Source organism: bacterium, assembly GCA_030649025.1.
Classification (GTDB): Bacteria; Patescibacteriota; Minisyncoccia; order JAUYLV01; family JAUYLV01; genus JAUSGO01.
The window spans coordinates 1-87,392 of sequence record JAUSGO010000016.1 but is presented as its reverse complement, the minus strand read 5'-3'; the positions used below and the strand labels follow the sequence as shown (position 1 = coordinate 87,392).

Sequence of the window (87,392 nt, the reverse complement as noted above, 5' to 3'; positions counted from 1 at the left end):
CGGCATACCTTTGCGGTGAACTTTCTTCACAATAGCGGCCAGAACTCGTTTAAGTTGCAGGCGCTGCTCGGGCACAGGAGCATAGTGTCCAGCGCGATCTACACGCGATGCTTGCCAACGGAAATTGTCGGAGCAGACGTGGAACGATTGGCGCGTCTTGAAAATGCGTTATGATGGGTGATATCATAAAGATAGATTTTTAATAAGGTGTGTGCAGAGTTTCTGCAGCAACTTTGAATACCTGAAGAGTAGTAGGGAACAGGCCCACCGGAACTATCAATCCCTCATTCGAGCTATAGTCAATTATTAGCATAATGATGCTAATAAAGGGCACTTTCGTGTTTTGTTTTCAACGCCAAATATCTCTTAAGGAGATGGTCGTTGGTTCGAATCCAACAGGGCGGACACGAGTGAAACGAGTGGCCGAACTAGCACACAAACTGCTTTGTGTGCGGGAGGATTCGAAGCTCAGAGCCATGTCTGGCGAGTACGCCAGACGGCGAGAGCACGGCCTGGAACCCGAGGCGCATCGACTGGATGCGTCGAGAGGTGAAATGGCGAATCCAACAGGGCGGACACGAGTGAAACGAGTGGCCGAACTAGCACACAAACTGCTTTGTGTGCGGGAGGATTCGAAGCCCGGAACGTTGCGGTATCAGCGGATGCCGCCGTGAGGGCAGGGCTCGGAGCCGAAACCTTGTGACTGACAAGGTTGAGAGCGGAGATGCCGAATCCAACAGGGCGGACCACCATCAAAATTTTAGAAGCCGAGGCTTATCCGGTAGCTTCATTGAAGCAGATCAAAATAAGTATGGATGACGCGGAAAGAGAAAAATCTGCAGGGATAGAAACCGGTTCTGAAAATCATGGTCGGGAGCTGGAACTTGTAACGCTTCTTGGCCAGGAAAAAAATATCGAAAAACTTGCCGAGCTGCTCCGGCTGCCTCGCGAGGTTTTTCAATTTTCACTTGACTGCGTGGGAGATACGAGACGAAGAAGCACAATCGTTATTAATGAAACGGAACAGGTGCTTACGAATTTTACGCACATGGCGCGCGTGGCCCTAATGATGAAACAATATTTTCCAGAAGATTCATTCGGAAGATTTCTTGCCATGCTCCATGATATAAAAGAAGAAGCCTTGGCCGACAAAAAAGATGCATACAAAGACGCTGACGAGAAATTTAATGTGCCGAGCCTTGCAAAGACCATTGAGATGCTCACGGAGGAAGAGCCCTCGGAGGCCGAAATTGCTCTGGCGCATAGCGAAATTCCGGCAGAGTCCAATGCCACATATATTGCAAGATATAGAAACTACATTCAACTTTTACATCAGAATTGGCCGAAAATCGGAAATCTTGAGCTTTGTGATCGGCTGGATGGAGTTATAAACCTCGAATACCTTAAAGACCCAAAGTACGAAAATCGCCGCAAGCATAAGGCGCTGGAAAGTTTTGGAAGAATCTGGGCCACGCTTTCGGTATCAAGCGACCCGCTGGTTGATAGGATTAAGGATCATTGCCGGAAATCGATGACCGAATTTGACGTAAACGAACAAGAAGTAGAAAGAACCGCACAGCTATTTCTTTAATGGTTTGGGGTTCAATCGAGAGCCGGAGACGGGAAACCTTCGTGCCGGGTGGAAGGGCGCAATCATTTGACAAATAATGTGCAGATGCTACCATGTTTTTGTTACGCGCATCATGTGGATTTTACGAGAAACCGCGCAATCGGTTTATCATCAAAGCCATAGGATCGTCAGTACCACAAAGGTCATTTTATTCACCAAGATAAATTTTTTCTCCATGGCTTACGATAATGGAAACAGCGGATTTGCTCCTCGTCAGATGTTCCAGGGCAATTGGACCTGTTCCGAGTGCGGAGCAGAGATTAAGGAGTTGCCGTTTGAACCAAAAAGCGACCGCCCGCTCTTCTGCAGGGACTGCAACAAAAAGCGACAAGCATCTCGTCCGAATCGCTATTAAGTTTGTATAACTTGTATTCAAAATACCCCGCCTAGGCGGGGTATTTGCTATATGAGATGCCCAGGGTAGCGGCTCCCACATCTTCTTGCCGACAGAATTTGAAAAATAAAAAAAGCGTGCTAAAATACGATTTATAATCATTTATCATTGTAAAGAAGCATACAGTATGCACCAATTATCACCGTTGCCATACGCGTTCGATGCGCTCGAGCCATACATAGACGCGCGAACAATGGAAATCCATCACGGAAAGCATCACGCCACGTACGTCGCCAAATTGAACGACGCGCTGGCGAAATACCCAGAATTGCAAGCAAAGCCCCTGGGCGATCTGCTTGCGAATCTTGATGCGGTCCCTGCAGAGATTCGCGGCGCTGTCCGTAATCATGGTGGAGGCCATTTCAATCACTCCATTTTCTGGAAGGTAATGAAAAAGAATGGCGGAGGCGAGCCGAAGGGCGATGTTTTGCAGGCAATCCAGTCCGCCTTCGGTTCCTTTGCCGAATTCAAGGAAAAGTTTTCCCAGGCTGCGCTGGGCGTGTTCGGCTCCGGCTGGGCGTGGTTGAATTTCCGCGATGGAGCGCTTTCTATCTCCGCATCCCCGAACCAGGACAATCCCCTGATGACTGCCACAGGAATTCCGGTTTTGGGACTTGATGTTTGGGAACACGCCTATTACATCCACTATCAAAACCGCCGGCCCGATTACGTGGAGGCCTGGTGGAACGTCGTCAACTGGGATCAGGTTGCAGAAAATTTCTCGGAGGTTAAGAAATAAAGACGAAATCCTCCCACACAACTTTTCTTTGATGAGAGTTTAGTCCGCGTATAGCACAACCGCGCACTTTTTCTTGTCCTACCAGAAGTCGCGTTTTGCCAAGTGGGACTACTTCTGGCGGGACTTGAAATTAACGCGACTTTGTGCTAAAATTTTTCCGTATTTATATGGCGGCCATGGTGTAGAGGTAACACAGCAGGTTGTGGTCCTGTTATCGAGGGTTCGATTCCCTCTGGCCGCCCAGGTTTAAAAATGAAAATGGAATTGAAGGGAAGTCCAGATTTGAAAACGTGCCTCTCGGGCACGTTTTAGATTTGACGCTATGACGTTCTCTGATACCGCGTGGTATGCTTATTGATGTTGGAATTAGAAATTTTTAGGAAGAACTATGGAATCACATCGTCTATCCACAAACGTTGTTCCGAAGCATTATGCTTTAATGCTTACGCCCGACCTCAATAACTTCACATTCAAGGGCGAGGTCGTTGTCTCCGTTGAGATTAAGGAGCCGACCGCGCTTATAACCCTTTATGCGTCGGATCTCGAAATCCGCTCTGCCAATGCACGGGTTTTTCCATCGCAACAGGAGCTTTCCGCAACGCCGATACTCGACAAAAAGGCAGAGACGCTTTCGCTTGATTTTAAGACCACGTTGCCGCAAGGAACCACGGAACTTCGCATCGCTTTTTCGGGAAAGCTCAATGACCAGATGTGCGGATTTTATCGGAGCAAGTATGTAGCCAAGGACGGAGCGGAACGGCATCTGGCCACCACGCAGTTTGAAGCGACCGATGCACGAAGGTGTTTTCCGTGCTGGGACGAGCCCGCGTGCAAGGCAACGTTCGACGTTACGCTTGTTGTTCCGAACGATCTTGATGCCATCTCAAACATGCCGGTTGCCGAGTCGAAAAGCTACCCGAATGGAATGCGGGAGTTTCACTTTACAACAACGCCTATCATGTCCACATACCTTCTCGCTTTCGTTGTTGGAAAATTCGATTCGATCGAATCGAAAACAAAAGACGGAGTGCTGGTGCGCGTGTTCACGATGCCGGGCAAGAGCGAACAGGGACGTTTTGCGCTTGATGTTGCGGCGAAAACCCTCGAACTCTACAATGAGTATTTCGCCATTCCCTATCCCTTGCCTAAGTGCGATCTCATTGCCATTCCCGACTTTGCCGCCGGTGCCATGGAAAACTGGGGCGCGATAACCTATCGCGAGACGGCTTTGCTCATTGACCCGGAAAATTCTTCCGCGGCCGCGCGCCAACGCGTCGCAATCGTGGTGGCGCACGAGCTTGCGCATCAATGGTTCGGGAATCTGGTCACCATGCAGTGGTGGACTGATCTGTGGCTCAACGAGGGATTTGCAAGCTGGATAGAATACATGGGAGTGAACCATCTTTTTCCGGAGTGGGACATCTGGACGCAATTCATGGCCGACGCTTACGCGCCCGCCCTGCGGGATGACGCACTGCGAAGCACCCACCCCATAGAGGTTGAGGTGCATCATCCCAGCGAAATCTCAGAAATTTTCGATGCCATTAGCTACGAAAAGGGTGCGTCCGTCATCCGCATGATAGAGGTGTACTTGGGTCCTGATACGTTTCGGGATGGCCTGCGAGCGTATCTCAAGCGCCATCAATACTCAAACGCCGCAACGGGAGATTTGTGGCAGGCGCTTGAGGATGTTTCCGGCAAGCCCGTGCGGAATATCATGGAGAGCTGGACGAAACAACCGGGATACCCGGTGCTTACGCTCATGAACCTTGGAGGCGACTTGTTTGGCATCCGCCAGACAAGATTCCTCTCGAGCCCCCTGTTGACGCTCACGCCGGAAGAAGAAGCTCAAGTGTGGCACATACCTATTCCCTTGGGGATTACGGGAGCTAGCGGCAAAGGACAGGAATCGTTATTCATGCGGCAACGAGAGGCGCAGGTGGAGCTCTCTCGCGCGCACGGCTGGGTGAATCTTAACGCGCACCGCATTGGATTTCTCCGTGTCAACTACACGCCGGAGCTCTGGAAAGCGCTTGAGAAGCCGGTTGCACAAAAAGAGATTGGTCCCATTGACCGCTTCGGTATTGCAAGCGACCTTGCCGCGCTTACCCGAGCGGGCCAATTGCCAACTACGCAGACTCTCGAGATGCTCCAGGCTTATAGGAACGAAACGAACTACACGGTGTGGATACAGATCTTGGGAATCCTTGGCGCGTTGAAGAATCTTCTCGCATATAAATCTTGCTACGAAGAATTCTGCGCGTACGCCAGAGACATTTTTGCCGGCGTATGGAGATCGGTCGGATGGGATGCGCGCGAGAACGAATCCCATCTGGACAGCTTGCTTCGGGCGCTGGTTCTTGGCGCCATGGGCGACTATAAAGACCCGTACGTCGGCAAGGAAGCCGGGGAACGTTGGCTGGCACATCTTGCAGGAAAAAAACCGCTTGATCCGAATCTGCGCGTTTCGGTTTATGCCATTACGGCGTCCTGTGCCGGGCAGAAAGCACCTTCCGTATTTGAGACAATGCTCAAACAACATCGCGCGTCCGAGCTTCAGGAAGAGAAAAACCGTTACCTGCGAGCGCTCGGAAACTTCCAAGACCCCTTGCTGTTAAAGCGGGCTCTCGAGTTCAGTCTCTCGGGCGACGTGCGCTCGCAGGACACGATTTGGGCTATCGCGAGCGTTTCCGAAAATCCTGCTGGCCGGAACCTTGCCTGGGAGTTTTTCAAGGAGAACTGGGAAGAGTTCAACCGTCGGTATAGCGAGGGGGGATTGAAGCTCATCTCCCGCTTTGTGTCTTCGGTAGGCAATCCATTCACTTCCGAAGAGAAAGCGCAAGATGTAGAGATGTTCTTCCAAACACATGAAGCGCCGAGCGCTCGTCGCGCCATAGCGCGAACGCTCGAGCGCATCCGGGCAAATGCCGCCTGGCTCAAAAAAGACGGCGCATCAATAGCCGAGTGGCTTGCCAATAGAACGAAAGTGCAATAGGCACAGAAGGCCAAAAACAAACGCAAACAAAACCGGCCCCGCGAATGCGCGAGGCCGATTTTTTTATTCTCAAATTCTGAAAGCATCACTGCTTATCTTGCCCAGAAGACGAAAGTGAATACTTTATTGCCGCCGCCGAGATCGCGTTCAAAGAGGGAACTGCGTCCGTCGGAAGAGGTGCGAATGGCCTTGCCCCATTCGGCGACCTCCTGACCGTCCGCTCCGTTAAATGCCGAACCTTTTCCGGGACCAGAAGAAGTTGTTTGTCCTACCGTGGTAGTGTCATCGGGATGGGTATACATAGTTTCTATCTGCTCGTAGTCATGCGCATTCGGGTACTCGTTCGAAGGATCGTCGCTAACCGCTCCGCCCGCGCCACCATCCGGATCATTAGTATAATCCATGCAACTACCTACGTTGGCATTGTCAAATGTTTCGTCCTGATGATCAAGGCCGAAGTCATGGGCTAGTTCCTGGCACATAACGAGTCTGCGCCATGCCGGAGTGTTGTACATGGTGGTGTTGAAGTACGTATCGTTTACTTTGGTTGTGCCCTGCACTATATGGTCACCGCTCGCCCAAATTTGGGCTACGCCAAGCCAGCCGGTCCTTCCGTATTTAGCGCTACAAACCTCAAGTCGTCCGCTCGTAGGTACGCAATTTTTAGGCGTATATTTCCCCTTAGTGTTGTTTGTCCCACCAAGTACTTCTGTGAGATCCAGCGCCGCAGAAGCACTCCAGTCCGCAATAACTCCATCCAAGTAGGAGTCCCAAGCGGAAGAAACATTATCCCCGACTTTTAAAGTGAAGGGGTTTGCGGTGCGCGCCCAGTGATAATTGCCCCACGAGTGCGTTGCGCCCGCAATTCCCGCCAATCCCGCAACAGCCAGAACGCTTGCTCCAGCAAACATAATTTTACGACGAAGCGAAGTGAACATATATAAACACCCTAATAATACTCTTAAACCCAGTATAATCCCTTTCGGTCTAAAAGTCAACAGAATAAAAAATCTGTCTCAGGACGGACGGCGTTTCTACAGCAAATGCTGAAGCGCTTTCTCCTGATATTTTTTAAGATAGCGCATGAACGGCGTTCCGCCGGTGCCCGACTTTCAAAGTGGCCCCTAACCACTCGATAACTTTTTTAAAATCTTCCGGCAAGGGAGCGGAGAATGATTTTTCCGAGTCGTCTGGGAATGGAAAAGATATTTTGCTCGCATGGAGAAAGAAGCGTCCGCGGAAGTCCTCCGGAAGTTTTGTCTCCGCTCCGTAGAGAGCGTCTCCAAGAACCGGCGCTCCCAAAGATTTTGCGTGCACCCGTATCTGGTGAGTGCGCCCCGTTTCCGGAAAGAATTTTGCAAGCGTCAGGCCGTCAGCATATCGAATCGCCTCGAATTTTGTTCGGGACATTTTTGCCTTTCCGGAAGACGGCAGGACTTGGAATTTCTTTTTCCGATAGTTTTTTTTGCTTGGCGCGAGATACCCCTCCACGACACCTTTCGTTTTTGAGATTTTTCCTTCAAGTATTGCCGTGTACTCTTTTTTGACAACGCGTTCTTTAAAAAGACGTTTCAGATATTCGAACATTTTTTGAGTTTTGGCTATCACCATGACGCCGGAGGTTCCCTTGTCGAGCCGATGCACGATGCCCGGACGAATGCGAGAATCTCCCACAGAGCGAATTTCGGGATACTGCGAAATAAGCCAGTTTGCGACAGTGTTGTTCCCGGGAAAGTGTGCGGGATGTACGGTAATGCCGGACGGCTTATTAATAACTAAGAGTTCGGCATTTTCAAAAATCACCGGTATGACAGGCGACAAACTTGGAGCAAGCTCCGATGGCGGCCTTTGTATTTCAGCCGTCAGGGTATCTCCTGCGACAAGTTTTGTGCGCGGCCTTGCTCGCCTTCCGTTCAAGAGAATTTTTCCATCGAAGATTTGTCGTTGCAAAAAAGCCCGGCTCTCGTCGGGCAAGTTCTTCTTGAGATATATATCCAACCGCTCTCCTGTGTTCTGCGGAGGTACAACAAGGGTGCGCTTCATTCTTTTTTATACCTTGGCGCTTTTGGCCAGCGCGTCCTTCGCGCGCTTTACGATATCATCGAGTTCGTAATTGGTTTTCACCAGATACGTCATGGCTCCCAAAGAAAGGGCCTGCTCAATATCCGTCGAGCCTTCTAGGTTTGTGAGAATGATGACGGGAATATGCTTTGTCTCCTCCTCGCCCTTAATGGCTTTCAAAACGTCAAAGCCGTTCATTTTAGGAAGAATGATGTCGAGTAGTACCAAATCGGGCTTCTCGCTCTTGGTAAGCGCAAGTCCCTGCTCTCCATTGCTCGCGCCGATAGCCTGGAAGCCATTGATATTCAGCACGTCAACCATGGCTTTTTGCAAAGATGGTTCGTCTTCAACAACAAGAATTTTAGCCATATTTGCGGGCTCCAGCTTTCTAAGATTTTCTCAAAAAGCTGAAAAGCTTTTATGTTATTACGGATTGCTCTTTCCCGATGCCCACTTGTCGTGCGGGGCTTTTAACCACGGGAATGGAAAACCAAAACATGCTGCCCTTGCCCTCGGTGCTTGAGAATCCAACCTCGCCGTTCACGGCTTCAACAATAGCTTTTGCAATAAAGAGTCCGAGGCCGGATCCTTCCGTCTGGTACTTCAATACATTATCACTTCTAAAGAACTTTTGAAATACCTTTGCCTGCTGGCTTTTGGGAATTCCAATACCCTCGTCCTGCACCGTGACGCGCAATTTGTCGCGTCCCATGCGCTCGATGCGGACTTCTACATTTCCTCGCCCTTTGGTGTACTTGATGGCATTGTCAATAAGATTCTGGGATACAAAACCTATTTTTTGCGGATCGGCGTAGACCTTGGGAAGTCCCGTCTCCTTATGATAGAAGATTTTCACGTTATTGGAATTTGCAAATCCGCTAAGCTCGTTGATAACGGTCTGTACGAGGTCTTCTAGCGCGAACTCTTGAGGGTTTAAGATAATGCGTCCCTGTTCTATCCGGGAAACCTCAAGAAGATCGTTCACCAGGCGGATCATGCGCTCATTGGACTCTTTGATGATGGTGAGATAGTCTAGCTGCTTTTCGGTGACGGCTCCGAGGTTCGGACCGGTGAGAAGATTGAGCGACCACTTCAGCGAAGAGAGCGGCGTGCGAAGCTGATGAGACGCGATGGAAATAAACTCCGTTTTCATGCGGCTTGCCTGGGCGATGCGCTCGAAACTGGACACAATCATGTTCCCGATGGAAAAGATGATGGCGGTTATCATCGAGACGATTAATGCCACGATTTCAGGATCGGTAAGTCTTGCGGCGATAATATAGGTCGCGATCATCGCGGAGATCGTAATGAATCCCATCAGCAAAAACAGGAACGATGGACACTCGCGCAAGCGCAAGCCATACCGTCGGCACTCCCCGGTAACACTGAGCACCGTTTTTAACTCTTTTAAACCCAGTATCCTCATAGAGACAGTATAACATATACGACGGCGTACTTCTATGAATAACTGGGGACAACGCCGAACGGATATATATTATAAGAGAAAGTCGCTCCAACATTCTCAAGAATATTTTGAAGAGGATTGCGTGAATTGTGAGAATGTGATACGATTTACTTTCCCGCAATGAGTCTTGAGATTTTTGCGGAATCTGTTCGTTAACAAACTGGAGGTGTTGTCATGATAAGCCTTGCGTCCAGGACCTTTGTGTTAAAAATTCTCTTTATCGTGACGCTTCTTTCGTTTTTTGCTTTCGGGAGCGTAGCGGCGCCTTTTTCGAGACCGAAGAGCGGGGCGCCGATGCAACAGCAAAAAGTATCTCTGGAGTCCAAAGAGGAGGCTGGAGAGAATAAAGAAGCATACGACGATGCACAGGATCTAAGCCCGCTTCTTGAACGCTATAGCGGCGTTGAGTCGGTTGAGTGGATATTCGATGTCCTGACCAACAAAAAGCAACATCCACGGATTGTGATAGCGTTTGCGGATAAGTCGCCCTTTGTTTTTGTGACATACTTTGATGCCGAGAAGAAAAAGATCATTTTCCAAATTGACCGGACTTTTATCCGTGTTCGGAACCAGGATGCGACCTCGACCGCCAAACGAGACGTCGCGCGACTGCTTTTTGTGCGCGAGGCGACGCTTGCGATGCTTCTTGAACCGGGAAAGAACTACGACACGTATATGTCATGCGCCTCCGCAGTCCCGCCCACCGAAGATTGCTTTCGCCTGCTTCTTGCGACGCATCTGGCGGCGTTGCAGGAGGAGTGGAGTTATGCGGAGAGCCGAAACCTGACGCACGTATTTCCCGAGTCCATTGTGCGCGACCGGGATGCGTTCGTGCGATTGGGCATTTCTCCAGAAGATGCAGAATTCCGGGCACTTGCGATTTACGGCATTCAGGGCCACATCAGCAATCTTTTCTGGACAAACCGCTATCGTGAGTTCTTGGACGACATGTTCGCCAGATCCGCTCTACCACAACGATGAGGGCAACACCAAGCCCTCTTTTTCTTTTACCCTATTTTTGCTACTATTTCGAATATGACTTCCGATGAATTGCGCAAAAAATATATTGATTTTTTTAAGTCAAAAGGACACGCGGAGATTCCTTCCGCGCCATTGGTTCCTGCCAACGACCCGACGGTGCTTTTCACCACCGCGGGCATGCATCCCTTGGTGCCGTATTTGCTCGGCGAGAAACATCCGGCAGGAAATAGATTGGTGGGCGTACAAAAATGCATCCGAACCGGAGATATTGACGAGGTTGGTGATGACACGCACCTGACGTTTTTTGAAATGCTGGGGAACTGGTCGCTCGGAGATTACTTCAAAGAAGATGCCATCAGGTGGTCATGGGAATTTTTGACCGATTCAAAATGGCTTAGGCTTCCTGCTAAGCGCCTGGCTTTCAGTTGTTTTTCGGGAGACGCGGATGCGTTGCGCGACGATGAATCTGCCGAGCTTTGGATGTCGTGCGGTGTTTCAAAAGAGCGCATCGCGTTTTTAGGCAAGGAAGATAATTGGTGGGGTCCTGCGGGCATCACCGGTCCATGCGGTCCCGATACCGAAATGTTCTATTGGGTTGGTGATCCGAATGACCCGGTCCTACAAAGACCGTTCCAGGAAACGCATAGCGATAAGCGTTGGGTTGAGATTTGGAATGATGTATTTATGCAGTACAACAAAACCGCAGAAGGGAAATTCGAATTGCTTTCGAAACCGAATGTGGATACGGGCATGGGACTTGAGCGGACGCTTACAGCGCTGAATGGCAAGAAATCGGTGTATGAGACCGATCTATTCACGCCGATTTTCGATGCCCTCCGAGTAGACGGAAAAGATAAAAAAGCGCGCATCATCGCCGATCATATAAAAACAGCTTGTTTTATGATTTCAGACGGCGTGGAGCCCTCGAATAAGGACCGGGGTTATGTAGTTAGAAGGATTCTAAGGCAGGCAGCAGTCTATGCTCGTCAAGCGAGTCTTGATTTGCAGGATGTTTGGGTTGGCGCTGTGATTGTCGCTGTCGCAAAAATTTACAAGGATGTTTATCCCGAGATTTGGATGAATGCCCCCCATATTACTCAAATAATTAGCGCGGAACAGAAAAAATTTGGCGATACTCTGGAAAAAGGACTTAAAGAATTCTTGAAAAAGAAATTTATTGATGGAAAAACCGCCTTTGATCTTTACCAGACTTACGGGTTTCCGTGGGAGTTGACGCGAGAACTTGCGGAAGCAAACGGGCAAAAAATAAACAAAGAAGAATTTAAAGCCGAATTCAAAAAACATCAAGATTTATCACGCACGTCATCCGCAGGCATATTCAAGGGAGGGCTTGCAGACCACTCCGAAAAAGTTGTACGTTTACATACCGCAACGCATTTAATGAACAAGGCTCTGCGGAGGGTGCTCGGTGAGCACGTATGGCAGAGGGGCAGCCATATCAACGCCGAACGCACGCGGTTCGATTTTACTCATCAGGAGAAGATGACACCGGAGCAAATTAAAAAAGTTGAAGAATTGGTTAACGGATGGATTTTGCGAGATCTTGCAGTGAAAAAAGAAATTATGCCTCTGGAGGAGGCGCGGGGGCTTAATGCCATCGGTGCATTCGGAGAAAAATACGGCCAGACCGTTTCGGTGTATACGGTGCACGACTCCAAAACCGAGGAAGTGATAAGCCGAGAATTTTGCGGCGGTCCGCACGTAGAGCATACGGGCGTCATCGGCAAATTCAAAATTATAAAAGAAGAAGCTATTGCTGCGGGTATTCGCAGAGTTAAGGCAGTGGTGGAGTAAGTATTAAAAATGTTACGGAGCGCGAGAATAATAAAATAAGGCAAACCAATGGTTTGCCTCGACAAGACGGTTACGTGGAACTAAGGCATCTCAGATATAGGAATCCGTATCCGTCGCCTTCGCCAAGGCGCATGCTTTGTAGGGGGGTATTCGGAAACTCTTTCCGAAAAGCTTCTGCAACTTCTTTGGGCGTCGGGGTTCTCCGGTGTTTCAGCGTATCCCAGACAATTGCTTTCTTGCCACCGATCTCTTTCACTTCGTATTCCATTGACCGTCTCCTTTTTGAATGGATGCTAACACAAATTATAAGTTTTTGTCAAGTATCCGCATGGCGCGCGAGAAAGAAAAAATCCTCTCCGGTTTAGGGAGAGGCATGCAACATCAGGACCAAAAGAGCAGTTTTGTGAGTGCAATCGCTGCGACGACAGCCCAAGCGGTATTGAGTGCGGCGGGCTGATAAGCTTTCTTGGTAAAAGAAACTATCGCTATCCCAATCGCACCGGTAAAATTGAAGAATTGATACCAAAAACTTGTGGACGTAATGACCGAGAAGCTTGCAAGCCCGTATGTGCCCAGGATTGCAGCCGCACCATACCAGCCGAAAAACCACACAAATATTTTCAAAGTTTTCTCCTCTCCAACCCTTATTTTCTTAAGTTGAACGTAGCAAACCAAACCTCCTGCGTCAATCCCGCATTTCTATGCCACACTATCGCGCGCAATCGCATAGTATCCGCAGAAGCCCGGCGGTGTTTGTAAAAACCATCATTGCAACGGAGCTTGGGGCGCTCGCGCTTTTTTTGGCTGCCCGTCCCGTCGCGTTTTATAAAGAGCTTTATAATGAATATGTATACCGCACATTACTTCCCATCCAGTACGATGCGGTGTTTATGGCGGCAGTAACGCTGTTTGAGGTATTCGTGACGGTCTATGTTTTTTTGCGATGGTACAGTGAATCATATCGTATTGACACGCACGAGATATTGCATGAGCACGGGACGTTATTACGCCGCCAAACCCGTGTTCCGCTCTCCCGCGTCTCTTCCATTCGTTTTCGCCTTGGATTTATGGGAAGTTTCTTTCAGTACGGAACCGTGAAGCTACAGCTTGAAAGTCCCACTGCCACGGCGGAATTGAAAGATCTTCCGCAACCAAAAAAGTATGCCGGCATTATCACCGATTTTGCGCGGCAGGTAAAACGCGACGCGCCATCAAGCAAGGACAGCTTGGACATTGAAGAAGTCCTTCGCGCGAAAGAGCATGAGGGAATTGAATTTAAAGCGTCGCTTCGGTGGGATAGGAGGCTTTTGAGGGTGAACCGAGAACTGGAAAAATCGGTCATGAAGACCATTGCCGCGTTTTTGAATTCGGATGGAGGCCACCTGGTCATCGGCGTTGAGGACGGTGGAGAAATTCTGGGGCTCGGGAACGATTATGAAACTATCCAGCGCAAAGACTCCGACGGATTCGAGAACCATTTTACCCAGGTGTTCCGAAGCATGATCGGGTCTGAATTTCGCCGATTCGCGCATTTGCATTTTCATGAAAAGGACGGAAAAGATATCTGCATCGTGCGCGTTTTGCCCTCTACCAAACCCGCGTATCTTGCGCTAGATAATAGAGAAGAATTTTTCATCCGCACGGGAAACACCACCTCGTCTCTCAACTTCAGCGAGGCCCATGCCTACATTCGTTCCCGCTGGGGTGAGATATAATATTTATGCACGAAAACCATGGCCGGTAATTGGAAAACAAGATCAAATTTTCGTTGCGTGCTTCATGGGAGTTTTCGGAAGCATTTTGACGAGATGCGGCGGATATATCGGATCTTTACTGATGCCGGAATTGAAGTATTGGCACCGAGAATATCCGATATTGTTTCCGTGAAGGATGGTTTTGCGATGCTTGACGGTGAGAGGGAGATAGATCCCAGAATAGTGGAGCTTCTCTACCTTCACAACCTGAAACGGCTTGGGGAGAACGGATTCAGCTATTTTGTAAACCCAGATGGATATATTGGAAAAAGCGTCTCGTATGAACTGGGCGTCGCTCAAGTTTCCAATACCAGGTGTTTTTTTATGGAAAAACTTTTCGACCATCCGGCGTACGTGCATAAAAATGCCGTTTGGGAACCGGAAAAACTCATCGAGTTTATTCAGCGCCGAGACATGCTTCCTGCGCCGAGGATTCGGCAGAATGAAAAAGCCATTCATGCATTATGGGGAAGTCTTATGGTGCCGGGGTCCGTCGTGGCAGTAGGCGGTATTATCGAATACGTACCCGCAGGGCCGAAGGCCGAACGGGAAGTTCTGCTTGTTAAAACTCATAAATGGGGAGGTCGGTACTCTATTGTAGGAGGCAAGGTTAAGAGAAACGAACGGCTTGAGGACGCACTTTCGCGCGAAATTAAAGAAGAAACGGGTCTTGACGCGTATGTAGGCGAACACATCTGCACGTTTGATCAAGTAAAAAGCTCTGGTTACTATCTTTCTGGCACTCAGCATATTTTTGTGGACAAAGTGGCAAGGGTTCAAAGCAAGCGCGTGCAACTGAACGATGAAGCAGAGGATTTCGTATGGATGAAGCCTCAAGAGGTTCTGCGCGATCTTCCGATTGAACCGAACGCCCGGCATACATTGGAGTTGTATGCAAAAAATCTCGGAGCAAAGAGGCGCTAACCACCCTCTTGCCGTCAATTCTGCTTCCGAGCGATTTCTGATATACTTATTACACGATGTCTACAGCCCATGTTGTTGATCTTAAAAAAGCAGTCCCACAAGTAATGGCGCAAGAAAATAAACCCAAGGCCGGGAACGCTCCCTTGCCACAATTCTTGAGTTGGGAAGCGCCGGAATTTGATACGTACAAAAAATCTCGCGGCTGGCACGTAGCACTTTTTGGCATTGCGGGCCTACTTATTTTCATAACAGTTCTGCTTGAGAATTATACCGCTGCGGCGTTTTTCGGGATTGCCGCTGCGGTAGTGTATCTTTATGGTAACAAGGAGCCGCGCGTGCTTACGTTTGCTATAAGCGGCAAGGGCATCGAGATAGCGGGCCGGCTTTATGTCTACGAAAGCTTGCGGTCATTCTGGATTTTTTACGAACCGCATGCGCGCCGCTCGGAACTCTCACTGCGCTCAAATAAAACGCTCATGCCCTACATCCGCATACCGCTTGGTTCTACAAATCCCGTGACCGTGCACGCACTACTTTCTCGTTTTTTGCCGGAGCGGAAACATGCCGATTCCGTGGCCGATACTCTATCACGCAAGGCGGGGTTTTAGTTTTTTCCACACGCAGATAATCGGCGTGTGCTATACTTAACTCTATGGAAGGGGCAAAACCAAAAAAACAGCGTGGGGTGGCATTGTTGCTGGCGCTTATGATGACCGCGTTCATCGTGTTATTGGTGGTATTCGTCTCCTCTATCGGCAGCGGGCAGTTGCGGTTTGCGGGCTCCTCAACGGATTCCACTCGCGCTTTTTCAGCGGCAGATGCGGGTATTGAGTATGCGCTCTCGCGCATCAACCTTGGGCTTGTCGTAGGCCAGGATGCCGCATCATGCAAATGCGGAGCGGGATGGTGCCCCAGTACTCCTTTATCGAGCAACGTCCAATACTGCGTTACGGCGGACAACCCCTCAAGACCAAAAAAGATAACCGCGATTGGCCGCACCACCGATACCAGCATCCGCAGGTCTATTGAGGTTGTGCTTCCGGCTTTCGGTATAGTGAACCAGATGGCAACCATCTGTTTTGATGGTACGGGAAGCGTGGAGTCCCCGAACAGTATGTGCGCTGCGCAAACCTATGCCGGGGCTACTGGCGTAATCGGCGTCACATCAACCGATTGTACCGGAGCATCCGGCGCCTCACTGATTAGTCCGGCTTCGACTCTGGCGAGATCTGATCGTACGTTTACTACCGTCAGTACCAACTTTTATGTTGTCCAATGTTACAAATAAGCATTCACAAAAGCAAAGAAAAAAAGACCCCGCTATAGCGGGGTCTTTTATAAAATGAAAAAGCCTTCCCGCGTAGGACGCAGGAAGGCGAATTAATTTTGAAGCACTATTTCTCTAGGGCTTACCCTTTCCCTTTGGAGCGGGAGGTAGAACGGCGACGCTAAGCGGCGACGAGCCGAGGGGTAAGACAGTAGACCCGTCCACACGGTCGTTTACAGGAGTTCTGCCAAGTACGACCGTCTGTACCAGATTCTCTGCGGGGTTTGCCGCATACAGTTTTCTGTCGGTGGTGGCAAAACCGGCAAGCTGGGAGCCGACGAAAAGCGTATTAAGCAATGTGTCGGTTGCCGCATCAACGGAAAACAGATTCCCATCGATGCTTGTGATGTAGAGGTAGAGGCCGTCTATAATTCCTCCATATTGCAACTCGTTAAGCCCTGCTCCCAACACCGTCTTAACGACAAGGGACGATACCTCCAGAACGTGTACATTGCCGAAGAGCGTAGGGTTTCCATCCCCATCGATTGCGTCAATGTAAGATCCAAGGATGACATACAACTTCGTGCCGCCCGGCGCAAAGGAGATATGTTTGACTATGACACCGATCGTTCGGTTGGCAAGCAGTGTCACCGGACTCGTGCTTGTATCATACAGAAACACGTGCCCACTTTCTGTTCCGATAGCAAGAAACGAGCCGAAGGTCGCAACCGTAGTCGCAAAACTTGCTCCTTGCGAAGATAGGTCAATCGAGCCGATAACGACATTTGCTCGGGTGCCATTGGGATTTGGCGAGATGTTCACGATGGTCACGTGCGGCGCGGCCAATGTGTTATTGGCCACATACAACCGTGTGTCGCTGTTTCCAATGGCTATCTTGGTTGGCGAAGAAGGTGTGGCAATTCCAGAAAGAACGGCGTTATCGGACGTGCGGATTACCGCTATGCCGCCTATCGTTTGCTGAGCTATGTAGATGTACGCGCCATCGGCAGTAGAGACAACGTCGCGCGGACCTCCGCCGACGGCGATATTGGTTACCTTGCTTCCGTTGGTGACTACGTGACTTACTGTTCCGTTGCCAAAATTTGCCACATAAAGCTCCTCCGCCGATACAGGACGGATTACAGCGAGAACCGCAAAAGTTAATGCAAAAACAAATCTGCTGGCTCGAGACATGTTCCCTGTTCTCCTCTCCCATTCCCTTTAAAAGGGGTTTGTTAATGAACTCGCGGATTTATATCTGAAATATCACTATATATTAAAATAAGAAAACTGTCAATATAATGGATGCGCAAGTTTTCCCTATAAGGATGGGATTTTTTTTGATATACTTGAATAATATCATATAAAAAATCATTTATGGCAAGAAAATACTTTCGTCTAGCCGTCTTTCTTTTGGTTGGCATTTTTGGCGTTGGCGCGTATCTTGTTTCGCGTGCGGCGACCGTAAATGCCCCCTGGACGACGAATGTTACTAATACATCGGCCACTATAAACTGGACCACTGATGTAGCTACGGATAGCTGTCTTTGGATGTCCGATGGCAACTCGACGACATTGTGGGGTCCCGGTTGCAATACTTCTGGGCAATCCACCACACACGCCTGGAATGTTACGGGCCTCACGTCCGGCAAGACCTATTATTACTCCGTTGGATACGAAAGCCCTTCCCCGGCTTATTATCTCCACGGGACAACCTATACTGCTGGCATGCCCAGTTTCACCACTACCGGCGGAAGCGGCGGTAACACGCCTCCTACTCCTTCGGGTTTGTCGGCAATCTCCTACCCAACGCCGACACCAAATACGATCTATCTTCAGTGGAACGATGTTTCGGGCGAAGATAAATATAATATTGAGCGGAAACTTACTACCGATAGCGTTTGGTCAGGAACGGTGCTGGTGCAGGTCGGCGCAAACGTGGCGACCTATACCGACGCGACCGTAACAGGAGGAATGACCTATGACTATCGCGTTCAAGCTTGTCTCTCGGGATACGGCTGCTCGGGATATAATTATCTTATTGGAATTCTTGCTCCTTCTGGCGGCGGTGGCGGTGGAACGCCTCCCGTCCCCACATTACCGGCCGGCTCTACGAATATTTCCACGGGCAGTTCGTACAGCTACTCAACATACCTGTATCCCGATCCGAACAATGACCAGGTCAAAGCAGTGTTCGATTGGGGAGATGGCACGTCTTACGGCGAAACCAGTTTCATTACGCCGGGAGGGAGCGGGACATCTGCATACCTCTCTCATTCCTGGACGGCCGCCGGAACATACTACGTGAAAGTCAAAGCCAAAGACACTACCAACCTCGAATCAGGCTGGTCGTCGACGCTGACGGTGTATGTAACCGGTAGCGGTGGCGGTGGTGGGGGTGGGGGTACTACAGTTCCGGCATCCCCGACTCTCACGGTTCCCGCATCTTCCGGAATTCCTGTCAACATCTCCTGGAACAGTGTTTTCGGGACAAACGAATACAAGCTTTTTCGCAGAACTCCTCCAGGAACGGGCACTTGGCCAACCTCTCCAGTCAACGGTCTCGGATATACTGCGCTTTCTTATAATGACTCCGGCGTTTCAAGCGGGGTAAGTTACGAGTACTATATTGTCGCATGTAACTTATATGGATGTTCAGTTCCGCCCACCGCCTACACAGTGAATGTGATAGGGGGCGGAGGCGGTGGAGGTGGCAGTATTCCTCCCGCTCCTGCAAGCTTGTCGGCAAATCCGGCGCCAACCGCCAACACCGTGTATCTCCAATGGGGAGATGTTTCCGGAGAGGATAAATATAATATTGAGCGGAAACTCTCCACCGGTACTTGGCCCGGTTCATTTCTCTCGCAGGTCGGCGTAAACGTGACAACCTATTCCGATATGACCGTAGCAGTAGGAGCGACCTATGATTATCGCATTCAAGCTTGTCTCTCGGGATACGGATGTTCGGCATATACGTATCTCAACGGAGTATTCCCTTCTTCAGGCGCCGGCGCTCCAATAGTACAGGGCTGGGGATTGAGCGTGAATACGGCTACCTCAAAATCCACTATCGGCATCGGGTTCAACATGGCTATGGACCCGACGTCATTTACTGATTCCAACGTTTATCTGTACATGGCAAACGACCAGAACAAGATCCATGTCGCCTCACAGATCACTCCCACTTCAACATACGTGAGTCTTATTCCCGTTTCTCCGTTAACTGTAGGCACCATATATGTGAGCGTCGTGAAAGCTGGGGTAAAGAATTCTGCCGGGGTTTCGCTTATGGCTGATTACTCTTGTACGTTTACGGCGCTAGCTTCCGGGGATTACACGGCATGCCCTGGCGGTGGAGGCGGTACGAGTTCTTGGGCAGCACACACATGGCGCTTTATGGACGGTAGCGTGAATTCATACATTCTCAATCGCACAGATAGTACGTATGCCAATTTTATCTCGACCGTTCACGCCCAGTGCCTGCTGATATCTTCTGCCCAGTGGGGAACGCGGTGGATGCCAAACGCAGGGAATGATCAGTATTGGCAAGAGTTTGGTATTCCAAATTGTTCCGGTACGAACACTCCTCCTCCTTCCCCTTCTCCGTCCCCATCATCCTCACCGCTTCCCAGCGCCGTAAAAACCATCAAAGGAAAAATAACGTTTTCGGGAGGAGCGCCTGTTACCGATGCAGAAGTTGGTGCGTGGCAGCAAGAGACGGGTCTCGGCGTGATGGGCACCACCAATGCAAGCGGAGAATATGTTCTTTCTGTTCCGGGAGGAACATGGCAAGTGGGCATACGGCCAAGAATGGAACCCGCCACATGGAGTTATAACCAGCAGCCGCCGTTGGCGAGTTTTGCGCTTAACGACACTCCCGAGTTTCGCGAAGTTAACTTCACCGTATTTTTTGCTTCCAGCCGCGCGAAAGGAAAAGTGCAAAACTCCGATGGCTCGGTGCCTGTAAACTCGTTTGCCGGCGCCGAAAGCGGTACGGGTTTCGGACAAGGCGGACCCGTGGCATCCGATGGCACGTTTGCCTTCTCGCTCCCCGCAGGTTCTTATTATCTGCGCATTTTCCAGAAAGATCAGGGTCCGCTTGGCGACCCTATGCCATTTTCACTCGGGGAAAATGATACAAAAGATTTCGGCACTATCACTATTACTCCAAAAACAGACCGCATAGAGGGCGTGGTTAAAGATGCCTCCGGAGCTCCGCTTGCCAATATACCGGTGCATGCGTTTGTGCCCAGTTCCCAAAACTTCGCTCAAGCTGTCACGCGCAGTGACGGGCGCTACACGATATTCGTGACACCCGGAGCCTGGATGGTGCGCGCAGAACCCAATCCCGAGTCAAATTATGCGAATCCCGAACCGCCGCGTTCTGTAACAGTGAATGCGGGAGTTTCTGCGCGGGCTGATTTCACTCTTGTGTTTTCCGATACCACTGTTTCGGGAACCGTTGTTGACGAGCAGGGCACTATACTTACAAATTTCTATGGGTTTGTAAGCGCGGGAGACTATACATCTTCCCAGCACTTCGGCGGCTCTGTCGAACAGGGAAAGTTCTCATTTAAAGTTCAGGCCGGAATCTATCCCGTGCGTCTGCATCCGGCACCCGGTTCGGATTATGCTCCGCCTTCTCCGCAAACTATCACGGTCCGCTCCGGCTCTGTAAATACGGCAACATTCCGAGTTTCAAAAACCACGCTTGTCATCAGTGGCCAGGTGCAGGATGAGGGCGGAATGGTTCTTAAAAATCTCAAACTGCGCATTAACGCCTCCAGCGATACCGGTATTTGGCAAGATGGCATGTACGATCCTGCCGCGGGTACATATCGCATTTCTGTCTCTCCGGGAACCTGGCATCTTAGCGTATGGATAGAAGACGGGTCCTACGCGCTTCCCGACCCTCTGTCGCTACGCACCAGTGTGGAGGCGGGCCAAAGTGTTGTAAAAAATATTGTGTTGCGCAGGGCCGGCGCGCGCATAACCGGAACCGTGCGCAAACCGGACGGCTCACCCTTTCCTTATGCATTTGTAAGCGCCGATACGCCTTTTGGAGGCGCCTCACAAGTTGCGGGTGCGTCGTACCCAAGCGGGTTTGGCGCAGAAGCCGATGCTCAAGGCCGCTACAGCATTCCCATTGTTGCCGGTGTCTATGCTATTCGGGTATTTGCGCCTCCCAGTCTTGGATACGCAAACCCTCCATCGGTTGAAGTAACCGTTGGCGCAAGCGAAACAAAGAATGTAGACCTGCAGTTCCGCTCACCAAATGCCGTTATTACCGGAAAGATCGAAGGAGCTACGGGTAGGGCGTTTGTATACGCATGGTCTCGCAAAGGAGGCTATGCGCATACCGAAAGCGGAGATGATGGTTCTTACACCCTGCAGATCACCAAGGATGACACCTGGTACGTCGGCTCATCCGATGAAATGGATCGTGCCTTTTTCCGGTCGTCCGAAATCCCTGTAGTGGTTGGCACACAAGATCGCATTGAGCAGAATCTTAAAATGCTGACCACGGGGAAACTACTGCCTAACGCGGCCTCGGCGGTGAGTGAAGCGGTGGAGGCGAATATCGTGGGGGTAAAAGACGGCGCTACTATCTCCATTCCGCCCGGCGCCATGCCGGCTTCGGCAGGGCAGGTTACTATTACCGTCACTCCCGATACCCGTTCAGTATCGCAATCGCTGGAGCATGTGGTGGGATTTGGCTACAATATCGATATTCGCGGCGCAGATGCAAAAAATATCACAGATTTTAACTCGGATGTAGTAGTGTCTATTCCCTATACCGACGCAGATGTTGCCTCGGTCGGCATCGATCCTGCAGCGCTCAAGATTTCTTACTGGGATGAATCTGCGGCAACGTGGAGAGATGTCCCAAATGCAGTGGTGGATACCACGCGGAAAATTGTTACCTGTTCCGTAGGGCATCTTACGCGCTTTGCTTTGATTGCTCCCGCCGATACCCAGCCGCCCGATCCGCCATATAACGTCACCGTTACAAAAACGGGGAACGGGTTTCTCGTGAAGTGGTCCAATCCAACCTACGACTTCCACCATGTAAAGATCTATCGTTCGAGCACCAAGGGGGAGTTGGGTAACGTTATCTTTGATAATCTTGCCGCAACCTCAAAAGAAGACCCGACCATTGCCGTTTCCAGCATCATCTTCTATTACGCGGTGCGCGCCATTGATCTTGCAGGGAACGAATCAACAAATACCACCCAGTACACGACTACAGGTCCCGCACAGACGCCGTCGGCAAAAGAACTTGGAGCGCAGGCAATTCCCTCGTCGACCCCAAATACACCAGCGCCATCATCGGTCCCCGCACCAAATCCGCAAATTCCAGCGTATCAAAAATATGCAAATAGCACGCTACTTCGTGCCGAAGGGGACCAGAAGGTATGGATCATCACGAACGGTTTCAAGCGCTACGTGGTCGGACCTCAGATACTGGGTTTCTACGGCCATCTTAAAAATGCCCCGATTATCGATGTTCCCAAATCGGAGCTTGACCAATACAGCCTTGCCGCATGGGTTCGATATGTGAACGATCCAAAAGTGTACGAGGTCAACGATGATGCTACCAAGCACTGGCTTGATATGTCCGCAGAGGATTTCTATAATACCGGACGCAGATGGGAAGCGGTGTTCATCGTCAACAAGGCCGAAGTAGATTTCTATAAGACGGGGGTGAATGTGACAATCATAAAATAAAATGCAAAATGTAAATATCAAAATGCAAAATTTCGGATGACCTCGAAGGCTTTCCGAAGCACTGCTTCAGAAAGCCTTCGCTCCTTCATTTTGATTTTTGAGATTTGATTTTTGATTTTGCAAAGGTTCTGCCATGTTCCGCTTATTCCAAACGCGAACACTGATTATCGCCGCCGCGGGAATAGCGGCGCTTGGAGGAATTGTTTTTCTGCTTATTTACGAAACGCGTTCCGCGCGTGTTCCTGCTCCATCGCCGATGTCCGCTTCTCCCGTGGTTCGCGCAACACCCCACGTGGTTGGCGACGAGAAAGTCCTGCTTGAGCGAGTTAAACTTTCCGTTGTCTATTTTGTCCCGCGCGACAGGCAGGAACTTATCAGGAAAGATTGGACATATACCGTAGAGGAGTCTCTTGACCTGATGCGCGCGTTTCATCGCCTGCAGTTCCACGGCAAGTCCGACCTCGTCTATGAAGTAGCGCGCGAACCGGTCATTGGAGAATATGACGGGGCGTTTTACGATGGTACCGATACAAACCGAGGCAATCCCAACGCCTGGGGAACAGTTCTTGCTGAACTTGATCGGCGCCTTGGCAAGACGCCAAGCGGGCAAGAAGGAACATTCGCTGTCAGATTGGTGCTGTACGAGGGCGTTGGAGCTCTTGGCGGCGATCACCAAATTCTTGCCTCTTCAGGATATTTGGGGACATCTTATGCGGCAACCACGTTCTATCACGAACTCGGGCATACTTTTGGTCTTAAAGACGCATATAACTACGAGAGCGGCGCGGCGTACGATGAAGACGTGATGGGTCTGGGGCGGCAAAAGCCCATCGGACAGGTGTATCTTTCGGACGCCGTAAAGCGCGAATTGGGAATCATTCTTTGATATGACGGACACCCTCATACAACAGCCTCAACAACCAAGGCCAATAAAAAAGAAGCGTGGCAACTTGCGAGATAAAGTCGCAAGGTATTTTTTGGTCGTTTCTATTACCCCTCTGCTTGCCATGGCGGTCATCACGGTGTATTTGGTAAATATCGCAAGCCGTAACACGGTTGCCGAACTTGAGCGGCAACTGGTAGGGCAGAAGGTCCAAGAGATCAAAAAATTCTTTGAGGAAGTTACCGGTGTTTTCGACCTGCGCATCTCAACGAGTGCGGGTGAAAACACCATTTATGACATTGCGGTAATTCCGGAAGCGCAGCGGAACTTTTTACTGCAGGGAGTCCTTGCCGAATCCAATGCCATCGAGAGCGTGTCATTTTTCGGGCTTGACGGAAAGGAAATCGGGCGCACGGATCGTGACCCGGCGGAGGTTTCGGTTCAGGAATTCATTGATGCCTCACAGCTGGAGAAATTCACCGTCGCTAGGAGCGGCAAGTCCTACCTTTCGCCAATCCGCTACACCTTGGAGGGCGCCCGCATGAGCATCGGGTACCCGATAAAAAATTCTCAAGAACAGATCATCGGCGTGCTTGCCGGCGAGGTCTCGCTGAAGGCGCTTGAGCGTGCTATTTCTTTTGCGGTTTTGGGTAACACCGGCTATCTGCTCTTGCTTTCCGAAAGCGGAGATTTGGTTGCCAGTTCTTTGAAAGACGCCTCCAGTCATCCAAATCTCAAAACCGTACCGTTTATTGGCCAGCTTTGGCAGCTCAACGTACCGGGCCGAGACAGTGACGCTCTCCGGTCCTATACCAGTTTTTGGAATGAGACGGTTATCGGCTTTGTGGATCGCGTCCAGGGGCTTCCTTTTATTCTTGTCGCCGAGTGGCCCGAAGATGACGCATTCAGGCTCGTAAGAGATCTTTTCATGCAGGCGCTTATCTACTCGCTTTTTATGCTTGTTGCAATCTTTGTGATTAGCATGTTGGTTGCACGCCGCATCACCCAGCCCATACGACTTTTGCAAAAAGAAGCGAAAAATATCGGAGAAGGTAAGTTTGATGAGACCATCCCCATTAGAACAAGCGACGAGATAGAGGAACTCGATGAGGAATTGCATGAGATGGCTAAAGCCCTAAAAACCCTTCAGCAATTGCGTGAAGAATTTGTGTTTATCGCAGCGCATGAATTACGTACGCCGGTGACGGCCATTAAGGGATATATTTCGATGATGCTCGAGGGAGATGCGGGAGCGATTAACCAGGAAGCCAAAGATATGCTCGAACAGGTTCAGAGGGCAAATCAGCATCTTGTGCAATTAGTGCAGGATCTGCTTGAGGTTGCGCGGTCGGATGCCGGACGCATGCAGGTGGATGTCTCTCCGCAAAATCTTGTGGATGCGGCCAAAACGGTCATTGATGATCTGAGGCCTTTGTGGGAAGAACATAAAATTCGCGTTGAACATACGCTACCCCTAAGCCCTCTTCCATTGGCGCTTGCCGATTCCGACAAACTCCGCGAGGTTCTGGTAAATCTTGTTTCCAACGCCATAAAGTATAATCGTCAGGAAGGGCTTATTGGTATCCGGCACGATGTAGAGAGGGATATGATCGTTACGCGCATAAAAGACACGGGTATTGGGCTTACGCCCGAGGAGCTTGCAAAACTTTTCGAGAAGTTTTATCGTGCCGAGAATTCTGAAACACGCAAGGTGCAGGGAACGGGGTTGGGCTTATTCATCGTGAAACAGATCGTGGAAAAAATGGGCGGTAAGATATGGGTTGAATCCGAACGCGGAAAGGGGAGTACATTCTCCTTCTCCCTGCCCATTGCTCCAGCTGGCTTGTCCGCCTAGATTTTGTTGTACAAAACTTAGACGGGCTTGATTTTCATGGAAAAATACTTTAGACTTAGGTCGTATGCCGGAATTTGAAGCTGAACAATCTCATAATCCCGAACTGGACCACAATGTTGTCGAACGGTATCCCGACGGCAGGCCCAAAACGTGGGTGCATAAACGAAGAATGGAGAATGGAGGTATCGAAGTGTTTGATCCGTCGAAGACGCCGCCAGAGAAAATTTGGCACACAATCGCCACCGCAGGCGAGCGCGGGCAGTACGGGAAGGATGTTCTAGAAATGGGGCATAATCCATCGGCTGAGATTCTCGAGGGGGCGGAATTATGGGTAGACGAGTATAGGCCGGATGATGGTATGGGAGGAACGTCAGCCGCCTAAGGTTTAGATAGTAGCCACACCGTGCTCCAACTTGACATCATCACTATTTTTCCTTCCATGCTCGACTCCTATATCAAGGAGTCGATTTTGGCTAGAGCCCAGAAAAGGGGGCTTATCAAAATTACCACGCACAATTTACGCGATTATGCTTCGGATAAGCATAAAATGGTTGACGACAGGCCTTTCGGCGGAGGAGCGGGAATGGTGTTGAAGGTGGAGCCAATTTTCAAAGCCCTCATGGCTTTGAAAAAACAAAAAACAAAAAACAAAAAACAAAAAACAAAAATTTTGCTTTTAAGCGCAAAAGGAAAGCAGTTTACACATGAGATGGCTAGGAGATTCTCAAAACTTGATCGAATTATTTTCATTTGCGGACGATATGAGGGAGTTGATGAACGGGTTGCCGAATATATTGCCGATGAGGAAATCTCAATCGGTCCATATGTGCTTACCGGCGGAGAGCTTCCCTCAATGGTTGTGATCGATGCTGTCTCGCGCCACATTTCCGGCGTGCTGGGTAATGAAGAATCTCTGAAGGAAGAATCGTTCGTTCCATATTCTAAGCTACAAGCGAAGGGTCAAAAGTCGGGAGTTGGGGTTCGAAAGTTAGAGATTGCGCAAGCGGAATATCCTCACTACACGAGGCCCGAGATTTTCAAACCAAAAAAGGGAGTTCGGTGGAGCGTACCGAAAATCTTGCTTTCCGGAGATCATCAACGTATTTCAAAATGGCGCAAGGCCGCAAGGTCATAAAAGCATATGACGCAAGACAGCATAGGGCGCAGGATTCCGCATTTCAGTTCTCGTGCCACGCGATGGTTCAGAGGATTTACTCTTATTGAGCTTCTGGTCGTTATTTCCATCATTGGACTTCTTGCTTCCTTGCTGCTTGCCTCTCTTAGGTTGGGGAGAATTCGCTCGCGGGACGCAAAACGCAAATCAGACCTGCGTCAAATACAACTGGGTCTGGGCCTCTATTATGACAAGTTCGAGAACTATCCAATTACCGATGAAGGCGGAGGCGGTGGTGGGGGCGGAGGCGGTGGTGGGGGACATGCCTACGGGAAACAAAAAAATAGCAAGAAGAAGGGAACGCTATCCTGGCAGTTCAGCACAGACTCGGACTACTGGATTGGCTGTAATGTCTGTTTTGAAGAAGAAGACCCCGACACCAGCCTGCAGGAGTTTTTGGCGGGACTACCGCGTGATCCGCTGAATAATACTCCGGATCCGCGCATCCAAGGAAATTATTCATACGGATATTATTCATTAACCGGCGATGATTACGAACTTATCGCTCAACTTGAGGAACCGGAAGATATTTTAGTGTGCTCAAAGCATTGCTGGTACTCGCACGAACAGGATCCCGAAAAAGGCTGGTGTTCTGTATGTCCGAATCCGGACCTTAACAGCTCGAATTTTCTCTACGCGGACCACTAAACGGGGTTGACCCTTTTGGGATCATCTGTATACTTACAAATTCCGGAGGCACTGTTTTATGACACAGCACATTCCCAAGCATATAACGATCATCCCTGACGGTAATCGGCGATGGGCAAAAAAGAAGGGTTTGCTTCCCTGGAATGGCCATAAGAAGGGAGAGGAGAAATTTCGAGAGATAACCCAAGCGGTTTTTAAGTCCGGCGTTCCCTATGTTACGTTCTGGGCTGCCTCGGAAGCCAATCTGCAAAAACGCGCCCTCAAAGAAGTAGAGGCCTTGGTCGATATTTTCTCCAACGGGTTGGATGGGGAACTGAAATCGCAAAGGCTCCGCAATGACCGTATCAGGTTCCGCGTCATCGGTAGGTGGAAAGAGATCCTTGAGGATCGCGGTCTTGTAAAGCTCGTCCAGCGCCTCGATCGGCTCATCGGTGCCCTTCAGGGTGAGACGGCGGAGTTCACCGGCCGGCACCTTACCGTTCTTTTCGGAAATAACGACAAGCGGGAGACGCTCGAAGCCGCATCCCAAATGATTAAAAATGGATTGCCGGTGGATGAGAAAAATCTTCTCTCGGTTCTTGCGACGGGATTTTTGCCCGATGTGGATTTGGAGATACGTGCCGGAGAAGAAATGGCCGGGTGGTCGCATAATAGCGCTGGGTTTCTGATGTGGCTTTCTGCGAATGCCGAACGTTACCACACCAAGACGTTATGGCCGGATTTTTCGAAAGATGAGCTTGTTCGGGCTCTAGAAGATTTTAGCGAACGAAGAAGGAAGCTAGGCTCTTAGATTCGCATTTCAAGCGCTCTCTCTGACACATTCCCGTCTTATAGGCGGGATTTTTAGTTAAAAAGTGAGTGGCTTGACGTCCGGTCTATTTTTATGAGACACTGAAACTTAAGTATTTTTCTTTGACATATCAAAAAAGGGAGGTTCTGTCATGCAAAAACTCTACAGGCTTCTTGTGACTCTTTCGATCTCGTTTGTCTGGTTCGTGGAGCTACAGGTGCCTGCCCGCGCCGAAGATTCCGTCTCGCCCAGTTTTGCAGCATCGGAACAGTTTGCAACTCCGGAGGAAGCGATGCTTTTTGCAAACTCGCTTCCGGAAGACCGCGAAGCGGTCGATTTCTTTACCGTCTATCAAGCCGGCACGGCTTCGGAGATTTCCGGCCGCTGGGCTGTGCTGACGGCACGCAAGCCCCTTACGCAAATCGCAGGACGTTGGCAGCTTTTAAAGGGATCGCGCGAGGAACTTTCGGAATTCGTAAACGGCAATCGCTCGTCAATTCCCGTATGGCGGCTTCATGCATCGTGGCACGAAGCAGCGCAAAGTGCGGAGTTCGCGCTTTTCTATCAACCCGGCCAGTGCACGGATTGCGGAAATTTGGCGTCGACCGGATTCTTTGCTTCGGAGGAAGACGCACTGGCGGCTCTTAATGAATTGCCGGCGTCTTCTCGCTGGAAGGCGAGGCCTGCCGTGTCATTTTTCTGGGTCGGTTCGCAAGTGCAGTCGAAGTGGCACGTTGTCTACCAAGACGCTGCGCCAGCTCCGGACATCCGGTGGGAAGCAAAAGATTGCGGCCGTACTTACGCAAAAGCAGTCGAAGCGGCAAACGAGCTTCGCGGCGAGCACGACATTCGCATCGTCTCCGCGGTGGACCAATCGCAACTTGCAAGCCGCTACGTGCTCTGGTATCGGCCGAGGCCGGTGCTTACTTTGCCGGTAACGTTATGGCTTGAAGAGCCGCTTGACGAGACGCGCCCCGAGGCACTCACGGATATCGTCAATGAAGCGTTCGGAGATTTTTTCCGACAAACGGGCACTGCCGCTTTCGTGCGCGATACGCAAACGTTCTCTCTTTCAAAGAACGCCGATCTATGGTCGTTCGCGAGCAACGCAAAAAGGGCTCCGAACACTCTCAATATATTCCTCACCAATTCCGTGATACTGCAACCGCAAAACTGTGGAAAAGATGCGACGTGCTTCAAACGCGATGTCGGCCTGGAGGGAAGAGGATTCCTCCTTCTTTGGTGGGACGCTGGATTCTCGCGCGACGCTCTTGTGTCAAACCTTATCCACGAACTCGGCCACAAATTTACCGCGAAACACACTGATGTTCTCTCGGCAATGTCGCCGGACAGCTCCACGGCCATCCGGCAGATAGACGGCGCAAACCTCGAACTCATCAGGCAGGTAACTGCGCTCGTGAAACGCTGGAAGAGCTTCGAACCCCTTTTCCGGCTTACCAATCCCTAAGAACCCCGGACTTCGTCCGACCGCTCCCCGTGAGCGGTTTTTTTAATTCGATGGTGAAATTTTCTTGAAAAGAAAAGGCACCAGTTAAGGCGCCTTGAGCAATCTCAGATCAGCTGCGTGCTAAATTCTCCGGTGCAGGTGAAGTCAAAGAGAATTTGCTGATCTTTTGCAGGGACTCCGTCTCCCAAACTTAACCTGCGCACCTTGTCGCCCGTCTCAACTGCTATGGTGGTTGAGTGGGGCATCCACCTGGTTTTTGCTTTTTCGGTGAGCGCAACAATTATATGCACAGTGAATGCCCCTGCTCGAAATACAAATGAGCCTTGCGCCCAAGAACAATCTTTCGCGCTCACCCAATCTGAGAATTGCGTGACCGTTACCGGGCAGTTATCGCGCAGATTGAATTGCTGCGACAAGAGAATCATTTCAGCCATCTCTGGACGAAATCTGATGTTGATACGGTTCAAAACATCGAGCGCCCTTTCAAAGGCGACAAGTTGGGCAGCCTGCATCTCGCTTGCTGGACCTTTGCGTTTAAAGAACCACATGGCGACTCCTCCTTCTTGGAGATCTGCGTGAACAGTTGATCTGGACACAGCAGGTAGCTTCGCGCTACATCAAAAAAATAACGCACCATCCCCAGTGTGTCAAATCGTGTTGAGGGGGCGGGCGTGATGTCCTTGGACACTCGCATTGCTCCGCCCGAACTTGGCAGTCCAGCATCCAATATCTTACCCCACAACAATCATGACTTTCCGGCCATTTTCAACGTCGCCGCCATTCCAGTCGTGCACCGCACCAAGCAACACCTCGGGGTCATAAAGAAAATCTGCTCCGCGGCGCGTGCCCGGGTCGTTCGTAATAAACGTGCCATCCCGCAGGTAGCCTTTGATCACCAACATATGGTACAGGGGGCCCGGTTGGCGGAAGTACGGATTGAGGAGTTGCCTGCCTGCGGCAGGTACTATCACCGCCCTGCCTGCGGCAATGGCTTTTTTAATATCCTCAATTGTCGGATCGTAAACAACGGCCACATTTGAGATATTAAAATACTCGCGCAAAATTACAGCCGTCTCTTCCGCGGTCGTGTCTTTATAGTAGCCGAAACGCTCCTCTTCGAATGCTTTAATGGCGAGCAGTCCCGCGTCTATCGTAGCGGCGTTCGGGAGGGTGCGATTCAGAATGTAGCTAGCCGCCATAAGCACGGATGCTTCTTCGCAAAATTCATCATACGGAGCTTCCCAGTTCTGGTAGGGGGCTTGTACGGCAAAAGGAATGGCCAAATTAACTTCTGCCGCAAGTGTTGGCGGTGAAATGGGGGGAAGTACTGTAGCGCTGGGCAAGGAAGGGATACTCGCCACGGGAGTTGGAATGGAACGAGATGTGGACGGCGCCAGGGAAGGCATCTCCGCCACCGGACTCGTCATTGTGCTAGTTCTCGGGCTGACATACGGCAGAACTGAAGGCAGAGTGATGGTGCGCTCCCGATGCTTTTTTGCATACCGAATCCCCCCGCCAAGCAGAATGGCCAAGAGCAATCCCGAAACCAATAAAAATTTCTTTGGCATGCGCATAGGCTAATGACAATACGGATACAGGCAAAATCTATTCCACTTCAAATCGATCCAATTCTTCCACCAGTATCTCTTTCACCGCTTCCGGAAAACCCCCGCTTTGCATAAATTCTTCCTCGCCGACATGGCGCCGCGTTTTACCATCTTTCGAAATTTCCCAAATCTCCCGGGTGCCGGTTGCGCGCACCCAGCGCGGATGCGGATAAACCACTACCGCCATGCGATCCAGCGCTTCCCAATTTTCCATAAAGACGTCGCGTTTCCAATATGCATGTCCATAGGTTGGGTCGATTAGGAAAAATCCCTGAGGATCGCTTGCCGACCCCTCAAAGCCGTACACCAGGCGCGTATGTTCCGCATTAACCGCAACAATGCTCTTGCCCTCCGGAGTTGTCCAGGAGACTTTCTGGCCACGGCCTAAATAGCCCCAAACGATGATCGGGTGACCAAGGGTGATGTGGTAGGCCAAATCCTGGACGCTGGGTTGTTGCAAAACCTCGGTTCGCTTCCACCGCAGGCCTACCCGGGCAATCGGCTCGGCATAAACCCCATAACCATCCACCAGGGCTCGTCCATCTACAGAACCCACAAATCCTTTTTGCGGATCTCCCCATATGCCATTTTTACGCGGCGTGGGATCAAGAGACAGGGCGCGGATGATTTCCGCTTCCGGTACATCCAGTCCATAGGCGTAAAACGCATTTTTCAGGCTGGCCATTTCGCAAGAGAGCGAATGTTCCTGCTGGTGGAATGGCAGATCTAGTTTTACGCCACCTGTGGGCTGCGGCGCTATGTTTGCTAAAATAATCCGCGCTGAATGTATGATAAAGGATGGCAATTCAACTTTGCCCGAATGCCATAGAAAAAAAAGTACTTCTCCTAAAAAAACCGCAGCAGTTATGCCGCCAAGAGCCAGAAGTAAAATATGCTTTAAATGGAGAGAACGGAGGGTCATACACGAGCCTTCTTAGTATAGCATGAGCGCGGAACTTTAGGCGCACACGTCAAATCACAGCCATTCAAGCAATATTAAAATAAATTAAAAATAATTCGAAAATGTTTTAAACCGCCGAAAAACAGCAATACAAAAAGAGAAACAGCCGACTTCTCGACTGCTTCACCGGCTTTATTACGGAACTCGGACGTACTTGGCAACAGATTATGGCTTTTTTGGGAGAGATCTACTCATTTAGCACAGCTTGAGATATGAAAAAACCGCTTTCGCTCTATGAGCTACTTGCGGCGGCGAAGGATTTTTTTCTTCTTTAACGATTTTATGAACTCGTCGGAGAGTAAATAATCTTCAATGTCCCCCTCGTCCATTTCCTCCGATCTATTTTCTGTTTTGAACTTTTCACTTGCCCACAGCACATCGATTCCACCGATGAAGCCGCTTCGCATGAGTGAGTCGTAATGCTCACGCTTGTAGCAGATGGCATAATCAGAATACATTATTTTCTCACCGTCTCCTTTGAGACGGTTCTGATAGCGCACAATGCAGTAGACTTTCGGACGCTTCTGTTTCTTCAGCCGAACGATTTCTCTTTCCGCTAAATCTTTGCTAATAGTCGGCATCGTTGCCCTCCTAAACGAAATGGAATTATTATCAATCTATCTCAGCGCGATCTCTTTGTCAAAACTAGATGCGGTTCAAACCACTAATTCCCTTATAAAAAATAACCGCACACAAATGCGGTTATTTCCTTAGTTGCGGGGGTTGAATTCGGTTTTGTGCTCGGCTGTGAGAAATTGGTAAAAAAACCGCTGGGCCCGCTTCGCCGAGTCTTAGCGAGGCGAGCGATACCAGGCGGGTCAGCGTGTAACCCCTTAGTTACTGGATAGATTCGTTGTTTGAGGCAAGCAGTATCCCTAGAGCGCAGTATGCACCGACGGTGAATTGTTGACCCCACCTTGCTTCACCATCCTGGATAAGAGTCTTTATGGGTAAGTTGCCAATACTTTCCTGGAGTTTTTCCATCTCTAATCCGGGATTGGTTATAAAGAAGATTGCATATTCACGAACGGTACTACGGTTTTCTTGGCGGTTCATTTCTTCACAACATGTGGTGAGCCATTTAGGATTGCCATTCTGCGCGTTGAAGCGATCCAGGAATCCCAAGATTAACAAAAATCCTAGCGACGCAGGATCACCATAGTGCCGATTCAGCAAAAGGTAAACTATTCCCGTAACTCTACCTGACCCCTCCGAATCACAGACGGTAGTAAATATTTTCTCGCAGTATTGCGTCGGGTGATTCAAGAAAAGTTTCTGTTGGGATCGAATGAAATCTATGCTGAGCGAAGCATGGGAAATGTTTGGCATTGTAAACCTCCCCCGGAGTTTAATTTGGAAAGTGCTTTGCGGAAAATAAAGAATAGCACAGAGATCTACTATTCGTCAATGGTTGCGGGGGTTGGATTCGGTTTTTTGCTCGGCTCGTATTCGTCTCTCCGCTTGCGCTACGAGTTTAGTTATTGAGTGTAGCCACTGGCCTCTGGTGAGGCCATGGCCACTGCGCAGCGAGTACCAAGATAAAACAAAAACCCCCTTCGGGGTTTTTGCGCTGATTCGCTGCTTGTTGCGGGGGTTGGATTCGGTTTTTTGCTCGGATCGTATGAAGCTCTCCGCTTCGCTACGAGTTTAGTTATTGAGTGTAGCCACTGGCCTCTGGTGAGGCCATGGCCACTGCGCAGCGAGTACCAAGATAAAACAAAAACCCCCTTCGGGGTTTTTGCGCTGATTCGCTGCTTGTTGCGGGGGTTGGATTCGAACCAACGACCTCAGGGTTATGAGCCCTGCGAGCTACCGGGCTGCTCTACCCCGCGGATACAGTATACTGCTTGGGGCAAGTTTGGCAATACTAACATAGTTCTCATTCTCACATTCTTGAGAATGTGAGAATGAGAAGAAACGGGCAAAAAAACTGCGGAGTATGTCCGCAGTCGGTTTTTAACGATTGTCTGGCGCAATGTATCCCTTGCGATGCCGTACTTTGATTTCGAGTGGTTTTTGCGTTGCATTGTCCAAAAAATCTCCCGTGACCTCAATAAGAATCTCGTGGAATTTTCCATCCGCCTTCACGTTCTTTGGTACCCACCCAATGCTGTACTGGGAGCGCAACATCGCGGAGATGTCGCCGAATATGCCCCTGAATTCTCCGGAAAAAGAAGGGGAGTACGTTTTTCCTCCCGTGAGGTTCGTGATCTCTTTCAGCTGGCTTTCCGCCTGTAGCAGGTTCGCGCCGGATCGGTTCTCGTAAGACTTCCCAATGCGTACCGCGTAGATGGCAACAGGCGTATCCCTAAGGCGTTTTTGCATCTGGTCGAACGTTTTCTTGCTCATCGTATCAATGCCGGTGGAGACGAGAATAATGGTAGCGCGCTTTTTTTGCGCCTCCAAATTTTCTCCGTTCTCGATATGGTCGAGCACGTAGAAGAGAGTGTCGAACAAGTTGCTGTCGGAAAATACCGGTGGCATGGTAAAAAGTCCTGCCAGGGCGTTTCGTACCTCATCCTTGTTCTTTGTGAACTCCACTGCGACCTCCGGCTTCATGTCGTAGGTCACGAACGCCACCCAATCTTGCGGCTTCAGATTTTGCAGGAACGCTATGGGGCCCTCCTCGATGGCGCCCTTCGAGCCATAGTAGCCGCATGCGTAAGGATCGTTCTCACCGAGACAACTGACAAGAAAGGCGGTCCGGGAGTAATCGAGCGTGAGGACCGTGATTATCGGTTCCTGTTCCTTCGGCGAACTAAAAAAAACAATTTCCTGTTCAACGCAATCTTTGCGCTTTTTTGCGTTTTTGCAGTCGAATACGCGAAAATTCTCTTTTTCCAGTAGCGGGCTTACAATTACGTCTCCGCCTTTGGTCACTACTGTGGCCGTTGTGACGACCATACCCTCATCGCTTGACGTGGGTGTCTGGGTCTTCGCGTCCGAACAGATGAAAAGGGCAGCCAGAACTCCCATTGCGAATGTCACCGATCTCATATTGTCTCCTTTTACTCTTGGAATTGTTGGAAATGAACAAAAGCCCTCCTAGCCTGAAGGGTATCACACTTCAAGAGTGCGTCAACCGCTTTGGGCGGTAAGTTCTTTTACCGTTTCGCAGATGAATTTCGGACTGTCCGAAGCAAATCCATTTCCATTCCCGTTCTGTCTGCGGTCAACCCTGCCGTTCATGATGAGTATCGCATCTTCTTTCAAGAGCGCTCCATATTTTTCCAGGATTGTGGGGAACAGCACTACCTCCGCTTTTCCCGTGTGGTCTTCAAGCTCTCCGAAGTACATGGGCTTGCCGGTTTTGGTGATGATTTTTTTCAGTCGAGTGAGCATGCCGCCTACAGTAACGATACGTCCCTGCGCGCTTTCCAATTCATGTAACGGCATAGTCGTTTTATGGAGTGCGTCGCGAAAATCGTCCAAGGGATGTTGTGACACGTAAAGTCCCAAAAGCTCTTTTTCCCAGGCGAGTTTATCGGACTTGGACGCGGGCTCGGCTTTTTCCAGCCGCAATGAAAATGATATACCCGTGGAGGCGCCTCCAAAGAGTGAAGCCTGTGCCGATTCACGGACCTTCTTGGTTTCGCGCACATACTTCAGCATCGTTTCTACGGACGCCAGAAGCGTGCCCCGGTCTTCGCCGAGCGAATCGAATGCGCCGGCCTTCATAAGCGCTTCCAGGCTTTTTTTGTTCAAGTCCTTGGAATCAATGCGGTCAAGTAAGTTCTGCAAAGAAGTAAAAATTCCGTTGCGTTTACGTTCCTCCACGATGACGCGCACCACGTTGTCGCCCACGTTCTTTATGGCCGAAAGCCCAAACCGGATGGCGCCCCCGGAATCTACTTTTTTATTGATATGGTTCTCCTGGGGAAGTGCCGAGTACTCTTGGCCGCTCCCGCTTTCGTTTTGTACCACCGAGAATTTAATGCCGCTTTCGTTGATATCTGGCGGGAGCACCGGAATATGCATCTCGCGGCATTCTTCGATGAGCACGGAGATCCGTTCCACGTCGCCGTATTCGCTGTTTAAGAGCGCGGTCATGAATTCCTTGGGATAGTTTGCTTTGAGATACCCTGTCCGGTAACCGGTCAGGGCGTAGCATGCGGAGTGGGCTTTATTGAAGCCGTACCGGGCGAACGGCTCGATGAGCTCCCAAACCCGGTTTGCGGTCTCGGCCGGAACACCGTTCTTGCGGCAGCCGCTGATAAATTTATCTTTCTGCTCGTCGAGCAGTGATTTTATTTTTTTCCCTACGGCTTTTATCAGAAGGTATCCTTCGCCCTTGGTAAGGCCGGCAAGGTTGGTCGCCATGTCCATCACTTGCTCCTGGTAAACGATCACGCCGTAGGTATTTTTAAGAATGGGTTCGAGTTTTGGGTGCAGATAGGTGATTCGTTCCTCCCCGTGCTTGCGTTTGATGTAGGAGGGGATAAGTTCCATGGGACCGGGGCGGAAGAGCGCGACCATAGCGACCAGGTCCTCGAACTGCGTAGGTCGCAGATCCTTCATATATCTTTGCATGCCCTGTGATTCGAATTGGAAGACGCCGACGGTGCGGGCCCTTCGGAAAAGTTCGAATGTTTTCTTATCATTTAGCTCTAAGGTGTCGATATTGAGATCTAGTCCATGATTTTCACGAATTAATTTAAGAGCTTCTTCAATAGTAGTGAGGTTCATAAGCCCCAAAAAGTCCATCTTTAAGAGCCCAATACCATCTTCTCCCACCGCATGCATCTCATACTGCGTGACGATGGTTTTTACTTTTTCACCATCCAGCGTTTCCCCATTGGTGGCTTGCTGCAGGGGCACCGAGTCGGTGAGCGGGTCTTTGGAAATAACCACGCCACAGGCATGGGTGGAGGCATGGCGCGCTACGCCCTCAAGTTTACGCGCAACATTCACAAGTCGCTTCACTTCAGGGTCGGTATTGTAGAGTTGCCTGAACTCATCCACGCTGTCCATGGTCTTTTTGAAGTCGGTCATAGCGGGGATGAGCTTGGCTATTCGGTCGCATAAACCATAGTTATAGCCGAGAGCCCTTCCCGCGTCTCGGATGGCGGCGCGGGCCGCCATGGTGCCGAAGGTGATGATCTGCGCCACGTGGTCTGCGCCGTATTTTTGCGTAACATAGTCCAAGACCTCGTCTCTTCGCGTATCGGCAAAGTCAAGGTCTATATCGGGCATGGAAATGCGCTCCGGGTTCAGAAATCGTTCAAAAAGGAGTTCGTGAGCGATAGGATCAAGATTGGTAATGTTAAGAAGGTAAGAAACAATGCTCCCTGCGGCAGACCCCCTGCCGGGGCCCACTACAATACCCTGGTTTTTTGCCCAGTTTACAAAATCCTGCACGATGAGGAAATATGACCCGAATCCTGTTTTTTCGATGACTCCAAGTTCGTATTCAAGCCTCGAAACGATCTCACGTTCTTTCTCGGAAAGCTCTCTCTTTTCCGGTGCGGAAATTCCGTATCGCTTTTCTAATCCTCTTTGACACAGCATCTCAAGATACGAATTTGTTTCATAGCCTTCCGGTACCGTGAAATGCGGAAGTTGGGATTTTCCAAGCTCTATTTCTACGTTGCATTGTTCGGCAATACGGACGGTGTTTTCAATGGCTTGCGGCATGTCTCCGAAAAGCTCGAACATCTCTGCCGGAGACTTCAGAGAGTAGTCGTTGTCTTTCATTGTAAGCCGCTCTTCTTTCGCGAGGCTCTGGTTCGTTTGAATGCAAACCAGTACATCCTGCGTTTCTCGGTCATCCGAACGCAGATAATGTGAATCGCAGGTGGCTACAAGCGGTATACCAAGTTCCCCCGAGAGTTTCTCAAGTCCCGGATTTACCGTCTCGAGCTCCTTCATATTGCTATGGCGCTGTATTTCCAGATAGAAATTCTCTTTTCCGAAAATATGCTGGTATTCCTTAGCCAACGATCTTGCGCGCTCCAGGTCTCCCGAAAGCAGAGCTTTGGGAATTTCTCCATTGAGGCACCCCGAAAGCCCAATGAGGCCTTCGGAATGTTTTGCAAGCGTCGGCCTGTCGATCCGAGGCTTATAATAAAAACCCTCCAGATGCGCGACAGTGGAGAGCTTGATGAGGTTTTTATACCCAATGTTATTTTTTGCGAGAACCGTCAAGTGGTAGCGCTGGTCGTCTATTTTCGCGCGCTTATCATGCATAGAGCCTGCCGTAACATAGAATTCCTGTCCAATAATGGGTTTGATGCCAGCTTTTTTTGCCTTCTGATAAAATTCAATGATGCCATACATGGCACCATGGTCTGTTAGTGCGAGAGCCTCCATGCCCAATTCCTTTGCGCGCACCACAAGCTCATCTATTTTTGAAAGTCCGTCAAGAAGCGAATAGTGCGAATGGACGTGGAGGTGCACGAATTTCATGACCTTATTCTACGCGCAAAGAAAGTTTCGTACACTTGTGGAAAACCCGCTTTTTCAAGCGGGTGTGTGGTGTTATCTATATTTTTAGTCCATCTCTCGCCGGAGCAATGGGGATGTTTCTCGATCCGCCAGTTCGTTTCTATAATGCGGCGGCACCTCTTGCTCGAGCAATGAAAAAATAGTTTGCATCTGCGGAAGAGTTTCCACGGCTTCCCTGCAGTATCGTTCGCGTACGATAGCAACAGGGTCTGAGGATTTTTCAAGCAACGCTATCATTGACGCAAGAAACATTCCCGTTCTTCCGTGCCCACCCTCGCAGCACGCGAATATTCTTCTGCCGGCCCGAAGAGCCCCCTCAACCTCCTTCAGGAACTGCTTCCATGGCCCCCTTGCTCCATGGAAATCTTCAATGGGGTATGCCCAAGCATGCGTTCCGGTAAATTCCATTGACCAGATCGCCGAAGGGATGGTTTCCGCAAGACAGATGAGGACATCGATGTCGCGGAGGCTTTCGGGGCGCATATTTGATAAAGCCCCCGCGCGAAGCGCATAGTTGCCTATGTTGATGGTTTGTCCCGGGTGGGAGCAGAAAACGCGTGTACGAGATTTACGCATGAGGCCCCCCTTTCTTTTTCTCGGACGATTTTTTCTTTATGGCTGCTCGGCCAGTACAATACTGGACCAGATCCCTTTTCCAGTACTGCATCGCGGCACCCCGCCGCAAAAGCTCCACAAGTCCTTCGTCGAATTTTTTGTGGAGGTTTGTGAGGCCCATGATAAGTTGTGCGATATTCTTGGCTTTTGACTGCACCTCAAGCTGGTCTTTAAGCACGTCGCTTTTGGTGTGAACCGCAAACGAAGGATGCTTGTCAAAAAGTTCCCCGCCGTGATGTTCGAGAGTAAAGACCGTATCAAGGAACTGCCCACAGTCCAGTTTTCCCTGGGAATAATGAAGGGCTGTTTGTGATATTCTTTTCCAGGGTCTTCCTCCAAACGTGCTGCTTCCTTTCCAGTACTTGAATGCTTCATATGCGGCCTCGAGGAAATCCTTGATCTCTTCGTCGCTTGAACCTCCAAGACTCTGAAGTACCTGTTTTTGAGTGACGGACCTCGCCTTGCTTTTCTCGAAACATACTCCGGCTTCGGATAGTTTTTTTATCGCCAACTTCGTTTTCTTCGGATTATTCTTTATCTTGAATGCACGGCTATCCAAATTCCGGACCTCTCCGGCAATGGCAATGACCAAATAGGATAAAATGATGTCTGCATAGGAGGCAAGTGTTTTCTCTCCAAAATCGCGCAGATCCTTTCGATAGCGCTCCAGGTCGTGCCGGGATCTTTCCGGAGATTCGGTTCTGACAACGTGCATCATGAGATTGTGAACATAAAAGGTGTTCACCACGGTATTCACGCACACGTTGAACTTTCCGATGTCATCCATGGCCGCTCCTTTGTTAAAGGACTCCGTCTTTCGTAGATACTGTAGTACCGCAGATGTGCCGCGTCAATTGACAAATACCCCAAGCTACCCCTAAACTTATCAGGATAAGGGAGGAAAAAATGAATGCAGGAGAAGAGCTCTTTACAAAAGACAAAGATGGGCGCGTAGTTGAGTTGAAAAAATTTTTCGAGGTTTTTCCCGAGGGCGAGAACGGCCGCAAGATGCTTTTCGGCGGCAAAGTACTTGAGGTGATCGACGAGTTGTCCGGAAGCCTTGCTACTTTGTTTGTGGGCACAAAGGGACTGCCGTCTATCCACGTCGGCCACACGGTGATTTTTATGAAGCCCATAAGGGTTGGCGAATCGGCGCTTGCCGTTTCCCGCGTCGTCTTTTCGACCAAGAAGATCATTTGTGTGCACACCCGGGTTTTCGGCGGGAATACGCAATTGCCCGGTGAGTTTACAAAGCGCTATGAGGGATTCGGCTTGTGCGCGGTCCTGGATGCAAACAATGTCATGGTAAAAAATCTTGAGCCATATACCGATAGGTCGGAATTTGCGACGCTTGGTTCCCGGATTATCGGATTTCAGAGAAAATTGGTCAAAGCGCTCAAGTCTATATCCTAAACATGGCAGAAGCTCGGAGCCTCTCTTTTAAAGAGGCTTTTTTGATGTTTTGTCCATCCCGCCAGGGCGGGATGGCAACAAAACGAAACCCCGCACTTATTCTCTCGATACGCCTGTGATGTTCGGGCTTCGGTGAGGCGCAAGCCGCTACTGCGGCTCTGATTCGATATAGCGAAAAATTTCTACGGAATAAGTGCGGGGTGGTTTCAGCCATGTTACACTGCGCTCATGATCAGGCCCACGCTTGCATATGAACATCGGCTCTGGCGCGACGGCTTTTTGCATGTCGCAGGAATTGATGAGGTGGGACGCGGAGCTCTTGCGGGTCCCGTGGTTGCCGCTGCTACCGTATTTTCCAACGGATATATTCCGAAAGCCCTCAAAGAAGTAAAAGACTCCAAACAGCTCACCGAAACAAAGCGCGAGAGCTTATATGGCGTCATCACTGCATCATGTGTTTCTTGGGGAGTCGGCATCGTTTCCCACCGCATCATTGACCGCATCAATATCGCCAACGCGTCCCTTGAGGCGATGCAAAAAGCAATAGACGATCTTGATATAAAGCCGGACCATCTGCTTCTGGATGGACATTTTTCTCCATCAAGTCTGCGCAAAATGCTTGTGTGCAATCTTCCGCATCATTGCATTGTCCGGGGGGACCAGAAGGTTTTCAGTATCGCCGCCGCATCCATTATTGCCAAGGTAACGCGCGACCGGCTCATGCGGAAACTGGACAGGAGGTTTCCGAATTACGGCTTTGCGCGGCACAAGGGATATGGCACCTCCCTTCATTATCGCGCGCTCCGCTTGCACGGACCGTGCACCATTCATAGAAAAACCTTTTATCTTGGAGACTAAGGGTTGCTTATTTTCAGCATCTGTCTTATAATGTCTTCAATCTCTAGGTTTTAAAAATGCCCGTACCAAAAAAACATAAAAGCCATAGTCGGACCCATAGTCGCAGAAGCCATCTTGCCTTAAAAGCCAGGCAGTTTTCGGTCTGTTCTCACTGCGGAGCCCCAACCATGCCGCATATCGTTTGCTCCCATTGCGGCTATTACAAAGGAAAGGAAATCATCGATACGCTCGCCAAAACAGAGAAGAAGGCAAAGAAGCGCCAGGCCAAAGCGCGCGACACGGGAAAAGAAAAAAAAGAAGGGGAGGGCGAGTCCTCGCAGTCGCTGGAAGAGCTTTCGAAGAAACAGTAAGCATATAACAAAAAACAAATAACACTTTTTGCTATTTGTTAATTGCTATTTGCTGTTTGATAAAATGGCCAATAGGCATTTATCCAGATCCATCGCCATGCAGTCGCTCTTTGAGTGGGATTTTCGCGGCAAAGACATGGCAAAATTGGATGACATCGTGGAAAAAAATATCCGCGAATTCGGACCCGGCATGGAAGATGCGACGTTTGTCAAGGATCTAGTGGCAAAAGTCTTGGAAAAAATCCCGCAGATAAACGAGATCATTGTCCGCTGCGCTCCCGAATGGCCGCTTGAACAGATCACGCCCGTTGACCGCAATGTGCTGAGGGTGGGCATTTACGAATTACTCTACGGCAACCGCGAGGAAGTTCCTCCCAAGGTCGCCATCAACGAAGCTATCGAACTTGCCAAAACATTCGGAGGAGAATCTTCCGGAAAATTCATAAACGGAGTGCTGGGCACCATCTATCGAGAGATCGGAGAGCCGATGAAAGACCACAAACCCCCGGCAAAAGAAGAGAAGGAGAAAGTCGTAGGTGACAACGCGGCACCGTCAGAAACACCGCAATCGTCAGTGGCAGAGGATGCCGGAGGTAATGTCTAATATCAAATATCCAATTAAAGTTTTATTAGAAATTAGAGATTGGATATTCGTTATAAGAGAGGTGTGTACTAATGAGGACGCGCATTGGAGGAATCGCTTCTTCGTTAGTGGACGCCCGTCAACAGCATGTTGGATTTCTCATTGCTTGAAGCAAGGCTTGGCATAGAATTTCGAAACAAGGATCTCTTGCGCCAGGCGCTTGTCCATCGCTCGTATTTGAACGAAAATCCGTCGCTCGGACTTGATCACAACGAGCGTCTTGAATTTTTGGGAGACGCCGTCATTGAGCTTGCAGTGACGGAGTTTTTATATAAAAACTATCCAAATCCCGAGGGAGATCTCACCAACTGGCGCGCGTCGCTGGTTAATGCTAAGATACTTTCTTATCTTGCTCGTGAGGCCGGTATTGAGGATTTTTTGATGCTTTCTCGCGGTGAGGCAAAAGATATGGGCCGGGCGCGCCAGTATATTCTTGCAAACGCCATTGAAGCCGTGGTGGGAGCAATGTATTTGGACCTGGGTTATGAAGCAGCGCGTGAATTTATTGAACGCGTGGTTATAAAGGAACTTCCAAGGATCCTGGAAGAGCGCAGCTACAAAGATCCCAAAAGCCGTCTTCAGGAAGAAGCGCAGGACCGCGTCGGCGCCACGCCCTCATATCAAGTTGTGGCTGAATGGGGACCCGATCACGACAAGCGTTTCCGCGTCGGAGTTTTTGTGGGTCAGGATCTTGTAGCCGAAGGAGAGGGCGCGTCCAAGCAGGAAGCCGAAGAGCACGCGGCGGAAAACGCGCTGACGAAGAAAAAATGGTAAGGCGCTCGTCTGGACAGAATGCTTCGCGAAACTGCTCAAGAGCTCACCTCGGCCCAATGAGTAGTTTTGGATGGCATTGAGAGATTGCAAGCAATTTTTCTCAAATGCATGTACGTGAGATTGCCTGCAATCCCTTAAGACGCGGATTGATTTTTGAAAATTGCATATCGGAGGCAGTTATGAATGGTAAAAAAACAGCTTCGAGGTTCTGGTTTGGCATCTTCATCATTGGCGCGGTGATACTTTATTATGCGCTCATTAACACCGAGCGAGCAGCGGGTCCGGTCAATCTTACGTACAGCGAGCTGTACAGCCAGATTTCCGATGGCAAAATCTCCTCGGTGGAAATTGCTCCGGATGGCGATATGCGAGGGATGCTGAAGAGCGGAGGGAAATTTACCGCAACAATACCTCCGGGCGACCCCGACATCTACCGGCATCTTCGAGAAAAGAATGTCAACACAAAGATTCTTCCCAAGGAACAGGCGAATTGGTGGTTGAGCGCTTTGATGAATTTTGGTCCGTTTCTGTTATTAATCGGCGTTTGGATCTTGATGATGGGGCAAATGCAATCCGGCAGCAATAAAGCTCTCTCATTTGGCAAATCCAAGGCAAGGCTTTTAAGGCCGAACCAGAAAAAAATCACTTTCAAGGATGTCGCCGGAGTTGAGGAAGCAAAAGAAGAACTGCAAGAGGTCATTGAATTTCTAAAAGATCCCGGGAAGTTCCAGAAGCTTGGTGGACGCATACCTCGTGGCGCGCTCCTGATTGGTCCTCCTGGAACCGGCAAGACTCTGCTTGCCCGCGCCGTTGCCGGAGAGGCAAGTGTTCCCTTTTTTTCCATTTCGGGGTCCGATTTCGTGGAGATGTTCGTTGGTGTCGGCGCAAGCCGCGTAAGGGATCTTTTTGAACAAGGCAAGAAGAGCGCCCCCTGCATCATTTTTATTGATGAGATAGATGCGGTGGGCCGGCATCGAGGTGCGGGAATTGGCGGCGGGCACGACGAACGAGAACAGACGCTCAACCAGCTTCTTGTGGAAATGGACGGTTTTGATGGAAATGAAGGCATTATCATGATCGCGGCGACCAACAGGCCCGATATTCTGGATCCGGCGTTACTGCGTCCGGGAAGATTTGACAGGCGTGTCGTGGTGTCGCTTCCGGATATTAACGGCCGCACCGGCATTCTCCAGGTTCATGTCCAAAAAGTTCCCATGGGCGAAGATGTGAAGCTTGCGGTAATTGCCCGGGGTACGCCGGGGTTTTCCGGAGCGGACCTGGCGAATCTCGTCAACGAAGCGGCCCTTATTGCCGCTCGCCAAAATCGAGGAACGGTTGCCATGACCGACTTTGAAAAAGCGAAAGACAAAGTACTTATGGGTGCGGAACGCCGCTCTCTGGTGTTGAGCGAAGATGAAAAGAAAAACACCGCGTACCACGAAGCCGGACATACTCTGGTTGCCGCAAGTCTTCCCCACACCGATCCGATACACAAGGTGACGATCATTCCGCGGGGGATGGCTTTGGGAGTGACGATGCAGTTACCGGAAGAAGACAAACACGGCTATACCCGGAAGTACCTGGAAAGCCGTCTTGCGGTCCTAATGGGCGGGCGAGTTGCCGAAGAGCTGTTTTTGGGCCAAATCACCACGGGTGCAGCCAACGACATTGAGCAGGTAAGCCATCTTGCCCGCAAGATGGTGTGTGAGTGGGGCATGTCGGAAAATCTTGGCCTCCTCAAATTCGGTGTTGGCGCAGAAAACCCATTTTTGGCCAAGCAGATATCGGATCAGCAACTTAGGAATTATTCTGAAAAAACCGCGCAGGATATTGACGAGGAAGTGAAAAGTCTGGCGTCTCAAGCGTACAAGACCGCGAAAGATATCCTGGATAAAAACCACCAAATATTGAAAAGCATTGCCGAAGCGCTGCTTCTTCACGAGACGCTTGATGGCGAGCAGGTCCGAAAACTGATTGCCGGAGAGACGTTGTCGTCTCCCCAAACACCCTAAACCCAAAAGGGTGTTTTTTATTGTAATGCAAGAATCAGTGTCCCTACCCACTTTTTGCCGTATTTGCTACACTACAGCAGGTAATTAAAATTTTTTTCAGATGCATCTTGCCAGACTTGAAATTAACGGATTCAAATCCTTTGGAGAGAAGGTCGTTTTGGAGTTTGCCCCGGGAGTGACTTCAATTGTGGGGCCAAACGGCTCCGGAAAATCAAATGTGGTGGACGCCATCCGCTGGGCGCTGGGGGAACAGGGATATAAAGGGATACGTCTTGAGAAAAGCGACGATGTTATTTTTCTTGGTTCTAAAAGCAAGGGGAAAATGTCGCGCGCATCCGTTGAGATGCTTTTTAAAGACGTTCAGCAGGATCGCGGGATTCCGTACGAAGAACTTATCGTTGCGCGTCAGGTGTATCGCGACGGAGAAGGAGAATATTTTCTTAATAAAGCCCAGGTGCGCCTCAAGGACATCAATGAAATGCTGGCGCGAGCGCATGTTTCAACAAAGAACTATTCTATTGTAACCCAGGGCATGTCCGACCAGCTTTTGCGTTTTTCCCCGCAGGAATTGCGCAATACGGTGGAGGATGCGAGCGGCGTGAAAGAATGGCAACTAAAGAAACGCGACGCCGAGAGGAAACTTACAAGATCGGGAGAACATGCCCTGCAGGTGCAGGCACTGCTTGCAGAGCTCAAGCCCTACCTGAACAATCTCCGCAGTCAAATGAAGCGGTGGGAGAAAAGAGACGAATACGCGCGGAGACTTCAGGAGTTAAAAGAACTGAAGGTTTATGTCCGCCTGAAATCTCTGCAAGAGCGGAGGATCGTGCTTGATAAAGAGCGCGCCGCTCTCCAGGAGGCCATCCGGCGCATGGAGGAAGAGAAGCAGAACATGACTTCCCAGATCATTGCTGCCGAAAAAGAATTCGGCTCAAAGAGTTCCCAGAAGGAGCCTCTCCAGGATACAAAACTTCAGGAGCTTTACGAAAAACGGATGCAGCTTGAGAGGGAGCTTATTAAGATAGAATCGCAACTTTCCGGATACGCGGTTTCACGCAAAGGTGCACCGGACCTTACGGCAATATTCCGGAAAATTTCTGAAATACGTAGTTTTCTGGAAGAACTTTCTTCCCAAACTTCTTTTGAGATGCTAAAGGACGGAGTTTTGGAAGCGGCTGAATCTCTTCAAGCCATGGAGAGCTTGTTTAGCGCCGGATCCAGCGAAATCCCAAAAGAGATGCACGATGCGCAGGAGAAGACAAAAGAAGCGATTGGGAAGATCGAACGGGAGCTTGATGAGGTTAAGCTGAGAAGCAGAGAGGCGCACGTGCAAGAACAGCAACTCAAGGAGACGTTGTTCCAAAAGGAGCGCGCACTGCGCCGGCTCGAAGACGATCTGGAACGAGCGCTTGAAAAAGAAGCGTCGCTTATGGGAGAGCTTGGCCGGCATGAGGGCGAGGAGCGCGGAATTTTTCAGGAAGCCCGCGAGCATATTCCCGATGCGCCCGCGGGGCTTGCGGAACTTTTGCGCGTGCTGGAAACGACATTCGGCGGCCGCGAGGTGCCGCTCCTGCAGCGCATTGAGGAGGATATTATTCGCGCAAGCGTTCATCTTTCCGACGTTGGAGAGCTGGACCCGAACATGAAATCAGAATACGAAAAAGTTGACGAGCGATTTAATTTTCTAAGCAAGGAACTGGAGGATGTACGGGGAGCCAAGGACGATCTGCAGAAACTCGTTGTGGACCTAGCCGGTGAAATTCAGAAAAAGTTTGAAGAGGCGTTTTTGAGCGTGAACAAGGAATTCAGCAAATATATGCAGACGATATTCGGCGGCGGGAAAGGAGAGCTTATTAAATTAGTTCCTCCAAAGCGTAAGACTAGCGCGGAGGATGACCCGGAAGACATGGGAAACGAAGAGGAAGAACAGGAAAAAGAGGGTATCGTGGTCCGCGTGGAACTTCCCGGGAAGCGCATCAAGTCGCTTGAGCTTCTTTCGGGCGGTGAGCGCGCGCTTACGTCGCTCGCATTCCTTTTTGCGATCATCGCCACCGTCAAACCCCCATTTGTGGTTTTAGATGAAGTGGATGCGGCTTTGGACGAAGCAAACTCAAAGCGGTTTGCCAATCTTCTTGAGAGCGTCCGTATCGAGACCCAATGTATCGTGGTGACGCATAACCGTTCCACGATGGCAGCCGCCCAGGCCCTTTACGGCGTTACCATGGGAGGAGACGGGATTTCAAGGATTTTATCGCTCAAACTCGAATCCTAATCTTAATACAACCGAGGAAAAAACCACGGCCATAGGGCCGTGGAGTTTTATTCACCGAACACCTCTTCGGTCACTGGACATAGAAATTTTAAAATGTTACCCTATTTCTTCCGGTGCAGTCGGGCCGGAAAGCCTCAATCAGGGGCAAAAACTCCCGAACCAACCAGGAAAAGGAGAAGGCATGCAGCTGAAAAAGATAAGAGAGATACTTTCGAAATATCCATGGCTCGAAGCACCTTTAAAAACTCAGGTCGACATCGTGAAATTTCATGAAGGAATTTCGTTCGAAGATATGGTGGAGAGAAAGATTCACCACATCATCTTCCGAGATTCATTCTTCCTTTTTGAGACTATGGAGTGCGGCCGTACGTTCCTGGCCTCTCAATCGGACCTTAATCTCTACATCGATACCACGGCCTATCTGTGGTATCACTCGACGCAAAATGAAACGGACGAGAAGTTTCTGCAGCCGTTCGTCTTCCGTCAGACGATCCACGAGGGCAAAATCCTTCCGCCGGGTACTCGGTCCGATCTTAAAGCGTGCTTGGATGCCATACTGCTCGAGCGAGCGGTTTATACCAAATACGGTCTATGCTTCCTGGCTTACGACGTCTATCTCTACACAGACGTTTCCGCCCCTCATGCACGTTGAGGGGATTTTTCTTTTACTGGCACTGATATCCACGGCCTCTTTGTCCGTAAAGGTTTTAGAAAAACCCGACTATGCACAGTCGGGTATTTAGAATCTAGTCATCAAGCGAAGACTGCGTGGCGTAATACGCCTTGATGGCCCAGGCGCACACAAGTCCGAAGAGCAATGCTGCAAGAATGGAAAATATCCAAAGAGCTGTGTCGTGTCCGGTAGTACAGCTTGTCGTTCCATGTGCGTTCACGCACAACGACTCCCTTAAGCCGCTTACCAGCCATCCAAGTCCCGCGTTTCCATGCGCGAATATTAACGAGAAAAAAAGCGCAAGCTTTTTATACTCCGATAAGCGCCAGAGCAACATAAAAATGGCCGCAACGTAGAGCATGGATGCAAAAATGAACGTTGCCGGACCCACCGAGATAAACGCTCTGCCTACGGGAGAGATCTCTCTGATGATTTTTGTTCTGTCAAGGAAGTGAGGAAGATTGCCGTCGAAGGTGAGCGCGATATCGAGAAGAACGATGATGGCTATTGGCAGATACAGGTACGCAATACTCCATTTTTTTGACATAAACGCCTCCACGGTCAGTATACACGCCTCTCTTTCAGTATGGCAATTTTTCTGCTACCATGGCTCCATGACACCGCGAGACACCATAAGAGCCGCAATACAAAGATCGCTTAAAAGCCTCGGCGCGGGAGATGTTTCTTTTTCCGTGGAAAAAACAGAGAAGCCGGAACACGGAGACTATGCGACAAACGCGTCGCTGCTTGCTACCAAATGGCTCAAAAAAAATCCCATGGAGATCGCCGAACTTGTCAAAGAAAATCTGGGAAAGGATAAAGAACTCGGCGATTACATCGAAAGAATTGAGACCGCGAAGCCCGGCTTTGTAAATTTTTTCCTATCACAGAAATTTCTTCAAAGATCGGTCGGAGAGATTTTGAAGGCGAAAGAGAAATTCGGCAGAGGGAAATTGAAAGAGTACGTCAATATTGAATTCATATCCGCAAACCCAACCGGACCCCTAACGCTTGCAAATGGCCGGGGCGGATTTTACGGAGATGCGCTGTATAATGTTTTACAGTTTGCCGGCGCAAAGGCCGAGAAAGAATATTACATCAACGATGCGGGAAACCAGATGCGGACGCTCGGCGAATCCATTCTTGCCGCAGCAGGCCTTGCCGAAAAACAGGAACAGCACTATCAGGGCGGTTATATCGCATCATACGCAAAGGAAACATACGAGAGACTGCTGGAAACATATATTGCGGATCCCGAGGAACTGGGAAAAGAGGTTGCGCACCGCATTCTCGATCGCGAGATAAAGCCGCCCATAAAACGGGCGGGAATCTCATTTGATAAGTGGATATCGGAAGACGGAGATATTCGCGGAAAGGGACTTGTTGAGAAGGCGTTAAAAATGCTTGAGAAAAAGGGTCTGACGTATGAAAAAGAAGGTGCAATTTGGTTGAAAACGTCGGCATTCGGCGATACCGAAGACCGGGTGTTGGTGAAAAGTATCCAAAAAAATTACACGTATCTTGCCTCAGACATTGCGTATCATCTGGAAAAGTGGAAGCGGGGATTTACCAAGCTCATCACTATCTGGGGCGCCGACCACCATGGTGCCGTGGCGCGCCTGAACGCGGCGATGCAGATGTTCGGGAAACCCGATGTGCACATAATTCTTATGCAGCTGGTGCGTCTCATGGAAGACGGCAAGGAAACGCGTATGTCAAAGCGCACGGGGAATTTCGTCACGCTCTCCGAATTATTCGATGATGTCGGCGTGGATGTGGCGCGGTTCTTCTTCCTTATGCGTGAGCCGAACTCGCATTTGGATTTTGATCTGGCGGTTGCCAAGGAACATTCTCAAAAAAATCCAGTCTACTACGTGCAGTATGCGCACGCACGACTCTCGAATATTTTGAAGAGGGCGCAAGAGCGGGGAGACCGCAAGGCAAAACAGGACCTGAAGCTTTTACAAAAGCCCGAAGAATTTTCTCTTATCAAAATACTCTTACAATTTCCAGAACTGGTGGAAGATATAGCGCAGACATACGCAGTGCATCGTCTGCCACAATACACCATGCAGCTTGCCGCTGTGTTCCATAGATTCTACGACACCACCCGCGTCATTGATGTTGACCGGAATGTGAGCATGGCGCGCCTGATGCTTGTACAGGCGACGAAGTTCGTTCTTACGAGCACTCTTAAAATTATGGGTATCTCTGCCCCCAGCCACATGTAGCTTGACCCCGTTAGAAGTCGCAGACGCTTGCGTCAGCGTCCTACTTCTAACGGGGTTGACAGAATCTAAGAGAAATGCTATCATTGCGCTATCGTCAGATCAGGCCCGATAGCGTTTTTATGCAATACGTGTTCGTTGAAAAAAGGGCCCAAAACAAGGAGAAAAACGATGAACGACAGAATTTTCGGAGTTGTGATACGAAAACCCGCGTGGGACAAAGGAAGAGAAGATTGGTATCGGGACGAAGAAGGGGATATGTTGTTTTTCCCCTTTGCCCGGACAATCGAGCACGACGGCATCAAGGATTATTCGCTGTTTCGGAACGAACTTCGAACTCCTGGCCTGGAATGTCTCCGGGACGGGCAAGTTGTGAGCTTCGACGCGGAGGGCAGGATTGCCCGCGATATCGAGCGGGTTCCGGTTCGCGAATCAAAGAGGTGGAAGGACACGGTGCACGCAATCCAGAGCCTCAACGGCGGGAGCGGATTTGTCGCCGCAGAAGTTGTCCATTTCAACCCGGAGCGAGGGTTTGGTTTTGCGGCTCCCAAGGCAAACCCGAGCAGCAAGATCTTCTTCCATGTCAAAAGAGTCATTCGGAGAGATCCGAGCGACTTTATCGGGTTCTTCGAGAAGGATGAAGTTTTTATCCGGCCCGAAGGGCGCTCGAGAGACGAACACTCCACTCCCGCGGCGGAGGAGGTCGTCGTTTTAGAGGACTAGTCGTTCTTACGCCGCTGGCGCGCGATTGTGCGCCAGCGGCTTTTAATTTTTGACCATATGGCAGGATTAGCTTAAAATACATCTGCTATGATAAGTTTTCCGGAACTTGAAGAAGGGGTCCTTGCGCGATGGCGCGAGAATAAAACGTTTGAAAAAAGTCTTGAGCGGCGCAAGGGCGTCGAACCCTTCGTATTTTTTGAAGGGCCGCCAACCGCAAACGGCCGCCCCGGTATCCATCACGTGCTTGCGCGCGCATTCAAGGACATTATCTGCCGCTATAAAACCATGGCGGGATTTTTTGTTTCTCGAAAAGCCGGGTGGGATACGCACGGTCTCCCGGTCGAGCTGGAAGTGGAGAAACAACTGGGGCTGAAATCAAAAAAAGACATTGAACAATACGGCATTGCCGCATTCAACAAAAAATGTAAGGAGTCGGTGTGGACCTATAAAGACGAATGGGAAAAGCTGACCGACCGCATGGGATTTTGGCTTGACATGGCCCGTCCCTACATCACCTACGACCCAAAGTATATGGAGACGCTTTGGTGGGTTATCAGGCGGATATGGGAACGGAGGGACGAGAAAGGGAACAGGTTTTTATACCAGGGACATAAGGTGGTACCCTACTGCGCGCGGTGCGGCACAGGGTTATCTAGCCACGAAGTTGCGCAGGGGTATAAGAATATTTCCGAGAATTCGGTGTATGTGAAGTTTAAAGTTACTGAGGGGAACGACGAAAAAATAAAAACAGGCAACGTGTATATTCTCGTTTGGACTACTACGCCTTGGACGTTGCCGGCGAATTTAGCTCTCGCAGTTGGAGAAAATATTCTGTACGCGCATGTATATGTAAAGGAGACGAAAGAACATTTCTATGTGGCCAAAGACCGACTTTCGGCGCTGCCCGAAGGTTCGTTTGACATTAAAGATACTCGTGCGGGGAAGGGACTAATTGGATGGAAGTACGAACCGCTTTACGGAACGCTCAAAGAAAAAAACGAAAACGCATATAAAATATATACTGCTGATTTTGTTTCCACCGCCGATGGTACGGGCGTGGTCCACATCGCGCCCATGTATGGAGAAGATGACTATAATCTAGGGAAGGAACATAACTTGCCAAACCTGCATACCGTGGAGTTGGATGGCACGGTGAAAAAGGGCCTGGGCATTCCGGGAGAAGGGAAGTTTGTTAAGGACGCGGATAAAGATATCACCGCGGACCTGAAAGAGCGGGAAATTTTATTTAAAGAAGAAGCTTGCGCTCACGATTACCCATTCTGCTGGCGCTGTGACAGACCACTTTTATATTACGCAAAACCCTCATGGTTTATTTCGATGTCGCGCGTTCGCGAGAAACTCATTGAGAATAACAATTATATAACGTGGGTTCCCGAACACATGAAAGAGGGGAGATTCGGAGAGTGGCTGAAAGAAGTAAAAGACTGGAATTTCTCGCGCGAACGGTATTGGGGGACACCCCTGCCTATTTGGAAATGTGAAGCGTGCGGAAAAGAGGAATGCATCGGCTCTCTTGAAGAACTGGATGCGCGGGCCTATAAAAAGTCCGGCAATACCTATTACGCTTCGCGTCACGGCGAAGCGGAATTCAATTGCTTAAATAGAATGAGTGATAAAGTGGAAGACCAGAACCATCTTACCCAGGAAGGAAGGAGGCAGGTATTTGTTGCCGCCGAGAAACTTAAAAAATCCGGCATTGATCTTATCTTCTCTTCCGACCTTTTGCGCACGAAAGAAACCGCGGAGACGATCGGCGAAGCACTTGGCATTAAAGTTTCTTTCGACGAGCGGCTACGCGAGATACGGGTCGGGGATTTCGGTGGGAAGCCGGCAGCGGAGTATCATGAGTACTTTGCGTCAAGGAGCCTTAATCGGTTTGATACAGCGGTGGAGGGAGGAGAAACGTGGGCAGATCTTAGGGGGCGCATGATGGCATTCTGGATGGAGCTTGAAGAAAAACATCAGGGCAAGAACATCCTTATCGTAAGCCATGGTGACCCCTTGTGGGTTCTGGAACGTACGCTCTCGGGGTTTGGCGATGACGATTTTAGGCAAGTCGGCACACAGCCAACCGGGCGGGAAGAATACCCTACATATGCCGAACCTCGAAAGATTTTTTATGGCACCATGCCCCGAGACGAAGAAGGAAGTGTAAATCTTCACCGTCCTTATGTCGATGAGTTTTATCTGTGCTGTAGGTGTGGAAAAAAAATGACGCGCGTCAAGGAACTTATAGATGTATGGTTCGACTCCGGGTCCATGCCGTTCGCGCAAGGACATTATCCGTTCGAGCACAAAGACGATATTGATAGCGGCAAGACGTTTCCCGCCGAATATATTTCGGAAGCCATAGATCAGACACGCGGTTGGTTCTATACCCTACTTGCAGTTTCCACCCTGCTCGACAAAGGTGCGCCATATAAAAACGTCATTTCGCTCTCTCACGTGCTGGATGCCAAGGGACAGAAGATGTCCAAATCTAAAGGAAATGTGGTAAGCCCCTGGGACATTATCAGCAAATACGGCGTGGACGCCCTTCGCTGGTATTTTTTTACCGCAAATGACCCCGGAGATTACAAGTTGTTCGACGAAAAGCATGTCGAGGAGCGCATGCGCGGATTTTTGGGAACGCTATGGAATTGCGCGGTGTTTTATAAGACATATGAAAGGGGGCAGAAAGCCAACGAGCAAGAGGAAGTAGCTGAACATAAGCTTGATAAATGGATTCTATCCAAGTTAGGAATTCTCGTTCAGGTAGTACGGCTTGAAAAATTAGATTCTTATGATGTCACAGGAGCTGCGCGCGCAATTGAGCGATTCGTAGTTGACGACCTCTCGCAATGGTATGTTCGAAGAAGCCGCGAACGCCTACAGGAGAACAAAGTGTCCATGGCAGCATTCCGGAAGGTTCTTGAAACCGTTTCATGTCTTGCGGCGCCCTTTATTCCGTTTGTTGCCGATGCAATATGGCAAGAACTAGGAAACAAAGAATCCGTGCATTTGGCCGACTACCCCTCCGGGCCAATAATAAAAGAAGATGAACTGAATCTTATTAGAGAGATGGAGATTGTTCGTATTGTGGTTGCAAAGGGTCTTGAGAAACGGGCCGAGGCTAAAATAAAAATTCGGCAATCGCTCACCAGATACACTACATCCACAGATTTATTGTCGGTATATGGCATAAAAAATCTTGATGCGGGATTCTTAGATATTTTGAAAGAAGAACTGAATGTAAAAGAAATAGTATTTGGCGAGAAGGAAGAATTGGACACTCTTATTACCCCGGAATTACAGGCGGAGGGTGACGCGCGTGAACTTATGCGAAAGATTCAGGATGCGCGCAGAAAAGCCGGACTAAAACCTGGTGAAAGAATTGAGCTTGTGGTCGGCGATGAAAAGGAAAAGAAAATACTTGAATCCGACCTGGGCATTGCAGTTAAAAATAAAACCTCCACCGTTACCGTGAAATTCAATTTGGGATCGGAGCTTGCAATAATGCGCGATACCAGTTCGCATGCACGAATCGAGATTTGAAGGAATTGTCATAGGTCATGAAAACTGGGGCGATGCGGATCGCCTAATTTCGTTTTATACGCCGCATAACGGCAAGGTTGAGGCGGTTGCGCGCGGAGTTCGGCATGAAAAATCGAAGCTCAGGGGGCATCTGGAACTTTTGACGCATGGCGAATTTATGATCGCGAAAAACCACGGAAGAGGCGTGCTCATTGACGCCATGTCGCATAAGACGTTTTCGGCATTGCGTACGCATACAGAGATTGCATACCTCGGAGAGGGTGTTGCGAATATGTATGATACGTATCTCTACCCACACGCGGTTGATGTGGCGCTTTGGGAGTTGCTTTTTACAACGCTTGAGGAACTCGCAGGAGCAAGAGAAGCCGTCCATGCAGATTTCCATGACATTCTTGAAAGATTCGCGCGGCGGTTTCTCAAGTGCCTTGGCTATTTAGCCGATAGTTGTAAGAAGTCTTCTTTGCAGACGTACGACGGACTACTTCTGCACACGGATATTTTAGGACCGCAGTTTGTTGCTATGGCGAAGGGGCTGAAACATCTTGCTGCGCCGGTGCCATCAGATTGAAGTTTTGGATTTCCGGTGAGAAATAGTATACTGGGAGCATGTCCAAATACGTCTATCTCATCATTCTTTTTGTTCTTATTCTTGGCGGGGCTGTCGCGGGCCTTTTTTATGTGCTTCGCCAGGAGGGGACAAGAGGAGCGGCAGAAGTTGTTTTGGGTCTCTCGGTCCCGGAAGCCATAACCAGCGGAGACGAGGTGTCATTTCTTGTTTCTTACAAAAATGGCACGGGCATACCGCTTCAGGAGGCGGAGCTCTTTTTCCGTTATCCAGAAAATTCGATTCCTCTTGAGAATCCGGATCAGCTTATCAAAAACGTATCCTTGGGGACTCTGCAGCCCAACAAAGAGTATTCGTATACATTTACCGCACGAGTCATCGGAACAAAAAACAGCGTGATGCGTTCAAGCGCAGAACTCACGTATAAAAGCGCCGGGGGTGTCGTGTTCCGTAAAAAAACAGACGCGGTTATCCGCATTGCCGATGCCGCATTTTTTCTAAATCTCGTGGTTCCTCAGCGCGCGGTGGCCGGAGAACACATCGTTTATTTTCTTACGTACGAGAATCTTGCCCCCCACGCTTTTGCCGAGACACGCATACGGATGCACTATCCCGACGGCTTTTTGTTTTCAAGTGCCGAACCCGCGCCGACTTACGAAGAAGATGTATGGGATATCGGTGAAGTGGCAGTGCTTGGCAAGGGGCGGATCGCAGTTTCCGGGACACTGGACGGAGAAGAGGGTGACGCGAAAAAAGTAAAAGCCGAGATCGGTTTTGTGCGCGACGGAAAGTTTTCTCCTTATCAAGAAAGTTTTTTCGACACGATCATCTCTCCACCGCCGCTTTCCGTGACGATTGAACTACAGGACCATCCCGATCATATCGCGCACCTAGGAGAGATGCTTACGATGAAAATTGGGTATCAGAATAATGCTGAAGTTCCCTTAAAGGACGTGGTATTGCGCGCGGAGCTTGCAAGCTCTTTGTTTTCTTTCAAAGGGCTTAGCGCCGAACGCGGTTTTTTCGACAGCACGCGCAACATCGTTATCTGGAATCCCCAAAATGTTAAGGAATTGCTGTTCTTGAACCCTGGGGAAAAATATTTTCTAACATTACGCGTGGCTCTTAAAGATGCTTTTCCGATTTCGAGCGCCGAAGATACGAATTTTACGGCGCGCGTTATTGTAACCATAGAAAGCATTAATGTTCCTCCATATCTTGCGCTGAACAAGATATCGTCATCTTCGTTACTGGAGATAAAAATTGAGACGCGTGCGGAACTTGAGGCAGTGGCATATTATAAAGACGATTCATCGGGAATTGTGAATTTTGGGCCCCTGCCCCCAAAGGCAAACACGGAAACCCGTTATACGATTCATTGGCGCGTCTCTGTTCCGGCAAATGATCTTGAAAATGTTGAAGTGCGTTCTACGCTTCCCTCCGGCGTTATGGGAACCGGGGAAGCCGTAAGCCGTTATACCGATGCGAAGCCTTCGTTTAACGAAGCGACGGGAGAGGTGATATGGTTCATCCCTAGAGTTCCGGCGAATACCGGCATTACCCAGCCGGCTTTTGAGACGGTCTTTCAGGTTTCGGTCATTCCCTCCACAACTCAAGTTGGCAAGTCCGTTGAGCTGATACGCGCTTCCCTGCTAAGTGCGGTTGACTCGTTCACGGGACGACAACTTACCGCCGACATCCAGGCCATCCGAACCGATCAGTTGTCTGACGATATTGCCAACGATAGAGCTTTTGGAATAGTGATACCTTAATTCGTTGTCTCCTGCTTGGATATCTTGGACTATGAAAAAATCTGAACAACAAAACGATCTCATGGCGAAGATCGCCAGTCTTGCAAAAAGGCGGGGATTTGTCTTTCCAGGAAGTGAAATATATGGAGGACTTGCTAATTCCTGGGATTACGGCCCGATGGGGGTAGAGTTGAAAAATAACATCAAGCAACTTTGGTGGAAACGCTTTGTTCAGCGTCGAGACGATATGGTGGGCATTGACGCGGCGCTTATCATGAATCCGAAAGTGTGGGAGGCAAGCGGGCATCTGCAGAACTTCTCCGACCCGTTGGTGGAATGTAAAAAGTGCCACGCGCGATTTCGCGTGGACCATCTTCTCCTGCACCAACGGAAGCGGGGAGAGTTAAAGTGTCCGAATTGCGATGCGGAGAAAAGTTTCACGGACCCCACCCAATTCAACCTAATGCTCAAAACATTTTTGGGTCCCGCGGAAGAGAAAGCGAACGAGGTCTTTTTCCGTCCCGAGACGGCACAGGCCATGTTCGTTGATTTTAAACAGGTGTTGGACACGACGCGCAGGCACCTTCCGTTCGGCATAGCACAGACCGGCAAAGCATTTCGCAATGAAATCACGCCGGGAAATTTCATTTTCCGAACCAGGGAATTTGAGCAGATGGAAATAGAATACTTTGTCGAAGAGAAAGATTGGAAGAAATGGTTTGAAGCATGGAAAAAAGAGATGTGGAGCTGGATGACGGATGATCTGGGGCTTGCGGATAGCCATATCCACGAACTTGAAGTTCCGGATGGTGAGCGCGCACATTATTCAAAGCGCACCATAGACTTTGAGTATGACTATCCTTTCGGACGGGACGAACTTTACGGTCTTGCTTATCGGGGAGATTTTGATTTGAAGAATCATTTTAAAGAAGCGCCGTATCGCGATGCGGAAACGGGACAGACTTCTTGGCCGCATGTGATCGAGCCGACATGGGGTGTGGACCGCTCGGTGCTTGCGGCCTTGATTGACGCATACCGAGAAGATTCCGAGGGAGATAAAAAACGTGTTTGGCTGAAACTCCCACCGAAACTTGCGCCGTATAAAGTCGCTGTTTTCCCGCTTCTTGCAAATAAACCCCAGCTAGTGGAGCTTGCGCGGTCTGTGTATGACGGTCTGCGTAAAAACTTCATGGTGGCCTGGGACCCACGTGGCAATGTAGGAAAGCGATACTTTGCGCAGGATGAAATAGGCACTCCTTTTTGCATCACCGTCGATTTTCAGTCGCTTGAGGACAAAACCGTGACTCTACGCGACCGGGATACGATGAAACAGGAACGGGTGAAGATCGCGGAGCTTGAGGCACTACTCGTAAAGAAGCTCGCGTGAGTATCATGTTCAACAAAGCTATTCTCAAAAACGGTCTTCGGCTTATTACCATCCCCATGGACACCACGCGGGCGGTAACCGCATTGGTCATGGTCGGCGCGGGGTCTAAATATGAGACCAAGGAAACAAATGGCGTAGCGCATTTTTTGGAGCACATGATGTTCAAGGGAACGAAAAAGCGCCCCTCGGCGCTTACCATCTCTACGCTTCTGGACTCCATCGGCAGCGAGTATAACGCGTTCACGAGCAAGGAGTACACCGGCTATTACGTGAAGGCCGCAGATGAACATTTGGAACTTGCACTGGACATGCTTTCCGACAGTTACCAGCACTCTCTTTTTTTACAGGAAGAGATAGAAAAAGAGCGTGGTGTTATTATTGAGGAGATCAACATACATCTGGACACGCCCATGCAGCATATCGGCGATCTGTGGGAAAAGCTTTTGTACGGTGATATACCTGCCGGCTGGACCATCGCCGGGGAAAAAGAGAATATCACGCGCATGAGAAGGGAAGATTTTACCGAATATCTTTCTGGGCACTACACCGCCCCTAACACGACCGTGGTCGTATCGGGGAAATTTGACGAAAAAAATATCGGAAAAACCGTGGAAAAATATTTTGGAGGCCTTTCCGATCGCCAAGCCGGAACAAAGCCGAAGGTTGTAGAAACGCAAGACGAACCGAAGTTCCTCTTGCATTCCAAACAGACCGAACAGACGCATCTTATGGTGGGCGTGCGTTCCTGCGACATGTTCTCTGAAAAACGCTACGCGCTGTCTGTGCTTGCAACCATTCTTGGCGGCGGGACGTCTTCCAGGCTATTCACCGAGATACGGGAAAAGCGCGGACTTGCCTACTCGGTGCAAACCACATCCGATCTCTACACGGATTCGGGATATTTTGTGACGCAAGTGGGCGTGCAGAAAGACGCGACAGGGGAGGCGATGGGTATTATTTTGGCGGAGTATAAAAAAATAGTCGATGAAGGCGTGAGAGAAGATGAGCTCGGCAAGGCAAAAAACTATCTGGAAGGAAAACTTCTTCTGGGACTGGAATCGTCCGATGAGCTTGCGTTTTTTGCTGGGGAGCAGGAAGCGGTTCGGGAGCAGATTCGTAAACCGGATGAGATCATTGAACGTATCAAAAGGGTCAGCTTCTCAGATGTTCAAAGTATAGCCGGAGAGATTTTCAAGAATAGCGGTCTAAACGGGGTGCTGTTGGGGCCATTTGAACAAAAAGAGGAAAATGGATTTCGAAAGCTTCTTAAACTGTAGAATCGTAGACAATAATACGGAAAAGCTCCGAGGTCGTCGGAGCTTTTTGATAGAATGCATGTTGAGAGTTTTTCGGGAAGGATCTTAGCGGTCCAGGAGAATAATGGCTATGGCTACGGCGGCAAGTTGCCAGATGAGGCCGTGGCGAAGGGATACATTCTCGGCTTTAGTATGCGAGGCGTGATGGAGGCGACGATAGGCTTGAAGGATTTTGTTTTTGGAATTATCGGCAAACCCCCAGAGTACGTCCGGCAGAAGGCCGCCAAATCCTCCCGCAAGAACAGGAAGAAAATGAGCTTGCGGAGCAACGTAATGAACTATCGCAAAAACCAGCACAAATGCGCCGCCGATTTCAAGCCCGATGAAGCTCAATACGCGAAAAACATCTTTTTTCAGGCATGTCCTAAGTTTCTCGCCGACGGACTTGCGTTTGAGCTCGTCGAGAGGCGCAATAGAGTATTCCCAATGGGGGATCTTGTCTCCGATGAAATGGCTCGCAATTCCCAAGGCAAAGGCTATCGCGGGATTTTCCGTCAGAGAACCCAACCCCGAAGCCACGATAATGTGTACGCCAATGAGCATGGTGCATAGTATACACGAAAAATTTTACTTGTGAATAAGCCAGGTGCGCGTGGTATACTACAAAGATAACCAAAAGATCAAAATGATACAGCAAAAATCAAAAGTTCCGCAAACAGGACGCGCCATAAACGTTATGCGCAGCATGTTGTATAACGAACAACAGAAGGGTTTCACGCTCTACGAAATTCTCATTTATTTGGCACTCTTTCTCATGCTTTCTGTGCTTATTGTGGGTTTGGTGGTGCAACTGCTGACCGGTGGCTATAAAAGTGCGCGTTCGCGCGAAGTCGTCTCAAGCGTTGCCGTCGCTCTGGATACAATGCTGTATGAAGGAAAGTTCGCCAGCGCAGTCTATGCTCCCACAAGCATCTTTAATTCAAATATGTCTCAACTCTCCCTGCAGACAACGATTAACCCTCCGGCCGGGGAAGACATAGCGTTTGTGGATTTTTATATTGACAACGGAAGATTGTTCATAAAACGAGAATCGGAGAATGCAAAAGCGCTTACGAGCGATCGCGTGACGGTAGACGGGTTCCGCATCGTGCGTCTTAACCCGGTAACTACGTCGGAGTCGCTGCGGGTGGGGCTTTCCGCGCATCATCGCTTCTCTCGCGGATCCGAGAATGATTTATTTGCGGCAACCACGACCGTCACACTCCGCAGATATTGAGCAAATTACTGAATTACGTATTACGTATTACGGATTTATCAGAAATTCAATCCGCAATCCGCAATCCGCAATTCGCAAATTGTGGTAATTGATTTGGAGAAAAGAAATGGGTTTGCGTCATTAACCATCATTATCCTTGTATTTGCCGTCTCGCTTTTTGTGGTGGCGCTTATGGTACTCTCGTCGCTTAACGATGAGCGCATCGCGCGCAAGACGATCAGTTCACTTAAAAGTATTGTAACAAGCGAATCGGGTCTCGAGGACGTGCTCTACCGCATAAAATTCGCCAAAAACTACAGTTCAAGCGAGACATTTGCGCTTAATGGCGGTACGGTTGTCACCATTTCGGGTGGTGGCGGGAACGATGTGTCCGTCACCTCAACCGGAGATATTTCATCGTACATTAGGCGGCTTACCGCGCGACTTATCAAAAACACGTCCGATGTCGAATTCCACTACGGCGTACAGGTCGGTGACGGGGGACTTATTATGGAAAATAACAGCAAGGTCGTAGGCAATGTCTACTCAAACGGGAATATTACGGGACTTGCGGGCGCCCAAATTACAGGAGACGCATGGGTTGCTGGAGGCACGCAAAGTACGCCCAATCAGGAGTGGACAACATATAACGATGATTTTTTCTTTGGACTTGCCACGGGGAGTGTTGTTACCGCGGTGGATACGGCGGGTAAGACAGGACAGCATAGTTCGCTAGCTCTGGGCTCTGACGGTTTTGCGCGTATCAGCTACTATGACTACGACAACAGTGACAAAGATCTTGAATTCGTCCGCTGCACCAACGTCGACTGCACCGCGAAGAACATCACGGTTGTTGAATCTTCCGGAGACGTAGGCCAATTCTCTTCGCTGGCTCTGGGCTCTGACGGTTTTGCGCGCATCAGCTACTATGATAATTCCGGCGGCAACTTGAAATTCGTCCGCTGCACCAACGCCGACTGCACAGCCAAGAATATCACTACGGTGGATTCGACCGGAGATGTAGGGCAATTTTCATCGATAGTGCTTGATGCGGGCGATCTCGCTTCCATCGCGTATTACAGCGTAAGCGACGGCGATCTCAAATTTGCGCGATGTATCGATGTGGATTGCACCACAAATAACATTCGAGCGGTCGATACCGCAGATGATGTGGGAACGTACACCGCTCTTGTCCTTGGCTCGGACAACGTGGCGCGTATAAGTTATATTGACCAGACACTTGACGACCTAAAATTCGCTCGTTGTAACGACAACAACTGCTCTTCCCCGATTATTGCCATCGTGGATGCAGCTTCGGAGATCGCGTGGCACACCTCTGTTGCGCTTGGCACGGACGGCTTTGCGCGCATCAGCTACTATGACGATACAAGCGACAATCTGAAATTCGCCCGCTGTACGAATGACAATTGTTCCGGCAGCGTGCTTACAGCCGTGGACTCCGGTGGTGATGTGGGCCGGTACAGTTCCATTAAGATGGGCGGAGACGACTTTGCCCGCATCACCTCCTACGACGGCTCAAACGGCAGTATAAAATTCGTCAGATGCACCGATGCCGATTGTTCAACAAAAGCCATTGCGGTTCCGGACACGTCGGGCGACACGGGTCTTTATACCTCGCTTGCGCTGGGCTCGGACGGATTTGGGCGCGCTTCGTATAATGATGCTTCGGGAGATAATCTCAATTTTGTCCGATGCGCCAATGCGAACTGCACGCCGCTCCAAAGCCAGGTTGATATCGCGCAAAGCTTCCAAACATCAACCTCCGCGCCGATAAACAAAATACGTCTCTATATCAGAAAAGTCGGCTCTCCACAGAATGCGACAGTGCAGATAAACACAAATAGCGGGTCTGACCCGGGGAAAAATCCCGGAGACGTGCTTGCTTCAGGAACGCTTTCGGCAAATCTTGCGACAGGAGCCTACGCCTGGGTCGATGTGACATTCGCTACATCTCCCGTGCTTACCGCCGGCACCACCTACTGGCTCCTTATTGATACGAACCAGGATAACTCAAATTACTGGGTGATGGGCATTGATACGATGAATGGGTATCCCTACGGTCTTGGCAAATGGTCTCCGAGCTGGAATGCCGGAAGTCCGGTGTGGACGGATGCGGGCGGAGATCTCAATTTTCAAATATTCATGGGAGGCATAGAAACAAAGATCGATAACGTGGATATCGGAGGAAACGCGCATGCCCACCGCATTGAGAATAGTACCGTCACCTCCAGCGCTTTTAGCACCATCTTTATTGACAGCTCTGCCGTCGGAGACGTTTTTACGGATGTCTTGGAGGATTGTTCCTCGCCTATCGGGGGCGATGCGGCGTATAATAGTATCAGCAACTGTACGGTGAACGGCGTTACCACCACGCCCACCACGCCTCCCGCAGATCCCCCTCCGCAAAACATGCCTATTTCCCAGGGGCAGATCGACCAGTGGAAGCTGGATGCTGCTAGCGGCGGAACGTATAATGGAGACTTCGCTCCGGGATCCTCCACGTCGCTTGGTCCGAAGGTCATCAACGGCAATCTCATCCTCACGACAAACAACGTGGTGCTTACCATCAAGGGCACGGTGTATGTGCAAGGATACATTGATATTTCGAACGGCTCGACCATTCAGCTTGATGCGGGATACGGTTCGTTGAGCGGAGCGGTGCTTGCCGACGAATGGATACATGTTGCCAACAACGGTACTTTTCGGGGTTCGGGGCAGAGCGGCAGTTATTTGATGTTGCTCACCACCTCTTCATGTACGGGCGTGCCGGCAGGCAATTGTACCGACCACGATTCGGCTATCGACCTGCTCAACAACGCCGATGGAGCAATTTTTTATGCGTCCAGCGGCCTCATCTATCTTCATAATGGCGTCTCGGCAACGGAACTTACATCGTATAAGCTTCAATTAAGTCAGACGGCAACCATCACCTATCAACAGGGCTTGGCCAATGCGCAGTTCTCCTCGGGTCCTGGCGCAAGCTGGGTGATACAGAAATGGAGAGAGGTGGAGTAGCAGATTTGTTACTCGTCGCTTGCCGATTTTTCTCCCCCTGGGCAACCGAACATTTTCAAGAAACATCGCAGTTGCCCGCGATATGCTCCACCGGAGCATATCGCCCAAGGGGGGTGAAATGGTCTGGGAGACCATTTCATGGGCGTCTACCATGTTTCCAATGTATGGAAAGACGCCCAGGAACACCGTTCCAACCCCCTCATTGGTAAAGGGTTGACTCCCCCTTGAGTTTCGAAAAATCAGCAAGCTTTGTCGTAACAAATCTTGAGAAATAATATAAAGGAAAGCGCATGGTCATATTTCTGTTGCCCGTACTTCGCTAAACCGCTCAAGAGGCGCACCAAGACTCGCCGATGACAAAACCTTGAAGAGGAAAATATATGGCAATTTTGAATCATTTCGAAAAATTATTTAAAGTTCGTCCGTCGGCGTTTGGATGTGATATATCCGATCACAGCATACGTCTCGCGTATCTTAAAGAAGAAAGAGGTTCTTTGACGCTGGCAGGCTTCTCCGCCGTGACGCTTCAAGAAGGCGCGGTGGTGAACGGCACCATAACCGACGTGCCAAAAACCATAGCAGCCCTGCAAGAGGCTTTGACGACTGCCAAGGGAGGAAGTATCCGCACAAAGTATGTTATGGCGTCTTTGCCGGAACCCCAAAGTTTCATCCGTATCGTACAATTACCCAAGATGGCTTCCGAAGAAATCACCCAGGCGATTATTTGGGAGATTGAGGCGAACATCCCGCTACCTCTGGCCGAGGTCTATTATGATTGGGAGATTGCTCGGCATAGTGGCGATGACCACCTTGATATTCTTGTGGCCGCCTCTCCAAAGGTTTTGGTGGATAGCTATGCCGCACTTTTTGAAAAAGTCGGCCTTAAGCCCGTTGCATTTGAAGTCGATGCTCTCTCCTCCGCCAGAAGCATCGTTCCCCCGACGGGCGGCGAGGAAATTTTATTGATCATTGACGTGGCGCACCATCGGACGACATTCATTATTTATGCCGGTTCCATGGTGCGTTTTACCGCTTCCGTCTCCATCGCGGGAAAGGATATCACAAGTTCTTCTATGGGAGTGACAATAAAAGCGCTTGCCGGATACGCGCGCCAGTATATCGATTTTTTTCAGACTCATTCGGCGCATGCGCACCAATTGCACGTAGAGGTAAAACAAATTCTTGTTTGTGGAGATTTCGTGCAAACCCCGGGTTTTACCGCCGCTCTTGCGCAGGAAGCGGAGATCGCCGTTCTATTGGCGAATCCCTGGGTAAATATTTTACGCCCCCCTCTTCGCGAAGTTCCGATGCTTCCCTTTAAAGATTCCCTTGGCTACACAACGGCGCTGGGGCTTGCCTTGCGGGGATATCACGAATTTGGAGGCGCACACTAATTCCATTTCATGTCTATAAACCTTCTACCGGAGCAGGCGAAAAAAAATCTTCAATTTGAAGAGCTGAACTGGCGCGTCATGTTTTTTGGCGAGATGTTTTTCTTATTACTCTTATTCCTTTCACTGCTCATGTTCGGCCAAGAGCTTTTTGGACAGTGGAAGGTCCGCGAACTCAACCAACGCATTGCCAATCTGTCGAACGTGTCGGAAGTAAAGGAGATCACCAAATTTCAAGGACAATTGCGTCTTTTCAAGAATGATATTGAGCGCATGAATCGCATCCAAGAAGAGCAGTTGCGGGCATTTGGCGCAATCAAAGATTTGATCGCCCTTATTCCCCCGGTTATTCAGCTTACAACGCTTAGCGTTGATATACAGGCGCAGAAAATAGTTTTTTCGGGCATGGCGCCAACGAGAAGCCAATTGCTCCTCCTGAGGGATAAGATACAAAAAGAATCTTCCGGGTACGGTGACATTAATTTTCCTCTTGCCAATCTTCTTCGCGAAACGGACATTCCCTTCACGTTTTCACTGACCATTATTTCCAAAGCCAAACAGTAGCCCGCATTCATGACGCATTTAAGCGGAAAAGATAAGGTCATACTTTTTAGCACGCTATGGCTGGTAGTCGGTGCCGGCATGATCCTTGGGGTCATACTGCCTTTATACTTGCACCTACAGAGCTTTCCCGAACGCTACCAGGACCTATTTTATCGCCTAGAAGGATTTGAGAGTGCTGTTGAGAAATTTTCTTCAACAAAATCAGAATTTGAACGCATCAGCGCGAATATCCAGCTTATCAGGTCCCAGCTTCTTGATCCCGAGAATCTCGTGTCGTTCATCGAGGCCATGGAAGATCTTGCACGAGAAGTCCAACTTTACAAGGAAATCCAACTGATAAGCGAGCCTTCGTTGGTCGCCGGAGCAAATATAAAATCATCTTTTGTCTTTCAACTGACGCTGGTGGGGTCGTTTGAGCACCTTATGGAATTTATAGCTCACCTGGAAAATTTCGCTTACGCCGTTGATATCGAGCAAGCCCTTTTTTCACCAATAAAAGGCATGCAAACATACGGCACGGCGTCTGGCCAAAATCAATCAACCTCATTCAAATCTTCTTCGGGTGACATTGCCGCAAGCGTCAGAATACGGGTTTACGCCATGCCATAATTTTAGCGGTTCGGAATTTATCCCAAAGGCGTTCATAACCGATACGCGCCAAAATAAGTTCAAAATATTTTTATGTCCTCGCCTAAAAAATCTTTGTCGACTCCTCTACATATCATGGCGCGCTTTGTCCGCGCGCACGGAGACCTGCTCTTTGGTGCCGCATTTATTTTTGTCATCGGGTACGCCGCCTTTCTTTTTTATCAGTTTTTCTATCCGCCGCTTTTTGCGACCCGGCCCCCCAAGCCACAGGAGACCGTGTTCAATACCCAGCTTTACCAGAAAGTCATTGATCGCATTGAAGCGCGTCCGCGCAACCTGGAAGAACAACTTAGCGGCATGCCAAGAAATCCTTTTTAATGATTCGGCGTGAGCTTAAGTTTTACGCTCCTCTTTTCTCGACGAAAAGAGTTTTTTCATATAATATAAAAAAGAATCATGCGTCTCCCTCCGTAGCTTAACGGATAAAGCAGCGCTCTTCTAAGGCGTTGATGGGGGTTCGATTCCCTCCGGGGGGACTAGATGGTGCGGGGGCGAAATGTTCCGGGGGAGCATTTCGCGGACAGCTTCAATGTATTCAATGCATGAAATCTGTCCCGGATAAGTGCCGCAGCGCCCTTCTAAGGCGTTGAAATGGGTTTCCCCAAGCAATACTATGAAATCGATCTGGACCGTAGCACCGAAAGCGCCTAGTGAATTTTTTAATGAATTACAAGACGCTTCGCCCCTCATTCCTCAACTTTTATGGAACAGGGGCATTCGGAACGCCGAAGATGCAGAAAATTTTCTGAATCCGAGCATCGATCGGGATCTTCACGACCCTTTTTTATTTTCGGACATGCAAAAAGCGGTTAGTCGGGTTTATACGGCATTTGCAAATAAAGAAAAGATCGTTATTTGGGGGGATTATGACTGTGATGGCGTGTGCGGCAGCGCAATACTTTTTACGGTCTTTCGGGATCTAGGATATGAGCATCTTCTGAACGTACATATTCCTGATCGCAATAAGGAGGGTTATGGTTTGTCGATGATGCATCTGGAAGAACTCTGTGAGGAAGGCGCCAAACTTATCATCACGGTTGACTGCGGTATTACCGATGTTCAGGAAATAGCTTGGGCGAATGAAAGGGGAATTGACGTTATTATTGCGGACCACCACAGCGTGCCCGCCAAACTCCCTCCTGCCTACGCGATTTTGAATCCGAAAGATCCGGGGTCGGGCTATCCGTTTTCGGGGCTTGCCGGCACCGGCGTTGCCTTTAAGCTGGCATGCGCCCTTCTTTCACATACCAATACCGCATCTTCTCCTATAAACTATAAGCTAAAAGCTATAAGCTTTCTTGATCTTGTCGCCCTTGCCACGCTTGCCGATTCCATGCCGCTCAAGAATGAAAATAGAGCAATGGTGCGAGAAGGACTTGATGTTCTTGCAAAAACTCAACGCCCGGGACTTCGTGCGCTTATTGAATTCTGCGAACTAAAAGAAGGATTTTCTGTTCGCGATGTTCATTTTTCGCTCATCCCGAGGCTGAACGCAATGGGACGCATGGCACATGCCTCCATCAGCTTCCGTCTGCTTACGACCGACAGAGAAGAAGAAATCCCGCTGCTCATCAGGCATCTGGATGAACGGAATCGAGAGCGCCAGCTCGTTACCGAAATCATTGTGGCAGAGGTTCTTGAACGTGTTTCAAAATATTCTCAAAAACCCGCAGTGGTATTCGAAAGCTCCTCCAGCTGGGTTCCCGGCGTTCTGGGGCTCGCAGCCCAACGCGTCATGCAGGAAGTGGCGCGACCTGTTATTTTGGCCGTTGAGAACGAAGAAGGCGGACGCGTTGTCGGCAATGCCAGGGCTTTCGGCGCTTTTAACATCGTAGAGACCGTACATGCCCATTCGGAACTTTTTTCCGATGCCGGCGGCCATCCTCATGCCGGGGGATTTACCACAAAGCCGGAACATCTGGATCGTGTCCGAGAAATATTTTTACGGGCGGGAGAAAAGGTTCTGCGAACTGAGGGAGCGTCCGCACAAGAAGATGCACTCGTTGTTGACGCCGAGCTTTCACACGTTGATATAAACGAGAAAACCTATGCTACAGTGCAAAGACTTGCCCCCTTCGGCGAAGACAATATCGAGCCGAAATTCCTTCTTAGAGGGCTTGCCATAGCGTATGTGCGCGCGGTTGGAAACGGAGAGCGGCATCTTAAATTGCGCCTTCTTTCTTCTGCCAGATCGTCAAGGCCGGCCTCAAACATCGAGGCCATCGGATTTGGACTGGGCGGGCGGATAAAAGAACTTTCGCGTGGGAGCACGGTGGACGTCATTGCAAAGCTTTCCCAAAACTTTTGGAACGGCAGAGACGCCATTGAATTGCAGCTGGTGGACCTTGACCCCGGCTCCCGCACCCCCTAATTATATGCAGAAACTTTCTTCAGAAAAATTTATCGTTTTCACCGATGGCGGCAGCCGTGGAAACCCGGGTCCCGCCGCGCTGGGCATTGTGGTGCAAAATGAAAAAGGAGAGGTTCTTAAGACCTATGGCCAGTATCTGGGAGAGCGCACCAACAACGAAGCGGAGTACGAGGCCGTTATTTTCGCGTTGAAGAAGTTAAAAGCATTATGGGGCCTGAAGGCGTCCTCAAAATTCTCCGTAGAGTTTCGGATAGACAGCCAGCTTGTGGTGGAGCAGCTCTCCGATCGTTATAAAATAACCGAAGAACATATAGGGAAATTATATCTTGCGGTGCGGAATCTCAAGATGGATTTTGGCGGCGTGACATTTACGCACATTCCAAGAGAAAAAAACATCCAGGCAGATCGCCTGGTAAATGAGGCACTCGACGCTTCTGAGCGCGCGCTTCAACGGCCTTCTCTAAATTTCTAACGCATGGTATTATATTCTCTATGAAGCTTAGCTATCGTCAAAAAGCATATCTGCTGATTCTTGTCGGAATTCTTGGGATCTTTCTTCCCATTATACCCGGCGTTGTGCTCATTATTCTTGGCATGGCACTGCTTGCCGATAAAAAAAGCCGTCTCGATGTTGATTTGTCGGTTCTTGCCAAGCATGGGAAAAGCCATACCGATACCGAAAAGTAAGGGAGGGAAGGAAGAATGACTTTCAGGTTTATCGTCACGGCGTTCTTTATAATTTTGTTTTTTTCTTCGAATGGCAGCGCAGTCATGCAGAAGAAAGGCAAGGTCGCGCGGAAATCATCGATAGCTTCCGATACCCGTCCCAATGAACTGAAGGGATCTCAGGACTTGCTTTTGTGTCAGAACCGTATCGCAAACGACGCCGGCTGGTGGCGCATGGAAAATGCGAAAGTCTTAGGGGAGCACGTCGGATTAAAACTCCTTGTTTCTGTTCCGCGAAAAACCCGGACATACTTTCTTAGTAAGGTGCCGCGGCCTTTGCGGTATCTCCGTCCCGGAGCAGGCAGGTTTCTTGAGGATATCGCGCGCCAGCACCACGCGCAATTTCAAAAACGCATCAAAATCACCTCGCTCGTCGAGACGGTGCAATCGAAGACCGCTCAGCGCAAGAAGAATCCAAGCGCAGCTTCTCCTCACGGAGATAGGCGTTCGCTTCATCTCACCGGCGCGGCGTTTGATATTTCTCTCAAGCCCATGACGCAGAAGGAGCGTCTTTGGATGCGCGAATTGCTGGTATCCTACGAAATGGCCGGACTTATTGATGCTACGGAGGAGATCAACGCCAATTGTTTTCACATATTTGTTCTTCCTTTGCAAGCGGCTTTATAAAAATACCGGACTGCCCATGGGGCAGTTTTTTTATCGAGTTGTTGCCCGAATACTTGATTCGTGGAAACCGCCGGCATCTGCGGCTCTTTCGAAAGTTTTACGGTATATTCGGTAGCGAGAACCTGATTGCTCAAACAGAGTTTTCGAAAAATAAATCCCCCACTATCCCTTGGTCGAGCTTCTCCTAACGGGTATACTTATGTTTATGATGCCCCTATGGTTTATTCTGGTGTTCTTATTCCTTCTCGGCCTTATTGTGGGAAGCTTCCTTAATGTGCTCATCTGGCGCATTCCGGAAGGCGAGGAGGTGGTGCAGAGGCGATCCCACTGCCGTCATTGCGCGCGAATTCTCGAGTGGTACGAACTCATTCCGTTATGGTCCTTTGTGGTCCTTGGCGGCAGGTGCCGTTCGTGCAAAGAACGCATCTCCCTTCAATATCCTCTTGTGGAGCTGTCAAGCGGCGTTCTTTTTAGTTTTACATATTGGTGGATGGAGAAGCGCGCAACAGAGCCCCTTGGTTTTTTGCCGAATGTTTCTGAAGCAGCAACACAATTCTCTATAACCGGACTTTTTCCCGATGTTACAAATATTCTTGCCATCAGCTATGCGTTATTCGCTATCTGCGTGTTTTTGGTCATATTTGTAACGGACGTACGCCATTTTCTCATCCCCGACCGTGTCATGTTGCCCGCTATTGCGCTCTTTTCGTGTCTCATTCTCGCCAACCGTTTTATCTTTGCGTGCGGAATTCCAACAGTGAATTGCAGTTTGCCAAACGTGGCAGGATCTTTGGTCGGGGCGGCATTTTTTCTTTTACTCATCATTATTTCTCGTGGTGTCTGGATGGGACTTGGCGACGTGAAGCTCGCAGTCTTCATGGGATTGTTTCTTGGATTTTGGAATGTTCTTGTTGCGCTTCTGCTCGCGTCTTTCAGCGGTTCTCTTGTCGGTTTGGCGCTCATCCTGGTCAATAAAAAGACGTTGAAATCGGAAGTGCCGTTCGGAGCGTTTTTGGCTCCCGCCGCAATCGCCGCTTTTTTCTTCGGAGATGCTATACTAAAGTCGGTGCATCTCGCGCCGTTCAGGTGGTAAGGAACGCAAAAATAAAAAAGAAAAATTTGTGGAAAGTTTTAAATTTTGAATTTGAAGGTAATAATATTCTTCCAAAATTTCGCTATGCACCAGGAGTATATAAAAGATAAAGCAATAATAGTTCGCAACAATGGTTTCACGATCATGGAAATTTTGGTGGTTATTGGCATCTCGATGCTTATCGGCGCAACGGTTTTAACAAGCTACAGACGCGTGGGGTCCGTTGGCTCCATGGAGCGGGCGGCAAATAAGCTTGCGCAGGACATCCGCACAGCGCAGGCATTAGCGCTTTCAAGCGATCCAACGCAGTTCGGCGGGCTTCCACCGTGCGGTTTTGGAATTCACGCACCCAATCCCGCGACGGGAGATCCAAATTCTTATATTTTGTATACGAAGATTCCTTCCTCAACGTCAGTGCCCTGCGGCGTCAATCTTTCAAGGTATTCCCGACAATGGAAGGGCCAGCGCGAATGTTTTGACAACACAAATAATCCCGCTTCATGCCCGGCGACATCTTACGTTTCCACAACAACCGTGAAAAGTTTCCTGCTTCCCGAAGCCGGGAAAGTTCGTTTTGTGTTGGGGGCGGTGCTTGATGACGTGTATTTCGAACCGCCAGACCCCGCCACCTTTGTGCTCCATGTAGCAGATCCGACCGCAAGCTCAACCCTTTCTTATACCGATTTTCCTCTGGAATTTTCCGACAACACGGCAATACTTCGCCAAATCCGCGTTTCAAGCTCCGGCCGCATTGAGATTAGGAGCGGACAGGTGCTTTCCAAGCCCTGCGTGCCGTTTTTTTGCGCAAATATAGTTTCCGGAGGCGCGGTTTGCGGGTATTGGTCGAACGGTTGCGGGGGGACTATCGCCTGCGGCATCGGAGGGCTTTGTGCGAATGACGCATTGGGTGATATCTGCTGTACCGTGCCAGGATGTCCGGGCCCCACGGCAATAGGACAGTGTTATCCCTCTGTCCCGGCAGACCCCTCCGGTCTCTCTGCCCTGCCTCTTTCCGTGTCAGAAATAAAAATTTCCTGGATCGACAATGCGGTCAACGAGGCGAATTTTGAGATCGTGCGCATGGCGCCGGGTTGCGCATCAACGCTTCAGACGATCATTGTTTCAGCAAATACCGGCACTTATACGGACACGGGCTTGTCCGCCGAGACCACGTATTGTTACAAAGTACGTGCGACAAATGCGACAGGTCCTTCCGGCTACAGCAATACCGCAAGCACTCTTACATCTCCGCCAGCTCCTCTCTGGACCTCGGCTAACGCATCTTCAAGGAAAGTATTTCTTAACTGGGGAGGGAATTTCCCCTCGATCGCCACGGAATCCTCATTCGAGCTTCAGCGATCAACCCTTGTTGCTCCCGGAACATGCGATGTGACGGCCGTTTTCTCTTCCCTTGTCACCACCCCACAAGACGATACGAATTACAATGATTGCGACGCAACTCGTTATCCGTCACCTCCCGGACCCGGATGTCCACCGGATTCACAAAGTCCTCTTGGCGTGACGCCAAATACGCTTTACTGCTATCGCGTGCGCGCAATCAATGCTTCGGGTCCCTCGGCCTGGGCTTACAGGGAAGCAAACTCAAAAACGGAAGATGAGGCGCCGTATCCTCCACTACTTGCCATTCCCGTTGTCGTATCGGATACCCGGATTAATCTTTCTTGGCATGACATCGCCGCTGATTCGCCGACAAGCGGCAAGTTCAAGGTTGCCACAAGTTTTATCATAAGGCGCTGTACGGGAAGTGCCTGCACGCCCGTTGACACGACCCTTACGTATACGGGAACATCTCCGGATTTTACGGCTTCAGATACGACGCTTTCTGAAGGCACAACATACGGATATTGCATCATAGGGCAAAATGCCTCCTGGCCCTATTCTTCTTCGTGTTCAAATACGCTTTACGCAACGACCTATGCCGGTGCGCCAACGAATCTTCAGGCGCTTCCGGCTCCCACAAGCTCCGGCACGGGCTCTGGCGCAACGTCACAGGTGAATTTACAGTGGACCAACCCTCCTTTAAGCACTATCCAGAATGTCAAAATAGAGCGGTTCAATGGCGCTTTGTGTAGTGGCGCTCCGGCTGTATCGACGCTTATTGGCACCGGAACTCCCGGGCCTCAGCCGGGAAGTTATATAGATGTAATGTCTCCGGCAACAAGGCCGAAGACCGCATACGCATATTGGGTAAAAGCGGTAAATGCGACCGGAGACTCCGCTCCTTCTAATTGCGTGACATTTACCACGCCAGACGTTGTGCCCAAAACCCCGACACTGAATACGCCTCCTACGGTCGTCTCCAGTACTCGCATTGATCTTTTCTGGCTTTCGAATTTCACCGATACCTGGGGCGTACCGACCGCATTCAGAGTCATTCGCTGTAGCGGCGCAGCGTGTAACCCCGCATCAAGCGGTGCGCAAGTCGGCGCGGACATCGGCGGCAGCACATTTACTTATGCCGATACATCGGTAACGGAAGGCAATGCATATCAGTATTGCATCAAAGCAGTGGATGCCATCGGCGTTTCCACATGCTCCAATGCGTCGGGAAACGTCTTCACGCCGCCCAATACGCCGTCGATTCTGGCAACAACAACCTCGACCGGATTCACCGCCGCGCAGATAAACTGGCAAGATAATTCTCTGGGAGAGATGAATACGTATCTTGAGCGCGGAGATGCGAACTGTTCTGCGGTGAGTTTTGCGGTCGTTGCGACCATTGCCGGTACGGCTACTACCGGCGCACGCAGTATCACCGATAGCGGTCTTAGCCAAGAAGCTAAATATTGCTATCGCATGCGTGCGGCCACCACAGGCGCGTATTCATCGTACTCAAGTACGTTCTCTCTCCGAACCTGGCTTCTTGCGCCCAGCGGCCTCTCGTTCACCACGGGTCCCGGGAAAAAGATAAACCTTTTCTGGACGGATAATTCGGTAAATAATACCGGATACAAGATCGAGCGATGCACGGTCATCGGACCAAGCTGTTCAAACTTTACCGAACTGATCAATATCACGAACCAGACATCATACTCGGATAATATAGGGAATACTCCCGGCGGCACGTTTGCCTGCTACCGTCTGCGAGCGACAACTCCCGAAGTTGACTCGTCGTATGGCTCATCCGCCTGCATTGCGGCTCCCTAAGGGCTTCTCAAAAGACGGATGCTCTTCTGAATTTCATGAACAACACAAAGATTCGCTACCCACATGCGAAAAATGGTTTTTCCCTCATCGAAACCATTATCGCGCTTTTTGTGCTTACTGTCGGTGCAACCGGCGCTTTTATCGTTATCTCAAAGACTATTCATATCTCTCCCGCCGTTCGGCAGGAGATCATCGCTGCGAACCTTGCCCAGGAGGGAATTGAGGTTGTGCGTAATATCCGAGACAACACCCTGCTGCAAATATCCGATGCGATCAAGCAAACCGGCATTCCGCCGACAAATCCCCAATGGAATGACGATATTCCCGCAACGGGTCCGGTGGGATTTCAGACGCGCATCCGGCTTGTAGACAATGATGATATTTCAAGCGGCTGGATCGTGGCCTGTTGCTCTGCGGCGAAAGAATGGCAGCAGGTCTACGTTCAAGACGCAACGGGTTTTTATGCGAATCTTTGCGTCACTGGCGCCTGCAGCACCGCAGGATGGAGTGATTCCGGTTTCCGGCGTGCAGTAAGAATAGAAAAATATCCCGTCGGCTGCTCGACCGAATGCGCGGAGATATATGTGAAAATAAAAGTATTCTGGAACTCGGACACGGAACCCGTAATATGTCCGGATGCCAACTGCATTCTTTTGGAGAGCCGTCTCACAAAATGGGTGGATTATTTGGGGAGCTTCCTCTAATACTGGAGCAGATTGTAAATTTTAAGTTACGGATTGCGAATTACGAATTAAATTAATCCGTAATCCGTAATTCGTCATTGGATAATTTGAATGAAATTGATCAGTCAAAAGGGTTTTACCATGATCGAAACGTTGGTTGGGGCGACGCTCATGATCGTCGTGCTCACGCTGATTTCGGTTGTTTTCCTTGATTCAATCGTCAGCCAGAGAAAAGTCATTGCGTTTGAGCAGGCCTCAAGCAATGCGCGCATTATCATGGATACGTTATCGCGCGAGATCCGTGCCTCCACCATTTGCGGGAATACCGGCGGGGTTCGTTTTTGCACCGATAACGGCAATAATTCTCCCGCGGATACGTACAGCAAGGAGCTGGATATCATTCGAAGTTCCGATAACAAGCCGATAAGCTATTGTATTAAAGAATATCCCGTAGCGATACCGTTTCCTTTTGCAAATTTGCACCGGCTGGTCAATGATATAGATTTTACCCAGGACCCGTGTGATGATACTAATCCAAACGTCCAGATCCTGAACGGCCAGGAAGTCGCGCTTTTGACGGATGACTCCGGTTTTCTCATTCGCGGCGTAGGACAGCCTCCTTTGGGAAGCGCCTGTCCCGGCACGGCATTCGATCTTTGTCAGCCGCGCGCCACTATCGTACTTCATGTGCAATCGATTACCCAAAAAGATTTTAAAGAGCGGCAGGATGTTCGGGTTCAGACAACAATTTCTCAGAGGTACATCGATGTGCCGTAAGAACAACAAGCAGGCAGCAAAAAACAAATAACAGGTCTTGTGATTTGCTTAGCATAGGTGTTTCTATTTGTTACCTGTTTAGCGTAGCGTTGTTATCTGTTCCATGACTAAGGCCGATGCTAAAAAACGCATAGAAAAACTGCGGGTGGAGATCGATCACCACCGATACCTTTACCATGCCCTAGATAGGCAAGAGATCTCCGACGCAGCCCTGGATTCGCTCAAGCATGAACTGGAGATGCTCGAGGCGCAGTTTCCGGAACTCATCACGCCGAATTCGCCGACCCAGCGCGTCGGCGGCAGGGCGCTTGGAAAGTTCGAAAAAATCAGACACGGGGTCCCCATGCTCTCGCTTACCGATGCGTTTTCCCCAGAGGAGATGAAAGAGTGGGAAGAACGGAATGCAAAACTTCTTTCTCCTATCACGCGCCCGCTTCTTGGAGATTATTATGTAGAACTTAAAATTGATGGGCTGGCAATCTCACTGGTCTATAAGAACGGTTTTTTTGTTGAGGGATCCACGCGTGGAGACGGGAAGATCGGAGAAAATGTTACTCAAAATCTGAAAACGGTTGAAGCTATCCCTCTGAAGCTTGGCGAAAAACAAGATGTCATTTCCGAATTGCGGCGCATGAAGCTTTTTCACATTTCCCGGTTCCTGGAAAAGCATTGGCCGGAAACTCTGGAAGTGCGAGGAGAAGTGTTTATGCCCAAAAAGGCTTTTTCCGCACTCAACCGGGAACGTAAGGAGAGGGGGGAAGAGCCATATGCCAACCCCAGAAACGTCGCTGCCGGCTCCGTGAGGCAGCTTGATCCCAGGATTACGGCTTCGCGTCATCTTGACTCTTTTGCGTACGCGCTCATAACCAACATGGGGCAGAAAACACATGAAGAGGAACATTTTATCCTGAAGGCTCTTGGATTTAAAACGGGACCCCACAATAAACGTCTCGGTTTCTTGAAAGAGATAGAGCAATTCCACGGACATGTAAAAAAGATCCGCGAAAAACTCGATTATGAAATAGACGGTATCGTGGTCTTGGTGAACCGCAATGAAGTGCTCTTGCGCCTTGGTGTGGTTGGGAAAACCCCTAGAGGCGGCATCGCATATAAATTTGTCTCACGCGAGGCTACCACCGTGGTGGAGGATATTGTGGTGCAGGTCGGCCGTACGGGTGCACTTACTCCCGTAGCGCACTTAAGGCCCGTGGACGTTGGCGGAGTTACGGTCTCGCGTGCCACACTACACAATGAGGACGAGATACAAAGGCTTGATGTGCGCATCGGGGATACGGTTATCGTGGGGAGAGCCGGAGACGTTATCCCCGACGTGAAGGTGGTGCTGACGCGCATGCGTACGGGAAAAGAAAGGCTTTTTCACATGCCAAAAGTCTGTCCGGTCTGTCTCTCGCGCGTGGTAAGGGGTCACGACGAGGCTATTCACCGATGCTCCAATCCGCGCTGTGCCGCGCAGGAGCGTGAGAAGTTGTATCATTTCGTCTCGCGCGCGGCCTTCGACATTGTCGGCATGGGGCCAAAGATCATTGACCAGCTTCTGGAACAGAATCTTGTTGCCGACAGGCAGGATATTTTCACGCTGACCATTGGTGATTTGTTGCCGCTCGAACGTTTTGCCGAAACGTCGGCAAAAAAACTCATCGCAGCCATTGAAGTAAAAAAACGTATTCCGCTGCACCGATTTTTGTATGCACTTGGCATCCGGCACGTGGGAGAAGAGACGTCAATTGAACTTGCCAACGCCTTTGGCAGCATTGAGGCGCTCCAGGACGCGTCATACGAAAAACTTCTGGAGTTGCACGAAGTGGGAGAAGTGATGGCCCGGAGCATCGTGGCGTGGTTTAAAAACACGCGAAACCGCAGCGTGATCCGTGAACTTAAAAAAGCGGGAGTGGTCATTGAAAATTCCGTAACGCATCGGGCCGGAGGAAAACTTTCCGGCAAGACTTTTGTGCTTACGGGGAGTCTGGGAACGATGACGCGGGATGAGGCAAAAGAAAAAATCCGCCAAGCGGGCGGTAATATTTCGGAGTCGGTTTCAAAATCAACTAGCTACATCGTCTCGGGAGCGGATCCCGGCTCGAAGTACGAGAAAGCAAGAACGCTCGGCGTATCGATACTTACCGAGCAGGAATTTTTAAAATTACTTAACAAATAGATTTTTTGCTTTAACGATGACGTAATTCCCGCCTTGCGCGGGAGTTTTTTAATTGATATGCTGGAGAAGCTATGCTTACGACGGACGATGTAAGAAAAATCGCTGAGCTTGCCCGCATCCGGCTTGATGATGCGGAGCTCGAGAAGCTCCAAAATGAATTTGGGACTATTTTGGATTTTGTCGGAAAGCTGCGAGAGGTACAAACGGAAGGGGTTGAGCCGACTAAGCAGGTTACGGGAATCGTGAATGCCCTCCGGAAGGACACCTTGTCCGAGGAACGGCCGGAGCAATCCAGCGCAGAAGATTTGCTAGGTCAGGCGCCGCAGCGCGAAGAAGGCCATATCAAAGTAAAGGCGGTATTTGAATAAAACGCGACACAAATCAACGAATGCATTCGAATGATACGAATATTCGTTTCATTCGCATCAATTCGTATATTGGTATCGGGGTATGCTCGAACATCTCACCATCAAAACAGCATCAGAACTGCTGCACAAAAAGGAAATTTCCGCCAGAGAACTTGCGGCGGACCATCTTTCGCGCGCGCAAGAAAAAAATCCAGAGCTTAATGCGTATCTTGAAATCACCAAGAAAGAAGCGCTTCGCATGGCTGGTGAAGCCGATGAGGTTTTAGAAAAAAAAGAGGGAGGAATTCTTACCGGAATCCCCATCGCCGTAAAAGACAACATACTTATCAAGGAACTAAAGACCACGGCCGCATCGCGCATTTTAGAAAATTATATTGCAGCATACGATGCTACGGCCATAGGAAGATTGCGCGACGCAGGGGCGGTATTTTTGGGGAAGACAAATATGGATGAATTTGCCATGGGAGCTTCGACGGAAAACTCTGCGTTCGGACCAACCAAAAATCCTCATGATACTTCAAGGGTTCCCGGAGGATCCAGCGGCGGCTCGGCCGTAGCGGTTGCCGCCGACATGGCCATTGCGGCGCTAGGATCCGAAACGGGAGGATCGGTACGGCAGCCTGCGGGATTTTGCGGTGTTGTAGGGTTAAAGCCTACCTACGGGCGCGTATCCCGCCACGGTCTTATCGCCATGGCTTCATCGCTTGATCAGATAGGCCCTTTAGCCAAAACTGTCTGGGATGCGGCGGCGCTTCTTGAGGTTATTGCCGGCCACGATGCGCTTGATGCAACGACGGCGCGCGACCGGGTGCCGCACTACACCAGAGACCTTACGGGAGATATCAAGGGTCTGCGGGTAGGGATTCCCAACGAATACTTTGCCGAAGGCATTGATGCGGATGTTGAGAAAGCCGTGCGGCAGGCAATTTTTACCTTAGAAAAGCTTGGTGCGCGTATCGGTGGAGTGTCCCTGCCGCACACACACTGGGCGCTTGCAGTGTATTACGTCATTATGCCCTGCGAAGTATCAAGCAACCTGGCGAGATTTGACGGTATCCGCTATGGCTATTCCGCTTCAACTGATATCAAGACTGACGCAAAAAATCTCTTCGAAGTCTACACCGCATCACGCGGAAGAGGATTCGGGAATGAGGTACGGCGGCGGGTAATGCTTGGCACCTACGCTCTATCCGCAGGATATTATGATGCGTATTACAAAAAAGCCCAGCAGGTTCGTACGCTTATCGTTGAAGATTTTAAAAAGGCTTTTGAAGAATATGACGTCATCGTTTCCCCCACTTCGCCGACGCCCGCATTTAAAATCGGAGAAAAGAGCGATCCCGTCTCCATGTATCTTGCCGATGTCTATACCGTATCTGCGAACATCTCCGGCATTCCCGCCATTTCTCTTAATTGCGGCTACGTTGAAAGAGATGGTAAGAAACTTCCCGTGGGCCTGCAGATCATGGGCAAACACTTCGACGAATCTACCATATTGCGCGTTGCTGATGCGTATGAGGGTAACGCTAAAGTCTGAAGCTTGAAACTTAAAATTTTCCGGTCTATACTATTTAAAATTCTCGAGCGACTATCTTAGGTGGGTGAAATGCTCTGGCAGAACATTTCACGGGGCCAGATTCTCCGGTGGAGAATCTGGCGGGCAACTTCAATGTTTCCGAAACATGATTGGTTCTCGGGAAAGTACAATGTTTCCGGAAAATGAAACTTGCCCAAGACCAGAGCGCTTCGTTGGCTTTCTCTGTTAAAATTTTTTAGGGCGGCTAGCTCAACTGGTTAGAGCGCGTCGTTGACATCGACGAGGCAACAGGTTCGACCCCTGTGCCGCCCACCATGTTTTAGCGAAGTGGGCGAATCGTGAAAGTCTTCACGATTCGCGGGCAAGCACCATGTTTCTGAAAAATAGGACTTGTCCAGGAAGAGCGCTTTCTCGACACGGAAGAGGCCGTAGGTTCAATCCCTACAAGGCGCACACTAAGAATAATATCGATAATGGCAAAATCTTCCGGTGGGTGCAAATTTGTGGAATTGAATTTTACGGGTGATCACGGATCAACATTTTTCTAAAATTAAAAAACTCTTACCGGAGAGATCTTGTTAAATATTTATGGCTTCTACTCATATCATAGCTCATCGTATGCGATCCCAGACTCGATTAAAAAGAAAGGATGGCGTCGGCATGCCGGTCAAGTACTCGCGGGATGAGAGCATCTTAAGGCTCATCGGGCAGGTACACAGCGTTGAAGTAAAAGAACATCTTGAGGAAAAACTACGCTCCGGAAAGAAACTCCGCGTCAAACACGGCATTGACCCGACGGGGCCGCGCATTCACATCGGCAGGGCAATCTCTCTTTGGAAATTGCGGTCATTTCAGGACCTCGGCCACACGATTGTCCTCATCATTGGCGATTTTACGGCACAAGTAGGAGACCCATCGGATAAACTGTCAAAGCGCCCGTTCCTCACCAAAAAACAAGTGGTAGAAAATTTAAAAGGATACTTGCCGCAGATCTGGAAGATACTGGATAAGAAAAAGACCGAGGTTCGCTACAACAGTACATGGCTTGGCAAGCTTAAACTTCAGGAAATCGCAAAGCTTGCGGAAATTTTTTCTGTTCAACAAATGCTTGCCCGACATAATTTTAAAGAACGCCTGCAAAAAAATGAGGACATCAGTATACGGGAATTGTTCTATCCCTTAATGCAGGGATACGACTCGGTAGCCGTAAAAGCGGATGTAGAAGTTGGCGGAGCGGATCAGCTTTTCAATCTCCATGCCGGGCGGGAAATACAAAAGTATTACGGTCAGGAACCGCAGGATGTGCTGACCACTCCGATGCTTGTTGGCACGGATGGGCGCAAAATGTCCACTTCGTGGAGTAACATCATAAATATTACGGATACCCCGAACGATATGTACGGTAAGCTCATGGCTATAGATGATGCGGTGACAGACGAGTATTTCAACCTTACGTGTCCGCATCTGCCGCACAGCGAGATCCAAGAGATCATTGATGCGCTTCGCGGAGGAAGTCTATCCCCCAAAGATGCAAAAATGCGTCTTGCTCGGGAGGTTGTAACGCTTTATCACGGCTTCTCGGCTGCCGAGGGCGCGGAAAAAGAATTTGTGCGCGTTTTTCAAAAAAAAGAGACTCCGCAGAATATTAAGGAGATCCTTCTTACGGGTCCTGGTTTTGTTTTGGTGGAGTTTCTTGTGCGCGAGAATATCGTTCCCTCAAAAAATGAAGCGAAGCGCCTCATGGAACAGGGGGGCGTGGAGCTGGACGGAATAACGCACAAAGACTGGCGGAAAAGCATACAGGCCGGAGATATCAAGGACGGAGCAGTGTTGCGCGTGGGCAAAAGACAATTTTTCCGCTTACGTAAGCCAAAATAGTCTTAACGAATTTTTCCACACCGACACCACTTGACAGCGTTGTTTGCATGCATACAATTGAGCGTACTAGCGTTGTTTTGGGCCCATGCTCATTGCACGCGCAGCAGGATTATCATTAAATCTTACACATATGTTTGCACTCGCTCTTGCAAACGCATTCCACCTCTTTGCGTATCCCGATGATGCGGGAAGCGATGATGCGGGAATAACGGCGCCTGCCGATGATGATGCGGCAGACGACACGGATGATGAGGAATTGGAAGAAGAATCTCCAGACGCGGAGGAAGAAGAGGATGATGACGAAGAGCTGACGGAGGAATAGCAGGGATCAGAAAAAAACTTTCCGATGTGCATCGGAAAGTTTTTTTGTGTTCCGTGCAGCTACCGGACGCCTCTTTACTTGTATCTCTTATAGACTTCGGGAATTGCTGCGTGACACAGGGCTATGGCAAGTGCATCGGCGGCGTCGTCTGGTTCTGGCGGGGAAGTAAGTTTAAGTATGCGCATGATCATCTTCAGCACTTGCCCTTTCTCTGCTCTCCCATACGAGGTAACAGCCTGCTTAACCTGCAATGGAGTATATGAAAAGAGGGGAATATCTTCTCTTGCGAATCTTGACAGTATCACTCCACGGGCTTCCGCAACCCGAATAACCGTTTTTGGGTTTTTAAAAAGGAAAATGTCCTCAACGGCGCCCTCGGCAGGAGCGAATTTCTGTATGAGCCCGGAGAGCTCTTTATCAAGTTGCAGGAGACGCTCCGCAGCCGGAAGCGATTTTGATGTCTCAACGCAGCCGTATGAGATACAAGTAAAATGCCCCCCACTTTTTTCAACAACACCCCACCCGCACCGCGCATTTCCGGGATCAATTCCTAAAATAATCATTCCCGAATTACGAATTATGAATTACGAATCGCGGTCTTAATCCGCAATCCGCAATCCGCAATCCGTAATCAAATATTTGAGTATATTTCCTGCACATCATCGTGCTCATCAAGCGCCTCAAAGAATTCTTCAAGCTTTTGTTTTATTTTCTCGTCTGGCGCTGGGCCCAGCATTTTGGGCACATAATCGAACCCGGCAGACTCCACTTTTATCCCGACCTCATCAAGCCTCTTCTTTACTTCCATGACCTTATCCGGCGCAGTATAAACGTTTATATGTTCATCCGATTGCCTGATATCTTCCGCTCCCGCATCTATGATTCTCATCTCCGCGTCGCTCGACGAGTTTTCGGGAGCATCCTTCGACAGGGTAATGAGCCCCTTGCGCTCGAACATCCACTGTACCGAGCCCTGTTCTGCCATGCGGCCGCCCTGGTCCGAGATAATCTTGCGCACTTCACTTAGCGTTCGGTTTTTATTATCGGTGATGCCCTCAATGAGCACTGCCGCTCCTCCTGGGGCAAAAGCCTCGTATAAAAATCCCTCCAGCGTCTCTTCTAATCCCTCTCCGGTGCCGCGTTTTATGGCCCGCTCGATGTTATCTGCAGGCATGTTTGCCGCCCGCGCCTTTTCAATAGCCATGCGCAGAGCAGGATTCATATCCGGGTTGCCGCCCTTCCCGCGTGCGGCAATAACAATAAACCGCGCCATTTTTGCAAATACCTTGGCGCGCTTGGCGTCCTCAATCCCTTTTTTATGTTTGATGCCTGACCAATGGGAATGACCGCTCATACGAATAGCTTATAGCTGATAGCTTTTAGCTTATAGGTTTTTTGGTAAAAATCAAGAAAATCAAAGGGGTTGTAAGATGTTGTGCGCAAAAAATGAAAAACCGCAACCCGATGATGGTTGCGGCACAGAATGTTTCTTGTATCTCCCATGCGCTACGGGGAGAGCGTTTATTGTATTGACTGGATGGTACAAGGGTACGTTTCAAAGTCTTTGTCTGTTTCTTTTCCATTGCACAAGCCCTAGGGCGCCTACGGCAGCTCCGAAAAGCGCAAGGATTAAGGCATGGCGGGAAAAGAAAGACCGATACGCTATTGGCGCGACATCAGCAAGATTGGCCTCAAGCATCTCCGAGGCGGTAGACGAAGACATGGAAAAAGTGCCGACCGATACTTTGCTGGAACCTTCTTGCTTATCTGGACCGGATGAAGAAGCTGGCAGATAACCGGTTTTTGCGATCGCGGGCGACACAGATGCCTCTGTGGCTTTTGCGTTTGCCGATACGGATGGAGTGGGACTTACTGCATGCGGTGAAGGCGAAGCCGGAAAAGTCGACTCTTGAGAAACCGCTTGCGCCCCTGTAATGATATTCTTCTGTCCCGGTGTTGGAGTCCAGGACCACACAAACGTTCCTTGGGACAGGCGATTGGAAGATGCGCCCTGCGGAGGTTTCTCGTACGATACGGATTCGTACACCTGTCCGCCGGGTGTGAGAAGGCGCACGGCATCTGTATCGTTGTTGAGCGCAATGGCGGTTATTTTGCGGAAAAAAACAGCGTAGCTGCCTCCGGAAATAAGTGTTCCCTGCAAAATTGTGTACGGCTGGGAGCCTCCTTCAGCATCATCAAGTTTCCAACCGGAAATATCGACCTGCTCCGCGCTCTCATTCCATAGTTCTATCCATTCCTCCTCGGCGTCGGTGCCGGCGGTGTTTGGCAAAAACTCGTTGATATGAATTCTTGGAAGTGCAGACGGTATTGGCAAGGGCGATGGGGAGGCCGAAGGCAATGGTGTGGGGGTCGGCGTAGGTGTTAGCGTGGGAGTCGGAGTCGGAGTTGGAGTAGGAGTAGTTTCCGGTGTAGGTGTTGGAGTTGGTGCGGGTGTCGGGGATGGCGATGGAGTCGGCGGCACAGGCGTGCTATTTGCCGCTCCGGGAGTCCCGCCGTCAACGGAACTTTCTTGCCATGTGCCGTCGGACTTGCGTTCAAGCGTCTTTCCGTTCCCATTCCCGCCCAATGAAGACATATAGGAGACTTCGCTTAATATCGCATCCTCCGCGTCAATAAGCCGCAACGTATCGGATGTGTTCCCCAAAGAAAATGCGCTGTACACAAGCGAGCCGGAAAACCCCGTGTGATCCGCAAGAAAACTTGCCGTGCTTGCCGAAAGGATTGTGAAGGCGCCCGACGGAATGGTAAGCGATCCCTGCGCAAGAGTACCAAAAAGGTGATTGGCGCCGTCATAAAACAGCCATCCGTTTGTACCCGTGGCTATCGTTATTGCATCCGCACCCTCGTTGTAAAGTTCCACCCACTCATGGCCGCTATCGCTTCCCGGCAGGTCGTACATAACTTCATTGATGACCAGTGCCGAGGCCCCTTGCGCGATACACGCAAAAAAGACGATTGAGAAAATCGTGCACACGATGCCTTTTGCGATACCTTTTTGGAGCATGGCCGCAGATTTCATGAAAATTCACCCTACCATGAACGGGCATGCTGTGTAAATATAACTCCTCCCCCAATAACTTTCTCATCTTTATAGAACACCGCTGACTGGCCCGAGGCAGGAGCCCACTGCGGATTCTCGAAAACAACCTTGAATGTCGCTTTTTGTTTTTTGTTTTTTGCTTCTCTAATCCTGCAGGATTGGAGTGGTTGCCGATATCGTATCCGCGCCATACACCGAAATGGCAGTCTTAGCGCACTGCCCGATACCCATGATACGTCTTTGAGTAAAAGCTCTTTTTTGTAAAGTGCGGGGTGATTTTTTGGCGCAACATATAAGATGTTCCTTTTTACATCTTTCGCCGCAACATACAGCACTTTCCCGCCGCCTTTTACGCCGAGATGATGTCGCTGTCCAATAGTGAAATACCAAACCCCGGGATGCTCCCCAATAACCAGCGAAGTTCTTATTCCAATGTTCTTGCGAACATTGGAATAACCTTTTTCCGGCAACCTGATTATCCTGCCGAGTTTTTGTGGAATGAAGTTCTGCAGAAAAGTTTCAAGCGAAACTTCACCGACAAAACATACGCCCTGGCTGTCGGGTTTATCGGCGGTCGGAAGTCCGAATTTGCGTGCCAGCATGCGCACTTTCGGCTTGTCATATTCCCCAATCGGAAAGAGCGTCCGAGAAAGCTCTTTTTGCCCAAGACGATAGAGAAAATAGCTCTGGTCCTTGTTCTTGTCTTTTGCAACTGCGAGTTTATATCTGATTTTGAATTTTGATTTGTCATTTTGATTTTTGATTTTTGAATTTTGAATTTTTGCATAGTGCCCCGTTGCTATCATGTCCGCTCCATTTTTCAATGCCCATTGCAAAAAAGCTTTGAACTTCACTTCGCTATTGCAAAGAATATCGGGATTAGGCGTGCGTCCCGCTTTATATTCTCGAATAAAGTTCTTAAAAACCTTCTCGTAGTATGTCTTCTCCAGGTCAACTTCGCGGAACGGCACACCAAGCTTTGCACAAACTCGAATCGCATCCTTCTTGTCCCCCACCCAATTACACTCAAGCCCGGGAAGGTTGCGCGACCAATTTTTCATAAAACACCCCACAATGTCATACCCTTGCCTTTTGAGCAATGCCAAAGCAACGGATGAGTCAACTCCTCCGCTCACTGCAACGAAAACTTTGGAAATAGATTTAGTCATACCCTGCTAGCCGCCGAAGAAAGGCGGAGTGTTTGCTGTGCCAAAATTTGACAAAAATTTGTTTTTGTGTAACACTTACAGATGCACATAGAGGTTATTTGAAAAATAAGGGGGCAAAGAGATGAAGTTCCAAGCGTCCTGCAACAGCTGCAAGTCCAATATTCGCATTAAGGAAAGACGGGCGAAAAGTTTCGACCTCGCAAGACTAAGAACGTTCTTGGGCACAGCGCTCTCGAAGGGGTTTATGAACAAAGAGCTCCGCCACACAACCCTTCTTGTGGCGAACGGCCAAATCATCGCATCTTTTAGTGCCGTTCCTTTGTCGCCCAGCGTGGTGTACTTCTCGACGCTGAAAGTTGCGAAGCCATTCCGGAGAAAGGGGCTTGCAGAGAATCTCATGCGTCAGGCGATCGAGAGCATGCGCGAAAAAGGATTTGTGTGCGGCTACGCCGTAACGTTATCAAAGAAATCCGAAGCGCTCGTTCAAAAACTCGGCACCGGCAGAATCCCCAGGGAGGAAATGCCGCGAGGTGTGCCGCTTCATCTCTTGGATGGCAAGAACGGAAAAAAGTATCAGTATTGGCTCTTTAGCTTTCTGAAAAACTGAATGGAGAAGATTCAAAAGATTCGCACGCCCCGCCACGGTGGGGCGTTTTTCTTTTAAGTAAATCTTATAATGTCAAATGTGCCTGTTTTGGTTTCTCGGGCTTCAGAAGTTCGTGCTTCAGCTCATTGGACAAGGGCGTAATCGTTCCGTTCCTTATCTTCTCCAGGATTGCGGGAATTTTTTTGAAATCCTCCAGGTGCACAACGCGCTGGGAACCGTTGTAGAGGGCCGCCGCAGGGTGATAAAGCGGTAAAATATATTGGGTCTGGCCCGTTT

Annotated in this window: 76 protein-coding genes and 4 tRNA genes; 56 read left to right on the top strand and 24 right to left on the bottom strand. The window is 49.8% G+C overall.

What is annotated here, in order from left to right; all coding sequences use genetic code 11:
• Nucleotides 1–724: 724 nt before the first annotated feature.
• From Q7S09_02255 to Q7S09_02235, 5 genes are all read left to right on the top strand, one after another.
• Nucleotides 725–1,591, top strand: a complete 867-nt coding sequence (locus Q7S09_02255; GenBank protein MDO8557996.1) for a hypothetical protein — start codon at nt 725–727, stop codon at nt 1,589–1,591.
• A gap of 256 nt (nt 1,592–1,847) precedes the next feature.
• Entirely contained in the window at nt 1,848–1,985 is a 138-nt protein-coding gene (locus tag Q7S09_02250) for a hypothetical protein (protein MDO8557995.1), read from the top strand.
• A gap of 166 nt (nt 1,986–2,151) precedes the next feature.
• Nucleotides 2,152–2,763 carry a superoxide dismutase gene (locus Q7S09_02245; GenBank protein ID MDO8557994.1) on the top strand — a complete coding sequence of 204 codons (612 nt, stop codon included), beginning with the start codon at nt 2,152–2,154 and terminating at the stop codon, nt 2,761–2,763.
• A 170-nt stretch (nt 2,764–2,933) separates the two neighbouring features.
• Nucleotides 2,934–3,004: transfer RNA gene (locus Q7S09_02240), tRNA-His, on the top strand.
• Between the two features lie 147 nt (nt 3,005–3,151).
• Nucleotides 3,152–5,758, top strand: coding sequence for a M1 family metallopeptidase (locus tag Q7S09_02235; protein MDO8557993.1), 2,607 nt, complete (start codon nt 3,152–3,154; stop codon nt 5,756–5,758).
• 92 nt (nt 5,759–5,850) lie between these two features.
• On the opposite strand, the gene Q7S09_02230 is transcribed toward Q7S09_02235, so the two are convergent.
• The 4 genes from Q7S09_02230 to Q7S09_02215 all read right to left on the bottom strand — a co-directional run bounded on the left by Q7S09_02230 (nt 5,851) and on the right by Q7S09_02215 (nt 9,245).
• Nucleotides 5,851–6,696 carry a hypothetical protein gene (locus Q7S09_02230; protein MDO8557992.1) on the bottom strand — a complete coding sequence of 282 codons (846 nt, stop codon included), beginning with the start codon at nt 6,694–6,696 and terminating at the stop codon, nt 5,851–5,853.
• A gap of 133 nt (nt 6,697–6,829) precedes the next feature.
• Nucleotides 6,830–7,801: an RluA family pseudouridine synthase gene (locus tag Q7S09_02225; GenBank protein MDO8557991.1), complete on the bottom strand. Its 972-nt coding sequence runs from the start codon at nt 7,799–7,801 to the stop codon at nt 6,830–6,832.
• 6 nt (nt 7,802–7,807) lie between these two features.
• Nucleotides 7,808–8,188 carry a response regulator gene (locus tag Q7S09_02220; GenBank protein ID MDO8557990.1) on the bottom strand — a complete coding sequence of 127 codons (381 nt, stop codon included), beginning with the start codon at nt 8,186–8,188 and terminating at the stop codon, nt 7,808–7,810.
• Nucleotides 8,189–8,237: 49 nt separating this feature from the next.
• Complete coding sequence (locus Q7S09_02215) at nt 8,238–9,245, bottom strand: HAMP domain-containing sensor histidine kinase (GenBank protein MDO8557989.1); 1,008 nt, start codon at nt 9,243–9,245, stop codon at nt 8,238–8,240.
• A 333-nt stretch (nt 9,246–9,578) separates the two neighbouring features.
• Between Q7S09_02215 and Q7S09_02210 the strand changes: the two genes are divergently transcribed.
• Both Q7S09_02210 and Q7S09_02205 read left to right on the top strand, forming a co-directional pair.
• The gene (locus Q7S09_02210; GenBank protein ID MDO8557988.1) at nt 9,579–10,265 is read left to right on the top strand and encodes a hypothetical protein; all 687 of its coding nucleotides are present in this window, start codon (nt 9,579–9,581) and stop codon (nt 10,263–10,265) included.
• 54 nt (nt 10,266–10,319) lie between these two features.
• Nucleotides 10,320–12,080, top strand: coding sequence for an alanine--tRNA ligase (locus tag Q7S09_02205; protein ID MDO8557987.1), 1,761 nt, complete (start codon nt 10,320–10,322; stop codon nt 12,078–12,080).
• A 70-nt stretch (nt 12,081–12,150) separates the two neighbouring features.
• Here Q7S09_02205 and Q7S09_02200 read toward each other — a convergent pair whose 3' ends face one another.
• Both Q7S09_02200 and Q7S09_02195 read right to left on the bottom strand, forming a co-directional pair.
• Nucleotides 12,151–12,348: a hypothetical protein gene (locus Q7S09_02200; protein MDO8557986.1), complete on the bottom strand. Its 198-nt coding sequence runs from the start codon at nt 12,346–12,348 to the stop codon at nt 12,151–12,153.
• A 113-nt stretch (nt 12,349–12,461) separates the two neighbouring features.
• A complete protein-coding gene (locus Q7S09_02195) occupies nt 12,462–12,704 on the bottom strand; it encodes a hypothetical protein (protein ID MDO8557985.1) in 243 nt (80 codons plus the stop codon).
• A gap of 77 nt (nt 12,705–12,781) precedes the next feature.
• Between Q7S09_02195 and Q7S09_02190 the strand changes: the two genes are divergently transcribed.
• From Q7S09_02190 to Q7S09_02175, 4 genes are read left to right on the top strand one after another with little or no spacing between them, the layout of a single operon-like run.
• Nucleotides 12,782–13,795 carry a putative DNA binding domain-containing protein gene (locus tag Q7S09_02190; GenBank protein MDO8557984.1) on the top strand — a complete coding sequence of 338 codons (1,014 nt, stop codon included), beginning with the start codon at nt 12,782–12,784 and terminating at the stop codon, nt 13,793–13,795.
• A gap of 18 nt (nt 13,796–13,813) precedes the next feature.
• Entirely contained in the window at nt 13,814–14,758 is a 945-nt protein-coding gene (locus Q7S09_02185; GenBank protein ID MDO8557983.1) for an NUDIX domain-containing protein, read from the top strand.
• 56 nt (nt 14,759–14,814) lie between these two features.
• On the top strand, nt 14,815–15,366 hold the full coding sequence (locus Q7S09_02180; protein ID MDO8557982.1) for a hypothetical protein: 552 nt from the start codon (nt 14,815–14,817) through the stop codon (nt 15,364–15,366).
• Nucleotides 15,367–15,410: 44 nt separating this feature from the next.
• Nucleotides 15,411–16,046: a hypothetical protein gene (locus tag Q7S09_02175; protein ID MDO8557981.1), complete on the top strand. Its 636-nt coding sequence runs from the start codon at nt 15,411–15,413 to the stop codon at nt 16,044–16,046.
• 114 nt (nt 16,047–16,160) lie between these two features.
• Here Q7S09_02175 and Q7S09_02170 read toward each other — a convergent pair whose 3' ends face one another.
• Complete coding sequence (locus Q7S09_02170; GenBank protein MDO8557980.1) at nt 16,161–17,219, bottom strand: hypothetical protein; 1,059 nt, start codon at nt 17,217–17,219, stop codon at nt 16,161–16,163.
• Between the two features lie 183 nt (nt 17,220–17,402).
• Between Q7S09_02170 and Q7S09_02165 the strand changes: the two genes are divergently transcribed.
• The 8 genes from Q7S09_02165 (at nt 17,403) to Q7S09_02130 (ending at nt 29,572) form a co-directional block, all read left to right on the top strand.
• Nucleotides 17,403–22,754, top strand: coding sequence for a carboxypeptidase regulatory-like domain-containing protein (locus tag Q7S09_02165; GenBank protein ID MDO8557979.1), 5,352 nt, complete (start codon nt 17,403–17,405; stop codon nt 22,752–22,754).
• A 133-nt stretch (nt 22,755–22,887) separates the two neighbouring features.
• Nucleotides 22,888–23,640, top strand: a complete 753-nt coding sequence (locus Q7S09_02160; protein MDO8557978.1) for a hypothetical protein — start codon at nt 22,888–22,890, stop codon at nt 23,638–23,640.
• 1 nt (nt 23,641) lies between these two features.
• Nucleotides 23,642–25,492 (top strand): sensor histidine kinase, encoded by a 1,851-nt coding sequence (locus Q7S09_02155; GenBank protein ID MDO8557977.1) that lies wholly within the window; start codon nt 23,642–23,644, stop codon nt 25,490–25,492.
• 64 nt (nt 25,493–25,556) lie between these two features.
• Nucleotides 25,557–25,874 (top strand): hypothetical protein, encoded by a 318-nt coding sequence (locus tag Q7S09_02150; GenBank protein ID MDO8557976.1) that lies wholly within the window; start codon nt 25,557–25,559, stop codon nt 25,872–25,874.
• A 21-nt stretch (nt 25,875–25,895) separates the two neighbouring features.
• Entirely contained in the window at nt 25,896–26,627 is a 732-nt protein-coding gene (gene trmD, locus Q7S09_02145; GenBank protein ID MDO8557975.1) for a tRNA (guanosine(37)-N1)-methyltransferase TrmD, read from the top strand.
• Nucleotides 26,628–26,633: 6 nt separating this feature from the next.
• Entirely contained in the window at nt 26,634–27,314 is a 681-nt protein-coding gene (locus Q7S09_02140) for a type II secretion system protein (GenBank protein ID MDO8557974.1), read from the top strand.
• A gap of 58 nt (nt 27,315–27,372) precedes the next feature.
• Complete coding sequence (gene uppS, locus Q7S09_02135; protein MDO8557973.1) at nt 27,373–28,104, top strand: polyprenyl diphosphate synthase; 732 nt, start codon at nt 27,373–27,375, stop codon at nt 28,102–28,104.
• Between the two features lie 151 nt (nt 28,105–28,255).
• Nucleotides 28,256–29,572, top strand: coding sequence for a hypothetical protein (locus Q7S09_02130; protein ID MDO8557972.1), 1,317 nt, complete (start codon nt 28,256–28,258; stop codon nt 29,570–29,572).
• Between the two features lie 104 nt (nt 29,573–29,676).
• On the opposite strand, the gene Q7S09_02125 is transcribed toward Q7S09_02130, so the two are convergent.
• The 10 genes from Q7S09_02125 to Q7S09_02080 all read right to left on the bottom strand — a co-directional run bounded on the left by Q7S09_02125 (nt 29,677) and on the right by Q7S09_02080 (nt 39,986).
• Entirely contained in the window at nt 29,677–30,168 is a 492-nt protein-coding gene (locus tag Q7S09_02125; GenBank protein ID MDO8557971.1) for a hypothetical protein, read from the bottom strand.
• Nucleotides 30,169–30,303: 135 nt separating this feature from the next.
• A complete protein-coding gene (locus Q7S09_02120) occupies nt 30,304–31,140 on the bottom strand; it encodes a C39 family peptidase (GenBank protein MDO8557970.1) in 837 nt (278 codons plus the stop codon).
• Nucleotides 31,141–31,177: 37 nt separating this feature from the next.
• Nucleotides 31,178–32,101 carry a C39 family peptidase gene (locus Q7S09_02115; GenBank protein MDO8557969.1) on the bottom strand — a complete coding sequence of 308 codons (924 nt, stop codon included), beginning with the start codon at nt 32,099–32,101 and terminating at the stop codon, nt 31,178–31,180.
• A gap of 278 nt (nt 32,102–32,379) precedes the next feature.
• The gene (locus Q7S09_02110) at nt 32,380–32,721 is read right to left on the bottom strand and encodes a hypothetical protein (GenBank protein ID MDO8557968.1); all 342 of its coding nucleotides are present in this window, start codon (nt 32,719–32,721) and stop codon (nt 32,380–32,382) included.
• A gap of 256 nt (nt 32,722–32,977) precedes the next feature.
• Nucleotides 32,978–33,469, bottom strand: a complete 492-nt coding sequence (locus Q7S09_02105) for a hypothetical protein (GenBank protein MDO8557967.1) — start codon at nt 33,467–33,469, stop codon at nt 32,978–32,980.
• Between the two features lie 429 nt (nt 33,470–33,898).
• A tRNA-Met gene (locus Q7S09_02100) sits at nt 33,899–33,972 on the bottom strand.
• A gap of 124 nt (nt 33,973–34,096) precedes the next feature.
• Nucleotides 34,097–35,137, bottom strand: coding sequence for a VWA domain-containing protein (locus tag Q7S09_02095; protein MDO8557966.1), 1,041 nt, complete (start codon nt 35,135–35,137; stop codon nt 34,097–34,099).
• A gap of 81 nt (nt 35,138–35,218) precedes the next feature.
• Nucleotides 35,219–38,545: a DNA polymerase III subunit alpha gene (locus Q7S09_02090; GenBank protein ID MDO8557965.1), complete on the bottom strand. Its 3,327-nt coding sequence runs from the start codon at nt 38,543–38,545 to the stop codon at nt 35,219–35,221.
• A gap of 84 nt (nt 38,546–38,629) precedes the next feature.
• Nucleotides 38,630–39,067, bottom strand: a complete 438-nt coding sequence (locus Q7S09_02085; protein ID MDO8557964.1) for a hypothetical protein — start codon at nt 39,065–39,067, stop codon at nt 38,630–38,632.
• Between the two features lie 85 nt (nt 39,068–39,152).
• The gene (locus tag Q7S09_02080; protein ID MDO8557963.1) at nt 39,153–39,986 is read right to left on the bottom strand and encodes a hypothetical protein; all 834 of its coding nucleotides are present in this window, start codon (nt 39,984–39,986) and stop codon (nt 39,153–39,155) included.
• 119 nt (nt 39,987–40,105) lie between these two features.
• Between Q7S09_02080 and Q7S09_02075 the strand changes: the two genes are divergently transcribed.
• The 8 genes from Q7S09_02075 to Q7S09_02040 all read left to right on the top strand — a co-directional run bounded on the left by Q7S09_02075 (nt 40,106) and on the right by Q7S09_02040 (nt 48,173).
• Nucleotides 40,106–40,612: a hotdog domain-containing protein gene (locus Q7S09_02075; GenBank protein ID MDO8557962.1), complete on the top strand. Its 507-nt coding sequence runs from the start codon at nt 40,106–40,108 to the stop codon at nt 40,610–40,612.
• 228 nt (nt 40,613–40,840) lie between these two features.
• Nucleotides 40,841–41,470: a ribonuclease HII gene (locus Q7S09_02070; protein MDO8557961.1), complete on the top strand. Its 630-nt coding sequence runs from the start codon at nt 40,841–40,843 to the stop codon at nt 41,468–41,470.
• A gap of 56 nt (nt 41,471–41,526) precedes the next feature.
• Nucleotides 41,527–41,820, top strand: a complete 294-nt coding sequence (gene rpmF / locus Q7S09_02065; protein MDO8557960.1) for a 50S ribosomal protein L32 — start codon at nt 41,527–41,529, stop codon at nt 41,818–41,820.
• Between the two features lie 64 nt (nt 41,821–41,884).
• Complete coding sequence (gene nusB / locus Q7S09_02060; GenBank protein MDO8557959.1) at nt 41,885–42,424, top strand: transcription antitermination factor NusB; 540 nt, start codon at nt 41,885–41,887, stop codon at nt 42,422–42,424.
• A 126-nt stretch (nt 42,425–42,550) separates the two neighbouring features.
• Entirely contained in the window at nt 42,551–43,237 is a 687-nt protein-coding gene (gene rnc / locus Q7S09_02055) for a ribonuclease III (GenBank protein MDO8557958.1), read from the top strand.
• Nucleotides 43,238–43,416: 179 nt separating this feature from the next.
• Nucleotides 43,417–45,249 (top strand): ATP-dependent zinc metalloprotease FtsH, encoded by a 1,833-nt coding sequence (ftsH, locus tag Q7S09_02050; protein ID MDO8557957.1) that lies wholly within the window; start codon nt 43,417–43,419, stop codon nt 45,247–45,249.
• A 100-nt stretch (nt 45,250–45,349) separates the two neighbouring features.
• Complete coding sequence (locus Q7S09_02045; protein MDO8557956.1) at nt 45,350–47,521, top strand: AAA family ATPase; 2,172 nt, start codon at nt 45,350–45,352, stop codon at nt 47,519–47,521.
• Between the two features lie 181 nt (nt 47,522–47,702).
• A complete protein-coding gene (locus Q7S09_02040) occupies nt 47,703–48,173 on the top strand; it encodes a hypothetical protein (GenBank protein ID MDO8557955.1) in 471 nt (156 codons plus the stop codon).
• 94 nt (nt 48,174–48,267) lie between these two features.
• On the opposite strand, the gene Q7S09_02035 is transcribed toward Q7S09_02040, so the two are convergent.
• The gene (locus Q7S09_02035) at nt 48,268–48,741 is read right to left on the bottom strand and encodes a hypothetical protein (GenBank protein MDO8557954.1); all 474 of its coding nucleotides are present in this window, start codon (nt 48,739–48,741) and stop codon (nt 48,268–48,270) included.
• A gap of 67 nt (nt 48,742–48,808) precedes the next feature.
• On the opposite strand from Q7S09_02035, the gene argS reads away from it, so the two are divergent.
• The 7 genes from argS (at nt 48,809) to Q7S09_02000 (ending at nt 59,680) form a co-directional block, all read left to right on the top strand.
• Nucleotides 48,809–50,425, top strand: coding sequence for an arginine--tRNA ligase (gene argS, locus Q7S09_02030; protein MDO8557953.1), 1,617 nt, complete (start codon nt 48,809–48,811; stop codon nt 50,423–50,425).
• Nucleotides 50,426–50,593: 168 nt separating this feature from the next.
• Entirely contained in the window at nt 50,594–51,145 is a 552-nt protein-coding gene (locus tag Q7S09_02025; GenBank protein MDO8557952.1) for a hypothetical protein, read from the top strand.
• Between the two features lie 87 nt (nt 51,146–51,232).
• Nucleotides 51,233–54,700, top strand: a complete 3,468-nt coding sequence (locus tag Q7S09_02020) for a class I tRNA ligase family protein (GenBank protein ID MDO8557951.1) — start codon at nt 51,233–51,235, stop codon at nt 54,698–54,700.
• Nucleotides 54,681–55,268 carry a DNA repair protein RecO gene (gene recO / locus Q7S09_02015; GenBank protein MDO8557950.1) on the top strand — a complete coding sequence of 196 codons (588 nt, stop codon included), beginning with the start codon at nt 54,681–54,683 and terminating at the stop codon, nt 55,266–55,268. The genes Q7S09_02020 and recO overlap by 20 nt, the downstream gene beginning before the upstream one ends.
• 38 nt (nt 55,269–55,306) lie before the next feature.
• On the top strand, nt 55,307–57,037 hold the full coding sequence (locus Q7S09_02010) for a hypothetical protein (protein ID MDO8557949.1): 1,731 nt from the start codon (nt 55,307–55,309) through the stop codon (nt 57,035–57,037).
• Nucleotides 57,038–57,068: 31 nt separating this feature from the next.
• The gene (locus tag Q7S09_02005; protein ID MDO8557948.1) at nt 57,069–58,403 is read left to right on the top strand and encodes a glycine--tRNA ligase; all 1,335 of its coding nucleotides are present in this window, start codon (nt 57,069–57,071) and stop codon (nt 58,401–58,403) included.
• 5 nt (nt 58,404–58,408) lie between these two features.
• Nucleotides 58,409–59,680 carry a pitrilysin family protein gene (locus Q7S09_02000; GenBank protein MDO8557947.1) on the top strand — a complete coding sequence of 424 codons (1,272 nt, stop codon included), beginning with the start codon at nt 58,409–58,411 and terminating at the stop codon, nt 59,678–59,680.
• Between the two features lie 84 nt (nt 59,681–59,764).
• Here the strand turns inward: Q7S09_02000 and Q7S09_01995 are convergent, their stop codons facing one another.
• Nucleotides 59,765–60,262, bottom strand: a complete 498-nt coding sequence (locus tag Q7S09_01995; protein ID MDO8557946.1) for a hypothetical protein — start codon at nt 60,260–60,262, stop codon at nt 59,765–59,767.
• An 82-nt stretch (nt 60,263–60,344) separates the two neighbouring features.
• Here Q7S09_01995 and Q7S09_01990 point away from each other — a divergent pair, with 82 nt between their 5' ends.
• The 21 genes from Q7S09_01990 (at nt 60,345) to Q7S09_01890 (ending at nt 82,279) form a co-directional block, all read left to right on the top strand.
• Complete coding sequence (locus Q7S09_01990; GenBank protein ID MDO8557945.1) at nt 60,345–60,935, top strand: hypothetical protein; 591 nt, start codon at nt 60,345–60,347, stop codon at nt 60,933–60,935.
• 93 nt (nt 60,936–61,028) lie between these two features.
• Nucleotides 61,029–63,950, top strand: coding sequence for a choice-of-anchor R domain-containing protein (locus Q7S09_01985; GenBank protein MDO8557944.1), 2,922 nt, complete (start codon nt 61,029–61,031; stop codon nt 63,948–63,950).
• 380 nt (nt 63,951–64,330) lie between these two features.
• Nucleotides 64,331–65,344: a pilus assembly protein PilM gene (pilM, locus tag Q7S09_01980; GenBank protein MDO8557943.1), complete on the top strand. Its 1,014-nt coding sequence runs from the start codon at nt 64,331–64,333 to the stop codon at nt 65,342–65,344.
• 9 nt (nt 65,345–65,353) lie between these two features.
• Nucleotides 65,354–65,905: a hypothetical protein gene (locus Q7S09_01975; GenBank protein ID MDO8557942.1), complete on the top strand. Its 552-nt coding sequence runs from the start codon at nt 65,354–65,356 to the stop codon at nt 65,903–65,905.
• 9 nt (nt 65,906–65,914) lie between these two features.
• On the top strand, nt 65,915–66,514 hold the full coding sequence (locus tag Q7S09_01970; GenBank protein MDO8557941.1) for a hypothetical protein: 600 nt from the start codon (nt 65,915–65,917) through the stop codon (nt 66,512–66,514).
• Nucleotides 66,515–66,586: 72 nt separating this feature from the next.
• On the top strand, nt 66,587–66,871 hold the full coding sequence (locus Q7S09_01965) for a hypothetical protein (protein MDO8557940.1): 285 nt from the start codon (nt 66,587–66,589) through the stop codon (nt 66,869–66,871).
• A gap of 86 nt (nt 66,872–66,957) precedes the next feature.
• Nucleotides 66,958–67,029, top strand: a tRNA-Arg gene (locus Q7S09_01960).
• A gap of 137 nt (nt 67,030–67,166) precedes the next feature.
• Entirely contained in the window at nt 67,167–68,924 is a 1,758-nt protein-coding gene (gene recJ, locus Q7S09_01955; protein ID MDO8557939.1) for a single-stranded-DNA-specific exonuclease RecJ, read from the top strand.
• A 4-nt stretch (nt 68,925–68,928) separates the two neighbouring features.
• Nucleotides 68,929–69,396, top strand: a complete 468-nt coding sequence (locus Q7S09_01950; protein ID MDO8557938.1) for a ribonuclease HI family protein — start codon at nt 68,929–68,931, stop codon at nt 69,394–69,396.
• A gap of 20 nt (nt 69,397–69,416) precedes the next feature.
• Complete coding sequence (locus Q7S09_01945) at nt 69,417–69,611, top strand: hypothetical protein (GenBank protein MDO8557937.1); 195 nt, start codon at nt 69,417–69,419, stop codon at nt 69,609–69,611.
• A gap of 84 nt (nt 69,612–69,695) precedes the next feature.
• Nucleotides 69,696–70,277, top strand: coding sequence for a DUF5715 family protein (locus Q7S09_01940; protein ID MDO8557936.1), 582 nt, complete (start codon nt 69,696–69,698; stop codon nt 70,275–70,277).
• A 205-nt stretch (nt 70,278–70,482) separates the two neighbouring features.
• Entirely contained in the window at nt 70,483–71,370 is an 888-nt protein-coding gene (locus Q7S09_01935) for a prepilin peptidase (protein MDO8557935.1), read from the top strand.
• 84 nt (nt 71,371–71,454) lie between these two features.
• Nucleotides 71,455–74,538 carry a hypothetical protein gene (locus Q7S09_01930; protein MDO8557934.1) on the top strand — a complete coding sequence of 1,028 codons (3,084 nt, stop codon included), beginning with the start codon at nt 71,455–71,457 and terminating at the stop codon, nt 74,536–74,538.
• Between the two features lie 35 nt (nt 74,539–74,573).
• Nucleotides 74,574–75,242: a prepilin-type N-terminal cleavage/methylation domain-containing protein gene (locus Q7S09_01925; protein MDO8557933.1), complete on the top strand. Its 669-nt coding sequence runs from the start codon at nt 74,574–74,576 to the stop codon at nt 75,240–75,242.
• Nucleotides 75,243–75,332: 90 nt separating this feature from the next.
• A complete protein-coding gene (locus Q7S09_01920) occupies nt 75,333–75,998 on the top strand; it encodes a type II secretion system protein (protein MDO8557932.1) in 666 nt (221 codons plus the stop codon).
• Between the two features lie 103 nt (nt 75,999–76,101).
• Entirely contained in the window at nt 76,102–78,174 is a 2,073-nt protein-coding gene (gene ligA / locus Q7S09_01915) for an NAD-dependent DNA ligase LigA (GenBank protein ID MDO8557931.1), read from the top strand.
• Between the two features lie 71 nt (nt 78,175–78,245).
• Nucleotides 78,246–78,542, top strand: a complete 297-nt coding sequence (gatC, locus tag Q7S09_01910) for an Asp-tRNA(Asn)/Glu-tRNA(Gln) amidotransferase subunit GatC (protein ID MDO8557930.1) — start codon at nt 78,246–78,248, stop codon at nt 78,540–78,542.
• A gap of 82 nt (nt 78,543–78,624) precedes the next feature.
• Nucleotides 78,625–80,079, top strand: a complete 1,455-nt coding sequence (gene gatA / locus Q7S09_01905) for an Asp-tRNA(Asn)/Glu-tRNA(Gln) amidotransferase subunit GatA (GenBank protein ID MDO8557929.1) — start codon at nt 78,625–78,627, stop codon at nt 80,077–80,079.
• A gap of 238 nt (nt 80,080–80,317) precedes the next feature.
• A tRNA-Val gene (locus Q7S09_01900) sits at nt 80,318–80,394 on the top strand.
• A 303-nt stretch (nt 80,395–80,697) separates the two neighbouring features.
• Entirely contained in the window at nt 80,698–81,957 is a 1,260-nt protein-coding gene (gene tyrS / locus Q7S09_01895; protein ID MDO8557928.1) for a tyrosine--tRNA ligase, read from the top strand.
• Nucleotides 81,958–82,087: 130 nt separating this feature from the next.
• Nucleotides 82,088–82,279 (top strand): hypothetical protein, encoded by a 192-nt coding sequence (locus Q7S09_01890; protein ID MDO8557927.1) that lies wholly within the window; start codon nt 82,088–82,090, stop codon nt 82,277–82,279.
• Nucleotides 82,280–82,353: 74 nt separating this feature from the next.
• Here Q7S09_01890 and ruvC read toward each other — a convergent pair whose 3' ends face one another.
• The 4 genes from ruvC to mnmA form a co-directional block, all read right to left on the bottom strand.
• Nucleotides 82,354–82,842: a crossover junction endodeoxyribonuclease RuvC gene (ruvC, locus tag Q7S09_01885; protein MDO8557926.1), complete on the bottom strand. Its 489-nt coding sequence runs from the start codon at nt 82,840–82,842 to the stop codon at nt 82,354–82,356.
• A gap of 68 nt (nt 82,843–82,910) precedes the next feature.
• Nucleotides 82,911–83,633 carry a YebC/PmpR family DNA-binding transcriptional regulator gene (locus tag Q7S09_01880; protein ID MDO8557925.1) on the bottom strand — a complete coding sequence of 241 codons (723 nt, stop codon included), beginning with the start codon at nt 83,631–83,633 and terminating at the stop codon, nt 82,911–82,913.
• 201 nt (nt 83,634–83,834) lie between these two features.
• Nucleotides 83,835–85,304: a lamin tail domain-containing protein gene (locus Q7S09_01875; GenBank protein MDO8557924.1), complete on the bottom strand. Its 1,470-nt coding sequence runs from the start codon at nt 85,302–85,304 to the stop codon at nt 83,835–83,837.
• Nucleotides 85,305–85,330: 26 nt separating this feature from the next.
• On the bottom strand, nt 85,331–86,509 hold the full coding sequence (mnmA, locus tag Q7S09_01870) for a tRNA 2-thiouridine(34) synthase MnmA (GenBank protein ID MDO8557923.1): 1,179 nt from the start codon (nt 86,507–86,509) through the stop codon (nt 85,331–85,333).
• A 244-nt stretch (nt 86,510–86,753) separates the two neighbouring features.
• Here mnmA and Q7S09_01865 point away from each other — a divergent pair, with 244 nt between their 5' ends.
• A complete protein-coding gene (locus tag Q7S09_01865; protein MDO8557922.1) occupies nt 86,754–87,116 on the top strand; it encodes a GNAT family N-acetyltransferase in 363 nt (120 codons plus the stop codon).
• A gap of 64 nt (nt 87,117–87,180) precedes the next feature.
• On the opposite strand, the gene Q7S09_01860 is transcribed toward Q7S09_01865, so the two are convergent.
• Nucleotides 87,181–87,392 (bottom strand): hypothetical protein (locus Q7S09_01860; GenBank protein ID MDO8557921.1); only part of this gene is annotated, 212 nt, incomplete at its 5' end.

Excerpts from the sequence above, each read along its gene's own strand:
- Q7S09_01930 (MDO8557934.1), top strand. The coding sequence starts at position 71,455 with ATGCACCAGGAGTATATAAAAGATAAAGCAATAATAGTTCGCAACAAT.
- Q7S09_02040 (MDO8557955.1), top strand. The coding sequence starts at position 47,703 with ATGCAGCTGAAAAAGATAAGAGAGATACTTTCGAAATATCCATGGCTC.
- Q7S09_02150 (MDO8557976.1), top strand. The coding sequence starts at position 25,557 with ATGCCGGAATTTGAAGCTGAACAATCTCATAATCCCGAACTGGACCAC.
- Q7S09_02115 (MDO8557969.1), bottom strand. The coding sequence starts at position 32,101 with ATGACCCTCCGTTCTCTCCATTTAAAGCATATTTTACTTCTGGCTCTT.
- Q7S09_02025 (MDO8557952.1), top strand. The coding sequence starts at position 50,594 with ATGAACGACAGAATTTTCGGAGTTGTGATACGAAAACCCGCGTGGGAC.
- Q7S09_02110 (MDO8557968.1), bottom strand. The coding sequence starts at position 32,721 with ATGCCGACTATTAGCAAAGATTTAGCGGAAAGAGAAATCGTTCGGCTG.
- Q7S09_02120 (MDO8557970.1), bottom strand. The coding sequence starts at position 31,140 with ATGCCAAAGAAATTTTTATTGGTTTCGGGATTGCTCTTGGCCATTCTG.
- Q7S09_02080 (MDO8557963.1), bottom strand. The coding sequence starts at position 39,986 with ATGGATGACATCGGAAAGTTCAACGTGTGCGTGAATACCGTGGTGAAC.
- Q7S09_01945 (MDO8557937.1), top strand. The coding sequence starts at position 69,417 with ATGAAGCTTAGCTATCGTCAAAAAGCATATCTGCTGATTCTTGTCGGA.
- rnc (MDO8557958.1), top strand. The coding sequence starts at position 42,551 with ATGTTGGATTTCTCATTGCTTGAAGCAAGGCTTGGCATAGAATTTCGA.
- ligA (MDO8557931.1), top strand. The coding sequence starts at position 76,102 with ATGACTAAGGCCGATGCTAAAAAACGCATAGAAAAACTGCGGGTGGAG.
- Q7S09_02005 (MDO8557948.1), top strand. The coding sequence starts at position 57,069 with ATGAAAAAATCTGAACAACAAAACGATCTCATGGCGAAGATCGCCAGT.
- Q7S09_02220 (MDO8557990.1), bottom strand. The coding sequence starts at position 8,188 with ATGGCTAAAATTCTTGTTGTTGAAGACGAACCATCTTTGCAAAAAGCC.
- gatA (MDO8557929.1), top strand. The coding sequence starts at position 78,625 with ATGCTCGAACATCTCACCATCAAAACAGCATCAGAACTGCTGCACAAA.
- recO (MDO8557950.1), top strand. The coding sequence starts at position 54,681 with ATGCACGAATCGAGATTTGAAGGAATTGTCATAGGTCATGAAAACTGG.
- Q7S09_01975 (MDO8557942.1), top strand. The coding sequence starts at position 65,354 with ATGTCTATAAACCTTCTACCGGAGCAGGCGAAAAAAAATCTTCAATTT.
- Q7S09_02190 (MDO8557984.1), top strand. The coding sequence starts at position 12,782 with ATGCCACACTATCGCGCGCAATCGCATAGTATCCGCAGAAGCCCGGCG.
- Q7S09_01950 (MDO8557938.1), top strand. The coding sequence starts at position 68,929 with ATGCAGAAACTTTCTTCAGAAAAATTTATCGTTTTCACCGATGGCGGC.
- Q7S09_01990 (MDO8557945.1), top strand. The coding sequence starts at position 60,345 with ATGATACAGCAAAAATCAAAAGTTCCGCAAACAGGACGCGCCATAAAC.
- Q7S09_02155 (MDO8557977.1), top strand. The coding sequence starts at position 23,642 with ATGACGGACACCCTCATACAACAGCCTCAACAACCAAGGCCAATAAAA.
- Q7S09_01940 (MDO8557936.1), top strand. The coding sequence starts at position 69,696 with ATGCAGAAGAAAGGCAAGGTCGCGCGGAAATCATCGATAGCTTCCGAT.
- Q7S09_01890 (MDO8557927.1), top strand. The coding sequence starts at position 82,088 with ATGTTTGCACTCGCTCTTGCAAACGCATTCCACCTCTTTGCGTATCCC.
- recJ (MDO8557939.1), top strand. The coding sequence starts at position 67,167 with ATGAAATCGATCTGGACCGTAGCACCGAAAGCGCCTAGTGAATTTTTT.
- Q7S09_02250 (MDO8557995.1), top strand. The coding sequence starts at position 1,848 with ATGTTCCAGGGCAATTGGACCTGTTCCGAGTGCGGAGCAGAGATTAAG.
- Q7S09_02205 (MDO8557987.1), top strand. The coding sequence starts at position 10,320 with ATGACTTCCGATGAATTGCGCAAAAAATATATTGATTTTTTTAAGTCA.
- ruvC (MDO8557926.1), bottom strand. The coding sequence starts at position 82,842 with ATGATTATTTTAGGAATTGATCCCGGAAATGCGCGGTGCGGGTGGGGT.
- Q7S09_02160 (MDO8557978.1), top strand. The coding sequence starts at position 22,888 with ATGTTCCGCTTATTCCAAACGCGAACACTGATTATCGCCGCCGCGGGA.
- Q7S09_02255 (MDO8557996.1), top strand. The coding sequence starts at position 725 with ATGCCGAATCCAACAGGGCGGACCACCATCAAAATTTTAGAAGCCGAG.
- Q7S09_02140 (MDO8557974.1), top strand. The coding sequence starts at position 26,634 with ATGACGCAAGACAGCATAGGGCGCAGGATTCCGCATTTCAGTTCTCGT.
- Q7S09_02130 (MDO8557972.1), top strand. The coding sequence starts at position 28,256 with ATGCAAAAACTCTACAGGCTTCTTGTGACTCTTTCGATCTCGTTTGTC.
- Q7S09_01965 (MDO8557940.1), top strand. The coding sequence starts at position 66,587 with ATGTCCTCGCCTAAAAAATCTTTGTCGACTCCTCTACATATCATGGCG.
- Q7S09_01935 (MDO8557935.1), top strand. The coding sequence starts at position 70,483 with ATGATGCCCCTATGGTTTATTCTGGTGTTCTTATTCCTTCTCGGCCTT.
- mnmA (MDO8557923.1), bottom strand. The coding sequence starts at position 86,509 with ATGACTAAATCTATTTCCAAAGTTTTCGTTGCAGTGAGCGGAGGAGTT.
- Q7S09_02095 (MDO8557966.1), bottom strand. The coding sequence starts at position 35,137 with ATGAGATCGGTGACATTCGCAATGGGAGTTCTGGCTGCCCTTTTCATC.
- rpmF (MDO8557960.1), top strand. The coding sequence starts at position 41,527 with ATGCCCGTACCAAAAAAACATAAAAGCCATAGTCGGACCCATAGTCGC.
- Q7S09_01925 (MDO8557933.1), top strand. The coding sequence starts at position 74,574 with ATGAACAACACAAAGATTCGCTACCCACATGCGAAAAATGGTTTTTCC.
- Q7S09_01875 (MDO8557924.1), bottom strand. The coding sequence starts at position 85,304 with ATGCTCCAAAAAGGTATCGCAAAAGGCATCGTGTGCACGATTTTCTCA.
- Q7S09_02165 (MDO8557979.1), top strand. The coding sequence starts at position 17,403 with ATGGCAAGAAAATACTTTCGTCTAGCCGTCTTTCTTTTGGTTGGCATT.
- Q7S09_02010 (MDO8557949.1), top strand. The coding sequence starts at position 55,307 with ATGTCCAAATACGTCTATCTCATCATTCTTTTTGTTCTTATTCTTGGC.
- Q7S09_02085 (MDO8557964.1), bottom strand. The coding sequence starts at position 39,067 with ATGCGCCCCGAAAGCCTCCGCGACATCGATGTCCTCATCTGTCTTGCG.
- tyrS (MDO8557928.1), top strand. The coding sequence starts at position 80,698 with ATGCGATCCCAGACTCGATTAAAAAGAAAGGATGGCGTCGGCATGCCG.
- ftsH (MDO8557957.1), top strand. The coding sequence starts at position 43,417 with ATGAATGGTAAAAAAACAGCTTCGAGGTTCTGGTTTGGCATCTTCATC.
- Q7S09_02035 (MDO8557954.1), bottom strand. The coding sequence starts at position 48,741 with ATGTCAAAAAAATGGAGTATTGCGTACCTGTATCTGCCAATAGCCATC.
- Q7S09_02105 (MDO8557967.1), bottom strand. The coding sequence starts at position 33,469 with ATGCCAAACATTTCCCATGCTTCGCTCAGCATAGATTTCATTCGATCC.
- Q7S09_02170 (MDO8557980.1), bottom strand. The coding sequence starts at position 17,219 with ATGTCTCGAGCCAGCAGATTTGTTTTTGCATTAACTTTTGCGGTTCTC.
- nusB (MDO8557959.1), top strand. The coding sequence starts at position 41,885 with ATGGCCAATAGGCATTTATCCAGATCCATCGCCATGCAGTCGCTCTTT.
- Q7S09_02200 (MDO8557986.1), bottom strand. The coding sequence starts at position 12,348 with ATGGAATACGAAGTGAAAGAGATCGGTGGCAAGAAAGCAATTGTCTGG.
- Q7S09_02210 (MDO8557988.1), top strand. The coding sequence starts at position 9,579 with ATGCAACAGCAAAAAGTATCTCTGGAGTCCAAAGAGGAGGCTGGAGAG.
- argS (MDO8557953.1), top strand. The coding sequence starts at position 48,809 with ATGACACCGCGAGACACCATAAGAGCCGCAATACAAAGATCGCTTAAA.
- gatC (MDO8557930.1), top strand. The coding sequence starts at position 78,246 with ATGCTTACGACGGACGATGTAAGAAAAATCGCTGAGCTTGCCCGCATC.
- Q7S09_02070 (MDO8557961.1), top strand. The coding sequence starts at position 40,841 with ATGATCAGGCCCACGCTTGCATATGAACATCGGCTCTGGCGCGACGGC.
- Q7S09_02245 (MDO8557994.1), top strand. The coding sequence starts at position 2,152 with ATGCACCAATTATCACCGTTGCCATACGCGTTCGATGCGCTCGAGCCA.
- Q7S09_02090 (MDO8557965.1), bottom strand. The coding sequence starts at position 38,545 with ATGAAATTCGTGCACCTCCACGTCCATTCGCACTATTCGCTTCTTGAC.
- Q7S09_01995 (MDO8557946.1), bottom strand. The coding sequence starts at position 60,262 with ATGCTCATTGGCGTACACATTATCGTGGCTTCGGGGTTGGGTTCTCTG.
- Q7S09_02180 (MDO8557982.1), top strand. The coding sequence starts at position 14,815 with ATGTCTACAGCCCATGTTGTTGATCTTAAAAAAGCAGTCCCACAAGTA.
- Q7S09_02185 (MDO8557983.1), top strand. The coding sequence starts at position 13,814 with ATGGCCGGTAATTGGAAAACAAGATCAAATTTTCGTTGCGTGCTTCAT.
- Q7S09_02175 (MDO8557981.1), top strand. The coding sequence starts at position 15,411 with ATGGAAGGGGCAAAACCAAAAAAACAGCGTGGGGTGGCATTGTTGCTG.
- pilM (MDO8557943.1), top strand. The coding sequence starts at position 64,331 with ATGGCAATTTTGAATCATTTCGAAAAATTATTTAAAGTTCGTCCGTCG.
- uppS (MDO8557973.1), top strand. The coding sequence starts at position 27,373 with ATGACACAGCACATTCCCAAGCATATAACGATCATCCCTGACGGTAAT.
- Q7S09_01880 (MDO8557925.1), bottom strand. The coding sequence starts at position 83,633 with ATGAGCGGTCATTCCCATTGGTCAGGCATCAAACATAAAAAAGGGATT.
- Q7S09_01865 (MDO8557922.1), top strand. The coding sequence starts at position 86,754 with ATGAACAAAGAGCTCCGCCACACAACCCTTCTTGTGGCGAACGGCCAA.
- Q7S09_02000 (MDO8557947.1), top strand. The coding sequence starts at position 58,409 with ATGTTCAACAAAGCTATTCTCAAAAACGGTCTTCGGCTTATTACCATC.
- Q7S09_01970 (MDO8557941.1), top strand. The coding sequence starts at position 65,915 with ATGACGCATTTAAGCGGAAAAGATAAGGTCATACTTTTTAGCACGCTA.
- Q7S09_01920 (MDO8557932.1), top strand. The coding sequence starts at position 75,333 with ATGAAATTGATCAGTCAAAAGGGTTTTACCATGATCGAAACGTTGGTT.
- Q7S09_02020 (MDO8557951.1), top strand. The coding sequence starts at position 51,233 with ATGATAAGTTTTCCGGAACTTGAAGAAGGGGTCCTTGCGCGATGGCGC.
- Q7S09_02045 (MDO8557956.1), top strand. The coding sequence starts at position 45,350 with ATGCATCTTGCCAGACTTGAAATTAACGGATTCAAATCCTTTGGAGAG.
- Q7S09_02235 (MDO8557993.1), top strand. The coding sequence starts at position 3,152 with ATGGAATCACATCGTCTATCCACAAACGTTGTTCCGAAGCATTATGCT.
- Q7S09_02230 (MDO8557992.1), bottom strand. The coding sequence starts at position 6,696 with ATGTTCACTTCGCTTCGTCGTAAAATTATGTTTGCTGGAGCAAGCGTT.
- Q7S09_02075 (MDO8557962.1), top strand. The coding sequence starts at position 40,106 with ATGAATGCAGGAGAAGAGCTCTTTACAAAAGACAAAGATGGGCGCGTA.
- Q7S09_02225 (MDO8557991.1), bottom strand. The coding sequence starts at position 7,801 with ATGAAGCGCACCCTTGTTGTACCTCCGCAGAACACAGGAGAGCGGTTG.
- Q7S09_02215 (MDO8557989.1), bottom strand. The coding sequence starts at position 9,245 with ATGAGGATACTGGGTTTAAAAGAGTTAAAAACGGTGCTCAGTGTTACC.